The 113759-nt window shown below is 54.8% G+C and carries 118 protein-coding genes, 3 tRNA genes and 3 pseudogenes (2 of these 124 cut by a window edge); 50 read left to right on the top strand and 74 right to left on the bottom strand.

Annotated features, from left to right (window positions below):
* A protein-coding gene (gene mepM, locus DVA43_RS03690; RefSeq protein ID WP_114314610.1) for a murein DD-endopeptidase MepM crosses the window boundary here: on the bottom strand, positions 1-230 show its beginning. It extends 1093 nt beyond the left edge of the window; 230 of the gene's 1323 nt are visible here — the first part of the coding sequence; its start codon is at positions 228-230; its stop codon lies off the left edge, out of view.
* Between the two features lie 15 nt (positions 231-245).
* Entirely contained in the window at positions 246-1190 is a 945-nt protein-coding gene (gene znuA, locus DVA43_RS03685) for a zinc ABC transporter substrate-binding protein ZnuA (protein WP_139157123.1), read from the bottom strand.
* A gap of 77 nt (positions 1191-1267) precedes the next feature.
* Between znuA and znuC the strand changes: the two genes are divergently transcribed.
* Positions 1268-2023, top strand: coding sequence for a zinc ABC transporter ATP-binding protein ZnuC (znuC, locus tag DVA43_RS03680; protein ID WP_114314609.1), 756 nt, complete (start codon positions 1268-1270; stop codon positions 2021-2023).
* Positions 2020-2805, top strand: coding sequence for a zinc ABC transporter permease subunit ZnuB (znuB, locus tag DVA43_RS03675; RefSeq protein ID WP_103822383.1), 786 nt, complete (start codon positions 2020-2022; stop codon positions 2803-2805). The genes znuC and znuB overlap by 4 nt, the downstream gene beginning before the upstream one ends.
* A gap of 101 nt (positions 2806-2906) precedes the next feature.
* On the opposite strand, the gene ruvB is transcribed toward znuB, so the two are convergent.
* The 6 genes from ruvB to aspS all read right to left on the bottom strand — a co-directional run bounded on the left by ruvB (position 2907) and on the right by aspS (position 8162).
* Positions 2907-3917, bottom strand: a complete 1011-nt coding sequence (gene ruvB / locus DVA43_RS03670) for a Holliday junction branch migration DNA helicase RuvB (RefSeq protein ID WP_103180062.1) — start codon at positions 3915-3917, stop codon at positions 2907-2909.
* An 8-nt stretch (positions 3918-3925) separates the two neighbouring features.
* Positions 3926-4537 (bottom strand): Holliday junction branch migration protein RuvA, encoded by a 612-nt coding sequence (ruvA, locus tag DVA43_RS03665; protein ID WP_103822384.1) that lies wholly within the window; start codon positions 4535-4537, stop codon positions 3926-3928.
* An 83-nt stretch (positions 4538-4620) separates the two neighbouring features.
* Entirely contained in the window at positions 4621-5142 is a 522-nt protein-coding gene (gene ruvC, locus DVA43_RS03660; protein ID WP_103180064.1) for a crossover junction endodeoxyribonuclease RuvC, read from the bottom strand.
* A 34-nt stretch (positions 5143-5176) separates the two neighbouring features.
* Positions 5177-5917, bottom strand: coding sequence for a YebC/PmpR family DNA-binding transcriptional regulator (locus tag DVA43_RS03655; RefSeq protein WP_103180065.1), 741 nt, complete (start codon positions 5915-5917; stop codon positions 5177-5179).
* A gap of 27 nt (positions 5918-5944) precedes the next feature.
* Positions 5945-6388 (bottom strand): dihydroneopterin triphosphate diphosphatase, encoded by a 444-nt coding sequence (gene nudB, locus DVA43_RS03650; RefSeq protein WP_103180066.1) that lies wholly within the window; start codon positions 6386-6388, stop codon positions 5945-5947.
* Between the two features lies 1 nt (position 6389).
* Positions 6390-8162: an aspartate--tRNA ligase gene (gene aspS, locus DVA43_RS03645; RefSeq protein WP_114314608.1), complete on the bottom strand. Its 1773-nt coding sequence runs from the start codon at positions 8160-8162 to the stop codon at positions 6390-6392.
* A gap of 240 nt (positions 8163-8402) precedes the next feature.
* Between aspS and DVA43_RS03640 the strand changes: the two genes are divergently transcribed.
* The 5 genes from DVA43_RS03640 to cmoB are packed head-to-tail and all read left to right on the top strand — an operon-like array spanning position 8403 to position 11979.
* Positions 8403-8969 (top strand): hydrolase, encoded by a 567-nt coding sequence (locus tag DVA43_RS03640; RefSeq protein ID WP_103822386.1) that lies wholly within the window; start codon positions 8403-8405, stop codon positions 8967-8969.
* Positions 8966-9784 carry a DUF72 domain-containing protein gene (locus DVA43_RS03635; protein ID WP_114314607.1) on the top strand — a complete coding sequence of 273 codons (819 nt, stop codon included), beginning with the start codon at positions 8966-8968 and terminating at the stop codon, positions 9782-9784. Before DVA43_RS03640 ends, DVA43_RS03635 begins: the two co-directional genes overlap by 4 nt.
* A 50-nt stretch (positions 9785-9834) precedes the next feature.
* Complete coding sequence (locus DVA43_RS03630; protein ID WP_114314606.1) at positions 9835-10230, top strand: MAPEG family protein; 396 nt, start codon at positions 9835-9837, stop codon at positions 10228-10230.
* A gap of 40 nt (positions 10231-10270) precedes the next feature.
* Positions 10271-11011, top strand: coding sequence for a carboxy-S-adenosyl-L-methionine synthase CmoA (cmoA, locus tag DVA43_RS03625; RefSeq protein ID WP_103822388.1), 741 nt, complete (start codon positions 10271-10273; stop codon positions 11009-11011).
* On the top strand, positions 11008-11979 hold the full coding sequence (cmoB, locus tag DVA43_RS03620) for a tRNA 5-methoxyuridine(34)/uridine 5-oxyacetic acid(34) synthase CmoB (protein WP_103822389.1): 972 nt from the start codon (positions 11008-11010) through the stop codon (positions 11977-11979). The genes cmoA and cmoB overlap by 4 nt, the downstream gene beginning before the upstream one ends.
* 520 nt (positions 11980-12499) lie before the next feature.
* Here cmoB and cutC read toward each other — a convergent pair.
* Together cutC and DVA43_RS03610 are read right to left on the bottom strand one after the other, a co-directional pair.
* A complete protein-coding gene (gene cutC, locus DVA43_RS03615) occupies positions 12500-13243 on the bottom strand; it encodes a copper homeostasis protein CutC (protein ID WP_114314605.1) in 744 nt (247 codons plus the stop codon).
* An 84-nt stretch (positions 13244-13327) separates the two neighbouring features.
* Positions 13328-13888, bottom strand: a complete 561-nt coding sequence (locus DVA43_RS03610) for a VOC family protein (protein ID WP_114317068.1) — start codon at positions 13886-13888, stop codon at positions 13328-13330.
* 174 nt (positions 13889-14062) lie between these two features.
* On the opposite strand from DVA43_RS03610, the gene argS reads away from it, so the two are divergent.
* Positions 14063-15796, top strand: coding sequence for an arginine--tRNA ligase (gene argS / locus DVA43_RS03605; RefSeq protein ID WP_114314604.1), 1734 nt, complete (start codon positions 14063-14065; stop codon positions 15794-15796).
* Positions 15797-15908: 112 nt separating this feature from the next.
* On the opposite strand, the gene DVA43_RS03600 is transcribed toward argS, so the two are convergent.
* From DVA43_RS03600 to flhD, 24 genes are all read right to left on the bottom strand, one after another.
* Positions 15909-17048, bottom strand: a complete 1140-nt coding sequence (locus DVA43_RS03600) for a glycoside hydrolase family 105 protein (protein ID WP_114314603.1) — start codon at positions 17046-17048, stop codon at positions 15909-15911.
* A 4-nt stretch (positions 17049-17052) separates the two neighbouring features.
* Entirely contained in the window at positions 17053-18636 is a 1584-nt protein-coding gene (locus DVA43_RS03595; RefSeq protein WP_114314602.1) for an MFS transporter, read from the bottom strand.
* A gap of 259 nt (positions 18637-18895) precedes the next feature.
* On the bottom strand, positions 18896-19408 hold the full coding sequence (locus tag DVA43_RS03590) for a DUF805 domain-containing protein (RefSeq protein WP_114314601.1): 513 nt from the start codon (positions 19406-19408) through the stop codon (positions 18896-18898).
* A 41-nt stretch (positions 19409-19449) separates the two neighbouring features.
* Positions 19450-19899, bottom strand: a complete 450-nt coding sequence (locus DVA43_RS03585; RefSeq protein WP_114314600.1) for a hypothetical protein — start codon at positions 19897-19899, stop codon at positions 19450-19452.
* A 198-nt stretch (positions 19900-20097) separates the two neighbouring features.
* Positions 20098-20490, bottom strand: a complete 393-nt coding sequence (locus DVA43_RS03580; RefSeq protein ID WP_114314599.1) for a flagellar protein FlhE — start codon at positions 20488-20490, stop codon at positions 20098-20100.
* Positions 20490-22568 carry a flagellar biosynthesis protein FlhA gene (gene flhA, locus DVA43_RS03575; protein ID WP_114314598.1) on the bottom strand — a complete coding sequence of 693 codons (2079 nt, stop codon included), beginning with the start codon at positions 22566-22568 and terminating at the stop codon, positions 20490-20492. Before flhA ends, DVA43_RS03580 begins: the two co-directional genes overlap by 1 nt.
* Positions 22561-23709 carry a flagellar biosynthesis protein FlhB gene (gene flhB, locus DVA43_RS03570; protein ID WP_103822515.1) on the bottom strand — a complete coding sequence of 383 codons (1149 nt, stop codon included), beginning with the start codon at positions 23707-23709 and terminating at the stop codon, positions 22561-22563. The genes flhA and flhB overlap by 8 nt, the downstream gene beginning before the upstream one ends.
* Positions 23710-23982: 273 nt before the next feature.
* The gene (gene cheZ / locus DVA43_RS03565; protein WP_103822399.1) at positions 23983-24627 is read right to left on the bottom strand and encodes a protein phosphatase CheZ; all 645 of its coding nucleotides are present in this window, start codon (positions 24625-24627) and stop codon (positions 23983-23985) included.
* Between the two features lie 10 nt (positions 24628-24637).
* The gene (gene cheY / locus DVA43_RS03560) at positions 24638-25027 is read right to left on the bottom strand and encodes a chemotaxis response regulator CheY (RefSeq protein ID WP_032611971.1); all 390 of its coding nucleotides are present in this window, start codon (positions 25025-25027) and stop codon (positions 24638-24640) included.
* Between the two features lie 16 nt (positions 25028-25043).
* Complete coding sequence (locus tag DVA43_RS03555; RefSeq protein ID WP_114314597.1) at positions 25044-26093, bottom strand: chemotaxis response regulator protein-glutamate methylesterase; 1050 nt, start codon at positions 26091-26093, stop codon at positions 25044-25046.
* Positions 26090-26956, bottom strand: a complete 867-nt coding sequence (gene cheR / locus DVA43_RS03550) for a protein-glutamate O-methyltransferase CheR (RefSeq protein WP_114314596.1) — start codon at positions 26954-26956, stop codon at positions 26090-26092. The genes DVA43_RS03555 and cheR overlap by 4 nt, the downstream gene beginning before the upstream one ends.
* Before the next feature lie 23 nt (positions 26957-26979).
* Positions 26980-28581, bottom strand: a complete 1602-nt coding sequence (tap, locus tag DVA43_RS03545; protein ID WP_114314595.1) for a methyl-accepting chemotaxis protein IV — start codon at positions 28579-28581, stop codon at positions 26980-26982.
* A 44-nt stretch (positions 28582-28625) separates the two neighbouring features.
* Positions 28626-30281 (bottom strand): methyl-accepting chemotaxis protein II, encoded by a 1656-nt coding sequence (gene tar, locus DVA43_RS03540; RefSeq protein WP_114314594.1) that lies wholly within the window; start codon positions 30279-30281, stop codon positions 28626-28628.
* An 83-nt stretch (positions 30282-30364) separates the two neighbouring features.
* Positions 30365-31327, bottom strand: a complete 963-nt coding sequence (locus DVA43_RS03535; protein ID WP_114314593.1) for a spore coat U domain-containing protein — start codon at positions 31325-31327, stop codon at positions 30365-30367.
* A complete protein-coding gene (locus DVA43_RS03530) occupies positions 31324-33705 on the bottom strand; it encodes a fimbria/pilus outer membrane usher protein (protein ID WP_114314592.1) in 2382 nt (793 codons plus the stop codon). Before DVA43_RS03530 ends, DVA43_RS03535 begins: the two co-directional genes overlap by 4 nt.
* A complete protein-coding gene (locus DVA43_RS03525; protein ID WP_114314591.1) occupies positions 33681-34436 on the bottom strand; it encodes a molecular chaperone in 756 nt (251 codons plus the stop codon). Before DVA43_RS03525 ends, DVA43_RS03530 begins: the two co-directional genes overlap by 25 nt.
* 16 nt (positions 34437-34452) lie before the next feature.
* A complete protein-coding gene (locus DVA43_RS03520) occupies positions 34453-34956 on the bottom strand; it encodes a spore coat U domain-containing protein (protein WP_370463897.1) in 504 nt (167 codons plus the stop codon).
* 56 nt (positions 34957-35012) lie between these two features.
* Complete coding sequence (locus DVA43_RS03515; protein WP_103822407.1) at positions 35013-35582, bottom strand: spore coat protein U domain-containing protein; 570 nt, start codon at positions 35580-35582, stop codon at positions 35013-35015.
* A 476-nt stretch (positions 35583-36058) separates the two neighbouring features.
* A complete protein-coding gene (gene cheW / locus DVA43_RS03510; protein WP_032611989.1) occupies positions 36059-36562 on the bottom strand; it encodes a chemotaxis protein CheW in 504 nt (167 codons plus the stop codon).
* Between the two features lie 21 nt (positions 36563-36583).
* Positions 36584-38611 (bottom strand): chemotaxis protein CheA, encoded by a 2028-nt coding sequence (gene cheA / locus DVA43_RS03505; protein ID WP_114314590.1) that lies wholly within the window; start codon positions 38609-38611, stop codon positions 36584-36586.
* A 4-nt stretch (positions 38612-38615) separates the two neighbouring features.
* Positions 38616-39545, bottom strand: coding sequence for a flagellar motor protein MotB (gene motB, locus DVA43_RS03500; RefSeq protein WP_114314589.1), 930 nt, complete (start codon positions 39543-39545; stop codon positions 38616-38618).
* Positions 39542-40429: a flagellar motor stator protein MotA gene (motA, locus tag DVA43_RS03495; protein ID WP_103180094.1), complete on the bottom strand. Its 888-nt coding sequence runs from the start codon at positions 40427-40429 to the stop codon at positions 39542-39544. The genes motB and motA overlap by 4 nt, the downstream gene beginning before the upstream one ends.
* A gap of 122 nt (positions 40430-40551) precedes the next feature.
* Positions 40552-41130 carry a flagellar transcriptional regulator FlhC gene (gene flhC, locus DVA43_RS03490; protein ID WP_103180095.1) on the bottom strand — a complete coding sequence of 193 codons (579 nt, stop codon included), beginning with the start codon at positions 41128-41130 and terminating at the stop codon, positions 40552-40554.
* 2 nt (positions 41131-41132) lie between these two features.
* Positions 41133-41483, bottom strand: coding sequence for a flagellar transcriptional regulator FlhD (gene flhD, locus DVA43_RS03485; protein WP_103180096.1), 351 nt, complete (start codon positions 41481-41483; stop codon positions 41133-41135).
* Between the two features lie 791 nt (positions 41484-42274).
* Between flhD and uspC the strand changes: the two genes are divergently transcribed.
* Positions 42275-42703, top strand: a complete 429-nt coding sequence (gene uspC / locus DVA43_RS03480) for a universal stress protein UspC (RefSeq protein WP_103822409.1) — start codon at positions 42275-42277, stop codon at positions 42701-42703.
* Between the two features lie 20 nt (positions 42704-42723).
* Here the strand turns inward: uspC and otsA are convergent, their stop codons facing one another.
* The 6 genes from otsA to DVA43_RS03445 all read right to left on the bottom strand — a co-directional run bounded on the left by otsA (position 42724) and on the right by DVA43_RS03445 (position 49535).
* Positions 42724-44148: an alpha,alpha-trehalose-phosphate synthase gene (gene otsA, locus DVA43_RS03475; RefSeq protein WP_103822410.1), complete on the bottom strand. Its 1425-nt coding sequence runs from the start codon at positions 44146-44148 to the stop codon at positions 42724-42726.
* The gene (gene otsB / locus DVA43_RS03470) at positions 44123-44929 is read right to left on the bottom strand and encodes a trehalose-phosphatase (protein ID WP_103180099.1); all 807 of its coding nucleotides are present in this window, start codon (positions 44927-44929) and stop codon (positions 44123-44125) included. The genes otsA and otsB overlap by 26 nt, the downstream gene beginning before the upstream one ends.
* Positions 44930-45094: 165 nt before the next feature.
* Entirely contained in the window at positions 45095-46075 is a 981-nt protein-coding gene (gene araH / locus DVA43_RS03465) for an arabinose ABC transporter permease AraH (protein WP_103180100.1), read from the bottom strand.
* Positions 46076-46089: 14 nt separating this feature from the next.
* Entirely contained in the window at positions 46090-47604 is a 1515-nt protein-coding gene (gene araG, locus DVA43_RS03460) for an L-arabinose ABC transporter ATP-binding protein AraG (RefSeq protein ID WP_103822411.1), read from the bottom strand.
* Positions 47605-47672: 68 nt separating this feature from the next.
* Positions 47673-48662 (bottom strand): arabinose ABC transporter substrate-binding protein AraF, encoded by a 990-nt coding sequence (gene araF / locus DVA43_RS03455; protein ID WP_103822412.1) that lies wholly within the window; start codon positions 48660-48662, stop codon positions 47673-47675.
* A gap of 315 nt (positions 48663-48977) precedes the next feature.
* Positions 48978-49535 carry a DJ-1 family glyoxalase III gene (locus DVA43_RS03445; protein ID WP_114314588.1) on the bottom strand — a complete coding sequence of 186 codons (558 nt, stop codon included), beginning with the start codon at positions 49533-49535 and terminating at the stop codon, positions 48978-48980.
* Between the two features lie 544 nt (positions 49536-50079).
* On the opposite strand from DVA43_RS03445, the gene DVA43_RS03440 reads away from it, so the two are divergent.
* Complete coding sequence (locus tag DVA43_RS03440; RefSeq protein WP_114317067.1) at positions 50080-50583, top strand: non-heme ferritin-like protein; 504 nt, start codon at positions 50080-50082, stop codon at positions 50581-50583.
* 167 nt (positions 50584-50750) lie between these two features.
* Here DVA43_RS03440 and DVA43_RS03435 read toward each other — a convergent pair whose 3' ends face one another.
* Positions 50751-51002 carry a DUF2766 family protein gene (locus DVA43_RS03435; RefSeq protein ID WP_039030868.1) on the bottom strand — a complete coding sequence of 84 codons (252 nt, stop codon included), beginning with the start codon at positions 51000-51002 and terminating at the stop codon, positions 50751-50753.
* Positions 51003-51098: 96 nt separating this feature from the next.
* Positions 51099-51182, bottom strand: a complete 84-nt coding sequence (azuC, locus tag DVA43_RS03430) for a stress response protein AzuC (protein ID WP_098946254.1) — start codon at positions 51180-51182, stop codon at positions 51099-51101.
* Between the two features lie 211 nt (positions 51183-51393).
* Here azuC and DVA43_RS03425 point away from each other — a divergent pair, with 211 nt between their 5' ends.
* Positions 51394-52815, top strand: a complete 1422-nt coding sequence (locus DVA43_RS03425; protein WP_114314587.1) for an MFS transporter — start codon at positions 51394-51396, stop codon at positions 52813-52815.
* Between the two features lie 41 nt (positions 52816-52856).
* Here the strand turns inward: DVA43_RS03425 and DVA43_RS03420 are convergent, their stop codons facing one another.
* Positions 52857-53495: an RpiB/LacA/LacB family sugar-phosphate isomerase gene (locus tag DVA43_RS03420; RefSeq protein WP_103180105.1), complete on the bottom strand. Its 639-nt coding sequence runs from the start codon at positions 53493-53495 to the stop codon at positions 52857-52859.
* A gap of 293 nt (positions 53496-53788) precedes the next feature.
* On the opposite strand from DVA43_RS03420, the gene yecR reads away from it, so the two are divergent.
* Both yecR and ftnA read left to right on the top strand, forming a co-directional pair.
* Positions 53789-54130 (top strand): YecR family lipoprotein, encoded by a 342-nt coding sequence (yecR, locus tag DVA43_RS03415; protein ID WP_103180106.1) that lies wholly within the window; start codon positions 53789-53791, stop codon positions 54128-54130.
* A gap of 206 nt (positions 54131-54336) precedes the next feature.
* Positions 54337-54834, top strand: a complete 498-nt coding sequence (gene ftnA / locus DVA43_RS03410) for a non-heme ferritin (RefSeq protein WP_103822416.1) — start codon at positions 54337-54339, stop codon at positions 54832-54834.
* A 33-nt stretch (positions 54835-54867) separates the two neighbouring features.
* On the opposite strand, the gene DVA43_RS03405 is transcribed toward ftnA, so the two are convergent.
* A complete protein-coding gene (locus DVA43_RS03405) occupies positions 54868-55107 on the bottom strand; it encodes a YecH family metal-binding protein (RefSeq protein WP_114314586.1) in 240 nt (79 codons plus the stop codon).
* Between the two features lie 67 nt (positions 55108-55174).
* Entirely contained in the window at positions 55175-55516 is a 342-nt protein-coding gene (locus DVA43_RS03400; RefSeq protein ID WP_114314585.1) for a hypothetical protein, read from the bottom strand.
* Positions 55517-55765: 249 nt separating this feature from the next.
* Between DVA43_RS03400 and tyrP the strand changes: the two genes are divergently transcribed.
* Entirely contained in the window at positions 55766-56977 is a 1212-nt protein-coding gene (tyrP, locus tag DVA43_RS03395; RefSeq protein WP_114314584.1) for a tyrosine transporter TyrP, read from the top strand.
* Positions 56978-57059: 82 nt separating this feature from the next.
* Here the strand turns inward: tyrP and DVA43_RS03390 are convergent, their stop codons facing one another.
* The gene (locus tag DVA43_RS03390) at positions 57060-57728 is read right to left on the bottom strand and encodes a YecA family protein (protein ID WP_114314583.1); all 669 of its coding nucleotides are present in this window, start codon (positions 57726-57728) and stop codon (positions 57060-57062) included.
* A gap of 406 nt (positions 57729-58134) precedes the next feature.
* Between DVA43_RS03390 and DVA43_RS03385 the strand changes: the two genes are divergently transcribed.
* The 5 genes from DVA43_RS03385 (at position 58135) to DVA43_RS03365 (ending at position 63156) form a co-directional block, all read left to right on the top strand.
* A complete protein-coding gene (locus DVA43_RS03385) occupies positions 58135-59256 on the top strand; it encodes a branched-chain amino acid ABC transporter substrate-binding protein (RefSeq protein WP_114314582.1) in 1122 nt (373 codons plus the stop codon).
* 88 nt (positions 59257-59344) lie between these two features.
* On the top strand, positions 59345-60259 hold the full coding sequence (locus tag DVA43_RS03380) for a branched-chain amino acid ABC transporter permease LivH (protein WP_114317066.1): 915 nt from the start codon (positions 59345-59347) through the stop codon (positions 60257-60259).
* A 10-nt stretch (positions 60260-60269) separates the two neighbouring features.
* Entirely contained in the window at positions 60270-61571 is a 1302-nt protein-coding gene (livM, locus tag DVA43_RS03375; RefSeq protein WP_210405530.1) for a high-affinity branched-chain amino acid ABC transporter permease LivM, read from the top strand.
* Positions 61568-62443 (top strand): ATP-binding cassette domain-containing protein, encoded by an 876-nt coding sequence (locus DVA43_RS03370; protein WP_114314581.1) that lies wholly within the window; start codon positions 61568-61570, stop codon positions 62441-62443. Before livM ends, DVA43_RS03370 begins: the two co-directional genes overlap by 4 nt.
* The gene (locus DVA43_RS03365; protein ID WP_114314580.1) at positions 62440-63156 is read left to right on the top strand and encodes an ABC transporter ATP-binding protein; all 717 of its coding nucleotides are present in this window, start codon (positions 62440-62442) and stop codon (positions 63154-63156) included. The genes DVA43_RS03370 and DVA43_RS03365 overlap by 4 nt, the downstream gene beginning before the upstream one ends.
* A gap of 38 nt (positions 63157-63194) precedes the next feature.
* Here the strand turns inward: DVA43_RS03365 and DVA43_RS03360 are convergent, their stop codons facing one another.
* The 4 genes from DVA43_RS03360 to DVA43_RS03345 form a co-directional block, all read right to left on the bottom strand.
* A complete protein-coding gene (locus tag DVA43_RS03360; RefSeq protein WP_114314579.1) occupies positions 63195-64766 on the bottom strand; it encodes a sulfatase-like hydrolase/transferase in 1572 nt (523 codons plus the stop codon).
* Positions 64767-65038: 272 nt separating this feature from the next.
* Entirely contained in the window at positions 65039-65320 is a 282-nt protein-coding gene (locus DVA43_RS03355) for a heavy-metal-associated domain-containing protein (protein ID WP_103822426.1), read from the bottom strand.
* Positions 65317-65673, bottom strand: a complete 357-nt coding sequence (locus DVA43_RS03350) for a mercuric transporter MerT family protein (protein WP_114314578.1) — start codon at positions 65671-65673, stop codon at positions 65317-65319. Before DVA43_RS03350 ends, DVA43_RS03355 begins: the two co-directional genes overlap by 4 nt.
* The gene (locus DVA43_RS03345; protein ID WP_114314577.1) at positions 65651-66796 is read right to left on the bottom strand and encodes a transglutaminase-like domain-containing protein; all 1146 of its coding nucleotides are present in this window, start codon (positions 66794-66796) and stop codon (positions 65651-65653) included. Before DVA43_RS03345 ends, DVA43_RS03350 begins: the two co-directional genes overlap by 23 nt.
* 531 nt (positions 66797-67327) lie before the next feature.
* Here DVA43_RS03345 and DVA43_RS03340 point away from each other — a divergent pair.
* From DVA43_RS03340 to DVA43_RS03325, 4 genes are all read left to right on the top strand, one after another.
* On the top strand, positions 67328-68311 hold the full coding sequence (locus DVA43_RS03340; RefSeq protein ID WP_114314576.1) for an autoinducer 2 ABC transporter substrate-binding protein: 984 nt from the start codon (positions 67328-67330) through the stop codon (positions 68309-68311).
* Between the two features lie 72 nt (positions 68312-68383).
* Entirely contained in the window at positions 68384-69865 is a 1482-nt protein-coding gene (locus tag DVA43_RS03335; RefSeq protein WP_114314575.1) for a sugar ABC transporter ATP-binding protein, read from the top strand.
* A complete protein-coding gene (locus tag DVA43_RS03330; protein WP_114314574.1) occupies positions 69858-70838 on the top strand; it encodes an ABC transporter permease in 981 nt (326 codons plus the stop codon). The genes DVA43_RS03335 and DVA43_RS03330 overlap by 8 nt, the downstream gene beginning before the upstream one ends.
* Positions 70835-71800, top strand: a complete 966-nt coding sequence (locus DVA43_RS03325; protein ID WP_114314573.1) for an ABC transporter permease — start codon at positions 70835-70837, stop codon at positions 71798-71800. Before DVA43_RS03330 ends, DVA43_RS03325 begins: the two co-directional genes overlap by 4 nt.
* Positions 71801-71806: 6 nt before the next feature.
* Here the strand turns inward: DVA43_RS03325 and DVA43_RS03320 are convergent, their stop codons facing one another.
* The 7 genes from DVA43_RS03320 to uvrY all read right to left on the bottom strand — a co-directional run bounded on the left by DVA43_RS03320 (position 71807) and on the right by uvrY (position 75742).
* Complete coding sequence (locus tag DVA43_RS03320; RefSeq protein ID WP_114314572.1) at positions 71807-71989, bottom strand: hypothetical protein; 183 nt, start codon at positions 71987-71989, stop codon at positions 71807-71809.
* Between the two features lie 210 nt (positions 71990-72199).
* A tRNA-Leu gene (locus DVA43_RS03315) sits at positions 72200-72286 on the bottom strand.
* A gap of 12 nt (positions 72287-72298) precedes the next feature.
* Positions 72299-72372, bottom strand: a tRNA-Cys gene (locus tag DVA43_RS03310).
* Between the two features lie 51 nt (positions 72373-72423).
* A tRNA-Gly gene (locus DVA43_RS03305) sits at positions 72424-72499 on the bottom strand.
* 152 nt (positions 72500-72651) lie between these two features.
* The gene (gene pgsA / locus DVA43_RS03300) at positions 72652-73200 is read right to left on the bottom strand and encodes a CDP-diacylglycerol--glycerol-3-phosphate 3-phosphatidyltransferase (protein ID WP_032612063.1); all 549 of its coding nucleotides are present in this window, start codon (positions 73198-73200) and stop codon (positions 72652-72654) included.
* Between the two features lie 56 nt (positions 73201-73256).
* Positions 73257-75089, bottom strand: a complete 1833-nt coding sequence (gene uvrC / locus DVA43_RS03295) for an excinuclease ABC subunit UvrC (protein ID WP_103822434.1) — start codon at positions 75087-75089, stop codon at positions 73257-73259.
* Entirely contained in the window at positions 75086-75742 is a 657-nt protein-coding gene (uvrY, locus tag DVA43_RS03290; protein ID WP_114314571.1) for a UvrY/SirA/GacA family response regulator transcription factor, read from the bottom strand. Before uvrY ends, uvrC begins: the two co-directional genes overlap by 4 nt.
* A gap of 472 nt (positions 75743-76214) precedes the next feature.
* Here uvrY and DVA43_RS03280 point away from each other — a divergent pair, with 472 nt between their 5' ends.
* The gene (locus DVA43_RS03280) at positions 76215-76439 is read left to right on the top strand and encodes a DUF2594 family protein (RefSeq protein WP_103180123.1); all 225 of its coding nucleotides are present in this window, start codon (positions 76215-76217) and stop codon (positions 76437-76439) included.
* A gap of 66 nt (positions 76440-76505) precedes the next feature.
* Here DVA43_RS03280 and sdiA read toward each other — a convergent pair whose 3' ends face one another.
* From sdiA to DVA43_RS03230, 10 genes and pseudogenes are all read right to left on the bottom strand, one after another.
* The gene (gene sdiA / locus DVA43_RS03275) at positions 76506-77228 is read right to left on the bottom strand and encodes a transcriptional regulator SdiA (RefSeq protein ID WP_114314569.1); all 723 of its coding nucleotides are present in this window, start codon (positions 77226-77228) and stop codon (positions 76506-76508) included.
* Positions 77229-77448: 220 nt separating this feature from the next.
* On the bottom strand, positions 77449-78201 hold the full coding sequence (gene tcyN, locus DVA43_RS03270) for an L-cystine ABC transporter ATP-binding protein TcyN (protein ID WP_103180125.1): 753 nt from the start codon (positions 78199-78201) through the stop codon (positions 77449-77451).
* Positions 78198-78866: a cystine ABC transporter permease gene (gene tcyL, locus DVA43_RS03265; RefSeq protein WP_103180126.1), complete on the bottom strand. Its 669-nt coding sequence runs from the start codon at positions 78864-78866 to the stop codon at positions 78198-78200. The genes tcyN and tcyL overlap by 4 nt, the downstream gene beginning before the upstream one ends.
* Before the next feature lie 21 nt (positions 78867-78887).
* Positions 78888-79874 carry a D-cysteine desulfhydrase gene (gene dcyD / locus DVA43_RS03260; RefSeq protein ID WP_114314568.1) on the bottom strand — a complete coding sequence of 329 codons (987 nt, stop codon included), beginning with the start codon at positions 79872-79874 and terminating at the stop codon, positions 78888-78890.
* A gap of 105 nt (positions 79875-79979) precedes the next feature.
* Positions 79980-80780 carry a cystine ABC transporter substrate-binding protein gene (gene tcyJ, locus DVA43_RS03255; protein WP_114314567.1) on the bottom strand — a complete coding sequence of 267 codons (801 nt, stop codon included), beginning with the start codon at positions 80778-80780 and terminating at the stop codon, positions 79980-79982.
* 88 nt (positions 80781-80868) lie between these two features.
* On the bottom strand, positions 80869-81420 hold the full coding sequence (gene fliZ, locus DVA43_RS03250) for a flagella biosynthesis regulatory protein FliZ (RefSeq protein ID WP_114314566.1): 552 nt from the start codon (positions 81418-81420) through the stop codon (positions 80869-80871).
* Positions 81421-81475: 55 nt separating this feature from the next.
* Positions 81476-82195: an RNA polymerase sigma factor FliA gene (gene fliA, locus DVA43_RS03245; RefSeq protein WP_039030897.1), complete on the bottom strand. Its 720-nt coding sequence runs from the start codon at positions 82193-82195 to the stop codon at positions 81476-81478.
* Positions 82196-82357: 162 nt separating this feature from the next.
* A pseudogene (locus tag DVA43_RS03240) lies at positions 82358-82519 on the bottom strand (flagellin); the annotation flags it as partial.
* 26 nt (positions 82520-82545) lie between these two features.
* Positions 82546-83666, bottom strand: a protein-coding gene (locus DVA43_RS03235; RefSeq protein WP_087451024.1) for an IS3-like element ISSen4 family transposase whose coding sequence is annotated in 2 segments (ribosomal slippage) — positions 82546-83408 and positions 83408-83666 — 1122 coding nt in all. Because the reading frame shifts where the segments join, the coding sequence is not laid out codon by codon here.
* Positions 83667-83738: 72 nt separating this feature from the next.
* Positions 83739-85238 (bottom strand): annotated as a pseudogene (locus tag DVA43_RS03230) (FliC/FljB family flagellin); the annotation flags it as partial.
* Between the two features lie 266 nt (positions 85239-85504).
* Between DVA43_RS03230 and fliD the strand changes: the two are divergent.
* The 4 genes from fliD (at position 85505) to amyA (ending at position 89294) form a co-directional block, all read left to right on the top strand.
* The gene (gene fliD, locus DVA43_RS03220) at positions 85505-86914 is read left to right on the top strand and encodes a flagellar filament capping protein FliD (protein ID WP_114314565.1); all 1410 of its coding nucleotides are present in this window, start codon (positions 85505-85507) and stop codon (positions 86912-86914) included.
* A 20-nt stretch (positions 86915-86934) separates the two neighbouring features.
* On the top strand, positions 86935-87345 hold the full coding sequence (gene fliS, locus DVA43_RS03215; RefSeq protein WP_114314564.1) for a flagellar export chaperone FliS: 411 nt from the start codon (positions 86935-86937) through the stop codon (positions 87343-87345).
* Complete coding sequence (gene fliT, locus DVA43_RS03210) at positions 87345-87710, top strand: flagella biosynthesis regulatory protein FliT (RefSeq protein ID WP_114314563.1); 366 nt, start codon at positions 87345-87347, stop codon at positions 87708-87710. The genes fliS and fliT overlap by 1 nt, the downstream gene beginning before the upstream one ends.
* A gap of 99 nt (positions 87711-87809) precedes the next feature.
* Positions 87810-89294, top strand: a complete 1485-nt coding sequence (gene amyA / locus DVA43_RS03205) for an alpha-amylase (RefSeq protein ID WP_114314562.1) — start codon at positions 87810-87812, stop codon at positions 89292-89294.
* A 50-nt stretch (positions 89295-89344) separates the two neighbouring features.
* Here amyA and yedD read toward each other — a convergent pair whose 3' ends face one another.
* A complete protein-coding gene (gene yedD / locus DVA43_RS03200; RefSeq protein ID WP_103822444.1) occupies positions 89345-89758 on the bottom strand; it encodes a lipoprotein YedD in 414 nt (137 codons plus the stop codon).
* 405 nt (positions 89759-90163) lie between these two features.
* Between yedD and DVA43_RS03195 the strand changes: the two genes are divergently transcribed.
* From DVA43_RS03195 to DVA43_RS25025, 5 genes are all read left to right on the top strand, one after another.
* A complete protein-coding gene (locus tag DVA43_RS03195; protein ID WP_114317064.1) occupies positions 90164-90526 on the top strand; it encodes a GtrA family protein in 363 nt (120 codons plus the stop codon).
* A complete protein-coding gene (locus DVA43_RS03190) occupies positions 90523-91440 on the top strand; it encodes a glycosyltransferase family 2 protein (RefSeq protein ID WP_114314561.1) in 918 nt (305 codons plus the stop codon). Before DVA43_RS03195 ends, DVA43_RS03190 begins: the two co-directional genes overlap by 4 nt.
* Positions 91440-92900, top strand: coding sequence for a glucosyltransferase domain-containing protein (locus DVA43_RS03185; protein ID WP_114314560.1), 1461 nt, complete (start codon positions 91440-91442; stop codon positions 92898-92900). Before DVA43_RS03190 ends, DVA43_RS03185 begins: the two co-directional genes overlap by 1 nt.
* A gap of 1531 nt (positions 92901-94431) precedes the next feature.
* Positions 94432-94695 (top strand): Arm DNA-binding domain-containing protein, encoded by a 264-nt coding sequence (locus tag DVA43_RS25300; protein WP_371414027.1) that lies wholly within the window; start codon positions 94432-94434, stop codon positions 94693-94695.
* Positions 94696-95251: 556 nt separating this feature from the next.
* Positions 95252-95488 carry a hypothetical protein gene (locus DVA43_RS25025; RefSeq protein WP_246842262.1) on the top strand — a complete coding sequence of 79 codons (237 nt, stop codon included), beginning with the start codon at positions 95252-95254 and terminating at the stop codon, positions 95486-95488.
* Between the two features lie 288 nt (positions 95489-95776).
* Here DVA43_RS25025 and fliE read toward each other — a convergent pair whose 3' ends face one another.
* The gene (gene fliE, locus DVA43_RS03175) at positions 95777-96091 is read right to left on the bottom strand and encodes a flagellar hook-basal body complex protein FliE (RefSeq protein WP_114314559.1); all 315 of its coding nucleotides are present in this window, start codon (positions 96089-96091) and stop codon (positions 95777-95779) included.
* Between the two features lie 227 nt (positions 96092-96318).
* Between fliE and fliF the strand changes: the two genes are divergently transcribed.
* From fliF to rcsA, 14 genes and pseudogenes are all read left to right on the top strand, one after another.
* Positions 96319-97998 carry a flagellar basal-body MS-ring/collar protein FliF gene (gene fliF / locus DVA43_RS03170; protein ID WP_114314558.1) on the top strand — a complete coding sequence of 560 codons (1680 nt, stop codon included), beginning with the start codon at positions 96319-96321 and terminating at the stop codon, positions 97996-97998.
* Positions 97991-98986: a flagellar motor switch protein FliG gene (gene fliG, locus DVA43_RS03165; RefSeq protein ID WP_114314557.1), complete on the top strand. Its 996-nt coding sequence runs from the start codon at positions 97991-97993 to the stop codon at positions 98984-98986. The genes fliF and fliG overlap by 8 nt, the downstream gene beginning before the upstream one ends.
* Positions 98979-99686 (top strand): flagellar assembly protein FliH, encoded by a 708-nt coding sequence (gene fliH / locus DVA43_RS03160; RefSeq protein WP_103822448.1) that lies wholly within the window; start codon positions 98979-98981, stop codon positions 99684-99686. The genes fliG and fliH overlap by 8 nt, the downstream gene beginning before the upstream one ends.
* A complete protein-coding gene (gene fliI, locus DVA43_RS03155) occupies positions 99686-101056 on the top strand; it encodes a flagellar protein export ATPase FliI (protein ID WP_103822449.1) in 1371 nt (456 codons plus the stop codon). The genes fliH and fliI overlap by 1 nt, the downstream gene beginning before the upstream one ends.
* A gap of 20 nt (positions 101057-101076) precedes the next feature.
* Entirely contained in the window at positions 101077-101520 is a 444-nt protein-coding gene (fliJ, locus tag DVA43_RS03150; RefSeq protein WP_103822450.1) for a flagellar export protein FliJ, read from the top strand.
* Positions 101517-102716, top strand: a complete 1200-nt coding sequence (gene fliK / locus DVA43_RS03145) for a flagellar hook length control protein FliK (protein WP_114314556.1) — start codon at positions 101517-101519, stop codon at positions 102714-102716. The genes fliJ and fliK overlap by 4 nt, the downstream gene beginning before the upstream one ends.
* Positions 102717-102827: 111 nt before the next feature.
* Positions 102828-103295 carry a flagellar basal body-associated protein FliL gene (gene fliL / locus DVA43_RS03140; protein WP_103180148.1) on the top strand — a complete coding sequence of 156 codons (468 nt, stop codon included), beginning with the start codon at positions 102828-102830 and terminating at the stop codon, positions 103293-103295.
* Positions 103296-103299: 4 nt separating this feature from the next.
* On the top strand, positions 103300-104304 hold the full coding sequence (gene fliM, locus DVA43_RS03135) for a flagellar motor switch protein FliM (protein ID WP_114314555.1): 1005 nt from the start codon (positions 103300-103302) through the stop codon (positions 104302-104304).
* The gene (gene fliN, locus DVA43_RS03130; RefSeq protein WP_103180150.1) at positions 104301-104714 is read left to right on the top strand and encodes a flagellar motor switch protein FliN; all 414 of its coding nucleotides are present in this window, start codon (positions 104301-104303) and stop codon (positions 104712-104714) included. The genes fliM and fliN overlap by 4 nt, the downstream gene beginning before the upstream one ends.
* 2 nt (positions 104715-104716) lie before the next feature.
* Complete coding sequence (gene fliO, locus DVA43_RS03125; RefSeq protein WP_114314554.1) at positions 104717-105091, top strand: flagellar biosynthetic protein FliO; 375 nt, start codon at positions 104717-104719, stop codon at positions 105089-105091.
* Positions 105091-105828, top strand: a complete 738-nt coding sequence (gene fliP / locus DVA43_RS03120) for a flagellar type III secretion system pore protein FliP (RefSeq protein WP_103180152.1) — start codon at positions 105091-105093, stop codon at positions 105826-105828. Before fliO ends, fliP begins: the two co-directional genes overlap by 1 nt.
* Before the next feature lie 10 nt (positions 105829-105838).
* Entirely contained in the window at positions 105839-106108 is a 270-nt protein-coding gene (fliQ, locus tag DVA43_RS03115; protein ID WP_032612271.1) for a flagellar biosynthesis protein FliQ, read from the top strand.
* 2 nt (positions 106109-106110) lie between these two features.
* Positions 106111-106903: pseudogene (gene fliR / locus DVA43_RS03110) on the top strand (flagellar biosynthetic protein FliR); the annotation flags it as partial.
* A gap of 286 nt (positions 106904-107189) precedes the next feature.
* Positions 107190-107813, top strand: coding sequence for a transcriptional regulator RcsA (rcsA, locus tag DVA43_RS03105; RefSeq protein WP_103822454.1), 624 nt, complete (start codon positions 107190-107192; stop codon positions 107811-107813).
* A 92-nt stretch (positions 107814-107905) separates the two neighbouring features.
* On the opposite strand, the gene dsrB is transcribed toward rcsA, so the two are convergent.
* The gene (gene dsrB, locus DVA43_RS24870) at positions 107906-108094 is read right to left on the bottom strand and encodes a protein DsrB (RefSeq protein WP_197080098.1); all 189 of its coding nucleotides are present in this window, start codon (positions 108092-108094) and stop codon (positions 107906-107908) included.
* A gap of 127 nt (positions 108095-108221) precedes the next feature.
* On the opposite strand from dsrB, the gene yodD reads away from it, so the two are divergent.
* On the top strand, positions 108222-108449 hold the full coding sequence (gene yodD, locus DVA43_RS03095; protein ID WP_103822455.1) for a YodD family peroxide/acid resistance protein: 228 nt from the start codon (positions 108222-108224) through the stop codon (positions 108447-108449).
* A 299-nt stretch (positions 108450-108748) separates the two neighbouring features.
* The gene (locus DVA43_RS03090) at positions 108749-109561 is read left to right on the top strand and encodes a mannosyl-3-phosphoglycerate phosphatase-related protein (RefSeq protein WP_114314552.1); all 813 of its coding nucleotides are present in this window, start codon (positions 108749-108751) and stop codon (positions 109559-109561) included.
* Here DVA43_RS03090 and dgcQ read toward each other — a convergent pair.
* The 3 genes from dgcQ to DVA43_RS03075 form a co-directional block, all read right to left on the bottom strand.
* Positions 109543-111216, bottom strand: a complete 1674-nt coding sequence (dgcQ, locus tag DVA43_RS03085) for a cellulose biosynthesis regulator diguanylate cyclase DgcQ (RefSeq protein WP_246842261.1) — start codon at positions 111214-111216, stop codon at positions 109543-109545. The two genes, DVA43_RS03090 and dgcQ, sit on opposite strands and share 19 nt — an antisense overlap.
* A gap of 126 nt (positions 111217-111342) precedes the next feature.
* A complete protein-coding gene (locus DVA43_RS03080) occupies positions 111343-111525 on the bottom strand; it encodes a YodC family protein (RefSeq protein ID WP_103822458.1) in 183 nt (60 codons plus the stop codon).
* A 78-nt stretch (positions 111526-111603) separates the two neighbouring features.
* On the bottom strand, positions 111604-112521 hold the full coding sequence (locus tag DVA43_RS03075) for a DUF808 domain-containing protein (protein WP_103822459.1): 918 nt from the start codon (positions 112519-112521) through the stop codon (positions 111604-111606).
* Positions 112522-112698: 177 nt separating this feature from the next.
* On the opposite strand from DVA43_RS03075, the gene yedA reads away from it, so the two are divergent.
* Positions 112699-113613 carry a drug/metabolite exporter YedA gene (gene yedA / locus DVA43_RS03070; protein ID WP_114314550.1) on the top strand — a complete coding sequence of 305 codons (915 nt, stop codon included), beginning with the start codon at positions 112699-112701 and terminating at the stop codon, positions 113611-113613.
* Here the strand turns inward: yedA and DVA43_RS03065 are convergent.
* Positions 113585-113759: the end of a very short patch repair endonuclease gene (locus tag DVA43_RS03065; RefSeq protein WP_114314549.1), read on the bottom strand. It continues 317 nt past the right edge of the window; 175 of the gene's 492 nt are visible here — the last part of the coding sequence; its start codon lies off the right edge, out of view; it ends in the stop codon at positions 113585-113587. The two genes, yedA and DVA43_RS03065, sit on opposite strands and share 29 nt — an antisense overlap.

Below are 113759 nucleotides of genomic sequence, written 5' to 3'. Positions count from 1 at the left end.
TCTTCCTGCGGGGCCTGGTCGATAGGTTCACTGGCTTCCGGCAGCAGGGAGCGAATTTCACTCTTTTCCAGCTCAATGGTTCTGATAACTGGCGCGGAATTTGGGTGGTAAATATAGGGCCGCCAGACGGCGACCGCTAAGGTGAGAACTGTAAGCGACCCCAGCATGACGCGGTGGGGCCGGGGCAGATTGTTAAATGCCAGGGCGACAGAGCGGGCTATCTGTTGCACGTAATCACTTCCTCGTTAATCTCCTTTCAGGCAGCTCGCATACTGGTTCGCCAGTTGGCTGAGGAACTGCGAATAGCTCGCTTTGCTCAACTGGATAGAGGTTCCCAATGGATCAAGGGTGCCCATACGTACGGACGTTCCCCTTGCCACGGCTTCAACGACCGCTGGCCTGAACTGTGGCTCAGCAAAAACGCAGGTCGCTTTTTGCTCAACCAACTGTGTTCTGATTTCATGTAAACGCTGCGCACCAGGTTGAATTTCTGGATTCACGGTGAAGTGGCCAAGCGGCGTAAGACCGTAGTGTTTTTCGTAGTAGCCATAGGCATCATGAAAAACGAAATATCCCTTACCTTTCAATGGTGCGAGCTCGGTACCCACCTGCTTATCGGTTGCGGCAAGTTGTGCCTCAAAATCCTTCAGGTTGGCGTCTAGTTTGGCTCGACTTTGCGGCATAAGTTCCACTAATTTTTCATGGATTGCAACCGCTGACAGCCGCGCTATTTCTGGTGAAAGCCAAAGGTGCATGTTGTAGTCACCGTGATGGTGATGCTCATCACCTTTTTCCTCTGCACCATGGCCATGATCGTGGTCGTGATCGTCATCATCCGCCCCTTTCATGAGAAGCGGTTTCACACCTGCAAGGCCAGAGATGTTAACCTGTTTAGCGTCAGGCAACTGACTCGCTGACTTTTGCATGAAGGCTTCCATCTCCGGGCCAATCCATACAACTAAGTCCGCGTTTTGTAAACGTTTTACGTCCGAAGGGCGCAGAGAATAGTCATGCTCTGACGCACCATCGGGCAATAAAACCTGGGTTTCTGTGACGCCATCTGCAATAGCGGAAGCGATAAAACCGAGCGGTTTAAGCGAAGCGACAACAGCGGCGTTAACATCTTGTACTGCGGTACCCCAAAGGGCGGCGGATAATCCAGCGAAAAGAAGCGTATTTTTCTGTAACATAATGCGACTAATCATCGTAATGAACATGTGGAATGTGATATTATAACATTCGATGACTTCTGCAAGCATAAATTGATATGACGACTTTGGTTTCTCTCGAAAATATTTCGGTTTCATTTGGTCAGCGCCGCGTCCTCTCTGACGTTTCGCTGGATCTGAAGCCAGGCAAAATTCTGACATTGCTCGGCCCTAACGGCGCGGGTAAATCAACGCTGGTGCGGGTTGTACTCGGTCTGGTAGCACCCGATGCAGGCCTGATCAAGCGTGACCGGCAGCTACGTATTGGCTATGTCCCTCAGAAACTGCATTTGGACGCCACGCTGCCGCTGACGGTCAGCCGTTTCCTGCGTCTGCGTCCCGATACGCGTAAAGAGGATGTTCTTCCGGCGCTCAAGCGGGTGCAGGCCGGGCATCTTATCGACGCGCCCCTGCAAAAGCTCTCCGGCGGAGAAACCCAGCGCGTGCTGCTGGCCCGCGCCCTGCTGAATAAGCCGCAGCTGCTGGTGCTCGACGAGCCGACTCAGGGTGTGGATGTCAACGGCCAGGTTGCCCTGTATGACCTCATCGATCAGCTGCGTAAAGAGCTGGACTGCGCCGTCCTGATGGTGTCGCACGACCTGCATCTGGTTATGGCGAAAACGGACGAAGTGCTCTGTCTGAACCATCACATCTGTTGCTCCGGCACGCCGGAAGTGGTCTCCATGCATCCGGAGTTTATCTCGATGTTTGGTCCTCGCGGTGCCGAACAGCTGGGCATTTATCGCCACCATCACAACCACCGCCATGATTTGCAGGGACGCATTGTCCTTCGCCGGGGAAACGGTAACTCATGATTGAACTCTTACTGCCCGGCTGGCTGGCCGGGATGATGCTCGCCTGCGCGGCGGGTCCACTGGGCTCGTTTGTTGTCTGGCGCCGGATGTCCTACTTTGGCGATACGCTGGCGCACGCTTCCCTGCTGGGGGTGGCGTTTGGTTTGCTGCTGGATGTGAATCCTTTCTACGCGGTGATTGTGGTTACGCTGCTGCTGGCCGCCGGCCTGGTCTGGCTGGAGAAGCGCCCGCATCTGGCGGTGGATACGCTGCTTGGGATCATGGCCCACAGCGCCCTGTCGCTGGGTCTGGTGGTAGTCAGCCTGATGTCCAATATTCGCGTGGATCTGATGGCCTATCTGTTTGGCGATCTGCTGGCGGTGACGCCTGATGATCTGATCGCCATTGCCATCGGGGTGGTAATAGTCCTCGCAATCCTGCTGTGGCAGTGGCGTAACCTGCTGGCGATGACCATCAGCCCGGATTTAGCCTTTGTTGATGGCGTGAAGCTGCAACGCGTGAAACTGCTGCTGATGCTGGTCACCGCCCTGACCATTGGCGTGGCGATGAAGTTTGTCGGGGCGCTGATCATCACCTCACTGCTGATTATCCCAGCCGCCACCGCCCGTCGTTTTGCCCGTACCCCGGAGCAGATGGCCGGTGTGGCCGTGGGGGTGGGGATGATTGCCGTCACCGGCGGGCTCACCTTCTCGGCGTTTTACGACACCCCTGCCGGACCGTCGGTGGTGCTGTGCGCGGCGATGCTGTTTATCTTCAGCATGATGAAGAAACCGGCCAGCTAAGGTCATTAATTGCCCGGTGGCGCTACGCTTACCGGGCCTACAGGATCGCGCTTATGTAGGCCGGATAAGGCGCAGCCGCCATCCGGCAATTTCCGCCGAGGTTACGGCATCTCCGGCGGCGTTATGCCAAAGTGATCCCAGGCCCGCACCGTTGCCATGCGCCCGCGCGGCGTACGCTGCAAAAAGCCCTGCTGGATCAGATAGGGCTCCAGCACATCTTCAATCGTCTCACGCTCTTCGCCAATGGCCGCCGCCAGGTTATCCAGCCCGACCGGCCCACCAAAGAATTTATCCAGCACCGCCAGCAGCAGCTTGCGGTCCATATAGTCAAATCCTTCGGCATCGACATTAAGCATATCCAGCGCCTGGGCGGCGATCTCATGCGAAATAGTGCCGTCGTGCTTCACCTCGGCAAAATCACGCACCCTGCGCAGCAGCCGGTTGGCAATACGTGGCGTCCCGCGGGAACGCTTCGCCACTTCAAAGGCCCCCTCTTCGCTCATATCCAGCCCCATAAAGCGCGCGCTGCGGCTGACGATATGCTGGAGATCGGGCACCTGATAAAACTCAAGACGCTGCACAATGCCGAAACGATCGCGCAGCGGTGAGGTTAACGACCCCGCGCGGGTGGTGGCGCCAATCAGCGTGAAAGGCGGCAGGTCAATTTTAATTGAACGCGCTGCCGGACCTTCGCCAATCATGATATCCAGCTGGTAATCTTCCATCGCCGGATAGAGCACCTCTTCCACCACCGGTGACAGGCGGTGGATCTCATCGATAAACAGCACGTCGTGGGGTTCAAGGTTGGTCAGCATCGCCGCCAGATCCCCTGCCTTTTCCAGCACCGGGCCGGAGGTGGTGCGCAGATTCACGCCCATCTCATTGGCGACGATATTGGCGAGGGTCGTTTTCCCGAGCCCCGGCGGGCCGAAAATCAACAGGTGATCGAGGGCATCGCCACGAAGTTTCGCCGCCTGGATAAAGATCTCCATCTGCGAACGCACCTGCGGCTGGCCAATATACTCATCAAGCAGTTTCGGGCGGATCGCCCTGTCCACCAGATCTTCTGTCTGAACACTGCCTGCCGAGACCAGACGGTCTGCTTCAATCATCCTTTACCTCACAATGCGGCGCGCAGCGCTTCACGAATCAGGGTTTCACTGGTGGCGTCCGGTTTAGCAATCTTGCTGACCATCCGGCTCGCTTCCTGAGGTTTATAGCCCAGCGCCACCAGCGCGGCAACCGCTTCCTGTTCCGCATCGTCTGTTGCCGGGCCAGCCGGTGAGGTCAGCACCAGGTCGGCGGCAGGGGTAAACAGATCGCCATGCAGACCTTTAAAGCGATCTTTCATCTCGACAATCAGGCGCTCGGCCGTTTTCTTACCGATGCCAGGGAGCTTAACCAGGGCAGCGGGATCTTCACGCTCTACGGCGTTAACAAACTGCGGAGCCGACATCCCGGAGAGGATCGCCAGCGCCAGCTTTGGCCCTACGCCGTTGGTTTTAATCAGCTCTTTAAACAGGGTGCGCTCCTGCTTGTTGTTAAAGCCATACAGCAGCTGGGCATCTTCACGCACCACAAAGTGGGTAAAGACAATCGCTTCTTTGCCCGCGTCCGGCAATTCATAGAAACAGGTCATCGGCATATGGACTTCATAGCCCACGCCTCCGGTCTCAAGCAGCACTATCGGGGGTTGTTTTTCTAGAATGATGCCTCTGAGTCTGCCTATCACGTGACGCTCCTGCGTTAAGGGCTAAAAGTTACCGCTGCCATAATAAAAAAAGGCTGGATAAACATCCAGCCTGATTTTTACATTTAGCGCAATCGACCGCGCGCCAGATTGAGCCGCGATTCGCTCATCTGCACCGCATTCTGGCTGATGTGGCAATGGGTAATGGCGATCGCCAGGGCATCGGCAGCATCCGCCTGCGGATTGGCGGGCAGTTTAAGCAGGGTACGCACCATATGCTGCACCTGGCTTTTTTCCGCACTGCCAATGCCCACCACGGTCTGCTTAACCTGCCGTGCGGCGTATTCAAACACCGGCAGATCCTGATTCACCGCCGCGACAATCGCCACGCCGCGCGCCTGGCCAAGCTTCAGCGCCGAGTCGGCGTTTTTCGCCATAAATACCTGTTCAATGGCGAAATAGTCCGGCTGAAACTGGGTGATGATCTCCGTCACGCCCGCATAGATCAGCTTCAGGCGCGACGGCAGATCGTCCACTTTGGTACGGATACAACCACTGCCCAGGTAGGTCAACTGTCGCCCGACCTGACGGATAACGCCATAACCGGTGATGCGTGAGCCCGGGTCAATACCGAGAATAATTGCCATCACGCCGCTCCGGTTATTGGTTTACGTTGGGCCATTACAGCGTAGCCGCAACCTCGTCGGAGATTTCACCGTTGTGGTAGACTTCCTGCACATCGTCGCAATCTTCGAGCATATCGATCAGACGCAGCAGTTTTGGTGCGGTTTCCGCATCCATATCCGCTTTGGTGGACGGGATCATGGAGACTTCAGCCGCGTCGGCTTTCAGGCCCGCCGCTTCCAGTGCATCACGCACCGCGCCCATCTCTTCCCATGCGGTATAGACGTCAATCGCGCCGTCGTCATAGGTCACCACATCTTCAGCACCCGCTTCCAGCGCCGCTTCCATGATCACATCTTCGTCGCCTTTCTCGAAGGAGATGACGCCTTTTTTGCTGAACAGGTAGGCAACGGAACCGTCGGTACCCAGGTTGCCACCGGTTTTGCTGAAGGCATGACGCACTTCCGCCACGGTACGGTTACGGTTGTCGGACAGACATTCAACCATGACCGCTGTACCGCCAGGACCGTAACCTTCATAAATGATGGTTTCCATGTTCGCGTCTTCATCGCCGCCTACGCCACGGGCGATAGCACGGTTCAGGGTGTCGCGGGTCATGTTGTTGCTCAGCGCTTTATCGATCGCTGCGCGCAGACGCGGGTTGGAACCGGCATCGCCGCCACCCAGACGGGCTGCGGTGACCAGCTCGCGAATGATTTTGGTAAAGATCTTACCGCGTTTGGCATCCTGTGCCGCTTTGCGGTGTTTGGTGTTGGCCCACTTACTATGACCTGCCATAAAAATATCCTCAAAGAGCGCGCCCTTTCAGGCGGCGTTAATTACAAATTCTTCAATCGCCTGCCGGTTGCTCCACGACTTGGTTAACGCCGCAGCTTCGGTCGCATTAACCCAGCGGTAGGTCAAATGTTCGGTGAACACGATCTCCCGTTCGTGGGGAAGCGCAAGGCAGAACCAGGATTCTGTATTGCGTTCAGTCCCCGGCGCATAGCGATGACGTAAATGACTAAAAATTTCAAACTCCACCGTGCGCTGACAGTCCTTCAGGGTCAGTTGCTCGCGAGCAACGTCAATGGTGACCTCTTCCTTTACTTCGCGCGCGGCGGCCTGCAACGCGGTTTCTCCCTCCTCCAGGCTGCCGGTTACCGACTGCCAGAAGGCGGGATCGTCGCGTCGCTGCAACATCAGCACCCGCTTCGTGTCTTCTGCATAAATGATCACTAACACGGAAACGGGAAGCTTATATGCCATATCAGTTTTTCTCTTCCTTTTTCACCACTTCGATACCCAGCTCGCTCAGGGCGGTTGGGTTAGCAAAGCTTGGCGCTTCGGTCATCAGACAGGCCGCGGCGGTGGTTTTCGGGAAGGCGATAACATCACGAATGTTGTCGGTACCGGTCAGCAGCATGGTCAGGCGATCCAGACCAAAGGCCAGGCCCGCGTGCGGCGGAGTACCGTACTTCAGCGCGTCCAGCAGGAAGCCAAACTTCTCGCGCTGCTCTTGTTCGTTAATGCCCAGAATACCAAACACGGTCTGCTGCATTTCACCGCTGTGAATACGCACGGAACCGCCACCCACTTCGTAGCCGTTGATGACCATATCGTAGGCATTCGCCACAGCCTCTTCCGGCGCCGCTTTCAGCTCTGCCGCGCTCATATCTTTCGGCGAGGTGAACGGGTGGTGCATAGCGGTCAGGCCGCCTTCGCCGTCGTCTTCAAACATTGGGAAGTCGATAACCCACAGCGGCGCCCATTTGGCTTCGTCGGTCAGGTTCAGATCTTTACCCAACTTCAGACGCAGTGCGCCCATTGAATCGGCAACCACTTTCTTGTTGTCTGCCCCGAAGAAGATCATGTCGCCATCCTGGGCTTCGGTGCGCGCCAGAATGGATTCGACGATCTCTGCATTCAGGAATTTCGCCACCGGGCTGGTGATGCCTTCGATGCCTTTCGCGCGCTCGGTGACTTTGATGTAAGCCAGGCCTTTCGCGCCATAAATCTTGATGAAGTTACCGTAGTCGTCGATCTGCTTACGGCTCAGGCTCGCACCGCCCGGTACGCGCAGGGCAGCCACGCGGCCTTTCGGATCGTTAGCCGGGCCGGAGAAGACCGCAAACTCTACGCCTTTCACCAGGTCGGCAACGTCCACCAGCTCCATCGGGTTACGCAGGTCTGGCTTGTCGGAGCCGTAACGGCGCTCGGCTTCGGCGAAGGTCATGATCGGGAAGTCGCCCAGATCCACGCCCTTCACGTCCAGCCACAGGCTGCGCACCAGCGCTTCCATCACTTCACGCACCTGCTCGGCAGTCATGAAGGAGGTCTCGACGTCGATCTGGGTAAATTCTGGCTGACGGTCAGCGCGCAGGTCTTCGTCACGGAAGCATTTGACGATCTGATAGTAGCGGTCGAAACCGGACATCATCAGCAGCTGTTTGAACAGCTGAGGAGACTGTGGCAGCGCGTAGAATTTGCCTTTATGGACGCGGGATGGCACGAGGTAATCGCGCGCGCCTTCCGGGGTCGCTTTGGTCAGCATCGGGGTTTCGATATCGAGGAAACCGTGATCGTCCATAAAGCGGCGCACCAGGCTGGTGATTTTCGCGCGGGTTTTCAGGCGTTCGGCCATTTCCGGGCGACGCAGATCGAGGTAGCGATATTTCAGACGCGCTTCTTCGGTATTGACGTGGTTGAAATCCAGCGGCAGCGATTCTGAACGGTTGATGATGGTCAGATCGGTCGCCAGCACTTCGATTTCGCCGGTCGCCATGTCGCTGTTGATGTTTTTCTCGTCACGCGCACGCACGGTACCGGTCACCTGGATGCAGAACTCGTTACGCAGTTCAGCTGCCAGCTTTAACGCATCGGCGCGGTCTGGATCGAAAAACACCTGCACGATGCCTTCACGGTCGCGCATATCGATAAAGATAAGGCTGCCAAGATCACGACGACGGTTGACCCAACCACACAAGGTCACCTGCTGTCCGACGTGGGACTGACGCAGCTGCCCGCAATATTCTGTACGCATGAGATATCCCTTAACTTAGCCGCAGGCTACTATGTCGCAGCTTTTTGTATGTCAAACTGGATGAAAAAAGGCGGCTATTATACTGGAAATTCCGCCAGACGATAAGAGAGAAGCGCGCCATGCGCGCGTTTGCTGCTCGCATCTTGCATATTCTCACAAAATTTAACAAAAATATCAGACCTGGAACAGGCTGGCTCAGCGTAAGGTATTAGCATGGCTCACTATTTAACAGGAAAAACCATGTTCACACTCGACGCTGCCCGTACCGCCCTTGTGGTGATTGATTTACAGGAAGGGATCCTGCCCTTTGCCGGTGGCCCGCATACCGCTCAGGATGTGGTCAGCCGCAGCGCACGTCTGGCGGAAAAATGCCGCACCAGCGGCTCGCCGGTGGTGATGGTCCGCGTGGGCTGGTCCGCTGATTTCGCCGAAGCGCTGAAGCAGCCGGTAGATGCACAAGCCCCTGCCCATGCTCTGCCGGAAAACTGGTGGGACTACCCGCTGTCACTGGGTAAGCAAGAGAGCGATATCGAAGTGACCAAGCGCCAGTGGGGCGCGTTTTACGGCACCGATCTTGAGTTACAGCTGCGTCGTCGCGGCATCGATACGATCATTCTGTGTGGGATCTCCACCAATATTGGCGTCGAATCCACTGCCCGCAACGCCTGGGAGCTGGGCTTTAACCTGGTGATCGCCGAAGATGCCTGCAGCGCAGCTTCGGCAGAGCAGCATCTCGGCAGTATGACGAATATCTTCCCGCGTATTGGCCGGGTACGCAGCACCGAAGAGATTATCAACGCACTATGATCTATCTGGGGTTACCCCAATGGTCGCACCCGAAATGGGTGCGACTGGGCATAACGGGTCTTGAAGAGTACGCCCGCCACTTTAATTGTGTGGAGGGTAACACCACGCTCTATGCCCTGCCTAAACCTGAAGTGGTGGCGCGCTGGCGAGAGCAGACCAGCGACGACTTTCGCTTCTGCTTTAAATTCCCGGCCACCATCTCCCATCAGGCTGCGCTGCGTAACTGTGACGATTTAACCGCAGAATTTTTTACCCGCCTGTCGCCGCTGGCCAGCCGCATCGGCCAGTACTGGGTGCAGCTCCCCGCCACCTTTGGCCCACGCGATCTGCCCGCGCTATGGCAGTTTCTCGATGCCCTGCCCCGGGAGTTCACTTATGGCGTTGAGGTTCGTCATCCTGAGTTCTTCATGAAAGGCGAGGCGGAGAAAGCGCTCAATCGCGGTCTGCACGAACGCGGCGTTAACCGCACCATCCTCGACAGCCGCCCGGTCCATGCCGCCATACCGCACAACGAGGCCATCATCGATGCCCAGCGTAAAAAACCGAAGGTACCGGTACATGCGGTGATGACCGCCAGCAATCCGATGGTGCGTTTTATCGGCAGCGACAACATGCCGCAAAACCAGGCGCTGTTTGCTGTCTGGTTACAGACCCTGGCGAAGTGGGAACAGACCGCCACGCCGTATCTTTTTTTGCATACCCCTGATATCGCCCAGGCGCCGCAACTGGTCGATGCTCTCTGGCACGCCTTGCAGACCGTGGCGCCGTCCATTGGCGACGCTCCCACAATCCCGCAACAATCTTCTCTTTTCTGAGCTCACCCCCTATCATAGAAGTGCCATCTGCCAAAAAACAGGGAGTTTGTATGGTTTGCGCGCTGTATGCGGTACTGGGTGCGTTACTGTTAATCAAGTTTTCGTTCGATATTGCGCGCCTGCGGATGTTGTACCGCGTCTCTTATGGCGACGGAGGTTTCTCTGAGTTGCAAACCGCAATCCGCATTCATGGCAATGCGGTGGAGTATCTCCCGACGGCACTGATCTTGCTGTTATTTATGGAAATGAATGGCGCGGAGACCTGGATGGTGCACGTCTGCGGCCTGCTGCTGATCCTTGGGCGCCTGATGCACTACTATGGTCTCCATCAGCGTCTGTTCCGCTGGCGCCGCTCCGGCATGAGCGCGACCTGGTGTTCGCTTGTGCTAATGGTGCTGGCTAACCTGTGGTATATGCCCTGGGAGTTGGTTTTCTCCCTGCATTAGCGCACAATACGCCCCTTTATTTATCCCGGATTTTTACGTTATGTCAGATCGCGACACGCTTTTTTCTGCGCCTATCGCCAGTCTGGGCGACTGGACCTTTGATGAACGGGTGGCTGAAGTCTTCCCGGATATGATCCAGCGCTCGGTCCCCGGCTACTCTAATATCATCTCCATGATTGGCATGCTGGCGGAACGTTTTGTTCAGCCGGACACGCAGGTCTACGATCTGGGATGTTCGCTGGGCGCAGCCACGCTGTCGGTTCGTCGTAATATTAAGCACGACGGTTGCAAGATTATCGCTGTGGACAACTCACCGGCCATGGTTGAACGCTGCCGCCGCCATATCGACGCCTGGAAAGCCCCAACGCCGGTAGAAGTGGTCGAAGGCGATATCCGCCATATCGAGATTAAAAACGCCTCGATGGTGGTGCTGAATTTTACCCTGCAATTCCTGGTGCCCGAAGACCGTCAGCTGTTGCTGGACAAAATTTATCAGGGGCTGAACCCTGGCGGCGCACTGGTGCTGTCGGAAAAATTCAGTTTCGAAGATGCCACCGTCGGCGAACTGCTGTTCAACATGCACCACGATTTCAAACGTGCCAACGGCTACAGCGAGCTGGAGATCAGCCAGAAGCGCAGCATGCTGGAAAATGTGATGCTGACCGATTCGGTTGAGACCCACAAAGCCCGACTGCACAAAGCCGGATTCGCGCACAGCGAGCTGTGGTTCCAGTGCTTCAACTTTGGCTCACTGGTGGCGCTGAAAGGCGGTAACGCATGATTGATTTCGGTAACTTTTATCAGCTGATTGCCAAAAACCACCTCTCCCACTGGCTGGAAACCCTGCCCGCGCAGATCGCCGCCTGGCAGCGTGAATCCCTGCACGGCCAGTTTAAGCAGTGGAAAAATGCGGTGGAATTCCTGCCAGAAATGACGCCCTATAAGCTCGACCTGCTGCACAGCGTTACCGCCGAGAGCGAACAGCCGCTGAGCGAAGGCCAGATGCTGCGTCTCGAAAACCTGATGCGCAACCTGATGCCGTGGCGCAAAGGGCCATTTTCCCTCTACGGCATGCAGATCGACACCGAATGGCGTTCAGACTGGAAGTGGGAGCGCGTGCTGCCGCACCTCTCTGATTTAACCGGACGCACCATTCTGGATGTCGGCTGCGGCAGCGGCTATCACATGTGGCGTATGATTGGCGCAGGCGCCCATCTGGCGGTAGGCATCGACCCGACCCAGCTGTTCCTCTGCCAGTTCGAAGCGGTGCGCAAACTGCTGGGCAACGACCAGCGTGCGCATCTGCTGCCGCTGGGGATTGAGCAACTCCCGGCGCTGGCCGCGTTCGACACCGTCTTCTCGATGGGCGTGCTCTACCATCGCCGCTCCCCGCTGGAACACCTCTGGCAGCTGAAAGATCAGCTGGTCAACGGCGGTGAGCTGGTGCTGGAGACGCTGGTGGTTGAAGGGGATGAGAACACCGTGCTGGTGCCTGGGGATCGCTATGCCCAGATGCGTAACGTCTACTTTATTCCGTCGGCGCTGGCGCTGAAAAACTGGCTGGCGAAGTGCGGTTTTGTCGATATCCGTATTGCGGATGTCTGCCCTACCACTACCGACGAACAGCGCCGCACCGAGTGGATGACCACCGAATCTCTGGCCGAGTTCCTCGATCCGAATGACAGCAGCAAAACGATTGAGGGTTATCCAGCCCCGGTCCGCGCGGTGTTGATTGCCACCAAGCCCTGATTTTCCTTCCCAGCTCTACATCATTTGCTCCCTCTCCCTTGAGGGAGAGGGCTGGAGTGAGGGGCAACATGCGACTGAGGTGGTGGTTCCGTTCACCTTACGTTCTGCGCTTCTCTGTCAACAGCGTCACCCGTGAACGTGTGAAGGGGGCTCACCGCCGCCCCCTTCACAATCCCGGCTCCCGGCCAGGAAAATCGCCGCTTCGCGGTGACCCTCAGCTTATTCCTTCAGGCTTTCGGGTCGGGCACCAGCCTGCATCCCTGCAGGCTATGCCCTCTCGGCGCATCCCTGCGCCTCGCCCCGGCCTTCCGGAAACGCTTCGGCGATTTTCAGCCGGATCGGGGAGCCGCTGTAAGTCCTTTATTCTATTATTTTTCTTCATAGCTTTAAGAACATAAATAGTATCAGGAACGGTTCTGTGTTCTCAAAAATGAGACAAAAAAAGACCCCTGTTGAATTTGCAGGGGCCTGGTACAAACAAGCATCATATTGGGCGACATGATGCGCGGTAAAAACTGTTTTAGCGACAATACCTTTCAATTATCGCCTTCATCTCTGCAACCGACTCTCCCTCGACGCCATAGCGGGAATATTCATCCGCGTCGGCATCCGTCGACATCGACAAGCCTGTGTTGCGATAGCGCATGGGTGACGGCAACCACTTGCCTGCCGAGCTGTGCAACTCTTCCACCCCTGCCTGTAAAAACGTCTCCAGATTGGCGGCGCGAACGCCAGCACCCGCCATTATTATTGGAACACCTGATTGCGCTTTTAGTTCCTTAATTAATGAAATACCTTTTTCGGCGGAGGCGTGTTGACCCGAAGTCAGCACACGCGCAACCCCCAGTTCCGCGAGGTTTTCAAAGGCTTGCCGCGGATTTACACACATATCGAAGGCGCGATGAAAAGTTACCGCCATCCCCTCTGCGGCGGCCATAATCTGGCGCATGCGCGGCATATCGATATGGCCATCCTCATCGAGCAGGCCGGTCACCAGCCCCGGATACCCCAGCTCACGCACCAAGGCGATATCCTCCAGCATGGCGTTAAATTCACCGCTGCTGTAGCAAAAGTCCCCGCCACGGGGTCGAATAATCGGGTGAACCGGAATGCTCACCGCCTGACGCACCGATTTCAGCACCCCATAAGAGGGGGTCAGCCCGCCCTCTTTCGGGGCGGCACAGAGTTCAATACGATCGGCGCCATGCGCCTGCGCGGTCACGGCGCACTCCATGCTGTAACAACAGATCTCCAGCAATGCCACGAAGCCTCCTTATAGCCTGTTGGGTTTTGCATCATGCCATGCCGCCTTCCCCGCGACACAGCGTCACCTCACAACTCTTTCGCTTTATTGCTCACTGGCGACAATCTCTTCGATTGTCCAGGGGTGAAACTTCACCGTCACGCTGCCGTCGGTAACCGCCAGGGTCGGATTTGGCAGGCGCTCGCGTTCCCCTTTTGGCGAGCTGGTTTTCACAAAAATGCCCGGCTGACTTAAGCCCTCATCAGAGAGCAGCGCCAGGGCGCGGGCATTCAGGGTTTCCGGGTCGCCGGGCAGGACAATCTCGATGTGCTCCCAGCCTTCGTGGGGGTAGCGTTTTTCACCCGGCCACGGCAGTTCAACCACCGTAAAGCGCCAGTGGGCGACGCAGACAGGTTCATGCAGCTTAAAGAGACAGATAGGACGGCCATTGATGATGTTCTCCGAGAGCAGTTCGCCGCACTGCTCAAATCCGCGCCGCCAGCGCTCCGCCGTGGCATTCTGATGGCAGCGCAGGGAGATGTGGTCCGCCGCGAGCGGAGCGATATCCAGACCCAGGCGAGCGGAAAGCGCCGCAAAGGCGTCAGTGAAACGCGGTAAATCGGCTGCAATATCCTGCAGGTCGTCAATAGATTGCCAGTTCGCCATCATCAGTACTCTTATCGTCATGCAAAAGCGTTAATTTACTCTGTTGCTGGCTTGCGACCAACCGCTGTTTTGAGCCAGTGCTGACGGCAACGGGCAATTGCAGTATACTCCCGGCCTAAATTCGTTAACGGGCGCGGCAACGTAATGCGCGCGTCAAAAATGTAAGGTATCCCGGTGAATATTCAGGCTCTTCTCTCAGAAAAAGTCAGTCAGGCACTGATTGCTGCAGGCGCACCTGCAGACTGTGAACCGCAGGTTCGTCAGTCCGCGAAAGTACAGTTTGGCGACTATCAGGCCAATGGCGTGATGGCCGTAGCGAAAAAACTGGGCATGGCGCCACGACAACTCGCAGAGCAGGTTCTGTCCCATCTGGATCTCAGCGGTATTGCCAGCAAAACCGAAATCGCCGGACCGGGCTTTATCAACATTTTCCTCGATCCTGCCTTCCTGGCGCAGAACGTCGATGCCGCGTTGCTGTCCGATCGTCTGGGTGTAGCGCAGCCGCAACCTCAGACCATCGTCGTTGACTACTCTGCCCCGAACGTGGCGAAAGAGATGCACGTCGGCCATCTGCGCTCCACCATCATCGGTGATGCCGCGGTGCGCACCCTGGAGTTCCTCGGCCACAACGTGATCCGCGCGAACCACGTCGGCGACTGGGGCACCCAGTTCGGGATGCTGATCGCCTGGCTGGAAAAGCAGCAGCAGGAAAATGCCGGTGAAATGGCCCTGGCGGACCTCGAAGGCTTCTACCGCGATGCGAAAAAGCACTACGACGAAGATGAAGCCTTTGCCGAGCGCGCCCGTAGCTACGTAGTGAAACTGCAGGGCGGCGATGCGTACTTCCTTGAGATGTGGCGCAAGCTGGTGGATATCACCATGTCCCAGAACCAGATCACCTATGACCGCCTGAACGTCACCCTGACCCGTAAGGACGTGATGGGTGAAAGCCTCTATAACCCAATGCTGGCCGGTATCGTGGCCGATCTGAAGGCCAAAGGCCTGGCGGTCGAGAGCGAAGGCGCGACGGTGGTGTTCCTTGATGAGTATAAAAACAAGGAAGGCGAACCAATGGGCGTCATCATCCAGAAAAAGGATGGCGGCTTCCTCTACACCACCACCGATATCGCCTGTGCGAAATACCGCTATGAAACCCTGCATGCGGATCGCGTCCTCTATTACATCGACTCCCGTCAGCACCAGCACCTGATGCAGGCGTGGACCATCGTCCGTAAAGCGGGCTATGTACCGGAATCCGTGCCGCTGGAGCACCACATGTTCGGCATGATGCTGGGTAAAGACGGCAAGCCGTTTAAAACCCGTGCGGGCGGTACCGTGAAGCTGGCGGATCTGCTGGACGAGGCGCTGGAGCGTGCCCGTCGTCTGGTGGCGGAGAAAAACCCGGATATGCCTGCCGATGAGCTGGAAAAACTGGCCAACGCTGTCGGTATCGGTGCGGTGAAATACGCGGATCTCTCCAAGAACCGGACCACCGACTACGTTTTCGACTGGGATAACATGCTGGCGTTCGAAGGTAACACCGCGCCGTACATGCAGTATGCCTACACCCGTGTGCTGTCTGTCTTCCGTAAGGCTGAGATCGATGAAAGCGTGCTGGCCCGGACGCAAGTGACCATCACCGAAGATCGTGAAGCGCAGCTGGCGGCGCGTCTGCTGCAGTTCGAAGAGACGCTCTCCGTGGTCGCCCGCGACGGCACCCCGCACGTGATGTGTGCCTACCTGTACGATCTGGCGGGCCTGTTCTCCGGCTTCTACGAGCACTGCCCTATCCTCTCTGCCGAGAGCGAAGCGGTACGCAACAGCCGCCTGAAGCTGGCGCAGCTGACGGCGAAGACCCTGAAGCTGGGTCTGGATACCCTGGGTATCGAAACCGTAGAACGTATGTAACATCGGTGCCCGGTTAATGCCTGATGGCGCTTCGCTTATCAGGCCTACAAAAACCGGTTATCGCAATAACAAAAAACCCGGCGCAAGCCGGGTTTTTTGTTTGTAGCAGTGGTCAAAAATACTTGCGCAGATACTCCGTCAGACAGAGGATTGCCATCGCCTGACCATACGGCATTGAGGTCAACGGGATCTGGCGATAGAACTCCAGATCGCTGCCCATTCCGGTACCGAACGAGGTTTGCAGCAGTTCGCCTTCCGGGGAGATGTTCTTCACGATCCCGCGAATGGCTCTCTCCGCCACTTCCGCATATTCGGCCCCTACATAGCGCTTGCGTACCGCCTTCAGGATCCCGTAGCTGAACCCGGCGGTGGCCGAGGCCTCCAGATAGGAGTTGGGATCGTCGAGCAATGTATGCCACAGGCCGCTCTCATCCTGACACTTCGCCAGGGCGGCAATCTGCGCGTTCAGCACTTGCACCAGATAGCGGCGCACGGCGTTGTTCTCCGGCAGATCCACCAGCTCAAGGAAATCAGGAATAACGATCGTCAGCCAGCTGTTGCCGCGCGCCCAGCGGGCGTTGGCAAAGTTGTGGTGGCCGTCGTAGTTCCAGCCGTGGAACCAGAGCCCGGTCTCCCGATCCATCAGGTTCTGCACGTGCAGCAGGAACTGATAGACCGCCTCCTCCACATATTCGGGTTTATTGAGCAGTTTACCAATCTTCGCCAGCGGCAGGACGGTCATCATCAGGGTGTCGTCCCACATCTGCTGGTGGTTCTCCTCCGCCAGGGTGATGTGTTGCATACCGCCGTGCTCGGTGCGCGGCATCTCGTTCATCGCCCACTCCGCCCAGCTCTCCAGCCATGGCAACCAGGCCGGGTTGCGCGTCTCTTCATAGCGATATGCGAGGGTCAAAAACGGCGACATGGTGTTGACGTTTTTGGTGGTGGCCCCTTCGGCAAAGCGATCGGCAAACCAGCTGTCGATGATATCGCGCATCGCTTCATCCCCGGTCTGGCAGTAATACTGCCAGATACCGTAGAGACCAACGCCGTGGGTCCACTCCCAGCCCGCCCAGCCTTTGGTGTCGATTACCCGCCCGTCGTCCAGCCGCAGTAAAAACTCGCCGGTTTTATCGTGAATGTTCACCAGGTTATGCGTCACGTTTTGGATCAGCGTTTTCAGTTCATCTCTGGCGATAAAACGCTCTGGCTGACGCAGTAACGGGCTATGTTTGACAGGCCAAACCTTCATAATCTTAACCTCTGTTGTATGTCGAATTCAGTGGAGCACGTTCTTTCAGGGACGGTGCAGCGGGTTTATTACGGTTCAGATAGCCGATGTTGTTGTTTCCCCACAGGCAGTCGTAAGGCATACCGGCCAGCATCTCAACCGTGGCGCGGGCCAGCGGCGTGGCGGCCTCCGGCGTCGCGCGGCCAGATTCACGCATTTTGGCCGTCTCTTCACGCAGCGTACTGTGCGTCTGTAAATTCAGCTTAAAGCGCAATGACACCAGGAAACCGCAGGTCAGCACCAGGATAGTGCCCACGCTCAGGATCATCAGAATGGTGTGACTTACCCCTTCCGGCTGCACTTTCTGGCCGCTGACAAAGCCAGACATCTGCATCACAATCCCTACCAGCATGATGGCTCCCGCCTGGGACGCTTTACGGGTCAGCGTCATGATCCCGGCGAAGATCCCCTCGCGGCGCTGGCCGGTGATGACTTCATCTACGTCAGCGATATAGGTGTAGGTGTTCCACGGCACATAGTTGATCCCACCGCGACCCAGACCCGCCAGAGCAGAGACCAGCAGCAGCAGTGCGTAGATGTCGCTCATACCGGCGTAATACAAACCGGCGTAGGAGAGCGACGCCAGACCGAAAAGCACCACCACCATGCGGTACGACGGCGCCGGTCCAAAACGGATGCAGAGCGGAATCATGGCGATAACGGCCAGGAACTGGAAGATAGCCATGGTGCCCAGCAGATTCGAGGCCATAGAGGCTTCCTGCATCAGCACAAAGACCACGTAGTAGGTAAAGACGGCGTTGAACACATCCTGGGCGATGTAGCCCCCAAGGTACATCCCCAGGTGCTGGCGGAAGATTTTGATCCGCAGGGTAGAGCTCAGCTCAACGAACAGACGGTTCAGGCTCTGGCCGAGGGTCAGTTTTTTCTTCTCCTCTTCGGCGCGCAGCGCAGCTTCGCTCCACTCTTCACGCGGACGCTCCCAGGTGAAGAACCAGACGAAGGTCAGCATCAGGGCGCACAGCACCGAGAAGACCAGGCTGGCATAGAAGAAGGAGATGGCGTTGTCTTTACCGAAGTGGGTTAACAAAATACCCGGCAGGAACGAGGCCAGAATCGCCGACATCTGCGCCATGGAGATACGCGCGCCGGAGAATTTGGTTTTCTGTTTGAAATCGTCGGTCATCTCCGGCACCAGCGTTTCGTACGGGACCAGGATCATGGTGTAGACGATATCGAAGATCAGATAGGTCAGCAGGTAGTACCAGAAGCCCATATCGCCGACCCACATCAGCGAGTAGCTGAAGACGCAGGGAATGCCGAGCAGAATAAAGAACTTGCGGCGGCCAAAGCGTTTGCCAAGCCAGGTGGTGCCAAAGTTATCGGTCAGGAAGCCCATCAGCGGACTGACGACGGCATCCAGAACCCTTGCCGCCGCAAAGATGAAGGTAGCCTCAATCGGCGTGAGGCCACAGAAGGTGGTGTAGAAATATAATAGCCAGGCAGCGGTCAGCGCTGTGGTCCCTGCCCCGAGAAAATCACCCGATCCGTAAGCAAGATAGTTCGCGAGTCCAATTTTACGTGTTTTCATTACCGTCGACCCTGTAAGTTTTAGATGACTCCCGGTTAACGCGACGCCAACGGGAGTGACTAGACGGTTACAGTAAGAGTATCGCTTACGGGATACCTTTCTGTTTCTGCCACCGCCAGGCGGCAACTGGCAAAAATGCAAAGAGAATTACCACGCGTGTCACTGTTTTATAAAACAGCGTTTCTTTTGCTTCAAAAGGAGGGGTCAGTTTTGCGAGCCAGTCATCAGAATGGCCTGATAACTGGCGAAAAAGCGATCGCTAAACGGTCTGTTCAGACGGTTGTGTCGGTAAGCAGCAAAGCCAGAGAATAGAGATAGCCGCTAATACATTTAGCGTAATAGTGATGAACGCCGTCACCTGCTCTACAGAGTGATTATCTACCGGGCTAAGCATAACCTGGTGAATACCCGTCAGAATGAGCGGCAGGATCAGCAGAATGAAGAGTAGCGCCCCGCCAAACCACCATCCCGATTTTCCTGCATCGTGCATTCGGCGGATACCCAGCGAGACGACTGGCACGAGCAAGATTACCGGGGCAAGCGCCCTGAGCGGAAGCCAGACAAACCAGGCCCACACCAGTATCATTCCCCCGCGACCGGTACGATCGGCAATCAATGCTATGAGAAAGCAATAACTCAGTGCGGCAATAAAGAGAACAATCGCTATATTAATGACGATAAATAACCAAAACTCTCTTCTTGTCGCTCGCCCCTTATAGACGAACGCCTTTTTCCAGCCGTCGAAATAACAATCCTTAATACTTTTATGCATACCTTCATCCTTTTAAAACACTATCCCTGAGTGATTAAGCATTACTTATTTAATTTTCCTGAGATAATTACCGAACTGACCTTTAGCGCCTCTGAAACCAGCAATAAAAATAACGCCACCGCGACGCTCCCCGGATTAATCCATTTTATAATCCAAGGTAAAAAGGTGAGAGACGGCACAACCGCCAGCAGGCGCAAGGGGGTCTGCGCAGCTACCAGGTAGCCGACCTTATTCCATGCGGTAAGAAGAAACAGGGCAGAAAAAACAATGGACAGGGTTGTTATCATTGACAAAACAAAGAGAATAAGGAGCCAGTAGCTGCCACCCTGTTCTGAATAAAGCGCGCTAAAATTGATAATATCATCAACGAAAGGAATACGCCCCTGGGTACTACTCTTCCAGACATAGGTTGCCAGATATAAAACATCCATAACCCCCCAAAACATACATACTTGCCGAAAGCTCAATTTCATACCTGCTCCCTTTTGCATTAATGCGTTCCATCATTGATACGTATATCACATTATCTCAGCGCGTAGAGTATATTCTCCGGTTATTGACTTCCAGAGATATTCCCTTAATGAAAAGAGTGAGGGAAAAATTAACAGGGCAAGAAGAGAAGGAAAAATAACGAAGCCTGCTGAACGACACCCCCATTCCGTTCGGGCGAACGGAATGGGGTCAGAGGGTTAGCGGTAGTTCACAATCACTTCGTTACGCTGGACCTTCAGGGCCGGGATAAGGCGACCACCGCCGGGGACTTCCCAGATAAAGCGCAGCGGCTCGACGGTGGGCACGTTGTTGAACGCATGGGTCGTGCCGCTGGCCCCGTCCAGTTCGGTACAGCGCGTCTGGGAACAGAGCCGCACCCGCAGCCCGGCAGGGGTCGGGCCATTGAGTTCATAGCGCCAGGCCACCAGAGTCATCAGGCCCGATACCGGCTGCTGCGCCGACAGCGGGCGTGACGAAGCCGCCACGCCACGGTGGGTAAGGGTCAGGCCGATACTGCTGGCCTGCCATGCCCCCTCCCCTGCGGCCTGCGCCATCAGCGGCAGGGCCAGTAACCAGAGTAATTTACGCATTATTGGCCTCCGATGGTGGCGGTCATGCGGATATGTCGGTTGTCCGACAGCTCCATATTCGACAGCACGACCAGCTGCGACAGGCTGCGGCGCAGGAAGCGCGAGAGCAGCGGACGCAGGGCATGATTCACCAGCAGCACCGGCGGTGCCCCCAGCATCTCCTGACGCTGCAACGCCTCCTGGGTTTGCGCCAGCAGACGATCCGCCAGCCCCGGCTCCAGCCCGCCGCCGCCCTGGAGCGCCTGCAGCAGCAGACGCTCAAGCGGCGTATCGAGCCCAATCACCTGCACTTCGCCGGTACCAGGGAACCACTGCTGGGTGATGGCGCGGCCTAACGCCACGCGCACCACTGCCGTCAGCTCGTGCGGATCGTTCTGCAGCGGTGCATGCTCGGCCAGGGTTTCCAGAATGGTACGCATATCGCGGATCGGCACCTTTTCGTCGAGCAGGTTCTGTAGCACCTTGTGTAGCGTGGTCAGGGTCAGGACACCCGGCACCAGATCTTCGGTGAGCTTCGGCATCTCCTGAGTGACGCGATCCAGCAGCTGCTGCGCCTCCTGGCGGCCGAACAGCTCTGCGGAGAACTGACCAATCAGGTGGTTAAGGTGAGTTGCCACGACGGTACTGGCTTCCACCACGGTATAGCCCTGGATCTGCGCCTGCTCTTTCAGGGCACTTTCGATCCAGATAGCGGCCAGGCCAAAGGCCGGGTCGATGGTTTGTTCGCCCGGCAGCGTACCCGCTGCGGTGCCAGGGTTAATGGCCAGCCAGCGCCCCGGATAGGCGTCTCCGCTGCCGATCTCCACCCCTTTCATCAGGATGCGATAGCGCGCAGGGGGCAGATCCATGTTGTCGCGGATATGCACCACCGGCGGCAGGAAGCCCATGTCCTGGGCAAACTTTTTACGGATACTGCGGATACGTCCCAGCAGTTCGCCATCCTGTTGGGAATCGACCATCGGGATCAGGCGGTAGCCGACTTCCATCCCCAGCGAATCTTCCAGCTGGACGTCATTCCAGGTGGCTTCCACTGCCTGGGTGTTTTCCGGCATTTTAACGGGTGCAGGTTCAGCCTTCGGTTTAGATTCGCGCCCGCGCAGCCACCAAGCCAGCCCCAGCAGCGCGCCGGTAAACAGCAGGAAGACGAAGTTCGGCATGCCCGGCACCAGGCCCAGCAGCCCCAGTACCGCAGCAGAGAGCATCAGCACGTTCGGGTTGTTGAACAGCTGCCCGACCATCTGCTCGCCGACATCCTGATCGGTGGCGACGCGGGTTACGATCACGCCGGCTGCGGTGGAGATCACCAGCGCCGGGATCTGGGCGACCAGACCGTCTCCAATGGTCAGCAGCGTGTAGCTTTCTGCTGCCTGGCCCATGGCCATTCCGTGTTGCAGCACGCCCACCAGCAGGCCGCCGATCACGTTGATCACCATGATCAGAATACCGGCGATGGCATCGCCGCGAACGAACTTACTCGCACCGTCCATCGAGCCGTAGAAGTCCGCTTCCTGGGTCACTTCAGCACGGCGTTTTTTCGCTTCATCTTCGCCAATCAGACCGGCGTTCAGATCGGCGTCAATCGCCATCTGTTTGCCCGGCATCCCGTCCAGCACGAAACGCGCGCCCACTTCAGCGATACGCCCCGCACCTTTGGTGATAACCATAAAGTTGATGATCACAAGGATGATAAACACCACGATCCCGATGGCGAAGTTGCCGCCGACCAGGAAGTGGCCGAAGGCCTCAACCACCTTACCTGCCGCCGCGCCGCCGGTATGCCCCTCCATCAGAATGATACGGGTAGAGGCCACGTTCAGCGCCAGACGCAGCAGCGTGGTGAAGAGCAGAATGGTCGGGAACGCGGCGAATTCCAGGGTGCGCTGGGTGAACATCGCCACCAGCAGCACCATAATGGAGAGCGCAATGTTGAATGTGAAAAGCAGGTCGAGGATGAATGCCGGCAGCGGCAACACCATCATCGACAGGATTAGCAGGATGAGGATCGGCCCGGCAAGGATCTGCCATTGAGTCGATTTCAGGTTGCCGGGGAGGCGCAACATTGCCACCAGATTAGCCATCAGAGTCCTTCTCGTTCATAAAATCCAGCGCGGCAGGCACCGGGAGATTCTCAGGTTTAACAGGCCGTTGACCACCGGCCAGACGCCAGCGCTTCAACTGCCATACCCACGCCAGCACTTCCGCCACAGCGGCATAGAGCTGGCCCGGGATCTGCTGTCCTATTTCCGCATGCCGGTAGAGCGCACGTGCCAGTGGCGGCGCTTCCAGCATCGGGATACGGTTTTCATTACCAATTTCACGGATGCGCAGCGCGATAAGCCCCGCCCCTTTCGCCACCACTTTAGGCGCGCTCATTTTGTCTTCGTCATATTGCAGCGCAACGGAGTAGTGGGTTGGGTTGGTGACAATCACATCCGCTCTCGGTACATCTTCCATCATCCGGCGACGTGCAGCGGCACGCTGCATCTGGCGGATACGCCCTTTAACGTGCGGGTCACCTTCCATCTGCTTATGTTCATCCCGGATATCCTGGCGGGACATGCGCAGTTTTTTAATGTGGCTGTAGATCTGGAAGAAGACGTCAAATCCAACCATCGGGATAATCGAGAGCACCACCAGCAGCGAACAGAGCCCCACCAGATTGAGCGCGTTGCGCATGGCGGTAAACGGCGACTCGCTGATCAGGCGCATCATCTCCGGCCAGTTATGCCAGATAAAAAATCCCGCCACGCTGCCCATCAGCGTCGCTTTCATCAATGCTTTCAGCAGTTCGGCGGCGGTCTGCGCGGAGAACATTCTCGCGATGCCGGGCAAGGGGTTCAGCTTGGAGAATTTAAACTGCAGCGATTTCCCGCTGAACACCAGCCCGCCCAGCATCACCGGCGATACGATAGCCACCAGCACCACGCCGGTGATTAACGGCAGCAGCGCGACCATCGCGCTTTTGATCAGCAGGATAATCTGGCTGAGGATCAGGTTAGGGTCGTTGACCATGCTGTGATCGAAGCGCAGCCCGGCCGAGAGCATACCGGCCAGTCTGCGGGCAAGGGACTCCCCGCCTATCCAGATAATGCACACGCCAACCAATAAAATCAGCAGCGAGGTGAGTTCTCGGGATCGGGGTATTTGCCCGTCCTCACGCGCTTTTTCAAGTCGGTGGGGTGTGGGGGCTTCTGTTTTGTCGTCGCTGTCTTCTGCCACGGCAAGCATCTCGCAGGTAGAGGTCTGGACGATATGATGCCAAAGCCGCGCCTGACCAATGCGTTAATTAGGGGCGTGAAAAGGGCTGATTTAGGGCTTTCGGTTGCGACAGGGAAAACGAGGGAAAAAAACGCCACCTTTACAGGTGGCGTTTTTGCCTGGAGTCGCTTCGCTTGCACAGACCTACCGGGACCGCACAATATGATGATATTGCAGGTTTTGTAGGCCGGGTAAGCGCAGCGCCACCCGGCAATGCCAGCAAAACGCAGGTTATCAGAACCCTAAGCTGTCCAGCAGGTCGTCCACCTGATCCTGGCTTGCCACGACACCGGCTTTGGTGGTGTCGAGCTGGGGGCCATTCAGCAGGCTTTCGTTTTCGCGTTGTGGACGTGCGGAAGGTTCCGGCATGTTCTCCAGCAGCACCATTAACAGCTGACGCTCAATCTCCTGGATCACATCCATCATGCGCTTGATCACCTGACCGGTAAGGTCCTGGAAATCCTGCGCCATCATGATGTCCAGCAGCTGGGCGTTAGTGAAGCTGGTATGGTCCGGCACCGCTTTCAGGTAGTGACGAGTATCGGTCACCAGTTCGCGGGCGTCGGAGAGTTCGATCGGATTTTCGAACCAGTCGTCCCAGCGTTTGGTCAGCGCTTTTGCGCCCTTTTCCATCTCGTCCTGATGCGGCTGCGACGCTTCAACACTGTTCAGCGCACGCTCTGCCGCCTGGGCAGTCATCTGTACAACATAATCCAGACGGTCGCGGGCATCGGGAATCGCTTCCGCCGCTTCCGCAATCGCCTGATCCAGGCCCAGCTCACGCAGGCTGTCGCGCAACATACGCGTCAGGCTGCCGATGCGGGCAATTATGTCGCCGGGTGAATGCTCATCCGTAGGTTTAATCGAAGGCTGCATCATCTCCCGTACCTCACATGCCGAGTTTCTCGAAGATCTTACCGAGTTTTTCTTCCAGGGTTGCCGCGGTGAATGGCTTCACCACATATCCGCTTGCGCCAGCCTGTGCCGCAGCAATGATGTTCTCTTTCTTCGCTTCAGCCGTCACCATCAACACAGGCATAGAGGCCATCGCAGCATTCGCACGAATGGTTTTCAGCAGTTCCAGACCATCCATGTTCGGCATGTTCCAGTCAGAAATAACAAAACCAAAGCCGCCGGCATTCAGTTTGTTCAGCGCATCAACGCCATCTTCTGCTTCTTCTACGTTATTGAAACCCAGCTCTTTCAGCAGGTTGCGCACGATGCGACGCATGGTGGAAAAGTCATCCACAACCAAAAACTTGAGCTCTTTGTCCGCCATAAAACTACACTCCTCGTTAAATACGTATTGCCTGTCCGGCACTGATTTTCGCCAGCATCTGCTGACTAACCTGACTAAGATCGACCACTTCGCTGACGCCACCCATATTGATGGCCTCGCGCGGCATGCCGAACACCACACAACTTGCTTCATTCTGCGCGATGGTCCAGGCGCCAGCCTGGTGCATCGCCAGCATTCCGGCGGCGCCATCGTTGCCCATCCCCGTCAGGATCACCCCAACGGCGTTGCGCCCCGCGTGTTTCGCCACCGAATGAAACAGCACATCCACCGACGGACGGTGCCGGTTAACCGGCGGCCCGTCATGAATTTTGATTTGATAGTTAGCGCCGCTGCGCGCCAGCTCCATATGCTTGTCGCCCGGAGCGATATAGGCATGCCCCGGCAGAACGCGTTCGCCATCTTCCGCCTCTTTCACGCTGATTTGACACAGTTTGTTCAGACGCTCCGCGAACGAGCGGGTAAAGCCTGGCGGCATATGCTGAGTGATCAGAATACCGGGGCTTGAGAGCGGCAATGGCTGGAGTACATGACGAATTGCCTCTGTTCCGCCGGTAGAGGCGCCGATAACCAGCAGCTTTTCCGAGCTCAGCAGCGGACCGGCTTTCAGGGTGGTCGGGGCCGCCAGCGGCTTATGCGTGGCAACCCGCGCCCTGGCCGCGGTACGAATTTTTTCCGCGATCATCTCGCTGTACGCCAGCATCCCCTCGCGAATGCCGAGCTGCGGTTTGGTGACGAAATCCACCGCCCCCAGCTCCAGCGCCCGCAGGGTGATTTCGGACCCTTTGCCGGTCAGTGAAGAGACCATCACCACCGGCATCGGCCGCAGACGCATTAACTTTTCGAGGAAGTCGATGCCGTCCATGCGCGGCATTTCGACATCCAGCGTCAGCACGTCGGGGTTATATTTTTTAATTAAATCCCGGGCTACCAACGGATCGGGGGCCGTCGCCACCATCTCCATGTCGCTGTGGCTGTTGATAATCTCAGTCATGATCTGGCGCATTAACGCTGAATCATCAACTGACAAGACCCTGATTTTACTCATGCTTTATCCTTACTCAGCGCATATACCGTCTGGCCACGCAGGCTAAACTCGCGCACAAGATTGCTGAAGTTCTCCGAGTGCCCGGCAAACAGTAAACCGTCAGGTTTGAGCAACGGAACAAAGCGGCGCAGGATCTCCTGCTGCGTCGTTTTGTCGAAATAAATCATCACGTTACGACAGAAAATGGCGTCAAAGGGCCCCGCCACGTTGTACTGCTTCTCCAGCAGATTGACCATGGAGAACTCCACCGCATTTGCCAGTTCGCTACGCACCCGCACCAGCCCTTCGTGCGGACCGGTGCCGCGCATGAAGTAGCGCTGAAGCTGCTGGGGTGACAGCGTTTTTAGCTCCTCCTGGCGATAGATTCCGCTCTGCGCTTTTTGCAGCACCTCGGTATCTATATCGCTGGCGATCACCTTCCAGCGGCCCGGGGCGGTACCCAGCGTGTCGGCCAGGGTGATGGCGAGCGAGTAAGGCTCTTCCCCGGTCGACGCCGCCGCGCTCCAGACGCGATACTCACCGCTGCGGCGGCGGGCATGCTCCGCCAGCACCGGGAAGTGGTGTGCTTCCCGGAAAAAGGCGGTCAGGTTGGTGGTCAGGGAGTTGATAAACGCCTGCCATTCCGCGCTGTTTGGATTTGCTTCCAGCATCCCCAGATAGCGACCAAAATCATCCAGTCCGAGCGTGCGCAGGCGACGCACAAGGCGGTTGTAGACCATGTCCCGCTTGTGATCGGCCAGCACAATTCCCGCGCGCTGGTAGATTAACTGACATATCCGACGGAAATGCGCGTCGGACAGCGCGAGGCGCTGTGTCATCTGTAACAATAATGACGATTGCCCTGAGGGCAGTGGTGATGTCATAGCGCCTTCTTACTTAATCACGTTCAGGTTCCGACTGGTACGGCCTGCGACCGCCCGACTTCTGTTACTGCTTCAACACGTTCATGGACATTAAATACAGCCACCAGCGAGGTAAGGTGATCCGCCTGGCCCGCTAACTGATCGGTGGCTGCGGCGGCCTCTTCCACCAGCGCGGCGTTCTGCTGAGTCACCTGATCCATCTGACTTACCGCCTGCGCTACCTGCTCAATACCGCGGCGCTGTTCATCGGATGCGGAGGCGATTTCACCCATAATGTCGTTAACCCGGGTGACCGAGCTGACGATCTCGGTCATGGTTTTCGCCGCCGTATCCACCAGCTCCGAACCCTGCTGAACGCGGGACACCGACTCTTCAATCAGCACCTTAATCTCTTTCGCCGCGTTGGCGCTGCGGCTCGCCAGGTTACGCACCTCGCCGGCCACCACCGCAAAGCCACGACCCTGCTCGCCCGCGCGGGCGGCTTCGACCGCGGCGTTCAGCGCCAGAATATTGGTCTGGAACGCGATGCCGTCGATCACGCTGATGATGTCGCCAATCTTTTGCGAACTGGCGGCGATCTCATTCATGGTGTTCGCCACGTGGGACGCCTGTTCGCCCCCCTTCTTCGCCGTCTGCGCCGCGCTCTTCGCCAGACCAGAAGCCTGGCGGGCGTTGTCGGCGTTCTGCCCGACGGTGGCGGTCAACTGCTCCATGCTGGCTGCCGTTTGCGCCAGCGATGCCGCCTGCTGCTCGGTACGCGAAGAGAGATCGTTATTGCCCTCGGCAATTTCGGCGATCCCGGTGTGCATGGCGTAACTGCCCTGACGCACCTCGGATACTGTCTCACGCAGCGAGCCCTGCATCGCCTTCAGGCTGGCGAAAATGGCCGAAATTTCATTTTTGCCGTATACCGCCACCGGCCGCGCCAGATCGCCTTTGGCAATGCTGTCGAAATGGCTGCTGATAATTGCCAGCGGCTGGACAATCATCTTGCGCGACCAGAACAGCGCGGCGCTGGTCAGCAACACCGCCAGCACAATCATGGTGGCGAAAATCACGCCGGACATGTGGTAGCTGTTGCGGCTGTCATTCCCCGCCGCCTGCACAAAGTTATTGTTCTCCTGCTGCCAGGCGTCGGTGCTGGCGTCAAATGCCGCCTGCGATTCCTGCACTGGCGCGGTCAGGAAATCTGACAGCTGGTTGTTCTCAAGCCACGTCGCCTGATGCTCCAGATCGCCATACCACTGGCTGAACGCACCCTGCATCGCTTTTTTCAGCTCTGCGTCCTTCGCGCTAATCGCCGCCTGGCCGCTAAAGGCTTTGAACAGACCATCCGCCTGCTTCAGGCTACCGCGCGCGGTCACCATCAGCGCCTTAATGTCATCGGGCGGATAGCTCAGGGCGGTTAAGGTGCCCGCTTTATTCAGCGCCGTGCTGGCCTGCAACAAGACTGCCCGGCTCTGGGTAAGCAGTTCACGCTGCTGATTACTGCCCTGCATCTCCTGTAAATTTTGATAACCATCGCGAAAAGCCCAAAATGACAAGCCGTTACTGCCAACCTGCAACACCCCACAGAGAATCAAAATCAAAAACAGGGTGGTCGAGATACGAATACGATTTAACATCCACGCTCCCATTTAGCGGCCAGCAGCCGCGATTTAACGTACAATCAAAATGTTTCCCAGTTCTCATCTTTACCGGTTGCCACTGCGCGTACATATGCCGGTGCGTTAACCGGCGAGGCCGGTTGCGGGCTGACGCGCGATGAAACCGTGCTTGCAGGTCCAGAGTTAAGACGAAACGCCGAGACGGCCATCTTCAGACGGCTCGCCTGCTCTTCCAGTTGCGCCGCAGCGGCTGCGGACTCCTGAACCAGCGAGGCGTTTTGTTGTGTGACGCGATCCATTTCCGATACCGCCAGGGCCACCTGGTCAATACCACGGCTCTGCTCATCGGAAGCGGAGGCGATTTCCCCCATAATGTCCGTGACGCGGGTAACGGCATTCACGATGTCATTCATGGTTTCGCCCGCGCTTTCAACCAGCACCGAGCCGGTGTCGACGCGTGCGACAGAATCTTCAATCAGGGCTTTAATCTCTTTCGCCGCATTGGCGCTGCGGCTGGCGAGGTTACGCACTTCACCGGCGACTACCGCAAAGCCACGCCCCTGCTCACCGGCACGCGCCGCTTCCACCGCGGCGTTCAGCGCCAGGATATTGGTCTGGAAGGCGATACCGTCGATCACGCTGATAATGTCGGCGATCTTCTTCGAGCTTCCGGCGATGTCGTGCATGGTTTTCACTACGCCATCCACCACCTTGCCGCCGCGCTGTGCGGTTTCCGAGGCGCTGTTCGCCAGCTGCGAGGCCTGACGGGCATTATCCGCATTCTGCTTCACGGTGGCGGTGAGCTGCTCCATGCTGGCCGCGGTCTCTTCCAGCGCCGACGCCTGTTGCTCGGTGCGGGAGGAGAGGTCGTTGTTACCCATCGCGATTTCGCTGGTGCCGGTGTAGATGGCCTCCGAGCCCTGACGCACGTTCGCCACCGTCTCGCTCAGCGAGCGCTGCATGTGGTCAACGCTGATGGCCAGCTGGGTGATTTCGCTGCGCCCGGTGATGGTCAGGGCCTGGGTCAGATCGCCGCTGGCAATGTGACGGATATGGTCGATTACGCGGTTTAACGGGTTAAGCAGGGTATGGCGAATGCCGTACCAGACCCCCACCAGTACGATCGCCAGGGCGAGCGCCAGGATCCCCATCTGCCATTTGGCGAAGGTGTAATCTTTCACGCTGGCATTAAACGCCGCCTGGTTACGCGCGTCGGATGCGGTAACGTAATCCCGCAGGGCGGTCCCCAGCGCGTTCTGTTTCGACTGGGTTGCCTGGGCGAAATAGGCCTCCATGTTGCCGTTATCAAGGAACTGGATCAGTTCAGTGAGCGCCGCAGCATAGTCCCGGTATGTCTCATTGATGGTCTGGCTCACCTGCTCCATCGACGGCTGTGGAGGGATGGCGCTGTAAGCCTTGAAGTGTTTATCCGCTTCCGCAAGCGTAGTGCGGGCGCTGTTCATCAGTTCCGTTTGTGGCTTAGCGGGATCGGTCACCATACGTGCGGAGGCGCGGCTCAGGTTGATGCGCGTTTGCAGCAGGTAATCCCAGGTGGAGGTGATTTCACTTTGTTGAACACGGAATTCGTTCGAAACCGCAAAACTGTCCTGATTGGCTTTAATGGAAGAGAAAAAGAGACTGCCGGAGACGAGCTGCAACAGAGCGAAGACAGCCAGCACCAACATCAGCATTGTCACAACGCGCATACGGTTCAACATACAACACCTTCTCATTGTTTTGTTCTCGGTGTTATCGGCACAACTGAGAGGAACTTTACATTTGCGAAAGGGAAAAGCGCGGTTCAGAACGCGACGTCTACCACGAGGGTATCGCTGTAGTTGCCGGCAGGGGGCGTGGTCTGGTTAGGGAGGATGCGGGCGGTGTAGTTATAGGTGCGCAGCAGGCCGTCGGTACTTACCTGGGATGATGCTCCGCTCGACCAGCGCTCGGTGCCGCTGACGCCCCAGCGGTTGGCGGTGGCCTCTTTATAGATCTCATAGCTCATGCGGTTGTTGCCGCTGGCCATGCGCCGGACATTATTCAGGGCGTTGAGGCCGTTATTGATGCCGATGGTATAGGCGCTGCCCTTGGTGCAGGTGACGGCGATGGACTGAGAGATGGTGGGGAAATTCTGTACCAGCGGCGCGCTGTTAAAGTTGATATTCGGGGTGGTCATGGCGCTGCAGTCATTGGTGACGTTCATATTGAGAGTGATGCTGGTCACCGCCGTACCGGTCTGGGGGGTCAGGCAGAGGCCCACAGCCCCCACCTGGCAGACGTTGTAATTAACGCTGAAGTTAAGCGTCACCTGATAGGGCCCGGCGCTGACGTTCTGCCCGGCAACGGTGCGGAAATAGAGCGGAATATTGTACTGCCTGGAACCCAGCAGCCCCAGCAGCGTGCTGCCGCTCCAGGTATAGGAGCGGGCGATCTGCACTTCACTGGTGCCGGTGCAGCCCGACGCACCGCACAGCCGGGTGGGGATAACGTCAGTGATAGTGGCGTTATCGGTGCGCTTCAGGGTGGCGCGGCTGGCGGCGGTGACGGTGGCGCCGGTGTAGTTGAGGGTAATGGAGTCGTTGGTCAGCAGGTTAAGCACCGCATCGCAATTCACCACCAGGGTGCCGGTGGTCTGTACCTCGTTGTTGCCGCTCAGGGCGAAGGAGGTCACGCTGCCAAAACTGGCGTTGACGGTACTGACGGTACAGGCCCCCCAGCCGGTACCGGAGACCAACAGCAGCAGTAACAGCAGCAGGCGCCTCATGGTGCCAGCCTGCAGGTCAGCGGGCCGTAAGTTTGCAGCTTATGGTCCGGATTAGGGGCAAGAGTCAGGGTCACATGGCAGTATTTGCCCTCCGGGGTGCGCACCTCCAGCGGGTTAACGTCGTTCAGGTTCTCCAGCCAGGCGATGCCGTCATAGCCCACGGTGGCCGGGGCGCGGGAGGCGCGGCGCACCTGGCTGCCGAGCGGAATATCCTGACCTTCGCCGTCGTGCAGGATCACGCTGGCGACCCGCTCCTCCTCCATCGGAAAGTCCACCAGATAGCCGCTGTTGCGGCGCAGCGCCACCCGCCGCTCGGTCTCTTTTAGCCGGGTATCGGCGGGCAGGTTCAGGGTGTTGATGCTGTAGCTCGCCGGATAGTAGGCAGATACGCCGCTCACCAGCAGGTAGCCGTTTTGGTTGGTTTTCCCCACCGGCTGGTTTTCGTAGCTCACCGGCACGTCGGGCTTGCCGTCGGTGCTGATGACCACGAAGGCGTCGTTGATCTTATTGGCGGCAAAGAGTTCGCCGTCCATCAGCACCAGCGAGCCCAGCGCCTCGCCCCACCAGGTCATCATGTCGCGCTCGCCGTAGGTGCCGCCCTGCACTTCAATATTGTTGTTACGCCAGCCCAGCGAGGCCTGCTGGTAGCTGCGGGATCGAGACTGGTTCGCCAGGGCCATGTTCCAGCTAAAACCGCCATCGGTGGGCATGGCGTGGTTGTAGTTGATGCGCTGGGTGCTGCCCGCGTCCGGGGTGTTTTCCAGGGTGACGGCGGCGCTGTCGCGTTCGCCGAGCGGAATTTGCAGCGACAGGGCGACCGTCCAGTCTCCCCGCTGCTGGTCCCGGCTGGCGGCAAGGTAGATACTGCTGCTGCGCCACAGGTTGCGGCTCCAGGAGAGGTTGAGCAGCTCGGTTTTATCGCTGTCGAAACTCTCCACCCCAATCCAGGCGGCGCCGATATTGCCATAATCGCCTAAATTAAGGCTCAGGGAGTACTGGTCCGTATTGCGGCTAAGGCTGGCGATGGGCTGGTTGAATTCGTCGTATACCGTCGGCTGGTCGTAGAGGGCCAGGTTGCCAAAGCCGCGATCCCGGCGGCTGTGCTGGGTAGCAATGCTGAATTCGCTGGTGCTGTACTGGTAGCCCCAGTTCACCTGCCCGCCCTCTTCACCGCGCATCCGGCTGCGGGTATACGCGGTATTAACCACGCCGAAACGCCCCATTTTTACCACCGTGCCCAAACCGCCCAGCGCCAGCTCTTCGGCCCCTTCCCCATGTCCTTCGAGGGTCAGCCAGTCGGTCAGCCCGTAGCGGTAAGAGCCGCTCCCCGCCGCCGGGCCGTAATCAAAACTTTCAATCCCGTAGTTACGGCGGAGGCTGCCGAGGGTCACGGCTCCGTCGCTCAGCCCTGCCTTCAGCAGTTCGCTGGTGACGTAAAACGGCAGCGTGGTGCTCACCTGGCGACCCAGCGCATCGGTGGTGACCAGGACCGCATCTCCCGCGCCGTTGATATAGGGCAGATTGGTGAGGGTGAACGGTCCCGGCTGCAGGCGGGTGGATCCGGCGCGATAGCCGTTGACGAACAGATCTACCGAGGTGGGTACCGCCGCCTCGCCGGAAAATTCCGGCAGCGGCCAGGTGACCAGATCCGGGCGGAGCGAAAAGTCCCGGCCATAGCTGATGCCCCCCATACGCACGCTGCTGCTCCAGCTGACGGCATCGCTGATGACATCCCCGGCGGTCCAGGTGGTGGCATTATCTTCATGGGTGACCAGCAGCGTGGTGTCGTAACGCACGTATCCCTCCTGCATGCCGCCGCCGGAGAGGTTTTTGCGCACAAAGCCGGTGGAGGATAAAGACCCCCGCTCGTCAAAATAGCGGAACTCATGCCAGAGCGAGGCCTGCCCGCCTGCATGATCGGTCTTGCTGGTATAGAAGTCATAGTTGAGCAGCGCCCCTCTGCCGTAGTGGGGGGTGCTCTGGGTCAGCTCGCCGCCAAAGGGGGTGACCCGGGCGGAGATCCACTCCCGGGGCACGCTCAACAGCAGGCGCTGCCCGGCGCTGTCATACTCGCTGCGCACACCGGCGAGGGTCGTCAGATTAACCTCCCCCGGCGGGACATTTTCCGGCGGCAGGCCTGCGCGCAGCAGGTCAGCGCTGGAGACCAGATAATCGCCGTTGCGCCGGGTGACAGGCACCACCAGCCCGGTATCGTAGTGGTTGACGATCAGCGCCAGCTGAAAGACCGCTTCGTCGTTCAGGGACTGGGGCGCGGGCGGCGGCGGTAGCGCATCGTCGCCGGTGTTGGCCCAGCCTGCCGTGGAGACGCAAAGCAGGATCATCATCGTGGGTTTCAGTTGACGGGGGCCGACTGCCATTCGGTATCCCTGGCATTAATTTGCGCACTCATCTGGCCCGGCTGGGTGATGCCTGAGGGGAGAGGCCAGCTGCGTTCGCTGCCCGGCAGAACATACCCCAGCAGACCGTCCGCCATGCTCCTTTTCTGTCCGCCCTGGGTCAGGGAGACCTGGCTGAGCCGAACATGCACATCGCCCCGGTTACGTACCTGCAACGCGGACTGGCCGTTTTCGCGGATAACCCGCCAGCTCAGGTTACGCGGCTCGGCAAAGGCATGATGTTCCCCTTCTTTAATGGTTTCGATCCCCTGCCCGTAAACAAACAGCGGAATGGAGTAGCGCATCTGCAGCTTAAGGCCGATCTGCGGCGTGGTGGTGTCCTGAGGCTGGGGAATTTCGTCGACGATAATGCGGTAGGCCTGTTCAACCCCCATCGGCACCCCGCCCTGTTTAATCAGGCGAATAAGCTGCTTGCTGCCTTTGGCAATAGTGACAATCGGCGGGCTGGCGACCACCTCCTGCTGGGCGGTGTAGCGCTCAAGGCCGCCCTCCTGGCGCCAGCGCACTATGCGCACCTGCATGGTAGTGGCGCTGTTGCCCTGGTTTTGCACCCACAGCTCGGTCGCTTTGGTATCGGCCGACAGCCAGGGATCGATGGGCCAGAGTAGAATGGATGCCGCGCCTTGGGCGGCGTGCGCCGTTATCCCCAGCGCCACCAGCAGCGCCAGCGGGCCGCTTGCAAATGCCTTCATGGTCGTTCTCCCTGTATCACCAGGACAAGGTCACGGTGAGTTGATCTGAATAGTTCCCGGCCGGGCTAAAGCCCGTCAGAAGCGCCACGCCAAACAGCGGCAGGGCGATGTTATTACTATTGGTATAGGTTACGGGTATGGCTTGGTTAACGCCGATTTCGCTGTTCGCCCCCAGCGAACTGCTGCTGTAGAGCCGGTAGGCGACCCGCTGGGTACCGCCGGCGCGCTGCATATTGCGCACCGAGGCGTAATTCTGCCCGCCGTCGATGCTCATGCTCAGCGCCACCCCCGGCGTGCAGGCGATACTTAGCGAACCATTAGGCACAAAGCTGGTGCTGACCTGGCCGCTCTGCACCCCGCTGTAGCTGCCAAAATTGAGCGCCCCCAGGACCCCGCCGGTGCCGGAGGTCACCGAGCAGCCGGGGGTAATGGTTGCATTCACCTGAAACGACTGGCTGGTCACCGCCCGGGCGCCGGTCGTCGTCAATATCAGGGCGACCAGGCCAAAAACGGCGTGCAGCCTCCCCTCACTCCGCGGCAGGAGTGATACGGTCACGCGCTTCATCAATCGCGCGGCTAGTAAGTGACGCTGACGTTTATGGTGTCGGTGTAGGTGCCAGGTACCACGGTGACGCTGTTGCCGCCGCCAGTAATACGGCCATAGAGCGTGTAGCTATTAACCCCGCCTGCGGTAGAGGCCACCGGGATCGGCGCGTTATTGGCGATCACGTTGTTAAAGCTGCTGTCGCTGAACAGGCTGTATGCCACACCCTGAGCGGTATTCGCGGTGTTGACCAGATAGCGCGCCGGCGTGCCGGGCGTACCCACAACCGTTCCCGGCGCGGTGGAGTTGGTATTGCCGGTAATGGCGACCGTGTAGCTGTCGGTGGTGCACTGGATGGTAAAGGTATTGCCGCCGTTGGCCCCGGTGAGCTGGGTGGTGAGCGTCGAGAAGGTTGCCGGATGGGTACCGAAATCCAGGGTACCGAAGTTAATGCCGTTCTGGTTTGGCGAGCCGTTGATCAGGCAACCGTTGGTCAAGGTCAGGGTTGCGCCAATGGTCCCGCTGCTGGTTACCGCCTGTGCCGGAACTGTCGCCATCGCCAGAGCCGATCCCGCCAATAACACCAAAAGTTTTCTGTTCATTTTCCACCCTCCAGAAAATGTCGCCGTCGTTATCCTCTATTTTTGATAACGCTCAAATTGTTAGCACCTATTACTATTGTTAATAGGTGGTTAAAATTAATTTAGATTAAGGTATCGCGAACAACCACTTTAGCCAGACGGCTAAGACAAATGGCGTATTGACAATAATTATCTTTAAATAACAAGCGGATACATTTTTAAAACGCCTGAATATTGAGGCCGGGCGAGATAAAAAATAGGAATAATGTGATACATATCACAATATATCCTCTTGTTTTCATTGGTAATTTTAATGGCAGTTAAATAACAGTTAAGTCAGAGAAACTATTACCTGAATTTTGGTTATGAATATATTCACAACCTGAATAAATAACGGGAAGAAAATAAGAGCTGGTCGGCGCATAGCGGGAGAAATAAATAAGGGGACCAGCATGGTCCCTTGAAGTGTTGTCCTGGCCGCCGCAGCGGTGATGGCCTCAGGCTACGTGACTTGCCGCCACATCCAGCAGCGCCATCTCATCACTGTTCAGCAGCTTCTCGATATTCACCAGAATCAGCATACGGTCACCGAGCGCCCCCAGACCGGTCAGGTATTCGGTGGACAGCGTAACCGCGAATTCCGGCGCCGGGCGGATCTGCTCGGCGGTCAGGGAGAGGACATCGGAAACCCCATCAACCACAATCCCGACCACGCGCTGGCCCAGATTGAGCACGATCACGACCGTGTTGTCATCATACTCGACGTCGCCCTGGCTGAACTTCACGCGCAGGTCGACGATTGGCACGATAACGCCACGCAGGTTGGTCACACCTTTGATGAAATCTGGCGTGTTGGCAATGCGGGTCACCTGATCATAGCCACGGATCTCCTGCACCTTCAGAATATCGATACCGTATTCTTCGTCACCTAAGGTGAAAACCAGGAATTCCTGCCCTGATGGCTCGCCGGCCAGCTTAGTTACATTACTCATACCGGTCATTTTTTTACCTTCTTAACTGAATCAGGCGGCTGTGTGCGCCATACGTTGTTCACGATTTAATCCCTGAAGCGCCGAAACATCGACGATCAGCGCCACACTGCCATCGCCGAGGATGGTGGCGGCTGAAATGCCAGGTACTTTGCGGTAGTTGCTCTCGAGGTTCTTCACCACCACCTGATGCTGACCAATCAGCTGATCGACCAGCAGGGCGTAACGGCGGCCTGCGCTTTGCAGAATGACCACAATCCCCTGCGTGGCTTCAGTTTTGGCGCCGTCCACGTCGAACACTTTCCACAGTTCCACCAGCGGCAGGTATTCGCCACGCACTTCCAGCACGCGCTCACCGCCTGCCAGCGGGTGCAGATCTTCTTCACGCGGCTGCAGCGATTCCATCACGGCGTTCAGCGGCAGGATGAACACTTCGTCCGCCACTTTGACCGACATGCCGTCGAGGATCGCCAGCGTCAGCGGCAGCAGAATGCGGATAGTGGTACCTGAGCCCTGCTTCGACTTGATCTCAACGTGGCCGCCCATCTCCTGGATGTTACGTTTCACCACGTCCATACCCACGCCGCGCCCGGAGACGTCTGTGACCTGCTCCGCGGTGGAGAAGCCTGGGGCGAAGATCAGCATGCCCACCTCTTCGTCGGTCATGTTTTCGCTGACCGCCATCCCCTGAGACATCGCTTTCGCCAGGATACGCTCGCGGTTCAGGCCTGCGCCGTCATCGGTCACTTCGATGCAGATGTTCCCGCCCTGGTGTTCCGCAGACAAAATCAGGTTACCCACCGGGGATTTCCCTGCGGCAACACGGTTTTCCGGCAGTTCGATCCCGTGGTCAAGGCTGTTACGCACCAGGTGCGTTAACGGGTCGATAATGCGCTCAATCAGGCTCTTATCCAGCTCGGTGGAGCTGCCCATCAGCGTCAGTTCGATTTGCTTATTGAGCTTGCCCGCCAGGTCACGCACCAGACGCGGGAAGCGGCTGAAGACATATTCCATCGGCATCATACGGATGGACATCACCGATTCCTGCAGATCGCGGGCGTTACGTTGTAACTGGCCCATGCTGGTGATGAGATCGCCATGGTTGACCGGGTCCAGCTCGTTAGAGCGCTGGGCCAGCATTGACTGGGTGATCACCAGTTCGCCCACCAGGTTGATCAGCTGATCCACTTTTTCTACAGCGACACGAATACTGGTCGATTCGCTGGAGCGAGCGGCCGGTTTTTCACGCTCGCCGCGATTTGGCGCAGCGGATTCGCCCGGAACGGCTTTAAGCGCAGGCGCGGCAGTTGCCACGGCCGGTACCGCAGGTGCAGCCGCGACTTCAGCCACTTCCGCCGTCTCTGCAGCCGGTGCATCGGTCACGGTCTCAAAGTCGATCTGCTCGGGTTCAATGACAAAACAGAGCACGGCGATGACGTCATCTTTGCTGATGCCGCCGTCGAGGTTAGCTGCCAGCGTGTCCTTGCCCTTCACCACGTTGCTCAGGGTAGCGAGATTGCTCAGCTCTTCTTCCAGAAGGTTAACTTCGCTCTCTTTCAGGCCGGACAGCACCACGCGCAGACGGTCGTCAGCGGCAGGCGCGGCCGCCGGAGCGGGCTCAACAACGCTCAGTTTGGCCGGGCTGACGGCAACGGCTGCCGTCTCGCCTTTGGCTTCCAGCGCTAACTGACGCAGCGCGTTGCAGATATATTCAAAGCTGGCAGCGTCCGGCTCTTGCGAGCTTTTGTAGGCATCGAGCTGTTCCTGCATAATGTCTTTCGTTTCCAAAAACAGGTTAATAATGTCGGTATTGAGCTGCATCTCACCGCGTCGGGCCTCATCGAGCAGGTTCTCCATCAGATGGGTGGTTTCCTGCAAAATGGTAAAGCCAAACGTACCGGCGCCTCCTTTAATGGAGTGAGCTGCGCGAAATATGGCGTTGAGCTGCTCTGAATCCGGCGCCTCGGGCACCAGGTCCAGCAGGTGTTGCTCCATATCCGCCAACAACTCGTCGGCTTCATCAAAAAACGTCTGGTAAAAATCGCTAATATCCATGCTCACGCTATCACCTCGGATTGGCTGGTGGCGATGTTGGAACGGCAGCCGAAGGCGCAGGGCCTGGCTGTTTTAAATCATCCAGTGACTCATTCTGACTTTCGGCGTTTTCGTGCAGGATGGCCTGCTCTGCCTGTTTGTTGAGCACTAAGAGACTAATACGGCGGTTGATGGCGTCGTCCGGGCCGCGGTCGGTCACGCGCATGGTGGCGGCCATGCCGACGACGCGCAGCACTTTGCCATCGTCCAGCCCGCCGATCACCAGCTCACGACGGGATGCGTTTGCACGATCCGCCGAGAGCTCCCAGTTGCTGTACCCTTTTTCGCCACCGGCGTAAGGGAAGTCATCGGTGTGACCGGAAAGACTGATTCGGTTAGGGATCCCATTCAGCACTGGCGCAATGGCGCGCAGGATGTCGCGCATATAGGGCTCCACATCGGCGCTGCCGGTTTTAAACATGGGACGGTTCTGGCTGTCGATAATCTGAATGCGCAGCCCCTCCTGAACAAGATCGATCTTCAGGTGTGGACGCAGGGCGCGCAGCTTCGGATCCGCTTCGATCAGCTGGTCCAGATCGCCGCGCAGTTTTTTCAGGCGGCTCTGCTCCATGCGTCTTTTCAGCTCGTCGACGTTCGGCTCGCGCTTCACCTCACCCTGCTTTTGCGTATAGTCATCTCCACCGCCCGGGATCGGACTGTCGCTGTTGGAGATGCGCGGCCCCCCCGACACCGCCGTCGCCAGCGGGGTACGGAAATACTCTGCGATCTGAATCAGCTCTTTCGGGCTGGAGATAGAGATCAGCCACATCACCAGGAAAAACGCCATCATCGCGGTCATGAAATCGGCGTAGGCGATTTTCCACGAGCCACCATGATGGCCTCCATGCCCTTTATGCTTGCGCTTTTTGACTATGACGATGGGATGGGACTGGTTTTTCATGCGTCCTCAGTGCTCGTCTGCTGGTTTGGGTTCTTCACAGCGCGCACGTGCTCTTCAAGCTCAATAAACGACGGACGCTCGCTGGAGTAGAGGGTTTTACGGCCAAACTCTACCGCGATCGGCGGGGCATAACCGTTAAGATTCGAGAGCAGCGTGATTTTGACGCACTGCATCATTTTGGTGGTTTCAGCGCTCTTCTGACGCAATACGGTCGCCAGCGGAGAGATAAATCCGTACGCCAGCAGGATGCCGAGGAAGGTTCCCACCATGGCGTGTGCGATCAAGGCGCCCAGTTCAGCCGCCGGACGATCCGCCGAGGCCAGGGCGTGTACCACCCCCATAACCGCCGCAACGATACCGAACGCCGGCAGGGAGTCCCCCACCATCGCCAGGCTGTTAGCCGGGACTTCAGCTTCGCTTTCATGCGTTTCGATCTCTTCGTCCATCAACGCTTCGATTTCGAAGGTGTTCATGTTGCCGCTGATGATGAGACGCAGATAGTCGACAATGAACTCAAGCATCATCTTATCGGCGATAATGCGCGGGTAGCTGGCAAAGATCTCGCTCTCTTTCGGATTCTCAATATCGCGCTCCAGGGAGAACATTCCCTGTTGACGCGACTTGGCCATCAGGCGGTAGAGCAGCGCCAGAAGGTCCATATACATACTTTTGGTGTATTTCGAACGACGGAACAGTAACGGCAACGCTTTTAACGTTCCCTTGATCGCCTTGCCGTTGTTGCCAACGATAAACGCCCCCACCCCTGCACCACCGATAATAATCAGTTCGGCCGGTTGATAGAGTGCCCCAAGGTGCCCGCCGGTCATCATGTAACCGCCGAAAACTGTACCGAGAACTACCAGGTAACCTAATACGATAAGCACGACATCATCCTTCCGCTAGTGACTGTAGCCAGGATGCGCAGGTCGGGGTTTATCCTTCTGCGGGGCAAAAAAAAGCAGCGGTAATCTCTTACCGCTGCTGGATCCTTGCCCACACGTTCGGGTTAAACAGCCTGTTCGATCTGTTCATCCAGCAGTTGTGGATTACTATCGGCAGCATCCCGGGAAAGTTTACGTCTTTTTACCGCACGAGACGGTGGTTGGCACAAACTGCAGGCGAAGCTGCCTGCGGGCTGATGTGCATGGGTGATAAAGTTGCCGCTACAGCAGTTGCAGCGGGAGAGTTCCAGCAATCCGCTCTCAACAAAACGCACCAATGTCCATGCGCGGGTCAGGGCCAGCAAAGGGCCTTCTTCAGGCTGCGGGCACTGCTCGAGGTAAAGTTTGTACGCTTTAATGACCGCATCAACGCCGCTGCATAAGCCGGTCTTGAGCAGGTACTGCCAGGCATTACAGAACATGGAAGCATGAATATTCTGCTCCCAGGTCATAAACCAGTCGGTAGAGAATGGCAACATCCCTTTTGGTGGTGGGCTGCCACGTAATTCTTTGTACAATTTGATAAGACGACCACGGCTCAGCTGGGTTTCGCTTTCAAGCATTTGCAAACGAGCACCTAGCGTAATCAGTTCCATGGCCAGTTGAATATCACGCGCTTCCTGAACAATGCTCTTCTCACTCATTTTTAAGCCCTTTTCTTACGGGCTACGTCATCAGGCTGGCTGATTTCGTTAAGCAAACGGGTAGAAAGCAGAATGCCGGTGTGAACCTGTTGCAGGTCATCCACGCGGGATTCCTGAGTCAGTTGCGTGACGGTCTGGTGATTATCAAAGCGGAACTGGCAAACCAGTTGGTTTGTTTCGGCCAGTTTCACCATCTGCGGCAACGTTAAACCGCCAAGCGTGGTGGCCATTTCTTCCTGAATGCCCAGACGGAACATTGCGGAGGCTTTATCCTGGCTAATCAAACGTTGTGCAAGCAATAAATATGACAGGTTGATGTCATAAATGTGTTTTAGCAATTCGGATGTGTTCATTTATCCCTTCCCGAATAACACTTTAATTTCTTGTGCGGTCGACCCGCACCCCGTGATGTCGCCGGGAAAACCCCGGTAAAAAAAAAGAAAAGGCTAAAACGCATAGTTGAATTAAGTTTTGTATCGATGAATCACGTTAAGAAAAACAAATTTTGTCTCTTACACATTTATCGCTTCTTACAATTAACTAAGACTTTTCCTAATTCGCGGCAACTTTACCCGTCCACTGTAGGACATACAATGCGGCCTCGCCTGAAATTTAAAATAAATGTGATCTACGTCACATAATTTAGGTGAATGTGAACCAAAAACCCATCAGCGTCACTTCTAATTTGTCTGTTTTTTGAACAAATAAGGCAAGGATATATTCTGTATCGCCGAATATTCATGCAGAAGTATGAAGAAACCAGGCACGTTACTTGCCTGGGGTTGACAAGTAACAAATTTGCAAAACAGCCCACCATATCTAAGATAGAAACAATATAATAAGATATTGAAATTAAAGAATTAATGTCAGAGTCAAATCGTAAGTATTTTATTACGTTTATGGCTGAATGGATGTTGCGAAGAGGTAAATCCCCTTGTTTTTGCAGGGAATATATTTGTATGATTTACGTTAAGATAGCGGCTTTACCCCCCTTATGAGGGTTTAGCGCTATTCATTACATAAGAATATTTAATGAATAATTATGATAAGTATCACATGAATGTCACCTTCACCCCTTGCGAAGGCTAAAAAATCGCGCTAAAGCTGAGGAATAGCTAATGTACAGATACGTCCGGAGGGTACCATGAGTTACTCCCATATCCTTGTTTCTGTTTCAGTTTCCCCCGAAAGCCATCAACTGGTCGCCAAAGCGGTCGCTATCGCCCGACCGACTCAGGCACGCATCACTCTGGTCACCCTTTCCGCCGATCCTGAAATGTACAATCAACTGGCCGCACCGATGCTGGAAGATATTCGTGGCGTTCTTCAGGAGGAAACCCAGCAATTTCTGGATGATCTTATTGCGCGTGCAGAATATCCCATTGCACAAACGCTTTGTGCAACGGGAGAATTAAGCGAGAGGATACTTGATATATGTCACAAACAACGTGTTGACTTGGTGATATGCGGAAATCATAACCACAGCTTTTTTTCACGTGCAGCTTGTTCCGCAAAAACAATCGTTAACAACAGTAAAGTGGATGTGCTGTTAATTCCACTCAGGGCAGTTTAATGCCCTGAGCGGAATATTTATCAGGCAAGTTTAGGGAACGTTGCGACCTTTTTTTGCAGATTGCTCTCCACGCTGCGGGGAGTAATCTGCTTCAGATCCTCAGTGAAGCGCGCCTGCCAGCGGTCAATATCATTTTCGCGGATCACTTTCATCATATCGGCATGGCGTGAAATACGCTCCGTGAGGGGCATATTCAGCGCACGGTGCAGAGCATTGGCAACATCGTCCCGATCGTACGGGTTAACGATCAGCGCCGAGGTGAGCTCGTTAGCGGCACCGGCAAACTGCGACAGCACCAGCACGCCCGGGTCGGCCGGATCCTGCGCGGCGACATACTCTTTCGCCACCAGGTTCATCCCGTCACGCAGCGGCGTGACCAGGCCGACATCGGCATAGCGGAACACCTTCATCAGGATTTTGCGCTCAAAATGCTGGTTGAGATAGAACAGCGGCGTCCAGCCCAATTGGCCGTAACGGCCGTTAATGCGACCGGCTTCGTTCTCAAGCTGATGTCGGATATCCTGATAGGCCTGCACCTCGCCGCGCGAGGTCGGTGCGATTTGGGTATAGCGGATCTTACCGTGGTGCTCAGGATAATTCTCCAGCAGGGTCTCATAGGCCTGAAAACGCTCCGGCAGCCCTTTGGAGTAATCCAGACGCTCAACAGAGAAGATGTTTTTTACGTGCTTCAGCTCTTCTTTCAGCTGCGCCAGCTTAGGCGGCAGCGGCCCGGAGGCCTGCTCGATAATCTCGTCCGGCTCAATACCAATCGGATAGACCTCGGTGCGGAAGCGCTTGCCCCAGGCGGAGTGCGTGTCATCGTCATGTGCCGTCAGGCGCGTTTTGCTGGCCACGCTGTCGAGGAAGGCCAGGCGGTCATTTTCGGTCTGGAAGCCCAGCAGATCGTAATCGCAGAGCTGTTCAAGCAGCTCGTCGCTCGGCGGCAGCGCGTTGAAGATCTCCGGGGTCGGGAACGGAATATGCAGGAAGAAGCCAATCCGGTTGTTGACGCCGCGCTTGCGCAGCTCGCTGGCGAACGGCAGCAGATGATAATCGTGTATCCATAGCACGTCGTCCTGCTGGACTAACGGCAGCAGCTTATCGGCCAGCAGGCTATTGACCCGCGTGTACCCTTCCCAAGCCTCGCGCTTAAACTTTACCAGGTCCAGACGATAGTGGAAGGCTGGCCAAAGCACGGCATTGGAGAACTGGCTGTAATACTCATCGTAATTCTGTTCACTGAGATTAAACGAGGCCCAGGTGATATTCCCGCGCGTCACCTTTTTTAGCGGTTTGTCCTCATTACCAATCTCTCCACTCCAGCCAAACCAGAGCCCCCCCGTACTTTTTAACGCCCCCAGCACCCCAACTGCCAGGCCACCTGCGCTGGCTTTTTTATCATCCGGGGGAGCGATGCGATTAGAAACTACGATCAAGCGACCCATAAGGTTTTCTCCTGTTAATTTGCGCTATTTCTTGTTCTTGTTGATGGTTAGCGGCTTTTATTACCCATTGCCAGACATCAGGTACCGTAGCCAGCCGCCAGCTGGCTTTGGTCTCACCTGCGCCGACTTTCACTGATACCCCTTTAAGCTGATTCACCACTTCAAAGCCATGCTCATCGGTGAGGTCATCACCAAAGAAAACCGGCGTTCTGCCGAGGAAAGGCGCTTCATGCATAAAGGCTGAGATAGCCTCGCCTTTATGGATCCCTCTCGGTTTGATTTCAACTACACATTTACCTGGCTGGAGTGACAGCTGCGGATTGTCGTGCACGATCTGTTCCGCCAGGGCGAAAATATTCTTCTCATATTCCTGAGCCTGACGGTAGTGGATTGCAAATGCCATCCCTTTGGCTTCAAGTTCGGTGCCAGGCAGATATAAAAGCGCCGTTGTAAGCTGCGCATGCAGCGTCTGGATCAGATCCGGGGGAAGAGAAACGGATTGCGAATGACCATGGATGTCGCGGCGCTCCGCCCCGTGTACACCGGCAAGCGGGAAACGGTAGGGTCTGGCGAGCTGGTCCAGCTCGGCCATTGAACGCCCTGATATCAATGCCAGTGCCCCCTCATTCAGCTGTGCCAGCTGATTCAGTGCCTGTAATACTTCTGCGGGAACAACTACCTCATCGGGGTGTGGCTTGATGGTAGCAAGGGTCCCGTCGAGGTCGAAAAAGTACGCAAAGTTTTCTGATAGTAAAGGCGGTGAAGTTAACGTATCGGCCACCCTGATCCTCCTTACAGTTGGCGAGATGAAAAACGGCAAACATCTCAGTAGCCATGTAAGTATAGACAGTGTGACGGGGCTCGCCATTTGACATCCCCCTTCCCGCTGCGGCTGGGAAGGGGGGCTACACTTAAAAGTTAAGTCGGGAGGGGGTGGAAAAAAGGGTTAAACGGTGCGCTTTGCTTTTTGCTTGTAACGGTCGAAAATCACCGCCGCAAGCAGGATCAGGCCACGTACCACATACTGCGAGAACGGGGAGATGTTCAGCAGATTCATGGCGTTCTCAACCGTCCCGAGAATCAGTATCCCGGCCACCACATATGAGATTTTTCCGATGCCGCCCTTCAGCGATACGCCACCTAAAACGCAGGCTGAGATGACGATCAGCTCATAGCCGATAGAGGTCATTGGCTGGCCGCTGGTCATACGTGAAGCCAGAATAATCCCCGCAGCCGCCGACACCAGACCGGAAAGCACAAAGATGATGATCTTGGTCCGTACGACCGGCACACCCGCCAGACGCGCCGCCTCTTCATTACCACCAATCGCCAGGGTATTACGGCCAAAGGTGGTTCTGTTGAGCAGGAAACCAAAAATGATCAGGCAGCCGACGGTCAGCCAGATAGGGGCAGGCAGACCGAGCCAGTTGGCGTAGCCGAGGGTAAAGAAGCGCTCATCTTCAATCCCCACCGCTTTACCGTCAGAGATGATGTAGGCCAGCCCACGCACAATCTGCATGGTGGCGAGCGTGGTGATCAGGGCGTTGATTTTCAGGCGCGCAATCACGAAGCCGTTTACCAGCCCGCTGAGCACACCGAGCAGCAGCCCGGCCGCCACACCAATCCACAGGCTTTCGGTCATGTTGATAACGACGGCGGTGGTTACCCCCGCGCAGGCGATAACCGAGGCGACCGACAGGTCGAAGTCGCCGGATGCCAGACAGAACAGCATCCCGCAGGCCACCATGCCCGACATGGAGATGGCAAGGCCCAGCCCTTTCATGTTAATGAAGGTGGCGAAGTTAGGCACAAAGATGGCGCAGCCGAGGAACAGTACGGCAAACACGACCAGCATGCCGTATTGATCCCAGATCCGCCCAAAGCTGAAGGCCGATTTCGGCGCTCCGGATGTAGTGACAGAGGACATCTTATTCTCCTTACTCAGGCGACAGCCTGACTGACTTTAGGCATGGCGAGGCTTAACGCCTGCTGTTCATTCGCCTGTTCATGTAGCAATTCACCGGCAATGGCCCCTTCACGCATCACCACGATACGGTCGGCCACGCCCAGTACTTCCGGCAGATCGCTGGAGGCGAAGAGCACCGCCACGCCACGTTTTGCCAGGGCATAAATGACGTTATAGATTTCGTGCTTGGCGCCCACGTCGATACCGCGCGTCGGTTCATCCAGCAGGATCACCTTCATCTCTTCCGACAGCCATCGGCCCAGAATGGCCTTTTGCTGGTTGCCACCGGAGAGATTCATAATCAGCTGTTCCGCGCCCGGGGTTTTGATGTTGAGCGATCGAATGTGGTGATCGGCGTTGCTGACCTCCCACGTATCATTAATCAGACACCCGGCGCGGATGGTCTTGCGGCGTGCCGAGATATTGATGTTGTCCCGCACCGAGTGCACCGGGATGATCCCTTCGGCTTTGCGGTCTTCCGGGCAGAGCATCATCCCTGCGCGAATGGCATGGGCTGGTTTCTGAATATCGACAGGCTGGCCGTCGATAAACACCTGGCCGCCCGTAATGCGGGTGCCGCCAAACAGTCCTTTCATCAGCTCGCTGCGCCCTGCCCCTACCAGCCCGAACAGGCCAACGATTTCACCGCTGCGCACCGTCAGGCTTACCGGGGTGCGTACGCCGGGGGCTTTAACCTCTTCGAGGCGCAGCAGTTCGCCGCCATACTGGCGCGGTTCCCAGTGATAGATATCACCCAGTTCGCGCCCTACCATCGCCTGCACCAGCAGGTCGTGGTTGACCTGCTGCATGTCGCTGAAGGTGCGGACATAGCGACCATCTTTAAACACGGTAATAGCGTCGCTGAGGGCGAAGATCTCTTCCATACGGTGCGACACGTACAGAATGATGCGCCCCTCTTTGCGCAGCTCGCGGATCACCCGGAACAGGTTTTCGATTTCACGCGCCGACAGCGAGCTGGTGGGTTCGTCAAAGGCGATAATTTTGGCATTGCGCGCCAGCGCCTTGGCAATCTCCACCATCTGCCACTGGCCGATGGAGAGATACTTGAGCGGGGTCTGGGGATCAATATCCAGCCCAAGGTGCTTAAGCTGTAATCCGGCCTCATAGTTGAGCAGCGAACGGTTAACGAAACCGCCTTTATGCGGAAGCTGCCCAAGATAGATGTTCTCCGCCACGGTCATCTCCGGCACCAGATGCAGTTCCTGGTAGATGATGGCGACACCGGCATTCAGCGCGGCGGTGGTGTCCGCAAAGGCGACCTCTTTGCCCTGGATGGCGAGCGTGCCTGTCGTGGGGGTATAGTTACCGCTGAGGATCTTCAACAGCGTGGATTTTCCGGCGCCGTTCTCCCCCATCAGGGCGTGAACCTGACCCGCGTAGCAGTCAAAGCTGATGTCGGTCAGCGCGTTGACACCGGGAAAGGTTTTGCCGATGCCGCGAAAAGAGAGATACGGTTCAGACTGTTGCATAACGTCTCCGAGGATCGAGTAGTGAACGTCTGGCCCCCCGATGCTACGGGGGGCGCAATCACAGTGAATTACTTACCGCCCAGTCCCTTTTTCTCCAGCTCTGCTTTGAAGTTGTCACGGGTGATCAGCACCACATCGGTAACTTCAGTGAATTTCGCTGGCTCGGCACCTTTGGTGACCCAGTTGTAGAGCATTTCGCTGGATTTATAGCCATGTACGTCCGGGCTTGGCAGCAGAGAGCCGTAGAAGCCGGTGGCCTGTGCTTTAGAGAGCTCGCTCACCGCATCAACGCCGTTGATGCCGATGCCGATAACATCTGCCGCTTTGAAGCCCTGGCCTTCGGTGGCACGCACGCCGCCCAGTACGGTGTTGTCGTTCATCCCCACTACCAGCCAGTGTTTCACTTCAGGGTGTTGCACCAGCATGGAGTTGGCCGCATCGAAGGCGCCCGGGATGTCGTTGGATTTGGTTGGCACTTTGTAGATCTGTTTTTCCGGGAAGCCGGCCGCTTTCAGGGCTTCCATAGAGCCGGTGGTGCGACGGCGTGCGGTATCCAGTTCATCGGCAGTGATCGCCATAACCGCGGTATCCTTCACATCCCAGCCGCGTTTTTGCATCTCTTTATAGAGCTCCTGGCCCTGACGCTCACCGATTTTGGTCGCCGCCATCATCACCAGCGGCACGGTATCCATCGGCTTGCCTTTGGCGTTCACGAACTGGTCGTCCACGGCGATAACTTTCATGTCGTAGCCACGCGCTTTCGCCACGATAGCCGAGCCCAGTTTGGGATCCGGAGTACAGATGACAAACCCTTTCGCGCCGCTGGCTGCCAGGCTGTCGATAGCGTTCAGCGTTTTTTCACCATCCGGCACAGCAATTTTAATGACTTCAAAACCCAAATCTTTCCCGGCTTTATCGGCAAATTTCCACTCTGTCTGGAACCATGGCTCTTCCGGTTGCTTCACCAGGAAACCGAGCTTCAGGTTCTCCGCCATAGCGGATTGTGACATAACGGCAGCCAGACCGATGGCCGCCAGCGCTTTAGTAAATTTGTGCATGGTTAACTCCAGCTTTAGCGTTTTAATTTGTAGGGGAATAACAACTAAAATGTTTTTAATCGGACTTAAAACAAGGCATTAGCGCCAGGCGTGTATTAAGCGCATTTGCTTGAGATAGTTTTAGCGGGAAATTAATCATCCATAAGAGAGCGCCATCACACCGCAGAATTACAGTAATTGCGTACATAGATTCAGCGGAAAAAGACATAAATATGCAGGTATTTGTCTGACAAATAGAAAGGGGTAAAGCAGATTAGTCCATAAGATTAGCTAAGAAATCCTTGTGATCCGGGCGCGCTGGCGCCCGGCATCGTATTACCAGGGATAATAGATATGCTCGGCGTGATCGCGTACCGGTGCTTCATCACCCAGCAGACGTGCTGAGAGCGTCAGCGCAAAGTCGAAGGCATGGCCCAGCCCCTTGCCGCTGATGAGGTTGCCATCTTCCACCACTGGCGCATCGACATATTCGCCGTCCTGAATTTCCTGCCAGAGTTCTCCCGAGCAGACATAGCGACGCCCTTTTAACAGGCCATTGCCGCCCAGCACGCGCGCCGCAGCCGAACAGATTGGGGCGATAAATTTCCCCGCTTCGTCATGCGCGGCGACAAAACGCACCACATCGGCACTGGCCGCCAGATTCACGCTGCCCTGCGGGCCGCCGGGTAAAACGACCGCGTCGTAGTAACTGTCGAGTTTTTCGCTGAGGGTGCTGTCCGCCACCATCGGGATATTATGGTAGCTCACCACCGCGCGCGACTCGGCGCAGGCCAGGGTTTCTACCTCAATGTGGAGACGGCGTAAGATATCAATAGTGATAATCGCTTCCGCCTCTTCAAATCCGGGTGCCAGCAGCACCGCTACTTTTGCCATAATGAACTCCGCTAGTGAAACATAAAACAATGTTTCATTTTCACCGCGTACAGGGCGGAAAACTTCCAGCGGGATCACATATCGCACTATTTTCAGCAAAAATGATCTGGCGCAATTTTCACCAACTGTAAAAATCTATTAAAAACCAGAATTTTCTGTATTCCACCTGGCAGGAATAATTATCATTTTTTTTGCTAAGCGCCTATTTCACCGCGACGGAGAAAGACATAAAGTAATTTCATTGTTCGAGCAGTATTAAATTCATACAAATTTATATATTACAATAAGTTATTGACGAAAATCCTCACCCTTTTCTTCTCGAAATTCTTCATTTTTTTTAATTCCTGATGGTGGGTAAGGTTTAGTAAGAATATATTTATAAGGATTTTCTTATAAAGGATTCGCTGTTATTATGAATTCTACCTGATGCCTGAAATGAATTTGGGATCACATACAGGGAAAACAGAATGCTTTTATTCTGTAGTGAACTATCGTTAATGATGATTATTTTTTTGGTTACATAAACGAAGAAAAGGGAATGGATATGGCTGTCTCGGATATGATCACCAGGCTCAACACGCAGATGAACCTCGAGTTTCATGCGTCAAATCTCTCTTTGCACCTCAGCGAGTGGTGTTCAGAACATCAGCTAACCGGTTCCGCGACCTTCCTGCGCCTCCAGGCGCAGAGCAACGTCACGCAAATGATGCGCGTTTTCGATTTTTTAAAAGCATCAGGCGCAATGCCGGTTCTGAAACCCGTGGATATGACTGACGAAGAGTGCAATTGCCTGGAAGCGGTTTTCCAGCGCACACTGGAAGAGTATGAGCAGCGCTGTCAGACGCTGAATCAATTAACGGATGAAGCGCGGAAAATGAAAGATATTTCTACGCTCAACTTCCTGCATGATATTGAAAAAGAACAGCAGCAGGATGGGGTATTACTCAAAACCATCCTTGATGAAGTTCGCCAGGCGCGTCGCACCGGCATGGGTCTGGAACAGACCGATCGCCAGTTGCTTAACGTCGTCAGCCGTCAGCATCACTGATTCTGCGCGTTAACTAAATTACCCGGCCTGTGCCGGGTAATTTTTTGCAAAAGCGTTACCACCCTACTGGTGCAGACCTTCATGTAATTCTCGTTCCGGGCGACCCAGGGTCGCCCGTTCACATTATTCTCACAAAACCGTTTGTAAATTCAAAACACCGGTTTATTTTAGTGAGACTCGCCCTGCGGCGTGAACTTCAGTTCGATCAGCGCAATGGCTTTCTGTACGGCGCGCAGCGTAACAGGGTCGGCCGACGCAGGATTGCTGGCGAAATCGATGTTTTTCAGCTGACTGGACATTTTCTCGCGGACTTCTGCGGGCGCAATGATTTCAATCACATCAAGAATTTGTTTGATGACCAGCTGGCATGCAACGACGTCAGAGATCAGTTCCTGATCGGCACTCAGGTTTTGAGACATAGGCTTCTCCTGTTTGAAAGGCCGTCATAGTAGCAAAACGTCAGCCCTGATGCGGCGTACAGGCACAAAAAAACCTGCCGGAGCAGGTTTTTCTTATCAGAACATCGCGCCTGGCGGTACGTCCTTAAAGGTCTTGCAGTAGGATTCGAACATGCTTTTCAGGATCTTGCGCAATTTCATCGGTATGCTCCGGCTAAGTGTTATGCAGGTGTTATTGTTGATGCGGCTATAATATGACCTCCATCACAAAAATCAATGTTTTTGTGATATTCATCACGGCAGTTTATTTAAAACAAAACGATGTTCCGATTAAAAATGAATATAATTCAGTGTATTAACGCACAACGTGTTCCCGTAAATTTTTAAAAAAATTTTTAAGTGGCAGAGAAAAATGACCGAAAATCACTCCGGCAAAGCGGCCAGCGGGATCTCTCCCGCCGCGCTGCTGGTAGCCGGCGCGTTCTTTATGGAGTTTCTTGACGGCACGGTGATCGCCACGGCGTTACCCGATATGGCGAAAAGCTTTGGCGTGCAGGCGGTCGATCTTAATCTCGGGATCAGCGCCTACCTCATCACCCTGGCGGTGCTTATTCCGGCCAGCGGCTGGATCGCCGATCGCTTTGGCGCGCGTAAGGTGTTCACCCTTGCCCTGGCGATCTTCACTCTCGCCTCGGTGCTGTGCGGTCTCGCCACCAGCGTGGATCAGTTCATCGCCATGCGCATACTGCAGGGAATGGGCGGTGCATTAATGGTGCCGGTAGGCCGCCTTGCCGTATTGCGCACCACGCCTAAGCACCTGTTGATTACCGCCATCGCCACCCTCACCTGGCCCGCGCTGGTGGCACCCATCATCGGCCCGCCGCTGGGAGGCTTTATTACCAGCTATGCCAACTGGCGCTGGATCTTCTTTATTAACGTGCCGTTAGGGCTGATAGCTATCGTGCTGGCGCTGCGCATTATTCCCGATATCTATGAAGAGGCCCGTCGCCCGTTCGATACGCCGGGCTTTATCGCCACCTCGGTGGCGATGGTGAGTCTGGTCTATGCCATGGAGATGATGGGGGCGCAGGAGATGAATACAGGCATGACCCTTGCGCTGCTGGCAACAGGGATGGTGACCATGATTTATGCCCTGCGCCATTTCCGGCGCGCCGAGTGGCCGATGATCCGCCTCGACGCCTTGCAGGTACCCACCTTTCGGGTGACGATGTACGGCGGGTCGCTGTTTCGCGCCTCCATCAGCGCCGTGCCGTTTTTGCTGCCGCTGCTCTTTCAGGTAGGATTCGGCATGGATGCGTTCCACTCCGGTTTGCTGGTGCTGGCCGTCTTTGTCGGCAACCTGACCATCAAACCGGCAACCACGCCACTGATTCGCGGGCTGGGGTTTAAGAAGCTACTTCTAATCAACGGCGCGCTGAACGTGCTGGCTCTGCTGGCCTGCGCTTTCCTGACTCCACAAACCCCGGTGTGGCTCATTATGCTGATCCTTTATCTGGGCGGCGTGTTCCGTTCCATTCAGTTTACCGCCATCAGTACCCTTGCTTTTGCGGATGTGCCTTCGCCGCAGATGAGCTATGCCAACACCCTATTTTCCACCGCCACCCAGCTGGCAGTGGGGCTGGGGATCACCCTCGGCGCCATCGGGATCCGCATCGGCGAAGTGTGTAGCGAATGGCTGGGGATGGCGTCGCTACCGGGCATCAGCTTCCGGCTGGCGTTTGTAGCCATTGCGCTGGTCTGTCTGCTGGGGATGGTCGATACCCTGCGGCTGGTAAAAGATGCCGGCAGTGCGGTATCCAGAAAACAGGCATAAAAAAAGCCAGCGCAAGCTGGCTTTTTATCAGTGTTAGCAACTTAGCCGATAATACCGCGGACAAAGGCTTCGATCTCTTTATCCTGGCAGTTCTCGAAGAAGCACTGCTGGAAACGCTGACCGGTAACCGCAGTTTTAACCAGCTCTGGATCGATGGCGCGCAGGGTGTCGAGATAGTTCTCTTTCACCACAGCCGCTTTCACCTGGTTCAGGATGCCCGCGTTGCGAACCTGAGGCTCTTTACGCTCTGGCGGATAACCTTCGCCTTTACGGCCAGTGAAGGCTTTTTCAAAGATAAAGCGCACGTTCAGCTCTGCGCCCCAGCCGAAGCCTTTGGCAAATGGCAGGGCGAGTGCGTTACCATTGTTGATCTGTGCAAACAGGAAGGCGTCAGCAGGATCGATGCAGTAGCCACACACCACGCCCGGGTGGATGTTCAGGGACATCAGCGCACCCTGGCCGGTACCGCAACCGGTCACCACGAAATCAACCGCTTTAGAGTTCAGCAGAATGCTCGCCATGATCCCCAGGTGAATATAGGTCAGGTGGTGATCGTTTTCGTCGCTCATCCCAACGTTATAAACCGGGAAACCTTTCTCTTCAGCAACGGCGTTCAATTCCTTGAGGATGATGGCGTTTTTTTGCGCCTGGCTGTTTTCCATCATCAGTGCAATTTTCATACTTCGTCTCCTGAATGCGATGCGGGGCACCCCGCTGTGAATAGCTTACCTGACTCACCTTACTACTAAGCAAACGTACTTTCAAATTAAGTGAAAAATAGTTTCAAAAAACAAAGATGCGCTCACAATTTCGATGAAGAGAGATGTGAACACCGGTTCGCAAAAGGATGGCTTATGATTGAAGGAGCCGGATGGTCGTGGCGAAGAGAAAAGAGAGAACAGGTGGTTATTCCTGGCATTGCGCTTTACGTCTGGCGTTAGTATAGGTTATTTCAACGCATTCAGAGTGTTCTATGAAGAGATTATGCACGGTCGGTCTGGTGCTGTTACTGGCAGGTTGCGGCATCACCCGCAAGGCTGAAGTGAGCAGCGTCGATGTCACCTCGGGGGTCGTCAGGCTTGATTATGGTCAGCCACTATTCCAGACCTCTTATGATGATGCCTATGTAACAAGTGGCACTGCCACCCGCGAATGTCAGGCCATGGGATACAGCACGGCCCAGGCCTACGGTCAGCCGATCGAAACCTGCAGCGTGATCAGCGGCTCGCTGTGTCTGAACAAAACCGTCACTATCCAGTATCAGTGCCACGGTTACGCCCCCGCCCCTGCCGTTACAACATCGGCTTATTACTAATTTCGTTGCCAGCGCTTCTGCTGGCAATAATATTCTGAACACGAAACAGAATAATTCTCATTAATATATTTAAGCTACGCGCAATGCGTTTTATTCCCATTCGCATTATGATCGCTTAAATATTTATTTTACTTTTTGCAAATAAATAAATAACAAATTATAGTGACGCTCACGTTGACCAGTTAATAATAAAACGGAGCCACACCATGCTTAAAAGTGAAATGATCGACAAGCTCAATGAGCAAATGAATCTGGAGCTTTACTCCTCCCTGCTCTATCAACAGATGAGTGCCTGGTGTAGCTATCACAGTTTTGAAGGCGCGGCGGCGTTTATGCGTCGTCACGCCCAGGAAGAGATGACACACATGCAGCGTCTCTTTGATTATCTTACGGATACTGGCAGCCTGCCGCGCATCAACCCGGTGGCATCGCCGTTTGCAGAATATGCCTCATTAGATGAACTGTTCCGCGCTACCTACGAGCATGAACAGCTGATCACGCAAAAAATTAATGAACTGGTACACGCAGCAATGACCAGCCAGGATTATCCTACCTTTAATTTCCTGCAATGGTATGTGGCAGAACAGCATGAAGAAGAGAAGCTGTTTAAATCGGTTCTCGATAAACTTTCACTGGCCGGAAAATCGGGTGAAGGGTTGTACTTTATTGATAAAGAGCTGTCGACGCTCGATGCCCAAAATTAATATTCATGCGGCGCCATCTGGCGCCGCAAATTTTTAATGGCGGCAGATTTTACTTTCATGAGTTGAAAAACCCGACGCCTGCGGAATGAATTTACCGCGCGCCGCCAGAAATGTCACCAGCTCCGCCGCCGTCATGTCCGCGGCTGAACAGGTATGAAAACGCGCCTCGTCACCAAAACGCGCCGTAATCGCAGCAATCAGACTCTCTTCGCTGTATTGCTCACCGGACTCGATCATCATCGTCAGCACTTCATGCCCATGAATGGATGCCATAAACCCTCCAGAAGAAAAGGCGCAGCCTAACCCTTTCCTCCCCGCAACGTTTTGCGCTGGCGCAGGTTTACATGCAACCCGCACAGCTGGTGCAGCGCCAGTCCTGTTTATTGACCGCCTGATAAAACTGGCGATAGCTGGCGGTCTCCAGCGGAATGCCGTGGTCGAAAAAGAGATCGGTCAACCATTCGACGTTTTCAATAATCCACTCATCTTCCTGCAACCCCTGGGCAAAGGTCTCATCTTCGGGATCGATGATCGAATAGATGGCCCAGGTCCCCATATCCTTTTCCTGCCTCGCCTCCGGTAAGGTTAGCGCATGGCCCTGCCAGCTGATTATCCAGTGCCCGTGACACAATAAATTGCCTGAACGACTCCATTTCGCACAGAAGGGATTACTGACCGCCATCGCCGTCTCACTTTTTTTGAATATTTATAAGAAACGTTTACGTTACGCCTGATTATCGAGCGAAAACATTGCTCTTATGAAGTAGGCAAACCTCCTCATTTTTACGGGCATATGACCAGAGCGACGCTTAAGTTAGATAGCGTAAATATTCCATTACAGCGGTTGTAACGCCGGTTTGACGAGCCCGTCCTTTTCCCTTACTCTGCGCCGCAGATTTTGTCGTTGTGCCGTAAGGTTTTAGAGGAAAACGTGAAGAACAGAACGCTGGGTAGTATTTTTATCGTCGCCGGAACGACGATTGGCGCCGGGATGCTGGCGATGCCGCTGGCGGCGGCAGGTGTCGGTTTTGGCGTTACGCTGGTGTTACTGGGCGTACTGTGGGCACTGATGTGTTACACCGCCCTGTTGCTGCTCGAAGTGTATCAACACGTTCCTGCCGATACCGGGCTGGGATCGCTGGCCGGGCGTTATCTGGGGCGATTTGGCCAGTGGATCACAGGCTTTAGCATGATGTTCCTGATGTATGCCCTGACGGCAGCCTACATCAGCGGCGCCGGGGAGTTGATCGCCTCCAGCGTCAATGACGGGTTCAACGCTGATATCTCCCCCGCCACCGGGGTGCTCTTATTTACCCTGATTGGTGGGGGCGTGGTCTGCGTGGGCACGTCGCTGGTGGATCTGTTCAACCGCCTCCTGTTCTCGGCAAAAATAGTCTTCCTGGTGGTGATGCTGGCCCTGCTGGCCCCGCACATTCATAAGATCAACTTACTGACGCTGCCGCTGGAGAAAGGGCTGGCACTTTCGGCTATCCCGGTCATTTTTACCTCGTTTGGTTTCCACGGCAGCGTGCCGAGCATTGTCAGCTATATGAATGGCAACGTGCGCAAGCTGCGCTGGATCTTTATCACCGGCAGCGCCATTCCGCTGGTGGCATACATCTTCTGGCAGCTGGTCACCCTCGGCAGTATCAACTCGTCGAGCTTCATGGGGATGCTGGCAAACCATAGTGGGCTGAACGGGCTGTTGCAGGCCGTACGCGAAGTGGTTGCGTCGCCGCACGTTGAGCTGGCGGTGCATCTGTTTGCCGATCTCGCCCTGGCGACCTCGTTCCTGGGGGTGGCGCTGGGCCTGTTCGACTACCTCGCCGACCTGTTCCAGCGCAGCCGCACGGTCAGCGGACGTATCCAGACCGGGGCGATCACCTTTCTGCCGCCGCTGGCCTTCGCGCTGTTCTACCCACGGGGTTTTGTGATGGCGCTGGGTTACGCGGGCGTGGCGCTGGCGGTGCTGGCGCTGCTGCTGCCCTCGCTGCTGGTCTGGCAAAGCCGTAAGCATCATCCAGAAGGGAACTACCGGGTACCAGGCGGTAAGCCTGCGCTCTGTCTGGTCTTTGCCTGCGGGATCGCGATAATCCTGGTGCAGTTCGGGATTACGGCGGGGTTGCTGCCAGAGGTGGGATAACGTGCAATGATGCCGGGTGGCGCTGCGCTTACCCGGCCTACGGATATTAAGGCCCGCGCAAGCGAAGCGCCGCCGGGCGCTGTTAATGCAGACAGCAGTTCTTGAATTTCTTGCCGCTGCCGCACGGACAGGGATCGTTGCGCCCCACTTTGGTGCCGTTGATCACCGGCTGCTGAGTAACCGGCTCTTGCGGGTTGGCAATCCAGTAGTTATACAGACGCAGCGCTGCCGGACGAATGCCCTCGATGCTCTGCTGGAACGCCTCTTCACTGAAGGAATCCAGACGCTCAAAGTTCTCTTCAGAACCGTGCAGGGCAATTAAATCCAGATCGGCACGCAGTGACTCCGGCAGGGATGACCAGTCGGTCAGCGCCACGCCGCGCATATAGCCGAAGCACCACTCTTCCACCACGGTATAGGTTTGACCGTCGACGTCGTTCATGCCGAACATCGGTTCAAACTGATCCGGGTAGTCGCTCAGGCGTTCGGCGATATCGTTCATATGCTTGAAGCAGAGATCGATGAAGCGGTTCATCTCACGCTCGTTCTTCCAGCGCGGAATGTTCTTTTCGCCGCCCCACACCGCCACCAGCCAGCGATCTGGTTCCACCACCACGGGGCCGGACAGCACCGCGGTCAGCATACCGTCGAGTTCTGAGACATCCATAACGGACTCGTCATCATGACCGTAGGTCATTAAGGTCTCTTCCAGCCACTCCATTTCGGTTTCGTTTAACGGGCCTTCAGTCATGGGTAGATCTCCTGCAGAATAGAATGGTGTGCAGGGTAACACAGAAACGGTTCTCTTCCCTGTTGATCCACGGTCTTTGCTGGTGCAAAAACGCTTAAATCGTGACCGCTGCACAACTTATGTGCTTCGTTGTTAATGAGATGTGATCCCCGCTGTAATTTCACTTCGTGCCGCCGGGCGGCGTAAAACGGCGCTCTATACTGAAAATTGTCGAAACAAGGCCCTACGCTGCCCGTTCTGGCAACCATTTTGCTTAATGTTGTTCTGTCGAGGAAATGCGTCAGACACCCTCGCCTGTTTCTGCAGTTTGTCGTCCGTTTAGTGCAATGCATTTTGGATTGGGTACGCCTTCAGGCGTTCGACTACACACGGTTGTGCAAAAATCACTCAGAAAAGGTAGATCATAATGTCGCTGAAATTCATCAGAAGTCCTCTTTCTCTTGTTCTGGCAGGCTGCCTGGTCACGGCGTTTTCCGCCCAGGCTGATATCGTGATTGGTGTGGCGGGTCCCTTTACCGGGCCGAACGCCACGTACGGGGATCAGTACTGGCATGGCGCTACGCAGGCTGCGGAAGATATCAACGCCGCGGGCGGCATTAATGGTGAAAAGATCAAACTGGTGCAGGGCGATGACGCCTGCGAACCGAAGCAGGCCGTATCGGTAGCTAACCGTCTGGTGGATCAGGATAAAGTCAAAGCCGTGGTCGGCCACTTCTGCTCCTCTTCCACCATGCCTGCCTCTGAGGTCTATAACGACGCCGGCGTGCTGGCCATTACCCCCGGCTCTACCAACCCGCAGATCACCGAGCGCGGCATGAGCGACATGTTCCGCATGTGCGGGCGCGATGATCAGCAGGGCCAGATCGCCAGCGATTTCATTATCGACAAGCTGAAAGCCAAACGGGTGGCGATTATTCACGACAAGGACACCTACGGACAGGGTCTGGCGGATGCTACCAAAGCGGCGCTGGCGAAACGTGGCGTGCAGAACGTGATGTATGAAGGGCTGTCCCGCGGCGAGAAAGACTTTAACGCGCTGGTGACCAAAATCGGCGCCCAGAAGCCAGACGTGGTCTTCTTTGGCGGCTGCCATCCGGAAGCGGGCCCGCTGGTGCGCCAGATGCGTGAGCAGGGCGTGCAGGCGAAATTCTTCTCCGGGGACTGCATCGTCAACGAAGAGATGGTCACCGCTGCCGGGGGCGCGCAGTACACCAACGGCATCTACATGACCTTCGGTAAAGATCCGCGCCTGATCACGGAAGGCAAAGCGGTAATCGACAAATTCCGCGCCAGTAAATTCGAGCCGGAAGGCTATACCCTCTACGCCTACGCCTCTGTGCAGGCCATTGCTGCGGCATTTAAAGCTGCGGGCGGGGCCGATCCGGCCAAAGCCAGCGAATGGCTGAAAGCCAATTCGGTGGATACCGTGATGGGCAAAAAATCCTGGGACAGCAAAGGCGACCTGAAAATCTCCGACTACGTGGTGTACGAGTGGGACGACAAGGGCAAATATAAGGAAGTGCAGTAACCGCTCAACGTCGGTATGGCGACATACCGACGCACTATAACCATCGGGCCGCAGCGCAACCTGCGGCCTGTAACACGAGCGCGCGATGATGGAAACTTTCTTTCTGCAGCAGCTAATCAATGGCTTAACACTGGGGTCGGTCTACGGATTGATCGCCATCGGCTACACCATGGTCTACGGCATTATCGGCATGATTAACTTCGCCCACGGCGAAGTCTATATGATCTCCGCCTATCTCTGCGCCATCGGCCTGGCGCTCCTCTCCTTCTTCGGGCTGGAATCTTTTCCGCTGCTGATCCTCGGCACGCTGGTCTTTACCATCGTGGTAACGGGCGTCTATGGCTGGACCATCGAGCGGATCGCCTATAAACCGCTGCGTAACTCCACCCGTTTAGCCCCGCTGATTTCCGCCATCGGCATGTCGTTGATCCTGCAAAACTACGCTCAGCTTAGTCAGGGCCCACGCCAGCAAGGGGTGCCCACCATGCTCGATGGTGTGCTTCGCTTTCACATTGGCGAAGGCTTTGTGCAGATCACCTACACCAAAGTCTTCATTCTGATCGCCTCGTTCACCGGGATGCTGGTGCTGACCTGGATCATCAGCAACACCCGTCTAGGGCGGATGTGTCGCGCCGTGCAGCAGGATCGCAAGATGGCGTCGATTCTCGGCATCAATACCGACCGGATTATCTCCCTGGTGTTCGTGATTGGCGCGGCGATGGCCGGGCTGGCGGGCGTGCTGATCACCATGAACTACGGCACCTTTGATTTTTACGCCGGGTTTATCATCGGGATTAAAGCCTTTACCGCCGCCGTGCTCGGGGGGATCGGCTCTCTGCCTGGCGCCATGTTAGGCGGGTTAATCCTCGGCATCGCCGAGGCGCAGTTCTCGGGCATGGTCAACACCGATTATAAAGATGTCTTCTCCTTTGGGTTGCTGGTGGTGATCCTTATTTTCCGTCCTCAGGGACTGCTTGGCCGTCCCGTCGTGGCCAAAGTGTGAGAGAAATAACATGACGTCACAGATCGTTTCACAGCCCGTTGCTCACGACGGCTTTTCACTCAAACGCTGCCTCCTCGACGCCATTTTTGCGGGCATGGTCGCGCTGATTATTTTCGGTCCGGTGGCGGGTGTGGTGCTGGATGGCTACAGCTTTAACTTCGAAGGGCGGCGCCTGGCGTGGATCATCGCCACGGTAATGACAGGACGTTTTTTACTTAGCGCCTTTTTAATGACCGCGCCGGGCAGGCGTCTCTCCGCGCGTTTCGAGAGCGACAGCGCCGGGGTTTACGTGCGCCCGCCGGAGTACAAAAGCCGGATGCGCTGGATCCTGCCGCTGATAATCGCTCTGGCGGTCTGTTTTCCTTTCGTCGCCACCAAATACGTGCTGACGGTGGCGATCCTCGGCCTGATCTACGTCCTGCTCGGCCTCGGGCTGAACATCGTGGTGGGGCTCGCGGGGCTGCTGGATCTTGGCTATGTCGCCTTTTACGCTATCGGTGCCTACGGCCTGGCGCTGGGCTATCAGTATCTGGGGCTCGGCTTCTGGACCATGCTCCCCCTGGCGGCACTCATGGCCGCTGCCGCAGGCGCCCTGCTCGGCTTCCCGGTGCTGCGGATGCACGGTGACTATCTGGCGATTGTGACTCTCGGCTTCGGGGAGATCATCCGTCTGGTGCTCAACAACTGGCTGACCTTTACCGGCGGGCCGAACGGCGTCTCCGCCCCGCCTCCGACCTTTTTCGGTCTGGAGTTTGGTCGGCGGGCCAAAGATGGCGGCGTCCCGTTCCACGAGTTTTTTAACCTGACCTTTAACCCCAATCTGAAGTTCATTTTCATCTACGCCGTGCTGCTGCTGGTGGTGTTGCTGGTGCTCTACATTAAGCATCGCCTGACGCGAATGCCCATTGGCCGCGCCTGGGAAGCGCTGCGCGAAGACGAAATTGCCTGCCGCTCTATGGGCCTCAACCATGTGCTGGTGAAACTATCGGCCTTTACCCTGGGGGCGTCGACCGCGGGGATCGCCGGGGTGTTCTTCGCCACCTATCAGGGGTTCGTTAACCCCACCTCGTTCACCTTTTTTGAGTCGGCGCTGATCCTCGCCATCGTGGTATTAGGTGGCATGGGCTCAACCCTCGGGGTGGTGCTGGCGGCCTTCGTGCTCACCGTGACACCGGAGCTGTTGCGCACCTTCGCGGAGTACCGGGTGCTGCTGTTTGGCATCCTGATGGTGGTAATGATGATCTGGCGACCGCGCGGACTTATCCGCATCAACCGTACCGGCTTCGCGGTGCGTAAGGGAGTGGCGCCATGAACGGGACTATCCTGAGCGTGGAGCATCTGATGATGCATTTTGGCGGCATCAAGGCGCTAAACGACGTCAATCTGGAGGTGCAGCGCGGCTCTATCACCGCCCTGATCGGGCCGAACGGCGCGGGGAAAACCACGGTCTTCAACTGTCTGACCGGGTTTTATAAAGCCTCCGGCGGCAATATTCTGTTCAATACCCGCAGCAAAACCACCAACGTGATCCAGGTCCTGGGGCAGAAATTCCAGCCGGGAGACTGGATCAACCCGGCGCAGTTCGGCCAGCGTCTCTACTACAAGATGTTTGGCGGCACCCATCTGATCAACCGCGCCGGGCTGGCGCGCACCTTCCAGAATATCCGCCTGTTCCGCGAGATGTCGGTAGTGGAGAACCTGCTGGTGGCCCAGCACATGCAGGTGAACCGCAACCTGCTGGCCGGGGTGCTTAACACCCCCGCCTACCGGCGAGCGGAAAGCGACGCCCTGGATCGGGCCTTCTACTGGCTGGAGGTGGTGAACCTGGTGGATTGCGCCAACCGTCTGGCGGGCGAGATCTCCTACGGCCAGCAGCGGCGGCTCGAAATTGCCCGCGCCATGTGTACCGGGCCGGAGATGATCTGTCTTGATGAACCGGCCGCCGGGCTTAACCCGGTGGAGACCCACACGCTGAGTAACATCATCCGCTTCCTGCGCGATCGCCATGACATCACCGTCCTGCTGATCGAGCACGATATGGGCATGGTGATGGAGATTTCCGATCACATCATCGTCCTCGACCACGGAGATGTGATCGCCCAGGGTAAACCCGAACAGATCCAGCACGATGAAAAAGTCATTGCCGCCTATCTGGGCACCGATGAGAGCGAGGTCAGCGTATGAGTGAGGCGATGCTGGAGTTTCGTCAGGTGGATGTCTATTACGGGGTGATCCAGGCGCTGAAGCAGGTTTCCTTGCAGGTGAATCCCGGCGAAACCGTGGCGCTGATCGGCGCTAACGGGGCGGGAAAATCGACCCTGCTGATGTCGATTTTCGGCCAGCCCCGGGTGCGCGACGGGCAAATTCTGTTTTGCGGAGAAGATATTAGCCATAAATCGACCCACTATGTCGCATCGGGCGGCATCGCCCAGGCCCCGGAAGGACGGCGTATCTTCCCGGATATGACGGTAGAAGAGAACCTGCTGATGGGGACCATCCCCATTGGCAACCAGTATGCGGCCGGCGATCTGCAGAGCATGTTTGACCTCTTTCCGCGCCTGAAGGAGCGGCGCAAACAGCGGGCGATGACCATGTCCGGCGGCGAACAGCAGATGCTGGCCATCGCCCGCGCCCTGATGAGCCGCCCTAAACTGTTACTGCTGGATGAGCCGAGCCTGGGTTTAGCGCCGATTGTGGTGAAGCAGATCTTCCAGACCCTGCGGGAGCTGGCGCGCAACGGGATGACCATTTTCCTGGTAGAGCAGAACGCGCACCACGCGCTGAAGCTCTCCGACCGGGGGTATGTGATGGTCAACGGACAGATCCGCCTGAGCGGCAGCGGCGAAGAGCTGCTCGGCAATCAGGAGGTCAGAAAGGCTTATCTGGGCGGTGTCTGAGCGGAAGCCCGCCAGTCAGGTCTCCCTGACTGGCGTTATCAATGAAGATCGTCAGGCAGCTGCGCGTAATTCACTTTCTGCTGCTTAAAGTTGGTCACCGTGGGAGAGCCCACATCCTGCTCCGAGACAAAGGCGTATTTCGGGCTTAACTCTTTCGCCTCGATCCCGGTCCAGACGGAGAAGAAATCGAGAAAATCATTGGCAGAGCGGCGGGCTTTAATCAGGCGATGCTCTTTGTCGTCGCTCGACATGATCATAAAGGGCACCTGATAGTTTTGCTGGAAGGCATCACCATGCCCCATATACTGCCCCCCGGTCAGACGGGATTTATAGGTCAGACCGTGATCGGAGAAATAGACCATCGAGAAGCTGTCGCCGCTATTTTGTAGCTGCTGATAAAGCTGTTTTAACAGGTTGTCGGTCTGGGTGATGCTGTAGATGTAGCAGGAGGTCTCTTTCGACTGCACAAATTCACCATATTTTCCCTGGGTGCGCTCACAGGCCTGGGGGTGTGATCCCATTAAATGCAGGACGATCAGCTGCGTTTGGCTGTGGCGGGTAGAAAGCACCTGCTGCGTCATCTGTAATAAGGTTTCATCCCGGGGATTATTTTCATCTTCATAATAGCCTTTGCGTAAAAACTTTACGTTATTCGCACGCTTCGCAATACTGGCGACAGCGGTATCGTTTTCACCAATTTGTCCCTGATTGGAGAACCACCAGGTCTGGAATCCGGCGCGGTTTGCCAGCGTGACGAAGTTATTCTGATACTCCGGATTTCCCCCGCTCACCCGGGTCATGGAGAGGCCCAGCGAGATTTGGGTGGAGGCACTGGAGGAGACATAATCCGTAAACAACGTGCCCTTAACCGTGCTGGCAAAGGGGGTGTTATTCCACTGCCCGCCAAAAGCGCCTAAGGCATCCCGACGCGCACTTTCACCGATCACCACCACGTAGTTGTGGTAGCGGGGCTTCACCGCCAGCACGGTCCAGTTGTCCTTCAGTTTAGCCAGCTCCAGCATGTGCGCTTTTTCCTGCACCACTTCGTGGTTGTTGATCACCACGTCTTTCACGAAGCGGAACACCGGATAGCCCACATCCAGCAGGGTGAAGTTTCCCCAGTGGACCAGATTTTTCATCGGCGTCATAAAGAAACAGGCGACGCTGAAGGCCAGACAGAGCATATCCACGCGGCGCCACGGCAGTTTTGGCGTACTTTTACGCCGGAGCGCCACCCCGCCCAGCGCCAGAATGATCAATGAGACCAGATAGCTGTGCCACGGGAATATTGTCAGGATCTCGACGGACTCACTGAAGTTGGTGGAGTGCAGCGCCAGCAGGGTATTAAAGTTCGGTGCGCCATAGGCCTGCTCAAACGGGAAGTAGATGGCCGCCAGCAGGCTACACAGGGCAATAAACCCTTTCTGCACGCGAGGCGCGATCCGCCACAGGACAAAAAGCACGCAGCTAAATGCCACTGAATAGAGCAGGCTGAATGAATATCCAAACGAATAATTAATCAGTACGGATTGCAGGAAATAAAAAGCGGCCCACGGATTAAGGGAAACATCGCGCATCCAGAGGGTATATTTACTCGCGGTTATATTCATATTGACCGTAATCCACAATAAGCCGCAGCGAGGGAATAACCCATCGCCATAAAAAGCGATACAGGGATAAAAATGGAGCAATTTATGGAGAAACTTCTCCTAAGATAGAGCGCGCGGGCAGGAAGATCAACGTTTTGTAACGTAATATTTATCAAACTGAAGTAATATCATCATAATTCATCAATATTTGTGTGATAGGGCGCCTTTCCTGATATTTCAGAAAGGCGCCAGTACGACAACAATAATTAAGCCATAATGCGTAATTATTATATTTACGGTTTTTCAATACGGTTCACGGTTGCCGTATATCCCGTTTTCGCCACCGCTTGTAATAATGTCTCCGTCGGGAAACCTTCCGGGACGATGACGTCAGTTTGGCGCGTCTTCAACGACGCTTTCGCTTTCACTACCCCTTCCGTTTCACGCAGGGCCTGGTTAACCGAAATCACGCACAGCGAACAGGTCATGCCCTGCACATCCAGCACCACTTTTTCATTCGCGGCCTGGGCAAACAGCGGAAGCAGCAGACAGGCGCTTATTAACAGTCGTTTCATTCCATCACCTCATAAACCCAGGCCACCACCGTGGGGTAGAACAGCACCAGCAGCAGTACCGGCAGCGTAAGCCAGAACAGTAAACGCATCTGCCCCAGGGTTAAACGCCCGGTACACCACAGCCTTTTAGAAAAATAGAGCCGCCAGAACACCCGCAGCATCAGCCCGAGGGAGAGCGCAATCATCGGCAGGCGCAGAAATTCAAACTGGCTGAGCCCGGCAAACCCCGCCGCTGAGATGCCAAAAAGCAGGTAGAGCAGCGGTCCGACGCAGCAGAGCCCGGCGGTAACGGCAGCCGCGGCTGCCGTCAGCAGGGTAAGGCCTGCCCCCTTAGCGTTGTTCTGTTGAGACATAGTGGTAAGTGAACACCTTTGGATCGTAAAAATTGATTGGATCGCCGTCCACCTCGGCATAGGGATAGCCAAAGTTATTTACTGCCCCCTGCTCCGCCGCCGGGTACAGCTCGAAATCGCGCCCGTAGTTGAAGCCCACCCAGTTCATCTCCCAGTTGCCAAACAGGTAAGCATTCACCGCCTGCACATCGGGATCCTGATGGGCTTTTTTCTCCGCCAGACGCATTTTGGTGACGTCCGCCGGGTCACACGGCAGCCAGCCGTAGCCCGCCAGATAAAACTCCGCCCGGCAGTGCTGTCCGCCGCTGACGTCCGCCACCCCCGCGCTATCGGCCTTGCCGAAGGCGCTGGCGGAGTAGCGCTCCAGCTTGTTGGCTCTGCCCAGACGGATACCGAACAGTTCCCGCGCCGGGATGCCGCTGGCGCGCGCCAGGGCAACAAACACCGAGCTGATGTCGGTGCATTTGCCGCTGAGCTTGCCGCTTTGCAGAATGGTCGCCACATCACCGGTGCCACAGCCAATCACGTCGTTATCGCGCTCCATATGGCTGCTGACCCATTCGTAAATGAGGCGCGCTTTCTTCAGTGGATCGGTTTCGCCGCCGATAATTTTTTGCGCCGTTTCGCGCACCAGGCCATCAACCGGTGTGTGCGTTGTTGGCAGCAGGTATGGCTTTACCGCCAGCGGATAAACAATCTGTTCCGGTGCCTGCCAGTTTTTCAGCGCGTCGTGTTTCAGCGGCTCCCAGTCTGCCGTTTCGATCTCAAGATCGAGCTGAAGCAGCAGCTCGCCTTCACTTTTTGGCCAGGTTGCGAACAAAGTTTTCGCGCCATAGGTGTTGTTGGTGGTGACATAGGCCTGCTGATAGTTGCCGGTAAACGCCATGCCGATCATCTGCTGGAAGGCAGTATCCACCGGGAGCGGGATCCACAGCTTAACGACGCCGCTGGAGCCCTGCGGTGGCGCCAGTTTATAGGTTTGCGACAAGACAAAGCGGCGGCGCATCACCGGAGCGGCAAGCGGAGCGTTGTTTTGCACTACCGTCTTGCTGGCAACGGCCGGGCCCACCAGGCCTGCGGCAGAAAGAAGAACGCTATTTTTAAGAAATTGTCGACGCTGCATGGCTATCTGTCCCTTGAAAATGAGTCTGGCGACGGCAAAACGGGCCGACAGCACAGAGGATCATCACAGCAGACAGGCGCTGGCGCGAAGCGATGGGATTTATTCATCAATAACAGACCTGTTAACTGTGAATGATAGAAATTTTGGAGACGGTATTAGGCGCTTTTCAGCGTCGGTTGTACAGGCTTGAGGTCAAAAAAAGCGGCAGTTTCCCTGAAACGCGCCATACCGTTGCTTCAGCCCGGCGGATGGCGCAGGAAGCCTGATAAGTGACGTAAATCCCAAAACAGAGTATTGGCATAATAGTCCATGCGATGAGCCAGTAGTTCCATAACATTATAAATATGAAAACCCTACTGTTAATTCTTTAATCCAGCGGAGCTAACTCGCTATTTCCCCTGATTTTATCCGGGATAAAGTCTGCGAGGGAAGGATTATTATCACCTAATATTAAAAATGAACACGGGTAGGTCAAACAGCGAAACAACGTTATCACTATCATTTATTTTCACCACCATTCAGAGGTATGAGATGAGTAAAATGTGCTTAACAAAATTACTGTCGGCTGGTTTGCTCGGATTGATGGTATTTTCCACTTCCGCAATGGCGAAAGAAATTGAAGTGGTAAATATTTCAAAAATAGATGGCATGCCCTGGTTTAATCGCATGGGGGAAGGTGTCACCAAAGCTGGCAGTGACCTCGGTATTAAAGCCTCACAGGTAGGCCCTTCCAGCACCGATGCCCCGCAGCAGGTGAAAATTATTGAGGATTTAATCGCGAAAAAAGTATCGGCGATCGGGATTGTCCCCAACGATGCCGATGTGCTCGAGCCGGTATTTAAAAAGGCGCGGGATGCTGGCATCGTGGTATTAACCAACGAATCCCCGGGGCAACCGAGCGCCAACTGGGACGTTGAAATTATTGATAACGAAAAATTTGCCGCCGATAACGTCGAAGAGATGGCCAAAGCCATGGGCGGTAAAGGAGGTTATGTTATTTATGTCGGCAGTCTGACCGTGCCGCAACATAACCTGTGGGCGGATTTGTTCGTCAAATATCAGAAAGAACACTACCCGGATATGCATGAAGTCACCAGCCGTATGCCGGTGGCCGAGAATATTGACGATGCCCGCCGGACCACCATCGACCTAATGAAAGCTCACCCCGACCTGAAAGGGATTGTCTCCTTTGGCTCTCAGGGGCCAATTGGTGCGGGCCGCGCGGTGAAAGAGAAACGGGCGAAAGGCAAAGTGTTTGTTCACGGCATGATGATCCCCTCTCAGGCCGCTTCCCTGATTAAGAGCGGTGATATCGCCATGGGCATCACCTACGACCCGGCCTCTGCGGGTTACGCCATTACCGCCGTGGCCGACAAGGTACTGAAGGGAGAAGAGATAACCCAGGGTCTTGAGATCCCTAACCTCGGTAAAGCGGATGTGGATACTGAAAAACGCATCATCAAATTCCACAAAGTCCTGCGCGTGACGAAAGAAAATATCGACAGCCTGTATTAATCCGTTGGTTCTGCACGCCCTGCTGCGATCGTCGCAATAAGGGCGTGCTGTGTGAGTCCCTGAGAGGTAATAATGGAGCCGTTTATTTCACTGGGTCATATCAGCAAAACGTTCTACGGTGTGAAGGCGCTGGATAACATCGACCTGACGCTATTTCCCGGGGAGGTCCACTGTCTGGCCGGGCAGAACGGCTGCGGCAAATCGACGCTGATTAAAATTATTTCTGGCGTCTATAAACCCGATCCCGGCTTTCAAATCGTCATTGACGGCAAGCCCCGCTCCCACCTCTCCCCCATCGACTCGGTGAAAGCCGGGATTCAGGTTATTTATCAGGATCTCTCCCTGTTCCCGAACCTCACCGTGGCGGAAAACATCGCTATCCACCAACATCACCATAACCTGCTGGTGAATAAGGGTGAGATCCATCGCATCGCCGCGCGCACCGTGAAAAGTATTGAGGCGGAGCTGGATCTGGATGCCAATGTAGAGTCCCTGCCCATTGCCCAGCGCCAGATTGTGGCGATCTGCCGGGCGCTGGCCCAGGAAGCCAGGCTGATTATTATGGATGAGCCCACCGCCTCCCTCACCATGCAGGAGGTAAAAGGACTGCTGCGGGTGATTGGCGATTTAAAGAAAAGGAACATTTGCGTCGTGTTTGTCAGCCACCGTCTGGATGAAGTGCTCTCTATTTCCGACCGTATCAGCGTGCTCAAAAATGGCACCCTGGTTGGCACCTGGCCTGCCAGCGACATCAATAATAAAAAACTCGCTTTTCTGATGACCGGTAAAGAGTTTTCGTATGCGTTATTACCGCCGATAGAAAAACTTGGCGACGTAGCGCTGAGCGTTAAGAACCTCACTAAGCAGCACCAATACACCAACATCTCATTTCAGGTGCATCAGGGTGAGATCCTCGCCAGTACCGGATTACTCGGTGCGGGAAGAACAGAGCTTTGCCTGAGCCTGTTTGGGCTCACACAGCCTGATTCCGGGGAGATCGTGCTGGCAGGCAAAGCGGTGCGCTTCGCCAGCAACCGGGATGCGATCAATGCCGGGATTGGCTATGTCTCCGAAGACCGGATGAGCACCGGCCTGGTGATGGAACAGTCCATCAACGACAACATTATCTCTACCGTGCTACGACGGCTTAAAACGCCCTTTAAATTGTTAGACAGAACCAAAGCGGACCGCGTCGTCGCCGATTTAGTCGAGCAACTGAGCATTAAAATTGGCAGCGTCAACCTGCCGGTCAATACCCTCTCCGGGGGCAATGCCCAGCGTGTGGCGATAGCCAAATGGCTGGCGATCAATCCCAGGGTGCTGATCCTCGACTCCCCCACCGTCGGGGTGGACATTGCCAATAAAGCGGGGATCTATCAAATCATCTCCGCCCTGTCGCGCCAGGGGATCGCGGTGCTAATGATCACCGATGAGATCGATGAAGCCTACTTTAACAGTCATCGCATTTTAGTCATGCGCAAGGGTGAGATCGTCGCGGAACTCCTCCCGGAAAAGACCTCGGAAGCCGCGCTGGCGGAGGTGGTTAATGGTTAATAAATTCGGGATCAAAACCCACGAGCTGTTTTTAGGTCTGACCATACTGGTGATTGGCGGCTACCTGTCGTTTGCCAGCAGCGACTTTCTGACGCTCGGCAATATCTACGATCTGATCAATAACTACGCCATGCTCACTATTCTGGCCTGCGGCTTGTTTATTGTGCTGATTTCCGGCGGGATCGATATCTCCTTTCCGGCCATGACCATCATTTCACAGTACGTAATGGTGACGCTGATTCAGGGTACCACCGGCAATTTTGCCCTCGCGTTTGCGCTGGCCGGGGGGCTGGGATTGCTGCTCGGGTTGATCAACGCCACGCTGGTCAACCGTCTTAACGTGCCCTCCATCATTATCACCATCTCAACCCTGAATATTTTTTACGGCCTGCTGCTCTACCTGACCAAAGGCGTCTGGCTCTACAGCTATCCTGAGTGGTTTGAAGAGGGAGTGATGCTGTTCAAATTCACCGCCGCAGATGGCTACGACTATGGCTTAAGCCTGCCGATCATCACCCTGCTGGCAGTGGTGGCGTTAACCGGCTTCATCATGAATAAAACCAGCGTCGGGCGGATGATTTATGCCATGGGCGGCAATCGGGAGGCGGCCTCCCGCATGGGATTTGGCATCTTTAAAATGCAGCTGTTTGTCTATGGCTACATGGGGCTGATGTCCGGGGTGGCAGGCGTAGTGCAATCCGCGACCGTCTTAACCGTCGCGCCCGACTCTCTGCTGGGCTACGAACTGACGGTACTCGCTGCCGTGGTGTTAGGCGGAACCAGTATCGTCGGCGGGCGCGGCACCTTACTCGGCACCCTGTTAGGGGTGATTTTACTCGCCGTGTTGCAGAACGGTCTTAACCTGTTAGGGATCTCTTCGTACTGGCATACGGTCGTTACCGGGGTGGTGATCGTCACCAGTATCAGCATGACGGCATGGAGTCAGCGTAAAGGTCAGGGAGTCATAGTATGAGCGCCAATAAAACCCAGGATCGCGTCGAGATTTACCTGAGCGTGTTAATCGCGGTGGTGGTGATCGCGTTCAGCTTCCTGATACCCTCGGTCTTCTGGTCAGCCGCTAACTTCCAGTCCATTGCCTCGCAAATGCCGATCCTCGGCGTGCTGGCCCTCGCGATGGCGGTGACGATCCTCACCGGGGGGATCAACCTGTCCATCATCGCCACCATGAACGCCTGCGGTCTGGTGATGGCCTGGGTCGCTACCCATTATCCTCCAACCTTCAGCAGCATGCTGCTGGTGATTGCCGCCGGGTTAGTCATGGCCTTGGCGATCGGTTCGGTGATTGGATTTTTGGTTGCCGTGGTGCGGGTCTCGCCGATTTTAGCCACCCTTGGGATCATGACTCTGCTGAAAGGCATAAATATCCTCATCTCCAAAGGTTCGGCGATCTCTAACTTCCCGGACTATATTCTGGTGATTAACAGCACCAATATTTTCGGCGTCCCGCTGCCGCTGCTGGTTTTTCTGGCGGTGGTGGTCGTACTGTGGGTGATCCTCGAAAAATCCGCCTTCGGGCGCACCCTCTACCTGATCGGCTCTAACGAGCAGGCGACCCACTACTCCGGGATTAATACCCGTAAAACCCTTATCTGGGTCTATGTGCTCTCCTCGGTACTGTGCGTGATTGCCGCCCTGCTGATGATGTCGAAACTCAATTCAGCCAAGGCCTCTTACGGTGAATCTTATCTGCTGGTGTCGATTCTGGCGGCTGTACTGGGCGGGGTGAATCCGGACGGAGGCTTCGGTAAAGTCTTTGGCATGGTGATGGCGCTGATCCTGCTCCAGATGCTGGAGAGCGGCCTCAATATTCTGGGCGTGAGCAGCTACATCACCATGGCTCTGTGGGGCGGCTTGCTGTTAGCGTTTATCTTCCTGAAAGGGGCGCAGCTTTCGCGTCTGTTTGGTAAACCCTGATCGCCGCTAATTATGCTGGCTGCGCCGGTTGGTGTGGTCGTCACTACGCTGTTTGCCCGGATCATCATCCTGCTTATCATGGCGGATGGGATGGCCCTGGCTGTCATAGATGATATCGTCATCGCCCGCAGCCCAGGCGCATGATGCAGCGAATGTTACTAACGCGGTAATCAAGGTCAGTTTGTTCATTTTGAACCCCTCGCGAAGTTGTCGTTATTAGCGAGTACTACCTTTTTACAGAATAGTTATCCGTAACGCGAAGCTGGTCGTAAAGAAAGGTGATTCATTCCGGTGAATACGAGGAAAGTTTGAGAGGGCGATGAATTTCAGGCACAAAAAAACCACCTTTCGGTGGTTTCACGACACTGCTTATTGCTTTGATTATTCTTGTCTTTCCCATGGTAGCCGGAGTGGGACTTGAACCCACACAGCGCGAACGCCGAGGGATTTTAAATCCCTTGTGTCTACCGATTCCACCATCCGGCCTCGGGAAGAAAGTGGAGGCGCGTTCCGGAGTCGAACCGGACTAGACGGATTTGCAATCCGCTACATAACCGCTTTGCTAACGCGCCTTAAATCTTTTGTCTTACGACTGACACCCGCTATTGCGCATGTCTTAAATTTGGAGCGGGAAACGAGACTCGAACTCGCGACCCCGACCTTGGCAAGGTCGTGCTCTACCAACTGAGCTATTCCCGCATTCATCAAGTCATTATGCTAATCACTTGATTTTGCTATCGACTAACGGGCCGTGCCGTCGTTCGATGCGTTGCATTCTACTTACCTGACGCTTTGAGTCAACGTTAATTTTCGCAAGGATAGATCGTTTGCTGAAAATTGCGCCGAAACGATCACTGATCAAGCAAATCCCCGCGCGCGGCGTTCAAATATTGCAACATTGACCACAGGGTCAGTACCGCCGCGACCATAAACAGGCCAATACCTGCCCACTCTACCCACTCGTTTGGACGCCACAGCATCCATACCAGCGCCGCCATCTGCGCGGTGGTTTTCACCTTACCGATCCAGGAGACCGCCACGCTGCTGCGTTTACCCAGCTCCGCCATCCACTCGCGCAGGGCAGAGATAATAATCTCACGGGCAATCATGGTTGCCGCAGGCAGTGTGACCCACCAGCTGTGATAATGCTCAACCACCAGCACCATGGCGATGGCCACCATCACCTTGTCAGCCACCGGGTCGAGAAACGCGCCGAAACGGGTGCTTTGATTCCAGCGACGCGCCAGGTAGCCGTCGAACCAGTCAGTGACTGCCGCAACAAAAAAGATAAGTGCACATGCGAAAGGCGCCCAGACAAATGGCAGATAAAACGCCAGTACGAAGAAAGGAATGAGAACGACGCGGAAAAGCGTCAGCAATGTAGGGATATTTAATCGCATAGTGACGGTAACTGTTTGTTGTCAGTAATTATTAGCCCTATGTTGCTACAGAGCCCTCAATGTTTCAACGAGTAGTAGATCTTTTCTGCCAGCCCTTGCGAAATACCTGGCACTTTTGCAATTTCCTCTACGCTGGCATTGAGTAATCCTTGCAAACCGCCCATATATTTCAGCAACATCTGGCGACGTTTTGGCCCGACCCCTTCGATCGTTTCCAGGGTGCTGGTATTTTTTACCTTTGCCCGTTTTTTACGGTGACCGCTAATGGCATGAGCGTGCGACTCATCGCGAATATGCTGGATCACATGGAGCGCAGGTGAGTCCGGCGGCAGGCTAAAGCCCTCCCCTTCCGGCTCAAGGAACAGCGTCTCCAGCCCGGCTTTACGATCGGTGCCTTTCGCCACGCCCAGCAGCAGCGGATGATGCTTATCCCAGCTTACATCCAGTTCGGCAAAAACGGATTTTGCCTGGGCGAGCTGGCCTTTACCACCGTCAATCAGGATAACGTCCGGGATCTTACTCTCTTCGATAGCTTTACCATAGCGACGGCGCAGCACCTGGTTCATGGCCGCGTAATCGTCACCGGGAGTGATATCCGTAATGTTGTAGCGCCGGTACTCCGCGCGTAGCGGTCCGTTAGCATCAAATACCACGCAGGAGGCCACCGTCTGCTCCCCCATCGTGTGGCTGATGTCGAAACACTCCATCCGTTTCACTTCCGGCAGCTTAAGCACGGTTGCCAGCGCGATAAGACGCTGATGAACGGTCGACTGCTGCGACAGTTTGGTGGTCAACGCCGTTGCCGCATTGGTGCGCGCCAGCTTGAGGTAGCGGGCACGATCGCCGCGCGGTTTAGTCTGGACGTTAACCCGACGCCCAGCCAGCTCCGACAGCGAATCTGACAGCAGCGTTTTATCGCTGAGATTAAAATCGAGCAAAATTTCCGACGGCAGGGTTCGCATCTGGCTGCCCTGCAAATAGAACTGGCCAACAAAGGTCTCGACCACTTCACCCAGTTCGGTACCGCCCGGCACTTTCGGGAAATAGCTGCGGCTGCCCAGCACCTTACCCTGGCGGATAAAGAGTACATGTACGCAGGCCATGCCCGCATCGAACGACACGCCAATCACGTCCAGGTCATCGCCGGTATTAGAGACAAACTGTTTTTCCGTGACTCGTCGTACCGCCTGGATCTGATCGCGGATCCGCGCCGCCTCTTCAAAGTTCAGCGCCTGGCTGGCCTTCTCCATGCGGGCAATAAGCTGGTTCAGCACCTGATCGTCTTTACCGGCCAGGAACAGGCGCACATATTCCACCTGCTGGGCATACTCCTCTTCGCTGACCAACCCTTCCACGCAGGGTCCAAGGCAACGGCCTATCTGGTACTGCAGACAGGGACGGGAGCGGTTGCGATAGACGCTGTTTTCGCACTGCCGAATCGGGAAAATCTTTTGCAGCAGGGCCAGCGTCTCCCGCACGGCATAGCCGTTGGGGAACGGGCCGAAATATTCGCCTTTCGCATGTTTGGCACCGCGATGGGTAGCCAGACGCGGATGGGTATCGCTGCTGAGAAAAATAAACGGGTAGGATTTGTCGTCACGCAGCAGCACGTTATAACGCGGCTGGTAGAGCTTGATGTAGTTATGCTCCAGCAACAGCGCTTCGGTCTCTGTGTGGGTCACAGTGACGTCAATCTGCTGGATCTGAGCGACCAGCGCTTCAGTTTTGCGGGAGGCAAGATTGCTGCGGAAATAGCTGGAAAGACGCTTCTTAAGATCTTTCGCTTTACCGACGTAAATAACCGTCCCGCCTGCGTCATACATCCGGTAGACGCCTGGCTGGCTGGTGACGGTTTTCAGGAAAGCACTGGAATCAAACACTTCACTCACTGACTAATTAGGGTCTCGGCATTGCACAGACCATGACGGATGGCCAGGTGAGTGAGTTCGACATCGCCATTAATGTTCAGCTTACTGAACATACGGTAGCGGTAGCTGTTCACCGTTTTCGGGCTGAGATTAAGCTGCTCAGAGATCTCATTCACCTTCTGGCCTTTGGTAATCATCAGCATAATCTGCAATTCGCGCTCAGACAAACTGGCAAACGGTGATTCGGTCTTTTCTGGTTCAATCTGGCTGAGCGCCATTTGCTGCGCGATATCAGAAGCGATATAGCGCTGCCCGGAATAGACAGAACGGATAGCGTTAACAACTTCCTGAGGGGCTGCGCCCTTGCTCAGGTAGCCCGCGGCGCCCGCCTGCATCACTTTTGCAGGAAGAGGATTTTCAGTGTGAACCGTCAGCATGATCACTTTGGTATCAACCCAGGCGCGCGCGATTTTACGCGTTGCTTCCAGGCCGCCAATACCGGGCATGTTCATGTCCATCAGGACAACATCTGCACTATTCGTCCGGCACCATTTTACGGCATCTTCACCGCAGCAGGCCTCGCCAGCAACTTTTATACCTTTAATATCTTCAAGAATGCGTCGTATCCCTGCGCGCACCAGTTCGTGGTCATCAACAAGAAGGACGTTGATCAAAGGAAATTCTCCAGAATAGGGATAACGCTACAGACAGTTAATTCGGCTCATATTAACGTTTTTTATCGCAAACTGAAAACGTTAAAAAATGCAGGCCTTCGTTATAACTCTCTTTTTTGGAAATTAACTTGTACATCAACTGGAAACGGAAGCCTTGCGCCATGCGGCTCAGGCGCCTTTTTTCAGGCTGATGTTTTCAAAAATTTACAAATTTTAGGGGCTATTTTTTTATTGTTAAAATACCTCACGTAATTTTGTAACAATAATTAACCTGCTAACTACCTTAGCTAAACAATACCCTCCGCTTAACGTCTTAAAAGTGTAGGGTGAATGGTCGTTCAATTAAATAAACAAAACGGCTGAAAGTACAAAAAACAAGCACTGCGTTTTTTTTTAAGGCTTGTGGTATACTCCGCCGCCTTGAACTTTTGAACTATGCGCTCAAGCGCCGTTTTTATCATGAGGAAAATAAATGAGCACACCTGATTTTGCCACTGCTGAGAATAATCAAGAACTGGCACAGGAAGTCTCCTGTCTGAAATCTCTGTTGACCCTGATGCTGCAGGCGATGGGCCAGGCGGATGCCGGTCGTGTGATCATTAAGATGGAACGCCAGATTGCGCAGATGGAAGACCAGGCTCAGGCTGAGGTATTTTCCAGCACCGTTAAGCAAATCAAACAAGCTTACCGTCAATAAAACAAAAACGGCTGAAAGCAATGCATTCAGCCGTTTACTCGCCTGCCACGCAGAACTGAAGTGTAGTCAGATAATTCCCGTCGCTGCCGCATAGCAGGCTATTTGCGTTTTATTCGGCGCATTGAATTTCTTCTGCATATTCTTCTGGTGGAAGTTCACCGTATTCTCAGAGATAGAGAGAATAATCGCTATTTCTGCCGAGGTTTTGCCTTCCGCTGTCCATTTCAGGATCTCCTTCTCGCGCTTGCTGAACTTCATCTCGGGTGGCATCACCATTTCATGCTCCAGGCGTAGCAGCGTGGTCAAGGCCATTTGCACTAGCATTTGCAGACGCAACTCAACCACTTCATTCGCCATCATATTGACCGACAGGCTGGTGCTGGAGACCGACAGGAACCCCATCGCATGATTAGGCAGCATCAGACACTGGGTGATCCCTTTGCGCAGACCGTGGTCGCGCGCCCCGTCCCATAAGGACTGCGCCTCGGCAAATAAGGCGTCGTTCCAGGGTAAGTGCCCGTGGACGAAATTCTCGGGTTTCAGCACAGGATCGATGGTGAAATAATTTTCCGCCTGATAGTGCGCCATCCACTGTTGCGGATAGGTTGAGTGCACCGAGACTTTCGGTCGGGTAAACGGTACCGGATGACGGACGCAGAGAGCGAAATACTCATAACCCAGGTTCTGAGTTTGACGCTGAAGTTCGGGATATACCTCGCTGGCGGATGTCATCCCCTGAAAACGGAGATAGCACTCCCGTCGCCATGTAAAAAAGTCTAAATCCTTCATACCAAGTGAATGAAGCCCCTGTAAAGATAATCATTATTATGATTTCTTAAATTAACACATAAATCTTATTTATATGTATAAAATATCGACCCTGAGGTAATTATCTACAGATTTTAAGCACTTAGGGGGTTTGTGGCGGGATAAAATCGCGGGACCATTCATTTCAGGGATGAATATTTTGCTCCGGAGATTAATTCCGGAGCAATTAAAAGCAAATATGCTATTGCATCAGGAATTTCTCAAGGAATTGCCGGGTACGGGGCTGCTGAGGATCGGCAAACAGCGCTTTCGCCGGCCCCTGCTCCACAATACGCCCCTGATCCATAAAAATCGCCCTGTCTGCTACGTCGCGGGCAAAGCTCATCTCATGGGTGACAATGACCATAGTACGTTTCTCCTGTGCCAGTTGGCGAATGGCATTCAGCACCTCCCCCACCAGCTCCGGATCCAGCGCTGAGGTCGGTTCATCAAACAGGATCACGTCAGGACGCATTGCCAGGGCGCGGGCAATTGCCACACGCTGCTGCTGTCCACCGGAGAGACGGCGCGGGTAACTGCCCTCTTTCCCGGAAAGCCCCACTTTTGCCAGTAACTCCCGGGCGCGGGCTGTCGCCTCCTCTTTGGGTTCGCCTTTGACAATTACCGGGCCTTCAATGATGTTTTCCAGCACCGTGCGGTGAGGAAACAGATTAAAGCTCTGGAAGACAAAGCCGACATGCTGACGCAGACGACGAATCAGCCCTTTTTGCTGACCCAGCGACTTACCGGTATCAATGGTGATGTCACCCACGCGAATGGTGCCAGCTTCCGGATGCTCCAGCAGGTTGATACTGCGCAGTAGCGTGGTTTTACCGGACCCGCTGGGCCCGATAATCGCCACCACTTCGCCCTCCTGCACCTCCAGGTCGATGCCGTGCAGCACCGTCTGGCCGTGAAATTTCTTCACCAGGTTTTTAACGTCGATAGCACTCATTTCGGATCACGCTCCTGGCGGTTAAGCTGGTTTTCAAAATAGTTTTGCAGCGCGGACAGCACGGTTGCCATGATCCAGTAGATCAGCGAGGCGGCCAGATACATGGTAAAGACCTCCAGCGTGCGCGAGGTGATCAACTGCGCCTGACGGAACAGCTCCGGCACCTGAATGGTGGCCGCCAGCGAGGTGTCTTTTACCAGGCTAATGAAGCTATTGCTGAGCGGTGGCAGCGCCACGCGCGCAGCCTGAGGCAGGATGGCCCGGCGCAGGGTCTGCCACGGCGTCATCCCGATACTGGCTGCGGCTTCCCACTGGCCTTTGTCGATGGAGGAGATAGCTGCGCGCAGGGTTTCCGCCGCATAGGCAGCAGTATTAAGCGACAGACCGATCATTGCCGCCGGGATGGGATCCAGCTCAATACCAAACTGCGGCAGGCCGTAGTAAATCATGAACAGCTGGGCAATCAGCGGCGTGCCGCGGAAGATGGAAATATAAAAACGCGCCAGCCAGCGCACGGGCAGCAGAGGCGACATGCGCATCAACGCCAGCACAAAGCCCAGCACCAGACCGAAAAACATCCCGCCAATACTCAGCTGCAGCGTAAATACTGCGCCTTTCAGCAGGAAGGGCAACGAATCAATCACCAGTTGAATACTTTCTTGCATTATGATTTTTCTGCCTGTGATTTAGACATGAGGATGGTAGGCAAAGAGAGCGGGCGCCCCGCCAGTATGAATAAACAGAATCGGGCCTTCATCTTTAAAGCGTTTCTGTTCGATCCCGTCAATAAGCCCGGCCATGGCTTTGCCGGTATAGACCGGATCCAGCAAAATCCCTTCAAGACGCGCCAGCAGTTTCACCGCTTCCGTGCCCTCATCATTAGGGGTGCCGTAGCCCGGCGCGAAATAGTCATCCCACAGCACGATATCCGCCTTCGCGCTCACCTCCAGCTGCTGTGCCACCGCCTGTTGCAGCGACACTACCTTCGGTTTTTGATCGGCTACGCTGCGTGATACGGTAACGCCAATCAGCTCAACCTCCGGCATCAGCTGCTCCAGTCCTACCGCCAGCCCGGCATGGGTGCCTGCGCTACCGGAGGCGACCACCACCGAGGAGAGGCCAACTGTGCCTTCGCACTGCTGGGCAATTTCCAGGGCGCTTTCGACGTAGCCCAACGCACCCAGCGCATTCGAACCGCCAACCGGGATCACATACGGGCGAAAACCCTGGGCTTCAACGCGGGTCGCCAGCTCATTCAGCTGCGCCACGGGATCGGTCAGCGCATCGCACATCTCTATCTGCACGTTGAACAGATCCAGCAGCAGGCGGTTGCCGTTGCTGAGGTAGTTTTCTGCCTTTGTGCCAATCGGGTTTTCCAGCAGGGCGATACAGTGCAGGCCCAGCTTAGCCGCCACGGCCGCGGTCTGGCGAACATGGTTCGACTGGATGGCGCCTGCGGTGATCAGCGTGTCGGCCCCTTCACGCAGCGCATCCGCCGCGAGGAACTCGAGCTTGCGCAGTTTGTTGCCCCCCATTGCTATGGGCGTCACGTCATCACGTTTGATAAGGATGTCGCGCCCCAGGTAATCCGATAAGCGCGGCAAATACTCCAGCGGCGTCGGCGCACCGATAAATTCCAGCCGCGGAAAACGCGTCAGGTTCTGTAATGACATGAAAACCTCCATAATCCTGTCTAAGTCTGATTTTTTTATTATGCACGTTGATGGCGAGGAAATAAAAAAGGCGCTTATCAAAGCGCCTTTTTTTCAGTCAACTGCTTACTTTGTGACGTCTGCCCCGAACCATTTTTCGGAGAGCGCCTTCAGGCTGCCGTCTTTCTGCATCTCGGCAATGGCACCGTCAACAGCTTTGACCAGATCCTCGTTGCCTTTGCGGATCGCAACGCCCGCTTCCTGACGGGAGAAGGCATCACCGGCAACGGCCAGGGTGTTGTTGGTCTTCTTCACCAGATCCAGCGCCGCCAGGCGGTCAACCAGAATGGCATCAATACGGCCTACGCGCAGATCCTGGTATTTGGTCGGGTCGTCGTCATAGGTGCGGATATCAACACCCTGCACGTTCTGGCGCAGCCACTCTTCGTAGTTGGTCCCCAGACCGACGCCCACTTTTTTATCTTTCAGGTCGGCAGCAGATTTAATGGAGCCTTCGTTACCTTTTTTCACCAGCGCCTGGATACCGGAGACGGTATACGGGGTGGAGAAGTCATACTTTTTCTTACGTTCGTCAGAGATGGTGACCTGGTTAATCACCACATCAATACGTTTTGAGTCCAGCGACGCCAGCATGCCGTCCCATTTGGTCGGCTTCAGCGAGGCTTTCACACCGAGGTGTTTTGCCAGCTCTTCAGCAAACTCCACCTCAAAACCGGTCAGTTTACCGTCGTCACCCTGGAAGCTGAACGGAGGGTAGGTCCCTTCCAGCCCAACCAGCAGCGTGCCGCGCTCTTTAACTTTGTTTAAAAGACCCTCTGCGGCGAAGGTCTTGACGCTCATACCTGCAACCAGCGCAACGGCCATTACACCCATCAGCGCCTGACGACCCAGAAGTGCAAATTTCATACATACCCCGATATCATTGGAATTTTGGTTGTAGTGTAGGGCGTTCAACCGCAAGGTCAAACACGACTGCGCTACATGTTATTCATTTTTAATATATATCAGAAGTTGTTTCGCGGTGGACTTTCTGCTTCACCGCCATCGGCATTTGCGACCTGTATTGCGCATATTTGCGCAGCGCGATCCGGTAGTTGTTGGTGCTGGTCGCAGGCAGCCACGGTTCCAGATTTTCATCCAGATAACCGTCGGTCAGAAGCTCACGGGAAATATTCAGCGAGGTCAGATGCTGGCCAAGACGACGCAGACGCACAACATACTCGCGCACCGTTCCGTGGCTCATCTCTGTCTGTTCAAACAGGAACTGTTTGAAACCAATAATATCGAAAAAGTCGCTCTGCTCTTTGCAGTGCAGATCGCCACAAAAACGACATAACGCCACCCACTCCTGTTGCTCTTTCTGCCAGCCGGCTTCATCCAGCAGGGTATCGAGACGGGAGATCGCGATTTTGTTGACGATCTCTCCACGACGGACCAGCGTGATGCGGTCAAGCAGTTTATGGCAATGGGCGCAATGCGTCTGGCTGTGTTTAAAGTCTTTCAGGTAGCGGCTTAATGGCCGTCTTTTAGATTGCTGCACCGTCATGATAACTCCTGGTTGTCAATACGTTGTGCGGCACTTAACGGGTGACAAGGATCACCTATAACTTACCCAGCTTGGTACGTAAGCGTTTAATGGCCTGGCTGTGCAGCTGGCTAACCCGCGACTCCCCTACTTCCAGCACGGCACCAATCTCCTTGAGATTGAGCTCTTCCTGGTAATAAAGGGTCAACACCAGTTGTTCACGTTCCGGTAAAGCTTCGATAGCTTCCATTACGCGCTGGCGTACGTTGCCTTCCATTAACTGGTGCAACGGGTTTTCCTGCTGATGATCGTCCGTCACCAGTTCAATGCTATCGCCATGCTCTTCGCGCCACTCGTCATAAGAGAAGAGCTGGCTGTTGTTGGTATCGAGCAACATCTGACGGTAGTCGGCAGTAGTGATCCCCAGACGATCCGCAACTTCGGTTTCCGTCGCGTTACGTCCAAGCTCCTGTTCCAGCTGCCCCATCGCTTGCGCTACTTCGCGTGCATTGCGGCGGACGCTGCGCGGCACCCAATCCCGGCTGCGCAGTTCATCCAGCATCGCACCACGAATACGCTGTACTGCGTAAGTCGTAAATGCCGTTCCTTGCAGAGCGTCGTATCGGTCAACTGCATTCAGTAACCCGATCCCGCCCGCTTGTAGCAGATCGTCCAGTTCCACACTCGCCGGCAGACGTACCTGAAGCCGCAATGCTTCATGACGCACCAGCGGAACATAACGCTGCCACAGCGAGTGTTTATCCATTACACCTTCAGCGGTATAGAGTGAATTCACGATAAACAGCCCTGCGTTAGTTGAGTTATCGGCATGATTATCCGATTCTGGAGGGGTTTTAATCGTGTGAATAGGGGGGGGAATGGGGGGTTATTTGGGGGTTATTGGTTTTCTGGAAAGTAAAAAACCCCGCCGGAGCGGGGTTTGCGCATCGTCAGGTGATTAGCCCTGCAGCAGAGACAGAACCTGCTGAGGAACCTGGTTAGCTTTCGCCAACACGGAGTTACCCGCCTGCTGGATGATCTGCGCTTTAGACATATTTGACACTTCGGTCGCATAGTCGGCGTCCTGAATACGGGACTGCGCTTCAGACAGGTTGGTTGACCTGCCCCCACGATTAGATACAACACTCAGTTAGTAACGTCGGAATCTTCATTCTCAGAATGACCCTTTCTCCAGCCCGCTGCAAATTCAGACGGTGTCTGATAATTCAGCGTGGAGTGCGGGCGGCATTCGTTATAATCCTGCCGCCAGTCATTAATAATTTTCCTAGCATGAACGATATCGCTGAACCAGTGCTCATTCAAACATTCATCGCGAAATCGTCCGTTAAAGCTCTCAATAAATCCGTTCTGCGTTGGCTTGCCCGGCTGGATTAAGCGCAACTCAACACCATGCTCAAAGGCCCATTGATCCAGTGCACGGCAAGTGAACTCCGGCCCCTGGTCAGTTCTTATCGTCGCCGGATAGCCTCGAAACAGTGCAATGCTGTCCAGAATACGCGTGACCTGAACGCCTGAAATCCCAAAGGCAACAGTGACCGTCAGGCATTCCTTTGTGAAATCATCGACGCAGGTAAGACACTTGATCCTGCGACCGGTGGAAAGTGCGTCCATGACGAAATCCATCGACCAGGTCAGATTGGGCGCCGCCGGACGGAGCAGCGGCAGACGTTCTGTTGCCAGCCCTTTACGACGTCTTCTGCGTTTTACGCCCAGGCCACTGAGGTGATAAAGCCGGTACACGCGCTTATGATTAACATGAAGCCCTTCACGGCGCAGCAACTGCCAAATACGACGGTAGCCAAAACGCCTGCGCTCCAGTGCCAGCTCAGTGATGCGCCCTGATAAATGCGCATCAGCAGCCGGACGGTGAGCCTCATAGCGGCAGGTCGACAGGGATAAACCTGTAAGCCTGCAGGCACGACGTTGCGACAGACCGGTCGCATCACACATCAACATCACGGCTTCCCGCTTCTGGTCTGTCGTCAGTACTTTCGCCCAAGAGCCACCTGAAGCGCCTCTTTATCCAGCATGGCTTCGGCAAGCAGCTTCTTGAGTCTGGCGTTCTCTTCCTCAAGCGACTTCAGGCGCTTAACTTCAGGCACCTCCATACCGCCATACTTCTTACGCCAGGTGTAAAACGTGGCATCGGAAATGGCATGCTTGCGGCAGAGTTCACGGGCGGGTACCCCAGCTTCGGCTTCGCGGAGAATACTGATGATCTGTTCGTCGGAAAAACGCTTCTTCATGGGGATGTCCTCATGTGGCTTATGAAGACATTACTAACATCGGGGTGTACTAATCAACGGGGAGCAGGTCATGGTGGTGGTGTTGTTCAGGTTGGTTACCGCAGAATCCAGACGGTTCTGGATAGCACCCAGTGAAGAACGGAATTTGTCGATGGAGCTCAGAGCATCATCCAGTGCTTTCAGTGGGTCAGTAGTGGTTGCGGCTTTAGTTGCTGCGTCAGTAGTTAATTTGCCAGCAGCATCTGTATAAACAGCTTTACCAGAACCGTTGGTTACAGAACCATCATCCTGCAGGTAATATTTGGTGGTGTTGTCTGTAGTCAGAGTACCATCAGCTTTGGTGAACACATCATCAGCACCAGACTTCACTGTTCCGCTCGTAGTGTCGTAACCAGTCGAAGTAGTGAAGCCAGCAGCTTTTGCAGCGGACTCAAGTGAAGCAGAGGACATCACTGCGTCTTCAACCGCAACAGTACCTGCAGTAGCACCGCCATCAGTACTACCATTCAGAGTAAATTTGGAACCATCAGCAGCTGTAATGTTAGTAACTACTGCAGTAGTTGCATCAGAGTGGTTCTTCGTCAAACCATCTAATGTGGCTGGAGCAACAGTACCTGCGCTGTTTTGAGTCAGGTTACCAGTAGAGTCGATGTATAAAGCTGAACCGTCTTTGGCAGTAATTTTACCATCGCTTGCAAGCACAACATCTACAGAAGTGCCACCGATTTCAACGTTCAGATTAGCTGTATCACCCGCTTTTGGTGTCAGATAAGACTGAACTTCAGCAGTAGTAGCGCTAGCAACGTCAAAGGTGAAAGATTTTTTGTCAGCGTTATAGGTGTAGGTATTAGACGCTGGTGCAGCACCAAAGCCGTTATCAATAGTAGCAGTAACTGTATCACTGCTAGTCAGGCTATTAAGAACATTGGCAGCTGTTGCTTTATCCAGGCCTGCAGAAACAGTGTATTCGTTACCGACAGAGCTAATTTTAGCAGCTTCCAGTTCAGCTTTTGTCGCCGCAGTGTTAGCTACAGAACCAGCACCATTCACGTTGAAACCGGTCAGACCCAGGGTATCAGAGTCGATTTTTTTCAGGTCGATAGTGATAGTCTGACCATCGTTAGCGCCAACCTGAATTTTCATGGAGCCGTCTTTCGCCAGCACGTTCACACCGTTGAACTGAGTCTGACCAGATACACGGTCAATTTCGTCCAGACGGGATTTAATTTCGTCCTGGATGGAGTCCTGGTCCTGCTGGGAGTTAGTACCGTTCTGAGACTGAACAGTCAGCTCACGGATACGCTGCAGGTTGTTGTTGATTTCAGACAGTGCGCCTTCAGTGGTCTGTGCAACCGAGATACCGTCGTTAGCGTTACGCGCAGCCTGAGTCAGGCCTTTAATGTTAGAGGTGAAGCGGTTAGCAATCGCCTGGCCAGCAGCGTCATCTTTCGCGCTGTTGATACGCAGACCGGAAGACAGACGCTCAATGGCAGTAGACATTGAAGACTGGTTCTTGTTGATGTTGTTCTGAGTGATCAGCGAGAGGCTGTTGGTATTAATGACTTGTGCCATGATTTCGTTTCCTGTTGTTCATCAAATCTTGAGTTAGATTTGGGTTTCCACTCTTCGGCTTCTTCGCCGTCATGAGTGTTATCGTCTGGTCCAAAACAACCTTTAGAATTTTTTTTCTGATCTCATGATTTTTTTTAGCCACAGAAATACTCCTCTCTACTCCCGCTTTTCTTGCCATTAAAAAAAGAAATTAATCGTAAACTTTGTCCTATAAAGGCCGATAACCCATTTATTCGTTTTACGTGTCGTTACTTTAAGGAACTAAAATGGCAAGTATTTCTACGTTGGGAGTCGGTTCAGGTCTGCAGTTAGGGGATATTCTGGACAGTCTTACCGCCGCACAAAAAGCGCAGTTGACACCGATCTCTAATCAGCAATCTTCCTATACGGCAAAACTGAGCGCTTACGGCACGCTGAAAAGCGCCCTGGAATCTTTCCAGACCGCCAATACTGCATTAGGTAAAGCCGACCTGTTTACGGCCACCACGACGACCAGCAGTACCACCGCATTCAGCGCGACCACTACAGGCAGTGCGCTGGCCGGGAAATACACCATTGAAGTCACGCAGCTTGCCAAGGCACAAACCCTGACAAGCGGCGTACAGAAAGACAATAAAGCGGCCATCGCCACCAGCGACAGTAAGATCACGATTCAGCAAGGCGGCGATAAAAAACCGGTCACCATTGATATCAGCGCGGCGAACTCCTCGCTGACAGGGATTCGCGACGCGATCAACAAAGCAGACGCCGGCGTCAGCGCCAGTATCATTAACGTCGGCAACGGTGAATATCGCCTGTCTGTCACCTCGAAAGAGACCGGTGAAGACAATGCGATGACGATTAGCGTCAGTGGCGACACCGCGCTGCAATCCTTCATGGGCTACAACGGCACCAAAGGCGACAGCAGTAACGGTATGGAAGAGAGCGTGACCGCTCTGAACGCGCTGCTGAAGGTCAATAACGTTGATATCGAAAATAGCAGCAACACTATCAGCGATGCGTTGGAAGATATCACCCTGAACCTGAGCGACGTCACCACCGGTAACCAGACCTTAACCATTACTACTGACAACACCAAAGCCACGAAGGCGATTAAAGACTGGGTGACGGCCTATAACGCACTACAAGATACATTCAGCAGCCTGACCAAATATACCGCTGTGGATGCGGGGGCCGATGCCCAGAGCAGCAGCAATGGCGCCCTGCTGGGTGATACCACGTTACGAACCATCCAGACTCAATTAAAGAGCCTGCTGAGCAGCTCTGTGGGCGGCTCCACCATTAAAACGCTGTCGCAGGTGGGGATCACAACCGATCCGGATAGCGGCAAACTTGAAGTAAATGACGAAAAACTGAATGCGGCAATGAAAACCAGCGCTTCAGGGATTAAAGATCTGCTGATTGGTGATGGTAAAACAACCGGTATTACCACCACTATTGGCAAAAGCACCACCAGCTGGCTCTCCAGTACCGGCATTATTCAGGCCGCGAAGGATGGCGTCAGCAAGACGCTGAATAACTTAACGACTCAGTATAACGCGGCCAGTGCGCGAATTGATTCGATGGTCGCACGCTACAAAGAGCAGTTTACTCAGCTTGACGTGATGATGAACTCGCTGAATTCCACCAGTAGCTATCTGACTCAGCAGTTCGAAAATACCAGCAGTAAAAATTAATCTGAACCAAGGGGATTAACATGTACGGCGCAAAAGGCACGCAGGCCTACGCAAAAATTGAGGTTGAAAGCGCGGTGATGAGTGCCAGCCAGCAGCAGCTGATTATCATGCTATTTGATGGTGCTCTCAGCGCGCTGGTCCGTGCGCGTCTGTTCCTGCAGGACGGTAACATCCCTGCAAAAGGCCAGGCGCTTTCAAAAGCCATTAATATTATCGAAAATGGGCTGAAATTGGGCCTGGATGAAGATAATGGTGATGAGTTAACACAAAACCTGATCGCCCTTTATGCCTATATGGTCCGCCGTCTTCTGCAGGCGAACGTGCGCAATGATGTCAACGCCATCGAAGAGGTGGAAAATCTGCTGCGTAATATCGCTGACGGCTGGAAGGAAGCGGCTGGCTCGCCACATTTGATTCAGGACGCCGTCTAATGACCACTGCACCGCAAATCTACACCCTTTATCAGCAGTTACTTGATCACAGCAAGTTGATGCTGCGGCTCGCCAGTAATGGTTTATGGGATGAACTGATCGCCTGTGAAACAGATTATGTTAATGCGGTGCATACGCTGGCACGTGTCACTCAGGAATCTGAACTTCCTCTGCCGTTACAGGAGCAGCTCAAACCTACTCTGCGTAGGATTCTGGACAACGAAAGCCAGGTCAAAGTGCTGTTGCAGAGCCGGATGGATGAACTGTCGAAAATGGTGGGGCAAACATCCATTCAAAAATCGGTGCTCTCCGCTTACGGCAAACAGGGTGGGCATGTTCTGGTCCCCCAGGCGCATCAGGAATAGCGATTACCCTGACGTGCGAAAAGGTTTCGCTTCGTACGTCAGGCATTTCCACAAACCGTATTCCATACTAGAGATCCTTGATCTCCTGGAGCACGGAAGATGAAAAACCCCACCCTCTTGCAGTTCTTCCATTGGTATTACCCTGAAGGCAGTCAGCTTTGGCCAGAAGTCGCCGAGCGCGCCGACCTTTTAAACGATATCGGTATCAACATGGTCTGGCTGCCCCCGGCGTATAAAGGCGCGACCGGCGGCTACTCTGTCGGCTATGACTGCTACGATCTTTTCGATCTCGGCGAGTTCGATCAAAAAGGATCTATTCCCACTAAATACGGTGACAAAACCCAGCTGCTTGCCGCTATCGACGCGCTGAAACGCAACAATATCGCGGTGCTGATGGACGTAGTCGTGAACCACAAGATGGGCGCCGACGAGAAAGAGGCTATCCGCGTTCAGCGGGTTAACGCCGACAATCGCAATCAGATCGATGACGAGATTATCGAGTGTGAAGCCTGGACCCGCTACACCTTCCCGGTTCGCGCCGGAAAGTATTCAAAATTCATCTGGGATTACAAATGTTTCAGCGGCATTGACCATATCGAAAACCCTGATGAAAATGGCATCTTCAAGATCGTCAATGATTACACCGGTGATGGCTGGAACGATCAGGTCGATAACGAGATGGGCAACTTTGACTACCTGATGGGCGAAAACATCGATTTTCGTAACCGTGCGGTAACCGAGGAGATCAAATACTGGGCGCGCTGGCTGATGGAGCAAACCCATTGCGACGGCTTCCGTCTGGACGCGGTAAAACATATTCCGGCCTGGTTCTATAAAGAGTGGATCGAACATGTCCAGGAAGTGGCGCCGAAACCGCTGTTTATCGTGGCGGAATACTGGTCGCCAGATGTTGATAAACTGCGACAATATATCGATCAGGTGGACGGGAAAACCATGCTGTTCGACGCCCCGCTGCACATGAAGTTTCACGAAGCCTCGCTACAGGGACGTGATTATGACATGAGCCAGATCTTTACCGGCACGCTGGTCGAGGCCGCTCCGTTCCATGCGGTGACCCTGGTCGCCAACCATGACACCCAGCCGCTACAGGCACTTGAAGCCCCTGTCGAAGCCTGGTTTAAGCCGTTGGCCTATGCCCTGATTTTACTGCGCGAAAATGGCGTTCCCAGCGTCTTCTACCCCGACCTGTACGGCGCCAGCTATGACGATACCGGTGGTGACGGCGAGATGTACCACATCGATATGCCGGTGATTGAGCAGCTCGATCAGCTGATCCTTGCCCGCCAGCGCTTTGCTCACGGCATTCAGACCCTGTGGTTCGATCACCCTAACTGCATCGCCTTCAGCCGCAGCGGCACGGACGATAATCCCGGCTGCGTGGTGGTGCTCTCTAACGGTGACGAAGGTGAAAAAACCATTACGCTTGGGGAAAACTACGGCCATAAAACCTGGAAAGATTTTCTCGGTAACCGGGAAGAGGTCGTCATCACCGACGAAACCGGTACCGGCGTCTTCACCTGCAACGGCGGTAGCGTCAGCGTGTGGGTTATAGAAGCGGAATAGTAAAGCGTTGATAGCCGGGCGGCGTTGCCCCTGCCCGGCCTGCAAATCCCTTAAGGCAGCTTGCTCTCAAGCGGATTTTTACTCAGGTAATTTGCACACTCGACGGTAGGTTTGTCGACGCGCTGCAGGATCATGCCATCGTACTCAATGGCGGAGCCTTCCCGCTCCAGCGGGTAGATATCCAGCTTGCGGGTGACGTTGTAATAATCGTCAGAACGCAGCATGATTTTCCCCGGCACGGCCACCACGCGCTGCCACTGCCGGCAATCGAGGGTATCCCCCTCTTGCGTCACGACCAGCGTCGCGATCGCTTCCGGGCTGACCATGCTGCTCTGCGGCCCTTTCGACTGCCAGTAACCCGCCAGTTCAGCCGGGACAGGATGCTTGATCACGTCCTGATATCTGTCGACCTGCACACAGCCGGTTAAGGCCAGCAGCCCCGCTATAATTGCTATTTTTTTCATCATGATTCCGTCTATGTCGAAAAAAATAGTGTGGCATTAAAGCCGTCGCGTCGCCAGCATTACAAGGACTAAACCTGCAACGTCATAATATGACTGCGCAGTTTATTATTAAATACGAAGATTGCCGAAGAGCACACTGAACAACAGTGGGTTAAATACTTCGTAAACACCAGTCTTCTAAGTTCGGCTAGGGCGAGTGGTGTTTCCTGTGCCATACATGTCCCCATAGACAAATGGTTCTCGATGATTGCTGCCGTAAAGGCGCCAGGTATCTTGTATCTGTGTGCCATAACTTCCCTCCATGTTAACCACTGTATACAAACAAAGCACCTCCAGTTATGGCTGTCGATCATATCGCCGATGAATGCTAAACTTCCGCACCTCTCAGAATTTACTGATTTATATATGTTAAAGCTATTCGCCAAGTACACATCGATAGGTGTTATCAATACGCTGATACATTGGGTAGTATTCGCCATATGTATCTATATGTTCCGTTCCAATCAGGCCCTGGCAAATTTTGCAGGTTTCGTAGTTGCTGTCAGTTTCAGCTTCTTTGCGAATGCAAGGTTCACATTCGAAGCCAGGACAACCGCCCTGCGTTATATGCTTTATGTCGGCTTCATGGGTACATTGAGTGCAGCTATTGGCTGGGCTGCAGATAAATGCGGAATGGCGCCAATTGTTACCCTGATCGCGTTCTCTGCCATCAGTCTGGTGTGCGGTTTCATCTACTCGAAATTCATTGTCTTTAGGGATGCGAAATGAAAATTTCTCTGATCGTTCCGGTCTTCAATGAGGAAGACGCTATACCTCTTTTCTACAACGCGGTTCGTGAGCTTGAAGAACTAAAACGACATGAAGTTGAAATAGTTTTCATTAATGACGGAAGCAAAGATGCGACAGAATCAATTATCAATGCGCTTGCAGTTTCCGATCCGCTAGTTAAGCCTCTGTCATTCACCCGTAACTTCGGTAAAGAGCCAGCCTTATTTGCTGGACTGGATAATGCTACGGGCGACGCAGTTATTCCGATAGATGTTGACCTGCAGGACCCGATTGAGGTAATTCCTCACCTTATTGAAAGATGGCAGTCTGGTGCAGACATGGTTCTCGCTAAGCGCTCGGACCGCTCCACCGATGGCAGATTGAAACGCAAGACAGCTGAGTGGTTCTATAAGCTGCACAATAAAATAAGCTACCCGCAAATTGAAGAAAACGTTGGTGATTTCCGCCTGATGTCCCGTGAAGTTGTAGAAAACATTAAATTAATGCCAGAACGCAATCTTTTCATGAAAGGCGTGTTGAGCTGGGTTGGCGGTCGTACGGATGTTGTTGAATATGTCCGCGCAGAGCGCGTAGCTGGTAGTACTAAATTCAATGGATGGAAGTTGTGGAACCTGGCGCTGGAGGGGATAACAAGTTTCTCTACCTTCCCTCTTCGTGTGTGGTCTTATATAGGGTTAGGTGTTGCAAGTGTGTCATTCATATATGGCGCATGGATGATCATAGACACGCTGGCATTTGGGAACCCGGTTCGAGGCTATCCATCTTTATTAGTGTCTATACTTTTCCTTGGTGGAGTACAGCTTATTGGAATAGGTGTGCTTGGAGAGTATATAGGAAGAATCTATGTGGAAACCAAGCAAAGACCTAAGTATCTAATTAAGGGTAAAAAATAATGAAAAAAAGTTACCAGTTGTATTTCCTTAGTACTTTGGTGCTAGTACTCCCAATTATAATTGCTAACGTTTACTATAGCGATGATATAAACAGATCAATTAATGGCTATACTATGTGGGGTATAGATGGACGACCTTTATCAGATAATTTAATGACAATACTCAATTTTAATAGTCATTTATCTGATACGGCACCGCTTCCCCTGTTACTTGCCGTAACTATTCTCGCCCTTGCGCTTGGTATCTTTTTTAAAAACACACTTAACGCCGATAAAAGATATATCTTTTTACCTATTTCTTTTCTGATTAGCCCATTCATTATTGAACCGCTTTCTTATAGATTTGACAGTCTAACAATCTCGGCATCAATATTCTTTGCGTTTGCCTTTATTAGCATTAAAACAAAAAACAAGATAGTTTCCTTCTTGTTGAAAACAGGCTTTATTGTATCCGTTTTTTCATTCTATCAGCCGTCTATTAATATTGCACTCACCTTAATGTCCGTGGAACTTTTCATTAACATGAAGTTTCAGAAACATGCGAGTTACATATTAAAATCATTGGTAGTGAAATTATTTTCTCTTATTATTGGTTCTGTAATATATATGAAAGTAGTCCTACCCTTAACTCATTCAGGAGATAACACAAGTAATCATCCGGGCATTTCAGATAATATCTTTGCACGCACACTGAGTAATGCCTCGGCATACTACCAATTCTTTTGTGATAATGTTGTCCTGAATTATGGGAAAGCATTATTGTTAAGCTCACTGATAGTTTCAATCGCACTATCCATGGTAATATGCATCAAGTATTATAGGGTTAACAAAGGCAAGATAGATATCATCGTATCCATAATCGGCATAATCGCCACTCCATTGACTTTTATCGCCTCGATGATAACATTATTGCTTCTTGAAAATCCGTTAGTCACTTTCGCCAGAGTATATATTGGAATTAATGGCTTAGTTCTATTTATATTCACATTAATTTTTTTGACTTTAAAATCAACTCGCTTATCAAATTATATTCTTTTTATTCCAGCAATGTACATAGCTTCATTTTCTTTCTCTTACGGTAATGCATTACGCATGCAAAATGTTACTAACATGCATGTGGTAGAAGTAATAAAGCAAGCCCTTAAAGAAACACCTGACAATAGTGTGAAGATATTGTTCAACGGAGACGCTCCCAAATCGCCAGTTTTAATAAACTCAGAAAAAAACTATCCCTTGCTAAAAACAATAGTTCTTAATTACTTTTATAATTGGTTTGGCGCATATACTTATATGAAATTGAATGGAGTAAATCAAGATTATCCTGATTTTTCTAGCAAAAGCACCACTTCTTTCATCTCAGGTTACTGTAATTCAGAGGTAATTTACTCATCTTCGAGTATCAAAATCTACAAGGACGCAGATAATGTGATGGTAGATTTTCAAAAAAACACTTGCAATTAGTATTTTCCGCCCGCAATGTGGGCGGAAATTTATTAAAAACCTTACATCACTAATACTGTAAATAATTGGAGCCTCTCTAGAATATGCAATGAGTCTAATATTTATTGGCATACCAGACTCACCCTTAACATACCCATTAACTTGATTAAGTGATGCAGTGACATCTCCTCTAAAGCTACATTCAGAAGAGTCAATATTTATCGATCAATTATTTTCTGCCTCCCTTCATTACCTCCCAACAATTCCAGGTCAGAATCTGACAACTCTCGTCTCCGAACCTAGATGCGTGGCCGCTAATAAATTTATTGGGGAGCCGTTTGAGTGCCCTTGGCCATTGCTAATTATATTGCCTCAGCTTTATCTGATGCGCAACTTTCTCTTTGCGCAGGATATTCGGCCCAAACATCACCATCAATGACTCAACACCAAATCACATTGCCAGAAGTAGGCAGAATAGTTTAATCGCCATCGTCAGAAAAGCCCCGCGCGTTTTCTATCAATTGTTAGATTTCTTCTCCATAGTTTTTTACCGATGCCGTAGCGCTGGCTGTTAATGCAACATACACGGTCTGGCCTGCGGAAGAAGGAAAATGTGAGCGCAAATCGCTAAGCTTCAGAAGACACCCAACTTTATCGAAGTCGGTAAATTCTGTATTACCCTAATTAAATGAATCAAGTGCATCCTATGTGTAATAGGTATTATCAGTTGTCTTAAACGGCACCTCATCTGGATCCGAAACGGTTGCACCAGTTGTAAAATAACCCCAGGCAAGGTACATATTTAAACGACTGCTTCACTTGCTGTGTAAGATAGTTAATCCTATCGACAATATAGTGCCTTACCCGTGTACGAACTGACACTTCGCAACGGTGGGAAAAAATGAATTGTTGGCTTTCGAGGCGAAATTTCTCGCTCGAAGAGAGGCGCATGAAACTACCCAGTCGAATCAGCTGGTCGCTATCGAGGCCTTTTTTATTGATGGCGTTCAGCTTTAAATTAATTAATCGACAGTTCAGGGAGCAGTATCTATGGCACACTACAAGTTCACAAACCGCAGAGCTAGAATGTAAAGCTGTTCAGCAAATCGGCTATGGAGCAACTTATTCATATAAGGCTAAGATGGATTAACCGTGAGGATTTCATCCTATAGTATAGGGATTTGACGGTCGTCACGGGACGATTTATCACGACGAATGTCCCCTTTGGGATTCATCAGATTATTGGACCGGGAAGAGTGATAGTTACGATGCATTTTTCACTCTTCACGACCATTTGATTATGCTGCTGCACAGCCATATAAGCGAGATGGAAGCTGGCAATACGTTGGACGGGATACTAAAATAAACGTCACTCTGTACTACTCTCCCTGGCGACTTGGCAATGTCAACCGAGCTAAATCATCTGGCTCTGACGGAACCTTGTGTCGGCTGGAACGCATATAATGGCTGACATTATTACCACCGCTGTAGAGATTAAAAAGCTTCAGCGTAACGCTGTCCTTTTCGCTCACCGCCTCAAACATAACACCTTATCAGTAACGCATGGCCGATTATCGCGCAAAACAAAATAAACATTATCAATCTAGACGCTGATGAATGGGGTACCCGTAGTGTAGTTGACCGTAGCTCTAAAAGCGTCAGGGCAAGGAAAAGTCTTGGCGTTCCGATTACTGCAAAGAACAGGAAAATAGCTGGTCAATTGTACGCATCAGTCTGCCTTTCAATAAAAATGGGGAGTTTTAATTATGCTGCTCAGTTCATAAAATCATCTAACTTCAGGAGGTTTGGTGTTTAAAGTAAGGAAATAACTGTCACTGAGTTGGCGCGGAAATGATTTGGGTTCAAGAAAATGGAGATCAGCACAAACGCGCTTGGTCGTTACCATTCCATCATTCGCAACATGTGGCCGCGAAGAGGTGAGATAGCCTGGCATGGTCGATATTCCGGGAAGACCTGCTATTTATTAGAAAAGATTTGCTGATCGCGAATCAGGTTTTTAAAAGGGACCCAAGGCTACGGAAAAAGGACGAGCTATACCTACAGTGAATAACTATATGAGTATAACTACAGTTATGTACCTGATCGCAACGGACAGCGGCTATATTAAATTTAACCCATTTTCATGGTATATCTCCGCTTAAAACATCACGCACCGAATCTGAGCGTTAATCCGGGATAGGTTCATCAGACTGATTGATGCGTGCAGGCATAAGCAGCTAAAAAACATATGGCCCCTTGCGGTTTACTCTGAGATTCTTTACGGTGAACTCGTTTCGTTAGTCTGGAAAGATATCGATTCTATTGCGAGCATCATGACAAGCCGCATGAACTATGCTCTGACAGAAAAGTTTATGTTTACTAAAATTGAGTCCAAAACGAACGGAGTGATTAATCTGCTCCAACCTGCGATAGCTATACTAAAAAATCAGGCGGATATGACCCGCCTCGAAAAGCAGTATGAAATCGAGATACAGTTGCGCGAATATGGAAGGTCAGAAAAGCATCCATACACTTTCGTGTTCAACCCACAAATTGCCATGCGTAATGATCGGACAGGGCCTCATTATCCGGTAGGCTCCGTAAACTAGATCTGGGAAGGCGCAATGCGTCGCGCCGGGATTCGCTACCGCAACCATATCAATCCTGCCACACTTACGCATGCTGGTTATGGACTGCAGGGCCCCCCAATTTTATAACCAAGCAAATAAGTCACTCGGATGCCCAGATGGTTTATCGCGTATATGGATCCTGGATGGCCGAAAACAACCAGGACCAAGTGATCATTCTGAACCTGAAATTATCTGACTTTGTCTATCAGTGCCCCACGCAATAGGATCTGATGTATAAAGCGGATAAATTACATTATGTTAGGAAACCTAAACCTGCATAGACATGACGTCCTGATACGCCTGCATCAGTTTATTACGCACCTGAATGCCCATCTGCATCGATACCGATGCTTTTTGCATATCGGCCATCACATCGTTCAGACCGATGCCCGGTGCGCCGAGGGTGAATTTTTCGCCCTGCACGCGCGCCGCGGTTTGCGTGTCGCTGATCCGGTCCAGCGCCGCATGCAGCTGGCCCGCGAAGCTGACCGTCGACTGCACATCAGCCACGTTCTGATTACGCGCAGACATCGCTGTTGCCTGCAGCTGGCTGATGACGCTTTCAATGCCCTGTATTGCCATGACTTTCCCCTGATGGTTTTCTACGCGCTCAAGAGTAGCAGTCTGTCAATGAGATAAAGGCGCTAAATAGCGTTAAAAAACCAGGTTATTTGACGCATAGAAATTCCCGTTTCAACAAATAATGGCACAGCCATGATTATGGAATTTTTTGTGTGTTTGCCGACCCGGGAGTCTGTTTTGTTTCTCCACACTAATAATGAAATCCACGATGAGTCGCGAGGTGCGCTATGAGTGCGTCAGCAATAACAAGCCCTCAAACTAAATCTCTCGAATGGATGAGCCGCTTGCGCGCGAACCCTAAAGTGCCGTTGATCGTGGCAGGCGCAGCCGCCATCGCGATTGTTGTCGCTATGGTCTTATGGGCCAAACAACCAGACTACCGCACGCTTTTCAGCAACCTTTCCGATCAGGATGGCGGCGCTATCGTCACCCAGCTCACCCAGATGAACGTCCCTTACCGCTTCGCGGATAACGGCGGCGCGCTGGAAGTCCCCGCCGATAAAGTTCATGAACTCCGCTTACGTCTTGCCCAGCAAGGTCTGCCGAAAGGCGGGGCAGTAGGCTTTGAACTGCTGGATCAGGAAAAGTTTGGCATCAGCCAGTTCAGCGAGCAGGTGAACTATCAGCGCGCACTGGAAGGCGAACTGGCCCGTACCATCGAAACGCTGGGTCCGCTGAAAAGCGCCCGTGTTCACCTGGCCATGCCAAAACCTACCCTGTTTGTCCGGGAGCAAAAAGCCCCTTCGGCATCCGTCACCGTTAATCTGCAGCCTGGCCGCGCGCTGGACGAAGGGCAGATCAGCGCGGTGGTACATCTGGTCTCCAGCGCCGTGGCGGGTTTACCGCCGGGTAATGTGACCCTGGTGGACCAGACGGGTCGCCTGTTAACCAAATCCAATACCGGCGATCGCGATCTCAATGACGCGCAGCTGAAATATGCCACTGATGTGGAAAATCGCATTCAGAGCCGCATCGAAGCCATTCTCGGGCCGATTGTTGGGACAACCAACGTTCATGCCCAGGTTACCGCGCAGATCGATTTCTCCGATAAAGAGCAGACCGAAGAGCAGTATCGTCCGAACGGCGATGCCGCCCAGGCGGTGATGCGTTCGCGTCAGGTAAACGAAAACCTGCAGGTGGGCGGCCCCTTCCCGGGCGGCGTACCGGGTGCGCTCTCTAACCAACCTGCCCCGGCCAACACGGCGCCGATTAATGCGCCAGCGCAGAATCAACAGAACGGTCAGCAGGCGAATCAGCAGCAAACGGCGGCTGCGGCCAATTCCGGCCCGCGCACCAGCAGCCGCAACGAAACCACTAACTACGAAGTCGATCGCACCATTCGCCACACCAAAATGAACACCGGTGATGTGCAGCGTCTCTCCGTGGCGGTGGTCGTCAACTACAAAACTCTGCCGGACGGTAAGCCGCTGCCGCTGACCGCCGAGCAGATGAAACAGATCGAAAACCTGACCCGTGAAGCGATGGGTTACTCAGAGAAGCGTGGCGATACCCTCAACGTGGTGAACTCGCCGTTCAGCGCGGTTGACGATAACAGCGGTGAGCTGCCGTTCTGGAAAACCCAGTCCTTTATCGCGCAGATGATGGATGCCGGTCGCTGGCTGCTGGTGGTGATTGTCGCCTGGCTGCTGTGGCGTAAAGCGGTACGTCCGCAGCTGGTACGCCGCGCCGAAGAGGCGAAAGCGCTGAAGGAGCAGACCACGCTGCGTCAGGAAACAGAAGAAGCGGTGGAAGTCCGTCTCAGCAAAGACGAGCAGCTGCAGCAGCGCCGTGCTAACCAGCGCATGGGCGCTGAAGTGATGAGCCAGCGTATTCGCGAAATGTCAGATAACGATCCGCGCGTCGTGGCGCTGGTGATTCGCCAGTGGATGAGTAACGAAAATGAGTAACCTTACCGGAACGGATAAAAGCGTCATCCTGTTGATGACCATTGGCGAGGACCGGGCGGCAGAGGTGTTCAAACACCTCTCCCAGCGCGAAGTGCAGGTTCTCAGTGCGGCAATGGCCAACGTGCGTCAGATCTCCAACAAACAGCTGACCGACGTGCTGTCGGAGTTTGAGCAGGAAGCGGAACAGTTTGCGGCGCTCAACGTCAATGCCAACGAATACCTGCGTTCGGTGCTGGTCAAAGCTCTCGGCGAAGAGCGCGCGGCCAGCCTGCTGGAAGATATTCTCGAGACCCGCGATACCGCCAGCGGCATCGAAACGCTCAACTTTATGGAGCCGCAGACCGCAGCCGATCTTATTCGCGACGAGCATCCGCAGATCATCGCCACCATCTTGGTCCACCTCAAGCGTGGTCAGGCGGCGGATATTCTGGCGCTGTTCGACGAACGCCTGCGTCACGATGTGATGCTGCGTATCGCCACCTTCGGCGGCGTCCAGCCGGCGGCGCTGGCGGAACTGACCGAGGTGCTGAATGGCCTGCTCGACGGCCAGAACCTCAAGCGCAGCAAAATGGGCGGCGTGAGAACGGCGGCCGAAATTATCAACCTGATGAAAACGCAGCAGGAAGAGGCGGTTATTACCGCAGTGCGCGAATTCGACGGCGAACTGGCGCAGAAAATTATCGACGAGATGTTCCTGTTCGAAAATCTGGTCGACGTGGACGACCGCAGTATCCAGCGCCTGCTGCAGGAAGTGGACTCCGAATCGCTGCTTATCGCCCTCAAAGGCGCCGAACAGCCGCTGCGCGAGAAGTTCCTGCGCAACATGTCCCAGCGTGCGGCGGATATCCTGCGCGACGACCTTGCCAACCGTGGTCCGGTGCGTCTGTCTCAGGTGGAAAACGAACAGAAAGCGATCCTGCTTATTGTGCGTCGTCTGGCAGAAACCGGCGAGATGGTCGTAGGCAGCGGCGAGGATACCTATGTCTGATGAACTGCCGTGGAAGGTCTGGACCCCGGACGACCTCTCCCCTCCCCGCGCGGAATTTGTCCCTGCGACCGTCGACCCTGCCGGGCTGGGTGAGGAGGAGGACGAGCCAGAGCTGAGCGAAGAGGAGCAGCGCGCGCAGCAGCTGGCGCAGATCCAGATGCAGGCGCACGATCAAGGCTACGCGGCCGGTCTGAACGAAGGTCGGCAGAAGGGCCAGGAGCAGGGCTATCAGGAAGGTCTGGCTCAGGGGCTGGCCCAGGGTTTAGAGCAGGCGCGTGCCCAGCAGGCGCCGATCCATGCCCGGATGCAACAGCTGGTGAGCGAGTTCCAGAATACGCTGGACGCGCTGGACAGCGTTATCGCTTCGCGCCTGATGCAGATGGCGCTCGAGGCGGCACGCCAGGTCATCGGCCACACCCCGCCGGTGGATAATTCATCGCTGATCAAACAGATCCAGAGCCTGCTGCAGCAGGAGCCCTTGTTCAGCGGCAAACCGCAGCTGCGCGTCCACCCGGACGATCTGCAGCGCGTGGAAGAGATGCTCGGCGCGACCCTGAGCCTGCACGGCTGGCGTCTGCGCGGCGATCCGACCCTGCATCACGGCGGCTGCAAAGTCTCTGCCGATGAAGGGGATCTGGATGCCAGCGTGGCAACCCGCTGGCAGGAACTGTGCCGCCTGGCGGCACCGGGAGTCATCTGATGACCGCTCGCCTCACCCGCTGGCTCACCACCCTCGACAACTTTGAAGCGAAGATGGCGCAGCTGCCCCCCGTTCGTCGTTATGGCCGCTTAACCCGCGCCACCGGTCTGGTACTGGAGGCGACGGGTCTGCAACTGCCGCTGGGGGCCACCTGCATTATCGAACGGCAAGACGGTAACGAGATCCACGAAGTCGAGAGTGAAGTGGTCGGCTTTAACGGCCAGCGTCTGTTCTTAATGCCGCTGGAAGAGGTCGAAGGCGTGCTGCCCGGCGCGCGGGTCTATGCCAAAAATTTCTCCAGCGACGGACTGCACAGCGGCAAGCAACTGCCGCTCGGCCCGGCGTTGCTCGGACGGGTGCTGGACGGCGCCGGTAAGCCGCTGGATGGCCTGCCCGCCCCCGACACCACCGAAACCGGAGCGCTGGTTACGCCGCCTTTCAACCCCTTACAACGCACGCCGATCGAGCACGTGCTGGATACCGGCGTTCGCCCGATCAATGCCCTGCTGACCGTCGGTCGCGGCCAGCGCATGGGCCTCTTTGCTGGCTCCGGCGTCGGGAAATCGGTGCTGCTCGGCATGATGGCCCGCTACACCCAGGCCGACGTTATCGTGGTGGGGCTGATTGGCGAGCGTGGCCGTGAAGTTAAAGATTTTATCGAGAACATCCTCGGTGCGGAGGGGCGTGCCCGCTCGGTGGTGATTGCCGCCCCGGCAGACGTCTCTCCCCTGCTGCGCATGCAGGGGGCCGCCTATGCCACCCGTATCGCCGAAGATTTTCGCGACCGCGGTCAGCACGTGCTGCTGATCATGGACTCCCTGACCCGTTATGCGATGGCCCAGCGTGAGATCGCCCTGGCGATTGGCGAGCCACCGGCCACCAAAGGCTACCCGCCTTCGGTGTTTGCCAAACTCCCGGCGCTGGTTGAGCGCGCCGGGAACGGCATCAACGGTGGGGGCTCCATTACCGCCTTTTACACGGTGCTGACCGAAGGTGACGACCAGCAGGACCCGATTGCCGACTCGGCACGTGCGATCCTCGACGGCCATATCGTCCTGTCGCGCCGTCTGGCTGAAGCGGGCCACTATCCGGCCATCGATATCGAAGCCTCCATCAGCCGTGCGATGACGGCACTGATTACCGAGAAGCATTACGCCCGGGTGCGTAACTTCAAACAGCTGCTCTCCAGCTTCCAGCGCAACCGCGATCTGGTCAGCGTAGGGGCGTATGCCAAAGGCAGCGATCCGATGCTCGACAAGGCGATTGCCCTGTGGCCGCATCTGGAGGCGTATCTGCAGCAGGGTATTTTTGAGAAGGCCGACTGGGAAAGCTCAATCCAGGCTCTGGAGATGATCTTCCCGCAGGTGTAACAGGGTAGAGGGCGAATGTCATGGCACAACACGGCGCATTAACCACGCTGAAAGATCTGGCCGAGAAAGACGTTGATAATGCCGCGCAGCACCTTGGGGTGATGCGTCGCGGACAACAACAGGCGGAAGAGCAGCTGAAGATGTTGATTGACTACCAGCATGAGTATCGCACCAACCTCAATACCGATATGACACAGGGCATCGGCAGCCAGCGCTGGATCAACTATCAACAGTTCATCCAGACCCTGGAGAAAGCGATCGAACAGCATCGCCAGCAGGTGGTTCAGTGGAGCAATAAAGTCGACCTTGCGCTGACGGCCTGGCGAGAGAAGAAACAGCGTTTACAGGCCTGGCAGACACTGCAGGATCGCCAGATTGCCGCCGCAACCCTGGCGGAAAGCCGTCTCGATCAGAAAAAAATGGATGAATTTGCCCAGCGGGCAACAATGAGGACCCAGGAATGATCACCCTTCAACAACTGCTTTCGAGCGGCAGCGATCTTACGGCTGGCACGCGGGGCGGAAAAGCGGCCGACGGCGCGCAGGATTTTCTTGCCCTGCTGGCGGGCGCGTTAAGCGATGCCAAAGGTCAGGGCAAAGATGTCGGCCTGACGCTGAACGATCTCCAGACATCGGGCGGCAAGTTCGCCAAAGCGGCGCTGCAAACCGGCGCCGCTGATAACGACGTTGACGCCGATGCCAGCAAGCTTGCCGAGCTGCTGGCGCGTCAGGATCTGACGCTATCCGATGAAGATGGCAGCCAGCCGGGGCTGGCGCACGGCCTGCTGCCGGTCGCCAAAAGCGAGGTGCTGAAATCGCTGACCCAGGCCGCTAAAGAGGCTGACAGCAAAACGGAGCTCAGCGAGGAAGAGCTGGCGGGATTAAGCGCCTTAATGGCGATGCTGCCCCACCAGCAGACCGCAACCGCGGCTGCCCCTCAGTCAGTGAGCGCCGGGAGTCTGGATGTGAAGGCGACGCTGAACGGCGATCGTGGTCGTCAGCCAGCGCTGGATACCGATGCGCTGCGCACCGCAAAAACCGTGGCCCAGGATAAAGGTGCGGAGCTTGCTTCCGATAACCAACTGACACCAGCCGTCGCCGCGGCAACGACCAAACAGGGCGCAGAGACCACGCCATCCCCGACCGGGCCAACCGCCACGATGGGGCCGATTGTCAGCAATCTTACCTCTGCTCAGCCGACGATGGCCGCCGCACCGGTGGTCAGCGCCCAGTTGGGTAGCAATGAATGGCAGCAGACTATCAGCCAGCACATCACGCTGTTCACCCGTCAGGGTCAGCAGAGCGCCGAGCTGCGTCTGCACCCGGAAGATCTGGGCCAGGTGCAAATCACGCTTAAGCTGGATGATAACCAGGCGCAGCTGCAGATGGTATCAGGCCATAGCCACGTTCGCGCGGCGCTGGAAGCGGCGCTGCCGGTGCTGCGTACTCAGCTGGCGGAAAACGGTATTCAGCTTACGCAAAGCAGCATCAGCAGTGAAAACTTTAACGGCCAACAGCAATCCTCTTCTCAGCATCAGCAGCAGGCATCCCGCGCCGGCAATGCTGGCGGATTTGATGAAGAGAGCGATGAGCTGCTGGCAGCACCGGCCTCCCTGCAGTCTGCAGCACGTGGAAACAGTGCCGTCGATATCTTCGCCTAAACCTAAACGCCAGAGGTAGCGTGATTATCCCCGTCTTTTCGACCCTTTGACGGCGACAGGACACGGGATAATCACCACATTAGCAGTCCCGAAACAGGAAGCACGCAACAGATGACTGACTCCGCCATCACCAAAAAAAGTAAGCGTTCCATCTGGATCCCGCTGTTGGTGTTAATTACGCTCGCCGCCTGCGCCACCGCAGGTTACAGCTACTGGCGTATGAATAAAGCCCCTTCAGCCGAAGCCAAAGTGGAGCCACCACCACCGGCGGCACCTGTCTTTTTCGCGCTGGATACCTTCACCGTTAACCTGGGCGACGCCGATCATGTCTTTTACGTGGGCATTACGCTGCGTCTGAAAGACGAAGCCACGCGCGCGCGTCTGAGTGAATACCTGCCGGAAGTGCGCAGCCGTCTGCTGCTGCTATTTTCTCGTCAGGATGCCACCCAGCTCTCTACCGATGAAGGTAAGCAGAAGCTGGTGGAAGCCATTAAGCAAACGCTGGCCGCGCCTCTGATCAGCGGTCAACCTAAGCAGGAAGTCACCGACGTTCTGTATACAGCTTTCATTCTGCGGTAACGACATGGGCGACAGTATTCTTTCTCAGGCGGAAATCGATGCGCTGCTCAACGGCGACAGCGATAAAGCCGACGAACCAAAAGCGGGCCTGGCGGGCGAAAGTGATATTCGCCCCTACGATCCCAATACCCAGCGTCGCGTGGTGCGCGAGCGTCTGCAGGCGCTGGAGATCATCAACGAACGTTTTGCCCGTCAGTTCCGTATTGGGCTCTTTAACCTGCTGCGCCGTAGCCCGGATATTACCGTCGGCGCGATCCGCATTCAGCCGTATCATGAGTTCGCCCGTAACCTGCCGGTGCCGACGAACCTCAACCTGATCCATCTGAAACCGCTGCGCGGCACGGGTCTGTTCGTCTTCTCGCCAAGCCTGGTGTTTATCGCCGTGGATAACCTCTTCGGCGGCGATGGACGTTTCCCGACGAAAGTGGAAGGGCGTGAGTTCACCCACACCGAACAGCGCGTCATCAACCGCATGCTGAAGCTGGCCCTTGAGGGTTACAGCGACGCATGGAAGGCGATCCACCCGCTGGACGTGGAGTATGTGCGTTCCGAGATGCAGGTGAAGTTCACCAACATCACTACCTCGCCAAACGACATCGTGGTTAACACCCCGTTCCACGTGGAGATCGGCAACCTGACCGGCGAGTTTAATATCTGCCTGCCGTTCAGCATGATTGAGCCGCTGCGCGAAGTGCTGGTGAACCCGCCGCTGGAAAACTCTCGCCATGAAGATCAGAACTGGCGTGAGAACCTGGTGCGCCAGGTTCAGCACTCCCAGTTAGAGCTGGTGGCCAATTTTGCCGACGTGCCGCTGCGTTTGTCGCAGATCTTAAAATTAAAACCCGGCGATGTTCTGCCGATAGAAAAACCCGACCGCATCATTGCGCATGTGGATGGCGTGCCCGTGCTGACCAGCCAGTATGGCACCGTGAATAATCAGTACGCGTTACGCGTTGAGCACCTGATCAACCCGATTTTGAATTCTCTGAATGAGGAACAGCCCAAATGAGTGATATGAACAATCCGTCCGATGACAACACCGGAGCACTGGACGATCTGTGGGCTGAGGCGTTAAACGAACAAAAAGCACCGGCCAGCAAAAGCGTTGCCGATTCGGTATTCCAGCAGCTGGGCGGCGGCGACGTCAGCGGTACGCTGCAGGATATCGATCTGATTATGGATATCCCGGTCAAGCTGACCGTGGAGCTGGGCCGTACCCGCATGACCATCAAAGAGCTGCTGCGCCTGACGCAAGGTTCCGTGGTGGCGCTGGATGGTCTGGCCGGTGAGCCGCTGGATATTCTGATCAACGGCTACCTGATCGCCCAGGGTGAAGTTGTGGTTGTCGCCGATAAGTACGGCGTGCGCATCACCGACATCATTACCCCGTCTGAACGTATGCGTCGTCTGAGCCGTTAAGCATGAAGACCCAGGCAGTCGTCTCTCAGCCCTCTGCGGTGCCAGGTTCGCCGCTGCTTCAGGTCAGCGGCGCGCTGCTGGGTATTATTGCCTTTATTCTCGTTGCAGCCTGGCTGGCTAAACGCGTGGGACTGGCGGGCAAAACCGCCGGTGCCCGCGGGCTGAAGCTGGCTGCCAGCACCTCGCTGGGCCCGCGTGAGCGGGTGGTGATCGTAGAAGTGGAAGACGCCCGCCTGGTGCTGGGTGTGACCGCCTCGAATATTAATATTCTGCATAAATTGCCGCCTGCGCCGATCTCTGAGGAGAGTCGCACAGAGGTTCCACAGGATTTTCAGTCCGTGATGAAGAGTTTGCTTAAGCGTTCCGGGAGATCGTGATGCGCCGTTTGTTATCCCTTACGCTTGCCGGGGTTGGCCTGTTCGCTCCCGCCGTGTATGCCCAGCTGCCTGGCCTGATCTCCACGCCAATGGCCAATGGCGGTCAGAGCTGGTCTCTGCCGGTTCAGACGCTGGTGTTTATCACCTCGCTGACCTTTATCCCGGCGATTCTGCTGATGATGACCAGCTTCACCCGCATCATCATCGTCTTCGGTCTGCTGCGAAACGCCCTGGGTACCCCCTCCGCGCCGCCTAACCAGGTGCTGCTCGGTCTCTCCCTGTTTTTGACCTTTTTCATTATGTCGCCGGTGATCGACAAGATTTATACCGACGCCTATCAGCCATTCAGCGAAGAGAAGATCTCCATGCAGGAGGCGCTGGAAAAAGGGGCGCAACCGCTGCGGGAATTTATGCTGCGTCAGACCCGCGAAGCTGACCTGGCGCTGTTTGCCCGTCTGGCGAACGCCGGGCCGATCCAGGGGCCGGAGGCGGTGCCGATGCGCATTCTGCTGCCCGCTTACGTTACCAGCGAGCTGAAAACCGCCTTCCAGATTGGTTTTACGATCTTCATTCCGTTTTTGATTATCGATCTGGTGATCGCCAGCGTCCTGATGGCGCTGGGGATGATGATGGTGCCGCCTGCAACCATCGCCCTGCCCTTCAAGCTGATGCTCTTTGTCCTGGTGGACGGCTGGCAGCTGCTGGTGGGGTCGCTGGCACAAAGTTTCTACAGTTAAGGAGCGCCCGGTGACGCCAGAATCGGTCATGATGATGGGCACGGAAGCGATGAAAGTCGCCATTTCCGTTGCCGCTCCCCTGCTGCTGGTGGCGCTGGTCACCGGTCTGATTATCAGTATCCTGCAGGCCGCCACGCAGATTAACGAGATGACGCTGTCATTTATCCCGAAAATCATCGCCGTGTTTGTGGCGATCATCATCGCCGGGCCGTGGATGCTGAACCTGCTGCTGGATTACATGCGCAATCTGTTCACCAACCTGCCCTATATCATCGGCTAGGCATGCTGCAGGTTACCAGCATCCAATGGCTTGAGTGGCTCGGCCTCTACTTCTGGCCGCTCCTGCGCATCCTGGCGCTGATCTCCACCGCGCCGATCCTGAGCGAGCGGGCGATCCCCAAGCGGGTCAAGATTGGCCTGGCTATTCTTATCACTATCATCGTGGCCCCGACGCTGCCGCCTGTAAATGTCCCGATTTTCTCCGCGCCGGCGCTGTGGGTCGCGCTCCAGCAGATCCTGATTGGCGTTGCCATTGGCTTTACGATGCAGTTTGCCTTTGCCGCCGTGCGTACCGCCGGGGAGCTGATTGGCCTGCAGATGGGTCTCTCCTTCGCCACCTTCTTTGACCCGGGCAGCCGGCTGAACATGCCGATCATCGCCCGTATCATCGACCTGCTGGCGATGCTGCTGTTTATGGCCTTCGACGGGCATCTGTGGCTGATTTCGATGCTGGTGGATACTTTCCACACCCTGCCGATTGGCGGTGAACCGGTAAACAGTAACGCCTTTATGGCCCTGACCCGCGCGGCCGGGCTGATTTTCCTCAACGGGCTGATGCTGGCGCTGCCGCTGATTACCCTGCTCCTGATCGTCAACCTGGCGTTGGGTTTACTCAATCGTATGGCGCCGCAGTTGTCGGTGTTTGTCATTGGTTTCCCAATCACCCTTACCATTGGCCTTCTGCTTATCGGCCTCTTAATGCCGCTTATTGCGCCATTCTGCGAACATTTATTCAGTGAAATATTTAATCTGCTGGCCAATATTGTGCGCGAATTTTCTGTGAAGTAATAACCCCTGTTTTTTATATTGTCTTTCTGAGGATATTCCTAAAAAAGAAAACGAGAAACATCTGCCAGGATATATCTGGAGCGGGTTTAATGCTTTTATACTCCTCACATTATTCAACATTTACTTTACTTTAAGATGTTTCCTGGCAAATTATACGTAACTTTACGGGATAGTGAGTTTGCCTGAAAGTCCATGTAATGCTCACAGGTAATTTATTTTTCCATCCCGTTTGGCTGTTATAGAGCTCTCAGGCAGGTGGTTAATTATCGTTATGCATTGAGTGAGGGTATGCCATGTCAACGATCATTATGGATTTATGCAGTTACACCCGGCTAGGGTTAACCGGGTATCTGGCCAGCAGAGGAGTAAAGAAAAAAGAGATCAACGACGTACATACGGTAGATGAGCTTGCCGCCGCATGTGACACCTTTACGCCAGGTGTGGTGTTTATTAATGAGGACTGTTTCATTCACGATCCCGCCAACAGTCAGCAAATAAAGCAGATCATTAATCAGCATCCCGGCACCCTGTTTATTGTTTTTATGGCTATAGCCAATATCCATTTCGATGAATATTTGCGGGTGCGTCAGAATCTTCTGATTAGTTCGAAATCTATTAAACCGGAATCGCTGGATGAACTGATCGGGGATTATTTAAACAAAGAGATAAAGAGTGTAGCCGAATTTAATTTTCCCACTTTATCATTAAGCCGAACTGAATCCAGCATGCTACGAATGTGGATGGCCGGACAAGGAACGATCCAGATTTCAGACCAGATGAATATCAAGGCGAAAACCGTGTCGTCACATAAAGGAAATATTAAAAGGAAGATAAAAACGCATAATAAGCAAGTGATCTATCATGTCGTTCGTCTGACCGACAATGTGACCAACGGAATTTACGTTAATCTGCGTTAACCCCTTCCCTTTTTTGCTACGCAATCCGATCTCTGGCTATGCCAGAGATTTTTCATTTCGGCCGCGCCAGCTCGCACCAGCCGACACGCATGTTACTCCACGCTCTCAACGAAAATGCCGTCAGGGTGGCCGTACTCGTTAAAGAACCAGATCCCGAGCGGGTAGTCTTCCAGCGAGACCAGATACATCGTGCCTTCATTAAACTGCTCAACTGCCAGTACCACCCCCGGGCGACGCGGCCCGCCGTCGGTTTTCACTGTAACCCGATCGTTGACGTTCATAAAATCCTCCTCTGGTTTTGAGCCAGTGTAGAACAAAACGTGAAAACTGGCAGCGTGCTGCTGCGCGATTGCCGCTTTTATCGGCGGTCTATACTTAAAGCTGTTAAGGGTAAACGAGGAGTACGCAATGAAGACCGAAAAAGAGTACAGCGAAACGGCTAAACGGGAAGTGAATGTTGATGTGGATGCCTTGCTCGCCGCGATCAATGAAATCAGCGAGAGCGAAGTACAGCGCATAGAGGATGACCCCACAAGGGTGAGAGTGAACGACCGGGATTACCACACCTGGCGCGAACTGGCAGAAGCCTTTGAGCTGGATATCCATGATTTCAGCGTAACGGAAGTAAATCGCTGAGGCGAAAAAAATCCCGGTCATGGGGTGACCGGGATGAAGCTTGCGTATGCAAGAAGCACTTGTAAATTCGTTACACCAGGAAATCTGATGTCGGGTAAACATTATCTGCAAATTTTTTGTAAGACAAGGAAATATTCTTCACATTTATAGTCGCCAGGTGAAATTAAAATATTGGTTATGGTTCCCCAACTGGCGTGGGCCGCGGGGTGCGCGGGATCGGTTCCATAAGAACATCGTTTTACAGGTCTGGCTTTTAAGAAAAATCCTATCAAGGACCTTTATCTGTTACGGGAGATGCTATGCCTTCACTTGATGATCCGTTGCTCATCTATAGCGATCTGGACGGCACATTGCTGGATATTCACACCTATGACTGGCAGCCCGCACTTGGCTGGCTGGAGACCTTACAGGACCATCAGATCCCGGTGATTCTTTGCAGCAGCAAAACCGCGGCGGAGATGCTGGAGATCCAGAGCGATCTGGGGCTGGAGGGGTTGCCCTTTATTGCCGAAAACGGCGCGGTGATCCAGCTGGATGTCCGCTGGGATAACCATCCCAACGCCCCACGGTTAATCAATGGCGCTTCCCATGCCGATATCGTTAACATCCTCAATCAGCTCCGCACCCGGGAAGGTTATAAATTCACCACTTTTGATGACGTGGACGAGCGGGTCATTGGCGAATGGACCGGGCTTAATAATGCGCGCGCGGGGCTGGCGAAACTGCATGAAGCCTCGGTAACGCTCATCTGGCGCGACAGCGATGAAAGAATGGTCGCGTTTGAGGAGGCGCTGGCCGGGCTGGGGCTGAAATTTGTTCAGGGCGCGCGGTTCTGGCACGTCCTGGATGAGCGCGGCGGCAAAGATCAGGCGATTAACTGGCTCAACGAGCAGTACCTGGATCGCGAAGGCGCGCTTCCCACTACCCTCGGCTTGGGTGACGGGCCAAACGACGCCCCGCTGCTGGATAGCGTCGATTTTGCGGTGGTAGTTAAAGGCATTAATCGCCAGGGTATCACGCTCAAAAACGACGACCCGGCACGGGTCTACCATACTCACCAGCCTGGCCCTGCAGGCTGGCGTGAAGCGCTGGATCACTTCTTCTCATCCTGACCCACAACCTGATTGCGTCCTCGCTGCTTCGCCTGGTAAAGCCGGGCGTCGGCGATGGACTGCAGCTGTTCAAAATCGTAATGACCGTTTTCCTGCGCACTGCTGACGCCAATCGACACGCTGATCCGCGTCGTCTGGCTCTTTTTCACCAGGATCTCCCGGCGATTGATGCGCTCGCGGATCCGCTCGGCAATCGCCATCGCCTGCTCCGGCCCGGTGTCCGGTAACACAACGCAGAACTCTTCTCCCCCGATCCGCCCGGCAACGTCTGTCTCCCGTATCGTACGGGTGATCAATCCGGCCGTATGCGTCAGCACTTTATCCCCCGCCTGGTGACCAAATCTGTCGTTAATCCGTTTGAAATGGTCAAGGTCCATCTGCATTACCGAGTAAGGCTGCTTTTGCTGTTCACACCGCTTCGCCAGCGCTTTAGCCCGCTCAAAGAGCGCGCCACGGTTATTTATGCGGGTCAGCGGATCGTGCCAGGCCTGCCACTGCAGCGAGTGTTGCAGGCGGTACATATTGCTGACCATTCGGCGGATGACAAACCACGAGCCAACCAGCATGGCGGTGAAGAGCAGCCACAGCAGCGCCAGCGCGATAGTAATGCTGCCGAAATCGCCATTCGCCCCTTCTCTCAGGGTGTGGATGCGCAGCACAAGGCCATTGAAATGATCCAGATGATGCCAGTTGACGTAGCGGCTCCCCAGACGGATATCCCCTTCGGTATCCTTTTCCAGAGCAGCGGCAATTTGCGCCCGCTCGCGCTCGTCGAAATGGTTCACGTTGTCAGCAACACTCTCCGACGTGGCAAGCAGGTTAAAGCCTTTATCATAGAGCTGGAACTCTCCTTCACCGTTGCCGTCTACCGCATCCTGCAGCAGTTTATTCAGCCCGGGGAGGGTAAAATCTAACGCCAGCGCGCCGTACCAGTAGTGTTGATAATCGACCGGCACGCTGACGGTAACGGTGCGTTCGTCCGCATCATGGGTAAACCAGCGAACGCTGCGGGTCCGGTTCTCACGCTCCGATTGCCCGGTGTACCAGGGGCTGGTCACCAGCTGATAGTAGCGGGATACCACATCCGCGGCCCAGTCGGCGGGATCGGTCGAGACGTAAAACCCGGCGCGGGAGACATAGACCACGCGCTTCGCGTGTGCCGCTGGAGAATTAATACGCAGCAAATAGCCCATTTCAAAGGTGGCGCTCAACTCCTTTGCGAGCCGCTCCTCGTCGCGTCTCAGGCTGGTGGTTTGCTCCACAAAGGCATCAGACACGCCGTTTATGGGTAAGGTGCGCCGCGCGTCGAAGGTCAGCTGCCAGAACGTTTGTTCCTGCAGATCTTTAAAATGGGCGACGGAATTACGCAACAGCGTCGAGGCGAGAGGGGCTTCCAGAGCATCGTCCATGCCGTTGCGAAAGAACAGCAGCTTTTCCACGCTGAACTCAAGCTGACGATCCAGTGAATTTGCCACCGTCTCCAGATGGTTTTTCTGGCTGGCGGCGTACGCATCCTCCAGCACCACGGCTTCACGCCAGGTCAGTAGCGTGGAGAAGATAAGGACGACAATAAAGCAGATGTTAACAACCCGGCCTGGATGAAAGCGATGTTGTGCCGTAAAAGCCTCTTTTCCTGAAACGATGTCGTGCTTCACACACACTCCGCGAAAGCCACCTTTGCCATCCGTATGACGTCAAAGCCTGACTGATTTTGCTATGTTACTGCTGTTGGCGCGATTATAACCTACAAAAACGCCCGGCAGTGCCGGGCGTAGCGTGACTTAAGCCTTGTCCTGTCGCCGGGTGCCATCACCATGCTGAAGCTCATCTTCACGAAACGCTTCCTGCTTGATGCCGTAACCGTCGTACCAGCGACACTCTACCATTCCGCTTGCATAGCCGGTGACGACCATACTTGGACCGCCATTTTTAGGCTTAACTTCATCGCTGACCAGAAAGACCATAACCGCCTCCTTTATCAGTGTGAAACTGTATCAATTTAGACGAGGAATAGCAGTTACGCCTGGTATAGCTGCAACTTATTAATGCGAGCGACCTCGCATTTTTTCCACAACTTTTACCACTCCGACGACGATGAGGCCAATGATAAAGCCGAGAACCAGATTGAGTAATGTCGGTAAAATGGCTGCGATAACAGCTCCTTGCGCCTCAGCGAAGTGTTCAATGGCATGATGTAGCGGCGCAATACCGTGCACCACAATCCCGCCGCCGACCAGGAACATCGCCAGGGTGCCAATCACCGACAATGACTTCATCAGCCAGGGCGCTATCACCAGCAGCGCTTTGCCGGTCGTCTTCGCCAGCGCATTACCCTTTTCGTTCAGCCAGTAGCCGATATCGTCCAGTTTGACGATAAGCCCTACCAGACCGTAAACCCCGATTGTCACCAGAACGGCGATCCCGGAGAGGACCAACACCTGATTCAGCAGCGGCGCATCCGCCACGATACCCAGGGTGATGGCGACAATTTCCGCCGACAGAATAAAGTCGGTGCGGATAGCCCCCTTCACCTTATCGCGCTCAAACGCAACGGGATCCTTTGCAGCCAGCGCTTCCAGGCGTTGCTGCCGCGCGGCCGGAGACTCCTTCTCCTTATCTTTACGCGATTCGATAGAGTGAAGGATTTTCTCTGCCCCTTCAAAACAGAGAAACGCCCCGCCGATCATCAGCAGCGGCGTAATGGCCCACGGGATAAAGGCGCTGATCAGCAGCGCCAGCGGCACGAGGATCACTTTATTGAGTAACGATCCCTTCGCCACGGCCCAGACCACGGGCAGCTCCCGGTTGGCTCGCACGCCCGTCACCTGCTGGGCGTTTAGCGACAAATCGTCACCCAGCACGCCTGCGGTCTTTTTCGCCGCCAGTTTTCCCATCAGTGAAATATCGTCCAGCAGCGTGGCGATATCATCCAGCAGTGTTAATAAGCTACTTCCCGCCAAAATAAGGTTCCTTCTTTTTGTTAATTACCACAACAGTATGGAGTAAAACCGCCAACCTCGAAACCACCCCGTATATGTCAACAAATTCTTCACATCATCGACACAATTAAAGGACTCGCCAGCGTGATAATTTTCACGTTAACTATATGCCACCTTTTTAATACGCCGTGAGGGAGTATGCGTTTCAGGCAAGTCTTACCATTAGCGGGCGCCCTGTTTGCGCTCTATATCATCTGGGGTTCCACCTATTTCGTCATTCGCATTGGGGTGGAAAGCTGGCCGCCCCTGTTGATGGCGGGGGTGCGTTTCCTCTCTGCGGGGGCGCTGCTGCTGGCGTTTCTTCTCCTGCGCGGCCATAAGCTGCCGCCGCTGCGTCCGTTGCTCAATGCCGCCCTGATTGGCATCCTGTTGTTGGCGGTGGGTAATGGCTTTGTCACCGTCGCCGAGCATCAGAATGTGCCGTCCGGTATCGCCGCGGTGGTGGTGGCCACCGTTCCGCTGTTCACCCTCTGCTTCAGCCGTCTTTTTGGCATCAAAACGCGCAAGCTGGAGTGGCTGGGGATCGCCATAGGGATGGCGGGCATTATTCTGCTCAACAGCGGCGGTAACCTCAGCGGCAATCCCTGGGGAGCGGTGTTGATCCTGATTGGCTCGATGAGCTGGGCGTTTGGTTCGGTCTACGGCTCGCGCATTGAACTGCCTTCCGGGATGATGGCCGGCGCCATTGAGATGGTCACCGCCGGGATCGTGCTGCTGGCGGCATCCCTGCTGTCGGGGGAGAAAATGACCGCCCTGCCCGACCTCTCAGGGTGGCTGGCGGTGGGCTATCTGGCGATTTTCGGCTCGGTGATCGCCATTAACGCCTATATGTTCCTGATCCGCAATGTCTCACCGGCGGTCGCCACCAGCTATGCCTATGTGAATCCGGTGGTGGCCGTCCTGTTGGGCACGGGTCTTGGCGGGGAATCGCTCTCGGCGATAGAGTGGCTGGCGCTGGGGATTATTATTATGGCGGTGGTGCTGGTGACGCTCGGCAAGTACCTGCTGCCAGCAAAACCGGTGGTTATCTCTTGTCAGGCGGAGAAACCGTAAGCGGGCGAATGCCCTGCGTGTCGATCTGCGCGGTGTTACCGCCGCTGCAGATCCACTCTTCCAGTCGCTCGGTGAGCGCCCTGTCATCGAGCTTCATTCTGCCGCGCAACGCGCACTCCCACACCACCAGGACCCTCCAGCCCTGC

Origin of the sequence: Leclercia sp. W6, assembly GCF_003336345.1 — a bacterium.
In the GTDB taxonomy this organism is placed as follows: Bacteria; Pseudomonadota; Gammaproteobacteria; order Enterobacterales; family Enterobacteriaceae; genus Enterobacter.
Note: the sequence above shows the minus strand (reverse complement) of the source record. Positions and strands in the feature narration are given on the sequence as shown.

Bases quoted from the DNA above. Each gene is read 5' to 3' on its own strand.
- znuA (WP_139157123.1), bottom strand. From the start codon at position 1,190: ATGTTACAGAAAAATACGCTTCTTTTCGCTGGATTATCCGCCGCCCTT.
- znuC (WP_114314609.1), top strand. From the start codon at position 1,268: ATGACGACTTTGGTTTCTCTCGAAAATATTTCGGTTTCATTTGGTCAG.
- znuB (WP_103822383.1), top strand. From the start codon at position 2,020: ATGATTGAACTCTTACTGCCCGGCTGGCTGGCCGGGATGATGCTCGCC.
- ruvB (WP_103180062.1), bottom strand. From the start codon at position 3,917: ATGATTGAAGCAGACCGTCTGGTCTCGGCAGGCAGTGTTCAGACAGAA.
- ruvC (WP_103180064.1), bottom strand. From the start codon at position 5,142: ATGGCAATTATTCTCGGTATTGACCCGGGCTCACGCATCACCGGTTAT.
- DVA43_RS03655 (WP_103180065.1), bottom strand. From the start codon at position 5,917: ATGGCAGGTCATAGTAAGTGGGCCAACACCAAACACCGCAAAGCGGCA.
- nudB (WP_103180066.1), bottom strand. From the start codon at position 6,388: ATGGCATATAAGCTTCCCGTTTCCGTGTTAGTGATCATTTATGCAGAA.
- aspS (WP_114314608.1), bottom strand. From the start codon at position 8,162: ATGCGTACAGAATATTGCGGGCAGCTGCGTCAGTCCCACGTCGGACAG.
- DVA43_RS03640 (WP_103822386.1), top strand. From the start codon at position 8,403: ATGTTCACACTCGACGCTGCCCGTACCGCCCTTGTGGTGATTGATTTA.
- DVA43_RS03635 (WP_114314607.1), top strand. From the start codon at position 8,966: ATGATCTATCTGGGGTTACCCCAATGGTCGCACCCGAAATGGGTGCGA.
- DVA43_RS03630 (WP_114314606.1), top strand. From the start codon at position 9,835: ATGGTTTGCGCGCTGTATGCGGTACTGGGTGCGTTACTGTTAATCAAG.
- cmoA (WP_103822388.1), top strand. From the start codon at position 10,271: ATGTCAGATCGCGACACGCTTTTTTCTGCGCCTATCGCCAGTCTGGGC.
- cmoB (WP_103822389.1), top strand. From the start codon at position 11,008: ATGATTGATTTCGGTAACTTTTATCAGCTGATTGCCAAAAACCACCTC.
- DVA43_RS03610 (WP_114317068.1), bottom strand. From the start codon at position 13,888: ATGGCGAACTGGCAATCTATTGACGACCTGCAGGATATTGCAGCCGAT.
- DVA43_RS03600 (WP_114314603.1), bottom strand. From the start codon at position 17,048: ATGAAGGTTTGGCCTGTCAAACATAGCCCGTTACTGCGTCAGCCAGAG.
- DVA43_RS03595 (WP_114314602.1), bottom strand. From the start codon at position 18,636: ATGAAAACACGTAAAATTGGACTCGCGAACTATCTTGCTTACGGATCG.
- DVA43_RS03590 (WP_114314601.1), bottom strand. From the start codon at position 19,408: ATGCATAAAAGTATTAAGGATTGTTATTTCGACGGCTGGAAAAAGGCG.
- DVA43_RS03585 (WP_114314600.1), bottom strand. From the start codon at position 19,899: ATGCAAAAGGGAGCAGGTATGAAATTGAGCTTTCGGCAAGTATGTATG.
- DVA43_RS03580 (WP_114314599.1), bottom strand. From the start codon at position 20,490: ATGCGTAAATTACTCTGGTTACTGGCCCTGCCGCTGATGGCGCAGGCC.
- flhA (WP_114314598.1), bottom strand. From the start codon at position 22,568: ATGGCTAATCTGGTGGCAATGTTGCGCCTCCCCGGCAACCTGAAATCG.
- cheZ (WP_103822399.1), bottom strand. From the start codon at position 24,627: ATGATGCAGCCTTCGATTAAACCTACGGATGAGCATTCACCCGGCGAC.
- cheY (WP_032611971.1), bottom strand. From the start codon at position 25,027: ATGGCGGACAAAGAGCTCAAGTTTTTGGTTGTGGATGACTTTTCCACC.
- DVA43_RS03555 (WP_114314597.1), bottom strand. From the start codon at position 26,093: ATGAGTAAAATCAGGGTCTTGTCAGTTGATGATTCAGCGTTAATGCGC.
- cheR (WP_114314596.1), bottom strand. From the start codon at position 26,956: ATGACATCACCACTGCCCTCAGGGCAATCGTCATTATTGTTACAGATG.
- tap (WP_114314595.1), bottom strand. From the start codon at position 28,581: ATGTTAAATCGTATTCGTATCTCGACCACCCTGTTTTTGATTTTGATT.
- tar (WP_114314594.1), bottom strand. From the start codon at position 30,281: ATGTTGAACCGTATGCGCGTTGTGACAATGCTGATGTTGGTGCTGGCT.
- DVA43_RS03535 (WP_114314593.1), bottom strand. From the start codon at position 31,327: ATGAGGCGCCTGCTGCTGTTACTGCTGCTGTTGGTCTCCGGTACCGGC.
- DVA43_RS03530 (WP_114314592.1), bottom strand. From the start codon at position 33,705: ATGGCAGTCGGCCCCCGTCAACTGAAACCCACGATGATGATCCTGCTT.
- DVA43_RS03525 (WP_114314591.1), bottom strand. From the start codon at position 34,436: ATGAAGGCATTTGCAAGCGGCCCGCTGGCGCTGCTGGTGGCGCTGGGG.
- DVA43_RS03515 (WP_103822407.1), bottom strand. From the start codon at position 35,582: ATGAACAGAAAACTTTTGGTGTTATTGGCGGGATCGGCTCTGGCGATG.
- cheW (WP_032611989.1), bottom strand. From the start codon at position 36,562: ATGACCGGTATGAGTAATGTAACTAAGCTGGCCGGCGAGCCATCAGGG.
- motB (WP_114314589.1), bottom strand. From the start codon at position 39,545: ATGAAAAACCAGTCCCATCCCATCGTCATAGTCAAAAAGCGCAAGCAT.
- flhC (WP_103180095.1), bottom strand. From the start codon at position 41,130: ATGAGTGAGAAGAGCATTGTTCAGGAAGCGCGTGATATTCAACTGGCC.
- flhD (WP_103180096.1), bottom strand. From the start codon at position 41,483: ATGAACACATCCGAATTGCTAAAACACATTTATGACATCAACCTGTCA.
- uspC (WP_103822409.1), top strand. From the start codon at position 42,275: ATGAGTTACTCCCATATCCTTGTTTCTGTTTCAGTTTCCCCCGAAAGC.
- otsA (WP_103822410.1), bottom strand. From the start codon at position 44,148: ATGGGTCGCTTGATCGTAGTTTCTAATCGCATCGCTCCCCCGGATGAT.
- araH (WP_103180100.1), bottom strand. From the start codon at position 46,075: ATGTCCTCTGTCACTACATCCGGAGCGCCGAAATCGGCCTTCAGCTTT.
- araG (WP_103822411.1), bottom strand. From the start codon at position 47,604: ATGCAACAGTCTGAACCGTATCTCTCTTTTCGCGGCATCGGCAAAACC.
- araF (WP_103822412.1), bottom strand. From the start codon at position 48,662: ATGCACAAATTTACTAAAGCGCTGGCGGCCATCGGTCTGGCTGCCGTT.
- DVA43_RS03445 (WP_114314588.1), bottom strand. From the start codon at position 49,535: ATGGCAAAAGTAGCGGTGCTGCTGGCACCCGGATTTGAAGAGGCGGAA.
- DVA43_RS03440 (WP_114317067.1), top strand. From the start codon at position 50,080: ATGGCTGTCTCGGATATGATCACCAGGCTCAACACGCAGATGAACCTC.
- DVA43_RS03435 (WP_039030868.1), bottom strand. From the start codon at position 51,002: ATGTCTCAAAACCTGAGTGCCGATCAGGAACTGATCTCTGACGTCGTT.
- azuC (WP_098946254.1), bottom strand. From the start codon at position 51,182: ATGAAATTGCGCAAGATCCTGAAAAGCATGTTCGAATCCTACTGCAAG.
- DVA43_RS03425 (WP_114314587.1), top strand. From the start codon at position 51,394: ATGACCGAAAATCACTCCGGCAAAGCGGCCAGCGGGATCTCTCCCGCC.
- DVA43_RS03420 (WP_103180105.1), bottom strand. From the start codon at position 53,495: ATGAAAATTGCACTGATGATGGAAAACAGCCAGGCGCAAAAAAACGCC.
- yecR (WP_103180106.1), top strand. From the start codon at position 53,789: ATGAAGAGATTATGCACGGTCGGTCTGGTGCTGTTACTGGCAGGTTGC.
- ftnA (WP_103822416.1), top strand. From the start codon at position 54,337: ATGCTTAAAAGTGAAATGATCGACAAGCTCAATGAGCAAATGAATCTG.
- DVA43_RS03405 (WP_114314586.1), bottom strand. From the start codon at position 55,107: ATGGCATCCATTCATGGGCATGAAGTGCTGACGATGATGATCGAGTCC.
- DVA43_RS03400 (WP_114314585.1), bottom strand. From the start codon at position 55,516: ATGGCGGTCAGTAATCCCTTCTGTGCGAAATGGAGTCGTTCAGGCAAT.
- DVA43_RS03390 (WP_114314583.1), bottom strand. From the start codon at position 57,728: ATGACTGAAGGCCCGTTAAACGAAACCGAAATGGAGTGGCTGGAAGAG.
- DVA43_RS03385 (WP_114314582.1), top strand. From the start codon at position 58,135: ATGTCGCTGAAATTCATCAGAAGTCCTCTTTCTCTTGTTCTGGCAGGC.
- DVA43_RS03380 (WP_114317066.1), top strand. From the start codon at position 59,345: ATGGAAACTTTCTTTCTGCAGCAGCTAATCAATGGCTTAACACTGGGG.
- livM (WP_210405530.1), top strand. From the start codon at position 60,270: ATGACGTCACAGATCGTTTCACAGCCCGTTGCTCACGACGGCTTTTCA.
- DVA43_RS03370 (WP_114314581.1), top strand. From the start codon at position 61,568: ATGAACGGGACTATCCTGAGCGTGGAGCATCTGATGATGCATTTTGGC.
- DVA43_RS03365 (WP_114314580.1), top strand. From the start codon at position 62,440: ATGAGTGAGGCGATGCTGGAGTTTCGTCAGGTGGATGTCTATTACGGG.
- DVA43_RS03360 (WP_114314579.1), bottom strand. From the start codon at position 64,766: ATGAATATAACCGCGAGTAAATATACCCTCTGGATGCGCGATGTTTCC.
- DVA43_RS03355 (WP_103822426.1), bottom strand. From the start codon at position 65,320: ATGAAACGACTGTTAATAAGCGCCTGTCTGCTGCTTCCGCTGTTTGCC.
- DVA43_RS03350 (WP_114314578.1), bottom strand. From the start codon at position 65,673: ATGTCTCAACAGAACAACGCTAAGGGGGCAGGCCTTACCCTGCTGACG.
- DVA43_RS03345 (WP_114314577.1), bottom strand. From the start codon at position 66,796: ATGCAGCGTCGACAATTTCTTAAAAATAGCGTTCTTCTTTCTGCCGCA.
- DVA43_RS03340 (WP_114314576.1), top strand. From the start codon at position 67,328: ATGAGTAAAATGTGCTTAACAAAATTACTGTCGGCTGGTTTGCTCGGA.
- DVA43_RS03335 (WP_114314575.1), top strand. From the start codon at position 68,384: ATGGAGCCGTTTATTTCACTGGGTCATATCAGCAAAACGTTCTACGGT.
- DVA43_RS03330 (WP_114314574.1), top strand. From the start codon at position 69,858: ATGGTTAATAAATTCGGGATCAAAACCCACGAGCTGTTTTTAGGTCTG.
- DVA43_RS03325 (WP_114314573.1), top strand. From the start codon at position 70,835: ATGAGCGCCAATAAAACCCAGGATCGCGTCGAGATTTACCTGAGCGTG.
- DVA43_RS03320 (WP_114314572.1), bottom strand. From the start codon at position 71,989: ATGAACAAACTGACCTTGATTACCGCGTTAGTAACATTCGCTGCATCA.
- pgsA (WP_032612063.1), bottom strand. From the start codon at position 73,200: ATGCGATTAAATATCCCTACATTGCTGACGCTTTTCCGCGTCGTTCTC.
- DVA43_RS03280 (WP_103180123.1), top strand. From the start codon at position 76,215: ATGAGCACACCTGATTTTGCCACTGCTGAGAATAATCAAGAACTGGCA.
- sdiA (WP_114314569.1), bottom strand. From the start codon at position 77,228: ATGAAGGATTTAGACTTTTTTACATGGCGACGGGAGTGCTATCTCCGT.
- tcyN (WP_103180125.1), bottom strand. From the start codon at position 78,201: ATGAGTGCTATCGACGTTAAAAACCTGGTGAAGAAATTTCACGGCCAG.
- tcyL (WP_103180126.1), bottom strand. From the start codon at position 78,866: ATGCAAGAAAGTATTCAACTGGTGATTGATTCGTTGCCCTTCCTGCTG.
- dcyD (WP_114314568.1), bottom strand. From the start codon at position 79,874: ATGTCATTACAGAACCTGACGCGTTTTCCGCGGCTGGAATTTATCGGT.
- tcyJ (WP_114314567.1), bottom strand. From the start codon at position 80,780: ATGAAATTTGCACTTCTGGGTCGTCAGGCGCTGATGGGTGTAATGGCC.
- fliZ (WP_114314566.1), bottom strand. From the start codon at position 81,420: ATGACGGTGCAGCAATCTAAAAGACGGCCATTAAGCCGCTACCTGAAA.
- fliD (WP_114314565.1), top strand. From the start codon at position 85,505: ATGGCAAGTATTTCTACGTTGGGAGTCGGTTCAGGTCTGCAGTTAGGG.
- fliS (WP_114314564.1), top strand. From the start codon at position 86,935: ATGTACGGCGCAAAAGGCACGCAGGCCTACGCAAAAATTGAGGTTGAA.
- fliT (WP_114314563.1), top strand. From the start codon at position 87,345: ATGACCACTGCACCGCAAATCTACACCCTTTATCAGCAGTTACTTGAT.
- amyA (WP_114314562.1), top strand. From the start codon at position 87,810: ATGAAAAACCCCACCCTCTTGCAGTTCTTCCATTGGTATTACCCTGAA.
- yedD (WP_103822444.1), bottom strand. From the start codon at position 89,758: ATGAAAAAAATAGCAATTATAGCGGGGCTGCTGGCCTTAACCGGCTGT.
- DVA43_RS03195 (WP_114317064.1), top strand. From the start codon at position 90,164: ATGTTAAAGCTATTCGCCAAGTACACATCGATAGGTGTTATCAATACG.
- DVA43_RS03190 (WP_114314561.1), top strand. From the start codon at position 90,523: ATGAAAATTTCTCTGATCGTTCCGGTCTTCAATGAGGAAGACGCTATA.
- DVA43_RS03185 (WP_114314560.1), top strand. From the start codon at position 91,440: ATGAAAAAAAGTTACCAGTTGTATTTCCTTAGTACTTTGGTGCTAGTA.
- DVA43_RS25025 (WP_246842262.1), top strand. From the start codon at position 95,252: ATGTTTACTAAAATTGAGTCCAAAACGAACGGAGTGATTAATCTGCTC.
- fliE (WP_114314559.1), bottom strand. From the start codon at position 96,091: ATGGCAATACAGGGCATTGAAAGCGTCATCAGCCAGCTGCAGGCAACA.
- fliF (WP_114314558.1), top strand. From the start codon at position 96,319: ATGAGTGCGTCAGCAATAACAAGCCCTCAAACTAAATCTCTCGAATGG.
- fliG (WP_114314557.1), top strand. From the start codon at position 97,991: ATGAGTAACCTTACCGGAACGGATAAAAGCGTCATCCTGTTGATGACC.
- fliH (WP_103822448.1), top strand. From the start codon at position 98,979: ATGTCTGATGAACTGCCGTGGAAGGTCTGGACCCCGGACGACCTCTCC.
- fliI (WP_103822449.1), top strand. From the start codon at position 99,686: ATGACCGCTCGCCTCACCCGCTGGCTCACCACCCTCGACAACTTTGAA.
- fliJ (WP_103822450.1), top strand. From the start codon at position 101,077: ATGGCACAACACGGCGCATTAACCACGCTGAAAGATCTGGCCGAGAAA.
- fliK (WP_114314556.1), top strand. From the start codon at position 101,517: ATGATCACCCTTCAACAACTGCTTTCGAGCGGCAGCGATCTTACGGCT.
- fliL (WP_103180148.1), top strand. From the start codon at position 102,828: ATGACTGACTCCGCCATCACCAAAAAAAGTAAGCGTTCCATCTGGATC.
- fliM (WP_114314555.1), top strand. From the start codon at position 103,300: ATGGGCGACAGTATTCTTTCTCAGGCGGAAATCGATGCGCTGCTCAAC.
- fliN (WP_103180150.1), top strand. From the start codon at position 104,301: ATGAGTGATATGAACAATCCGTCCGATGACAACACCGGAGCACTGGAC.
- fliO (WP_114314554.1), top strand. From the start codon at position 104,717: ATGAAGACCCAGGCAGTCGTCTCTCAGCCCTCTGCGGTGCCAGGTTCG.
- fliP (WP_103180152.1), top strand. From the start codon at position 105,091: ATGCGCCGTTTGTTATCCCTTACGCTTGCCGGGGTTGGCCTGTTCGCT.
- rcsA (WP_103822454.1), top strand. From the start codon at position 107,190: ATGTCAACGATCATTATGGATTTATGCAGTTACACCCGGCTAGGGTTA.
- dsrB (WP_197080098.1), bottom strand. From the start codon at position 108,094: ATGAACGTCAACGATCGGGTTACAGTGAAAACCGACGGCGGGCCGCGT.
- yodD (WP_103822455.1), top strand. From the start codon at position 108,222: ATGAAGACCGAAAAAGAGTACAGCGAAACGGCTAAACGGGAAGTGAAT.
- DVA43_RS03090 (WP_114314552.1), top strand. From the start codon at position 108,749: ATGCCTTCACTTGATGATCCGTTGCTCATCTATAGCGATCTGGACGGC.
- DVA43_RS03080 (WP_103822458.1), bottom strand. From the start codon at position 111,525: ATGGTCTTTCTGGTCAGCGATGAAGTTAAGCCTAAAAATGGCGGTCCA.
- yedA (WP_114314550.1), top strand. From the start codon at position 112,699: ATGCGTTTCAGGCAAGTCTTACCATTAGCGGGCGCCCTGTTTGCGCTC.